Source organism: Streptomyces sp. NPDC057302, assembly GCF_042667685.1.
Classification (GTDB): domain Bacteria; phylum Actinomycetota; class Actinomycetes; order Streptomycetales; family Streptomycetaceae; genus Streptomyces.
In genome coordinates, this window is the sequence record NZ_JBHUZJ010000030.1 from 1 (window position 1) to 97,496 (window position 97,496).

At 69.6% G+C, this 97,496-nt stretch carries 105 protein-coding genes, 1 rRNA gene and 2 pseudogenes; 57 read left to right on the forward strand and 51 right to left on the reverse strand.

Annotated features, from left to right (window positions below; translation table 11 throughout):
- Nucleotides 1–72: 72 nt before the first annotated feature.
- A complete protein-coding gene (locus tag ACFUPX_RS21375) occupies nt 73–1,167 on the reverse strand; it encodes a tyrosine-type recombinase/integrase (RefSeq protein ID WP_383324654.1) in 1,095 nt (364 codons plus the stop codon).
- A gap of 80 nt (nt 1,168–1,247) precedes the next feature.
- Here ACFUPX_RS21375 and ACFUPX_RS21380 point away from each other — a divergent pair, with 80 nt between their 5' ends.
- Complete coding sequence (locus ACFUPX_RS21380) at nt 1,248–1,562, forward strand: hypothetical protein (RefSeq protein ID WP_383324657.1); 315 nt, start codon at nt 1,248–1,250, stop codon at nt 1,560–1,562.
- 267 nt (nt 1,563–1,829) lie between these two features.
- Here the strand turns inward: ACFUPX_RS21380 and ACFUPX_RS21385 are convergent, their stop codons facing one another.
- The 5 genes from ACFUPX_RS21385 to ACFUPX_RS21405 all read right to left on the reverse strand — a co-directional run bounded on the left by ACFUPX_RS21385 (nt 1,830) and on the right by ACFUPX_RS21405 (nt 3,992).
- Nucleotides 1,830–2,105: a ribosomal protein L7/L12 gene (locus tag ACFUPX_RS21385; protein ID WP_383324660.1), complete on the reverse strand. Its 276-nt coding sequence runs from the start codon at nt 2,103–2,105 to the stop codon at nt 1,830–1,832.
- Nucleotides 2,106–2,117: 12 nt separating this feature from the next.
- Nucleotides 2,118–2,918, reverse strand: a complete 801-nt coding sequence (locus ACFUPX_RS21390) for a spermidine synthase (RefSeq protein ID WP_383324663.1) — start codon at nt 2,916–2,918, stop codon at nt 2,118–2,120.
- 77 nt (nt 2,919–2,995) lie between these two features.
- Nucleotides 2,996–3,205 (reverse strand): hypothetical protein, encoded by a 210-nt coding sequence (locus ACFUPX_RS21395; protein ID WP_383324666.1) that lies wholly within the window; start codon nt 3,203–3,205, stop codon nt 2,996–2,998.
- A 194-nt stretch (nt 3,206–3,399) separates the two neighbouring features.
- Complete coding sequence (locus ACFUPX_RS21400; RefSeq protein ID WP_383324669.1) at nt 3,400–3,684, reverse strand: hypothetical protein; 285 nt, start codon at nt 3,682–3,684, stop codon at nt 3,400–3,402.
- Nucleotides 3,684–3,992: a hypothetical protein gene (locus tag ACFUPX_RS21405; protein WP_383324672.1), complete on the reverse strand. Its 309-nt coding sequence runs from the start codon at nt 3,990–3,992 to the stop codon at nt 3,684–3,686. Before ACFUPX_RS21405 ends, ACFUPX_RS21400 begins: the two co-directional genes overlap by 1 nt.
- 142 nt (nt 3,993–4,134) lie before the next feature.
- Here ACFUPX_RS21405 and ACFUPX_RS21410 point away from each other — a divergent pair, with 142 nt between their 5' ends.
- Nucleotides 4,135–4,398, forward strand: a complete 264-nt coding sequence (locus ACFUPX_RS21410; protein WP_383324675.1) for a GntR family transcriptional regulator — start codon at nt 4,135–4,137, stop codon at nt 4,396–4,398.
- A gap of 77 nt (nt 4,399–4,475) precedes the next feature.
- Here the strand turns inward: ACFUPX_RS21410 and ACFUPX_RS21415 are convergent, their stop codons facing one another.
- The 3 genes from ACFUPX_RS21415 to mshA all read right to left on the reverse strand — a co-directional run bounded on the left by ACFUPX_RS21415 (nt 4,476) and on the right by mshA (nt 8,148).
- Nucleotides 4,476–6,176 (reverse strand): glycoside hydrolase family 55 protein, encoded by a 1,701-nt coding sequence (locus ACFUPX_RS21415; RefSeq protein WP_383324678.1) that lies wholly within the window; start codon nt 6,174–6,176, stop codon nt 4,476–4,478.
- A gap of 114 nt (nt 6,177–6,290) precedes the next feature.
- Nucleotides 6,291–6,809, reverse strand: a complete 519-nt coding sequence (locus tag ACFUPX_RS21420; protein WP_383324681.1) for a YbjN domain-containing protein — start codon at nt 6,807–6,809, stop codon at nt 6,291–6,293.
- Entirely contained in the window at nt 6,802–8,148 is a 1,347-nt protein-coding gene (gene mshA / locus ACFUPX_RS21425; protein WP_383324684.1) for a D-inositol-3-phosphate glycosyltransferase, read from the reverse strand. The genes ACFUPX_RS21420 and mshA overlap by 8 nt, the downstream gene beginning before the upstream one ends.
- A gap of 204 nt (nt 8,149–8,352) precedes the next feature.
- Between mshA and ACFUPX_RS21430 the strand changes: the two genes are divergently transcribed.
- The 3 genes from ACFUPX_RS21430 (at nt 8,353) to ACFUPX_RS21440 (ending at nt 12,122) form a co-directional block, all read left to right on the forward strand.
- The gene (locus ACFUPX_RS21430) at nt 8,353–9,150 is read left to right on the forward strand and encodes a class I SAM-dependent methyltransferase (protein ID WP_383324687.1); all 798 of its coding nucleotides are present in this window, start codon (nt 8,353–8,355) and stop codon (nt 9,148–9,150) included.
- 217 nt (nt 9,151–9,367) lie between these two features.
- Nucleotides 9,368–10,417 carry a C40 family peptidase gene (locus tag ACFUPX_RS21435; RefSeq protein WP_383324690.1) on the forward strand — a complete coding sequence of 350 codons (1,050 nt, stop codon included), beginning with the start codon at nt 9,368–9,370 and terminating at the stop codon, nt 10,415–10,417.
- Nucleotides 10,418–10,778: 361 nt separating this feature from the next.
- On the forward strand, nt 10,779–12,122 hold the full coding sequence (locus ACFUPX_RS21440; RefSeq protein ID WP_383324693.1) for a PP2C family protein-serine/threonine phosphatase: 1,344 nt from the start codon (nt 10,779–10,781) through the stop codon (nt 12,120–12,122).
- A 70-nt stretch (nt 12,123–12,192) separates the two neighbouring features.
- Here the strand turns inward: ACFUPX_RS21440 and ACFUPX_RS21445 are convergent, their stop codons facing one another.
- The 3 genes from ACFUPX_RS21445 to ACFUPX_RS21455 all read right to left on the reverse strand — a co-directional run bounded on the left by ACFUPX_RS21445 (nt 12,193) and on the right by ACFUPX_RS21455 (nt 13,741).
- On the reverse strand, nt 12,193–12,549 hold the full coding sequence (locus ACFUPX_RS21445) for a DUF2516 family protein (protein ID WP_383324696.1): 357 nt from the start codon (nt 12,547–12,549) through the stop codon (nt 12,193–12,195).
- 90 nt (nt 12,550–12,639) lie between these two features.
- Entirely contained in the window at nt 12,640–13,236 is a 597-nt protein-coding gene (locus ACFUPX_RS21450; protein ID WP_383324699.1) for a hypothetical protein, read from the reverse strand.
- Nucleotides 13,237–13,261: 25 nt separating this feature from the next.
- Nucleotides 13,262–13,741 (reverse strand): helix-turn-helix domain-containing protein, encoded by a 480-nt coding sequence (locus tag ACFUPX_RS21455; protein ID WP_383324702.1) that lies wholly within the window; start codon nt 13,739–13,741, stop codon nt 13,262–13,264.
- Between the two features lie 107 nt (nt 13,742–13,848).
- Between ACFUPX_RS21455 and ACFUPX_RS21460 the strand changes: the two genes are divergently transcribed.
- Genes ACFUPX_RS21460 through ACFUPX_RS21470 form a run of 3 tightly spaced genes read left to right on the forward strand, consistent with a single transcriptional unit; the run spans nt 13,849 to nt 15,266 of the window.
- Nucleotides 13,849–14,349, forward strand: a complete 501-nt coding sequence (locus tag ACFUPX_RS21460) for an NUDIX hydrolase (protein WP_383324705.1) — start codon at nt 13,849–13,851, stop codon at nt 14,347–14,349.
- 16 nt (nt 14,350–14,365) lie between these two features.
- A complete protein-coding gene (locus tag ACFUPX_RS21465) occupies nt 14,366–14,839 on the forward strand; it encodes a helix-turn-helix transcriptional regulator (RefSeq protein ID WP_383324929.1) in 474 nt (157 codons plus the stop codon).
- Between the two features lie 10 nt (nt 14,840–14,849).
- Nucleotides 14,850–15,266, forward strand: coding sequence for a VOC family protein (locus ACFUPX_RS21470; protein ID WP_383324708.1), 417 nt, complete (start codon nt 14,850–14,852; stop codon nt 15,264–15,266).
- On the opposite strand, the gene ACFUPX_RS21475 is transcribed toward ACFUPX_RS21470, so the two are convergent.
- Both ACFUPX_RS21475 and ACFUPX_RS21480 read right to left on the reverse strand, forming a co-directional pair.
- A complete protein-coding gene (locus ACFUPX_RS21475) occupies nt 15,267–15,746 on the reverse strand; it encodes a pyridoxamine 5'-phosphate oxidase family protein (protein ID WP_383324711.1) in 480 nt (159 codons plus the stop codon).
- Between the two features lie 11 nt (nt 15,747–15,757).
- Nucleotides 15,758–16,750 carry a GlxA family transcriptional regulator gene (locus ACFUPX_RS21480; protein WP_383324714.1) on the reverse strand — a complete coding sequence of 331 codons (993 nt, stop codon included), beginning with the start codon at nt 16,748–16,750 and terminating at the stop codon, nt 15,758–15,760.
- 104 nt (nt 16,751–16,854) lie between these two features.
- Between ACFUPX_RS21480 and ACFUPX_RS21485 the strand changes: the two genes are divergently transcribed.
- Nucleotides 16,855–17,757 carry an NAD(P)-dependent oxidoreductase gene (locus ACFUPX_RS21485; RefSeq protein ID WP_383324717.1) on the forward strand — a complete coding sequence of 301 codons (903 nt, stop codon included), beginning with the start codon at nt 16,855–16,857 and terminating at the stop codon, nt 17,755–17,757.
- 89 nt (nt 17,758–17,846) lie between these two features.
- Nucleotides 17,847–19,322 carry a peptidoglycan D,D-transpeptidase FtsI family protein gene (locus ACFUPX_RS21490; RefSeq protein ID WP_383324720.1) on the forward strand — a complete coding sequence of 492 codons (1,476 nt, stop codon included), beginning with the start codon at nt 17,847–17,849 and terminating at the stop codon, nt 19,320–19,322.
- Nucleotides 19,323–19,342: 20 nt separating this feature from the next.
- On the opposite strand, the gene ACFUPX_RS21495 is transcribed toward ACFUPX_RS21490, so the two are convergent.
- Nucleotides 19,343–20,209 (reverse strand): SRPBCC family protein, encoded by an 867-nt coding sequence (locus tag ACFUPX_RS21495; RefSeq protein ID WP_383324722.1) that lies wholly within the window; start codon nt 20,207–20,209, stop codon nt 19,343–19,345.
- Between the two features lie 116 nt (nt 20,210–20,325).
- Nucleotides 20,326–22,470, reverse strand: a complete 2,145-nt coding sequence (locus ACFUPX_RS21500) for a HelD family protein (RefSeq protein WP_383324932.1) — start codon at nt 22,468–22,470, stop codon at nt 20,326–20,328.
- 111 nt (nt 22,471–22,581) lie between these two features.
- Between ACFUPX_RS21500 and ACFUPX_RS21505 the strand changes: the two genes are divergently transcribed.
- The gene (locus tag ACFUPX_RS21505; protein ID WP_383324725.1) at nt 22,582–23,280 is read left to right on the forward strand and encodes a TetR/AcrR family transcriptional regulator; all 699 of its coding nucleotides are present in this window, start codon (nt 22,582–22,584) and stop codon (nt 23,278–23,280) included.
- Nucleotides 23,281–23,540: 260 nt separating this feature from the next.
- Here ACFUPX_RS21505 and ACFUPX_RS21510 read toward each other — a convergent pair whose 3' ends face one another.
- Nucleotides 23,541–24,338, reverse strand: coding sequence for a TetR/AcrR family transcriptional regulator (locus tag ACFUPX_RS21510; RefSeq protein ID WP_383324728.1), 798 nt, complete (start codon nt 24,336–24,338; stop codon nt 23,541–23,543).
- A 132-nt stretch (nt 24,339–24,470) separates the two neighbouring features.
- Between ACFUPX_RS21510 and ACFUPX_RS21515 the strand changes: the two genes are divergently transcribed.
- Both ACFUPX_RS21515 and ACFUPX_RS21520 read left to right on the forward strand, forming a co-directional pair.
- A complete protein-coding gene (locus tag ACFUPX_RS21515; protein WP_383324731.1) occupies nt 24,471–25,538 on the forward strand; it encodes an ABC transporter ATP-binding protein in 1,068 nt (355 codons plus the stop codon).
- 10 nt (nt 25,539–25,548) lie between these two features.
- A complete protein-coding gene (locus ACFUPX_RS21520; RefSeq protein ID WP_383324935.1) occupies nt 25,549–26,277 on the forward strand; it encodes an ABC transporter permease in 729 nt (242 codons plus the stop codon).
- 13 nt (nt 26,278–26,290) lie between these two features.
- Here ACFUPX_RS21520 and ACFUPX_RS21525 read toward each other — a convergent pair whose 3' ends face one another.
- From ACFUPX_RS21525 to ACFUPX_RS21535, 3 genes are all read right to left on the reverse strand, one after another.
- On the reverse strand, nt 26,291–27,169 hold the full coding sequence (locus ACFUPX_RS21525; protein ID WP_383324734.1) for a hypothetical protein: 879 nt from the start codon (nt 27,167–27,169) through the stop codon (nt 26,291–26,293).
- Nucleotides 27,170–27,191: 22 nt separating this feature from the next.
- Nucleotides 27,192–29,312 carry an aminoglycoside phosphotransferase family protein gene (locus ACFUPX_RS21530; protein WP_383324737.1) on the reverse strand — a complete coding sequence of 707 codons (2,121 nt, stop codon included), beginning with the start codon at nt 29,310–29,312 and terminating at the stop codon, nt 27,192–27,194.
- A gap of 253 nt (nt 29,313–29,565) precedes the next feature.
- Nucleotides 29,566–30,462, reverse strand: coding sequence for a winged helix-turn-helix domain-containing protein (locus ACFUPX_RS21535; RefSeq protein WP_383324740.1), 897 nt, complete (start codon nt 30,460–30,462; stop codon nt 29,566–29,568).
- Nucleotides 30,463–30,614: 152 nt separating this feature from the next.
- Here ACFUPX_RS21535 and ACFUPX_RS21540 point away from each other — a divergent pair, with 152 nt between their 5' ends.
- Entirely contained in the window at nt 30,615–30,797 is a 183-nt protein-coding gene (locus ACFUPX_RS21540) for a hypothetical protein (protein WP_383324743.1), read from the forward strand.
- 22 nt (nt 30,798–30,819) lie between these two features.
- Here the strand turns inward: ACFUPX_RS21540 and ACFUPX_RS21545 are convergent, their stop codons facing one another.
- Both ACFUPX_RS21545 and ACFUPX_RS21550 read right to left on the reverse strand, forming a co-directional pair.
- A complete protein-coding gene (locus tag ACFUPX_RS21545) occupies nt 30,820–31,608 on the reverse strand; it encodes an HAD family hydrolase (RefSeq protein ID WP_383324746.1) in 789 nt (262 codons plus the stop codon).
- On the reverse strand, nt 31,557–32,447 hold the full coding sequence (locus tag ACFUPX_RS21550) for a GntR family transcriptional regulator (protein WP_383324938.1): 891 nt from the start codon (nt 32,445–32,447) through the stop codon (nt 31,557–31,559). The genes ACFUPX_RS21545 and ACFUPX_RS21550 overlap by 52 nt, the downstream gene beginning before the upstream one ends.
- A gap of 125 nt (nt 32,448–32,572) precedes the next feature.
- On the opposite strand from ACFUPX_RS21550, the gene ACFUPX_RS21555 reads away from it, so the two are divergent.
- On the forward strand, nt 32,573–32,767 hold the full coding sequence (locus ACFUPX_RS21555) for a hypothetical protein (RefSeq protein WP_383324749.1): 195 nt from the start codon (nt 32,573–32,575) through the stop codon (nt 32,765–32,767).
- 1 nt (nt 32,768) lies between these two features.
- Here ACFUPX_RS21555 and ACFUPX_RS21560 read toward each other — a convergent pair whose 3' ends face one another.
- Complete coding sequence (locus tag ACFUPX_RS21560) at nt 32,769–33,680, reverse strand: FadR/GntR family transcriptional regulator (RefSeq protein ID WP_383324752.1); 912 nt, start codon at nt 33,678–33,680, stop codon at nt 32,769–32,771.
- Between the two features lie 206 nt (nt 33,681–33,886).
- Between ACFUPX_RS21560 and ACFUPX_RS21565 the strand changes: the two genes are divergently transcribed.
- Nucleotides 33,887–34,072: a hypothetical protein gene (locus tag ACFUPX_RS21565; protein ID WP_383324755.1), complete on the forward strand. Its 186-nt coding sequence runs from the start codon at nt 33,887–33,889 to the stop codon at nt 34,070–34,072.
- 73 nt (nt 34,073–34,145) lie between these two features.
- Here ACFUPX_RS21565 and ACFUPX_RS21570 read toward each other — a convergent pair whose 3' ends face one another.
- Complete coding sequence (locus ACFUPX_RS21570) at nt 34,146–35,123, reverse strand: asparaginase (RefSeq protein ID WP_383324758.1); 978 nt, start codon at nt 35,121–35,123, stop codon at nt 34,146–34,148.
- Between the two features lie 60 nt (nt 35,124–35,183).
- The gene (locus ACFUPX_RS21575) at nt 35,184–35,849 is read right to left on the reverse strand and encodes a hypothetical protein (protein ID WP_383324761.1); all 666 of its coding nucleotides are present in this window, start codon (nt 35,847–35,849) and stop codon (nt 35,184–35,186) included.
- A 178-nt stretch (nt 35,850–36,027) separates the two neighbouring features.
- On the opposite strand from ACFUPX_RS21575, the gene dtd reads away from it, so the two are divergent.
- On the forward strand, nt 36,028–36,465 hold the full coding sequence (gene dtd, locus ACFUPX_RS21580; protein WP_383324764.1) for a D-aminoacyl-tRNA deacylase: 438 nt from the start codon (nt 36,028–36,030) through the stop codon (nt 36,463–36,465).
- A gap of 39 nt (nt 36,466–36,504) precedes the next feature.
- Here the strand turns inward: dtd and ACFUPX_RS21585 are convergent, their stop codons facing one another.
- Genes ACFUPX_RS21585 through ACFUPX_RS21595 form a run of 3 tightly spaced genes read right to left on the reverse strand, consistent with a single transcriptional unit; the run spans nt 36,505 to nt 38,556 of the window.
- Nucleotides 36,505–37,470, reverse strand: a complete 966-nt coding sequence (locus tag ACFUPX_RS21585; protein WP_383324767.1) for a YgfZ/GcvT domain-containing protein — start codon at nt 37,468–37,470, stop codon at nt 36,505–36,507.
- A gap of 34 nt (nt 37,471–37,504) precedes the next feature.
- Nucleotides 37,505–37,951 carry a Fur family transcriptional regulator gene (locus ACFUPX_RS21590; RefSeq protein ID WP_383324771.1) on the reverse strand — a complete coding sequence of 149 codons (447 nt, stop codon included), beginning with the start codon at nt 37,949–37,951 and terminating at the stop codon, nt 37,505–37,507.
- 32 nt (nt 37,952–37,983) lie between these two features.
- Complete coding sequence (locus ACFUPX_RS21595) at nt 37,984–38,556, reverse strand: FABP family protein (RefSeq protein ID WP_383276180.1); 573 nt, start codon at nt 38,554–38,556, stop codon at nt 37,984–37,986.
- Between the two features lie 271 nt (nt 38,557–38,827).
- On the opposite strand from ACFUPX_RS21595, the gene ACFUPX_RS21600 reads away from it, so the two are divergent.
- Nucleotides 38,828–39,190 (forward strand): DsrE family protein, encoded by a 363-nt coding sequence (locus tag ACFUPX_RS21600; RefSeq protein ID WP_383324774.1) that lies wholly within the window; start codon nt 38,828–38,830, stop codon nt 39,188–39,190.
- On the opposite strand, the gene ACFUPX_RS21605 is transcribed toward ACFUPX_RS21600, so the two are convergent.
- The 9 genes from ACFUPX_RS21605 to ACFUPX_RS21645 form a co-directional block, all read right to left on the reverse strand.
- On the reverse strand, nt 39,184–39,456 hold the full coding sequence (locus tag ACFUPX_RS21605; protein ID WP_383324777.1) for a DUF3099 domain-containing protein: 273 nt from the start codon (nt 39,454–39,456) through the stop codon (nt 39,184–39,186). The genes ACFUPX_RS21600 and ACFUPX_RS21605 overlap by 7 nt on opposite strands.
- Complete coding sequence (locus ACFUPX_RS21610; protein ID WP_383324780.1) at nt 39,420–41,141, reverse strand: IS200/IS605 family accessory protein TnpB-related protein; 1,722 nt, start codon at nt 41,139–41,141, stop codon at nt 39,420–39,422. The genes ACFUPX_RS21605 and ACFUPX_RS21610 overlap by 37 nt, the downstream gene beginning before the upstream one ends.
- A 290-nt stretch (nt 41,142–41,431) precedes the next feature.
- The gene (locus ACFUPX_RS21615; protein WP_160505842.1) at nt 41,432–41,719 is read right to left on the reverse strand and encodes a DUF1416 domain-containing protein; all 288 of its coding nucleotides are present in this window, start codon (nt 41,717–41,719) and stop codon (nt 41,432–41,434) included.
- A 46-nt stretch (nt 41,720–41,765) separates the two neighbouring features.
- The gene (locus ACFUPX_RS21620) at nt 41,766–42,611 is read right to left on the reverse strand and encodes a sulfurtransferase (protein WP_383324783.1); all 846 of its coding nucleotides are present in this window, start codon (nt 42,609–42,611) and stop codon (nt 41,766–41,768) included.
- 161 nt (nt 42,612–42,772) lie between these two features.
- Nucleotides 42,773–42,853 (reverse strand): putative leader peptide, encoded by an 81-nt coding sequence (locus ACFUPX_RS21625; RefSeq protein ID WP_351007875.1) that lies wholly within the window; start codon nt 42,851–42,853, stop codon nt 42,773–42,775.
- A gap of 214 nt (nt 42,854–43,067) precedes the next feature.
- On the reverse strand, nt 43,068–43,823 hold the full coding sequence (locus tag ACFUPX_RS21630) for a DUF2993 domain-containing protein (RefSeq protein ID WP_383324786.1): 756 nt from the start codon (nt 43,821–43,823) through the stop codon (nt 43,068–43,070).
- A 125-nt stretch (nt 43,824–43,948) separates the two neighbouring features.
- Nucleotides 43,949–45,202, reverse strand: coding sequence for a hypothetical protein (locus ACFUPX_RS21635; RefSeq protein WP_383324789.1), 1,254 nt, complete (start codon nt 45,200–45,202; stop codon nt 43,949–43,951).
- Nucleotides 45,203–45,210: 8 nt separating this feature from the next.
- Nucleotides 45,211–45,465 (reverse strand): MoaD/ThiS family protein, encoded by a 255-nt coding sequence (locus ACFUPX_RS21640; protein ID WP_160505846.1) that lies wholly within the window; start codon nt 45,463–45,465, stop codon nt 45,211–45,213.
- A complete protein-coding gene (locus ACFUPX_RS21645) occupies nt 45,459–46,370 on the reverse strand; it encodes an alpha/beta hydrolase (protein ID WP_383324792.1) in 912 nt (303 codons plus the stop codon). Before ACFUPX_RS21645 ends, ACFUPX_RS21640 begins: the two co-directional genes overlap by 7 nt.
- A gap of 241 nt (nt 46,371–46,611) precedes the next feature.
- On the opposite strand from ACFUPX_RS21645, the gene ACFUPX_RS21650 reads away from it, so the two are divergent.
- The 6 genes from ACFUPX_RS21650 to ACFUPX_RS21675 all read left to right on the forward strand — a co-directional run bounded on the left by ACFUPX_RS21650 (nt 46,612) and on the right by ACFUPX_RS21675 (nt 52,160).
- Entirely contained in the window at nt 46,612–47,460 is an 849-nt protein-coding gene (locus tag ACFUPX_RS21650; RefSeq protein ID WP_383324795.1) for a winged-helix domain-containing protein, read from the forward strand.
- A 23-nt stretch (nt 47,461–47,483) separates the two neighbouring features.
- Nucleotides 47,484–48,506 (forward strand): LacI family DNA-binding transcriptional regulator, encoded by a 1,023-nt coding sequence (locus ACFUPX_RS21655; protein WP_383324798.1) that lies wholly within the window; start codon nt 47,484–47,486, stop codon nt 48,504–48,506.
- Between the two features lie 134 nt (nt 48,507–48,640).
- A complete protein-coding gene (locus ACFUPX_RS21660) occupies nt 48,641–49,660 on the forward strand; it encodes a S1C family serine protease (RefSeq protein WP_383324801.1) in 1,020 nt (339 codons plus the stop codon).
- 35 nt (nt 49,661–49,695) lie between these two features.
- Nucleotides 49,696–49,920: a hypothetical protein gene (locus ACFUPX_RS21665; protein ID WP_383324804.1), complete on the forward strand. Its 225-nt coding sequence runs from the start codon at nt 49,696–49,698 to the stop codon at nt 49,918–49,920.
- A 63-nt stretch (nt 49,921–49,983) separates the two neighbouring features.
- Entirely contained in the window at nt 49,984–50,721 is a 738-nt protein-coding gene (locus tag ACFUPX_RS21670) for a response regulator transcription factor (RefSeq protein ID WP_383324808.1), read from the forward strand.
- On the forward strand, nt 50,718–52,160 hold the full coding sequence (locus tag ACFUPX_RS21675; RefSeq protein WP_383324811.1) for an ATP-binding protein: 1,443 nt from the start codon (nt 50,718–50,720) through the stop codon (nt 52,158–52,160). Before ACFUPX_RS21670 ends, ACFUPX_RS21675 begins: the two co-directional genes overlap by 4 nt.
- A 9-nt stretch (nt 52,161–52,169) precedes the next feature.
- Here ACFUPX_RS21675 and ACFUPX_RS21680 read toward each other — a convergent pair whose 3' ends face one another.
- A complete protein-coding gene (locus tag ACFUPX_RS21680; protein WP_383324814.1) occupies nt 52,170–53,507 on the reverse strand; it encodes a DUF2993 domain-containing protein in 1,338 nt (445 codons plus the stop codon).
- Nucleotides 53,508–53,604: 97 nt separating this feature from the next.
- Complete coding sequence (locus tag ACFUPX_RS21685) at nt 53,605–55,464, reverse strand: bifunctional metallophosphatase/5'-nucleotidase (protein ID WP_383324817.1); 1,860 nt, start codon at nt 55,462–55,464, stop codon at nt 53,605–53,607.
- Nucleotides 55,465–55,734: 270 nt separating this feature from the next.
- Here ACFUPX_RS21685 and mshD point away from each other — a divergent pair, with 270 nt between their 5' ends.
- The 11 genes from mshD (at nt 55,735) to pstB (ending at nt 67,414) form a co-directional block, all read left to right on the forward strand.
- Nucleotides 55,735–56,658: a mycothiol synthase gene (mshD, locus tag ACFUPX_RS21690; protein WP_383324820.1), complete on the forward strand. Its 924-nt coding sequence runs from the start codon at nt 55,735–55,737 to the stop codon at nt 56,656–56,658.
- Nucleotides 56,659–56,772: 114 nt separating this feature from the next.
- Nucleotides 56,773–57,207: a GntR family transcriptional regulator gene (locus ACFUPX_RS21695; RefSeq protein WP_383324823.1), complete on the forward strand. Its 435-nt coding sequence runs from the start codon at nt 56,773–56,775 to the stop codon at nt 57,205–57,207.
- Nucleotides 57,204–58,103 carry an ABC transporter ATP-binding protein gene (locus tag ACFUPX_RS21700; protein WP_383324826.1) on the forward strand — a complete coding sequence of 300 codons (900 nt, stop codon included), beginning with the start codon at nt 57,204–57,206 and terminating at the stop codon, nt 58,101–58,103. The genes ACFUPX_RS21695 and ACFUPX_RS21700 overlap by 4 nt, the downstream gene beginning before the upstream one ends.
- Nucleotides 58,100–59,011, forward strand: coding sequence for an ABC transporter permease (locus ACFUPX_RS21705; RefSeq protein WP_383324829.1), 912 nt, complete (start codon nt 58,100–58,102; stop codon nt 59,009–59,011). Before ACFUPX_RS21700 ends, ACFUPX_RS21705 begins: the two co-directional genes overlap by 4 nt.
- Nucleotides 59,012–59,117: 106 nt before the next feature.
- On the forward strand, nt 59,118–61,523 hold the full coding sequence (locus ACFUPX_RS21710; protein WP_383324831.1) for an RNA degradosome polyphosphate kinase: 2,406 nt from the start codon (nt 59,118–59,120) through the stop codon (nt 61,521–61,523).
- Nucleotides 61,504–62,616, forward strand: coding sequence for a CHAD domain-containing protein (locus ACFUPX_RS21715; RefSeq protein ID WP_383324834.1), 1,113 nt, complete (start codon nt 61,504–61,506; stop codon nt 62,614–62,616). Before ACFUPX_RS21710 ends, ACFUPX_RS21715 begins: the two co-directional genes overlap by 20 nt.
- The gene (locus ACFUPX_RS21720) at nt 62,613–63,035 is read left to right on the forward strand and encodes an NUDIX hydrolase (RefSeq protein WP_383324836.1); all 423 of its coding nucleotides are present in this window, start codon (nt 62,613–62,615) and stop codon (nt 63,033–63,035) included. The genes ACFUPX_RS21715 and ACFUPX_RS21720 overlap by 4 nt, the downstream gene beginning before the upstream one ends.
- Nucleotides 63,036–63,270: 235 nt before the next feature.
- The gene (gene pstS, locus ACFUPX_RS21725; RefSeq protein WP_383324839.1) at nt 63,271–64,401 is read left to right on the forward strand and encodes a phosphate ABC transporter substrate-binding protein PstS; all 1,131 of its coding nucleotides are present in this window, start codon (nt 63,271–63,273) and stop codon (nt 64,399–64,401) included.
- A gap of 117 nt (nt 64,402–64,518) precedes the next feature.
- Nucleotides 64,519–65,541 carry a phosphate ABC transporter permease subunit PstC gene (gene pstC / locus ACFUPX_RS21730; RefSeq protein ID WP_383324842.1) on the forward strand — a complete coding sequence of 341 codons (1,023 nt, stop codon included), beginning with the start codon at nt 64,519–64,521 and terminating at the stop codon, nt 65,539–65,541.
- Nucleotides 65,538–66,587, forward strand: a complete 1,050-nt coding sequence (pstA, locus tag ACFUPX_RS21735) for a phosphate ABC transporter permease PstA (protein WP_383324845.1) — start codon at nt 65,538–65,540, stop codon at nt 66,585–66,587. Before pstC ends, pstA begins: the two co-directional genes overlap by 4 nt.
- Before the next feature lie 50 nt (nt 66,588–66,637).
- Nucleotides 66,638–67,414, forward strand: a complete 777-nt coding sequence (gene pstB / locus ACFUPX_RS21740; RefSeq protein WP_351168352.1) for a phosphate ABC transporter ATP-binding protein PstB — start codon at nt 66,638–66,640, stop codon at nt 67,412–67,414.
- 130 nt (nt 67,415–67,544) lie between these two features.
- Here pstB and ACFUPX_RS21745 read toward each other — a convergent pair whose 3' ends face one another.
- Nucleotides 67,545–68,543: an anion permease gene (locus ACFUPX_RS21745; protein ID WP_383324848.1), complete on the reverse strand. Its 999-nt coding sequence runs from the start codon at nt 68,541–68,543 to the stop codon at nt 67,545–67,547.
- Between the two features lie 9 nt (nt 68,544–68,552).
- Nucleotides 68,553–69,173, reverse strand: a complete 621-nt coding sequence (locus tag ACFUPX_RS21750; RefSeq protein ID WP_383324851.1) for a DUF47 domain-containing protein — start codon at nt 69,171–69,173, stop codon at nt 68,553–68,555.
- 231 nt (nt 69,174–69,404) lie between these two features.
- On the opposite strand from ACFUPX_RS21750, the gene ACFUPX_RS21755 reads away from it, so the two are divergent.
- Nucleotides 69,405–69,758, forward strand: coding sequence for a metal-sensitive transcriptional regulator (locus ACFUPX_RS21755; RefSeq protein WP_383324854.1), 354 nt, complete (start codon nt 69,405–69,407; stop codon nt 69,756–69,758).
- 78 nt (nt 69,759–69,836) lie between these two features.
- On the opposite strand, the gene ACFUPX_RS21760 is transcribed toward ACFUPX_RS21755, so the two are convergent.
- Together ACFUPX_RS21760 and ACFUPX_RS21765 are read right to left on the reverse strand one after the other, a co-directional pair.
- Nucleotides 69,837–70,022: a hypothetical protein gene (locus ACFUPX_RS21760; RefSeq protein ID WP_383324857.1), complete on the reverse strand. Its 186-nt coding sequence runs from the start codon at nt 70,020–70,022 to the stop codon at nt 69,837–69,839.
- A 119-nt stretch (nt 70,023–70,141) separates the two neighbouring features.
- Nucleotides 70,142–70,963: a hypothetical protein gene (locus ACFUPX_RS21765; RefSeq protein ID WP_383324860.1), complete on the reverse strand. Its 822-nt coding sequence runs from the start codon at nt 70,961–70,963 to the stop codon at nt 70,142–70,144.
- 119 nt (nt 70,964–71,082) lie between these two features.
- Here ACFUPX_RS21765 and ACFUPX_RS21770 point away from each other — a divergent pair, with 119 nt between their 5' ends.
- Both ACFUPX_RS21770 and ACFUPX_RS21775 read left to right on the forward strand, forming a co-directional pair.
- Entirely contained in the window at nt 71,083–71,238 is a 156-nt protein-coding gene (locus ACFUPX_RS21770; protein WP_383324863.1) for a hypothetical protein, read from the forward strand.
- 97 nt (nt 71,239–71,335) lie between these two features.
- Nucleotides 71,336–72,925 (forward strand): FAD-binding oxidoreductase, encoded by a 1,590-nt coding sequence (locus ACFUPX_RS21775; RefSeq protein WP_383324866.1) that lies wholly within the window; start codon nt 71,336–71,338, stop codon nt 72,923–72,925.
- A gap of 455 nt (nt 72,926–73,380) precedes the next feature.
- Here the strand turns inward: ACFUPX_RS21775 and ACFUPX_RS21780 are convergent, their stop codons facing one another.
- The 3 genes and pseudogenes from ACFUPX_RS21780 to ACFUPX_RS21790 all read right to left on the reverse strand — a co-directional run.
- Nucleotides 73,381–74,076: a phosphatase PAP2 family protein gene (locus ACFUPX_RS21780; RefSeq protein ID WP_383324868.1), complete on the reverse strand. Its 696-nt coding sequence runs from the start codon at nt 74,074–74,076 to the stop codon at nt 73,381–73,383.
- Between the two features lie 296 nt (nt 74,077–74,372).
- On the reverse strand, nt 74,373–75,383 hold the full coding sequence (locus tag ACFUPX_RS21785) for an NlpC/P60 family protein (RefSeq protein ID WP_383324871.1): 1,011 nt from the start codon (nt 75,381–75,383) through the stop codon (nt 74,373–74,375).
- Between the two features lie 144 nt (nt 75,384–75,527).
- Nucleotides 75,528–75,632: pseudogene (locus ACFUPX_RS21790) on the reverse strand (ATP-binding protein); the annotation flags it as partial.
- Nucleotides 75,633–75,649: 17 nt separating this feature from the next.
- Between ACFUPX_RS21790 and ACFUPX_RS21795 the strand changes: the two are divergent.
- From ACFUPX_RS21795 to ACFUPX_RS21805, 3 genes and pseudogenes are all read left to right on the forward strand, one after another.
- A pseudogene (locus tag ACFUPX_RS21795) lies at nt 75,650–75,970 on the forward strand (Scr1 family TA system antitoxin-like transcriptional regulator); the annotation flags it as partial.
- Between the two features lie 51 nt (nt 75,971–76,021).
- Entirely contained in the window at nt 76,022–76,249 is a 228-nt protein-coding gene (locus ACFUPX_RS21800; protein ID WP_383324940.1) for a DUF397 domain-containing protein, read from the forward strand.
- 186 nt (nt 76,250–76,435) lie between these two features.
- Nucleotides 76,436–77,077, forward strand: coding sequence for a DUF4232 domain-containing protein (locus ACFUPX_RS21805; protein ID WP_383324874.1), 642 nt, complete (start codon nt 76,436–76,438; stop codon nt 77,075–77,077).
- A 77-nt stretch (nt 77,078–77,154) separates the two neighbouring features.
- Here ACFUPX_RS21805 and ACFUPX_RS21810 read toward each other — a convergent pair whose 3' ends face one another.
- The 3 genes from ACFUPX_RS21810 to ACFUPX_RS21820 all read right to left on the reverse strand — a co-directional run bounded on the left by ACFUPX_RS21810 (nt 77,155) and on the right by ACFUPX_RS21820 (nt 79,651).
- Complete coding sequence (locus ACFUPX_RS21810; protein WP_383324877.1) at nt 77,155–77,586, reverse strand: hypothetical protein; 432 nt, start codon at nt 77,584–77,586, stop codon at nt 77,155–77,157.
- Nucleotides 77,587–77,811: 225 nt separating this feature from the next.
- A complete protein-coding gene (locus ACFUPX_RS21815; RefSeq protein ID WP_383324880.1) occupies nt 77,812–78,822 on the reverse strand; it encodes a helix-turn-helix domain-containing protein in 1,011 nt (336 codons plus the stop codon).
- Between the two features lie 193 nt (nt 78,823–79,015).
- On the reverse strand, nt 79,016–79,651 hold the full coding sequence (locus tag ACFUPX_RS21820; RefSeq protein ID WP_383324883.1) for an NADPH-dependent F420 reductase: 636 nt from the start codon (nt 79,649–79,651) through the stop codon (nt 79,016–79,018).
- 289 nt (nt 79,652–79,940) lie between these two features.
- Here ACFUPX_RS21820 and ACFUPX_RS21825 point away from each other — a divergent pair, with 289 nt between their 5' ends.
- The 4 genes from ACFUPX_RS21825 (at nt 79,941) to ACFUPX_RS21840 (ending at nt 82,915) form a co-directional block, all read left to right on the forward strand.
- The gene (locus ACFUPX_RS21825) at nt 79,941–80,267 is read left to right on the forward strand and encodes a hypothetical protein (protein WP_383324886.1); all 327 of its coding nucleotides are present in this window, start codon (nt 79,941–79,943) and stop codon (nt 80,265–80,267) included.
- A complete protein-coding gene (locus ACFUPX_RS21830; RefSeq protein WP_383324889.1) occupies nt 80,264–81,496 on the forward strand; it encodes a putative T7SS-secreted protein in 1,233 nt (410 codons plus the stop codon). Before ACFUPX_RS21825 ends, ACFUPX_RS21830 begins: the two co-directional genes overlap by 4 nt.
- 94 nt (nt 81,497–81,590) lie before the next feature.
- Nucleotides 81,591–82,211 (forward strand): hypothetical protein, encoded by a 621-nt coding sequence (locus tag ACFUPX_RS21835; protein WP_383324892.1) that lies wholly within the window; start codon nt 81,591–81,593, stop codon nt 82,209–82,211.
- Nucleotides 82,208–82,915: a hypothetical protein gene (locus ACFUPX_RS21840; RefSeq protein ID WP_383324895.1), complete on the forward strand. Its 708-nt coding sequence runs from the start codon at nt 82,208–82,210 to the stop codon at nt 82,913–82,915. Before ACFUPX_RS21835 ends, ACFUPX_RS21840 begins: the two co-directional genes overlap by 4 nt.
- Here ACFUPX_RS21840 and ACFUPX_RS21845 read toward each other — a convergent pair.
- Nucleotides 82,912–83,715, reverse strand: coding sequence for a TetR/AcrR family transcriptional regulator (locus ACFUPX_RS21845; RefSeq protein ID WP_383324898.1), 804 nt, complete (start codon nt 83,713–83,715; stop codon nt 82,912–82,914). The two genes, ACFUPX_RS21840 and ACFUPX_RS21845, sit on opposite strands and share 4 nt — an antisense overlap.
- A 94-nt stretch (nt 83,716–83,809) precedes the next feature.
- On the opposite strand from ACFUPX_RS21845, the gene ACFUPX_RS21850 reads away from it, so the two are divergent.
- From ACFUPX_RS21850 to ACFUPX_RS21905, 12 genes are all read left to right on the forward strand, one after another.
- Complete coding sequence (locus tag ACFUPX_RS21850; RefSeq protein ID WP_383324901.1) at nt 83,810–84,031, forward strand: hypothetical protein; 222 nt, start codon at nt 83,810–83,812, stop codon at nt 84,029–84,031.
- Between the two features lie 112 nt (nt 84,032–84,143).
- A complete protein-coding gene (locus ACFUPX_RS21855) occupies nt 84,144–85,961 on the forward strand; it encodes a hypothetical protein (RefSeq protein WP_383324903.1) in 1,818 nt (605 codons plus the stop codon).
- 236 nt (nt 85,962–86,197) lie between these two features.
- Complete coding sequence (locus ACFUPX_RS21860) at nt 86,198–86,506, forward strand: hypothetical protein (protein WP_160505898.1); 309 nt, start codon at nt 86,198–86,200, stop codon at nt 86,504–86,506.
- A 185-nt stretch (nt 86,507–86,691) separates the two neighbouring features.
- The gene (locus tag ACFUPX_RS21865; protein ID WP_383324906.1) at nt 86,692–87,537 is read left to right on the forward strand and encodes a hypothetical protein; all 846 of its coding nucleotides are present in this window, start codon (nt 86,692–86,694) and stop codon (nt 87,535–87,537) included.
- Complete coding sequence (locus tag ACFUPX_RS21870; protein WP_383324909.1) at nt 87,527–88,879, forward strand: hypothetical protein; 1,353 nt, start codon at nt 87,527–87,529, stop codon at nt 88,877–88,879. Before ACFUPX_RS21865 ends, ACFUPX_RS21870 begins: the two co-directional genes overlap by 11 nt.
- A complete protein-coding gene (locus tag ACFUPX_RS21875; RefSeq protein WP_383324911.1) occupies nt 88,876–90,435 on the forward strand; it encodes an SCO6880 family protein in 1,560 nt (519 codons plus the stop codon). The genes ACFUPX_RS21870 and ACFUPX_RS21875 overlap by 4 nt, the downstream gene beginning before the upstream one ends.
- 17 nt (nt 90,436–90,452) lie before the next feature.
- Nucleotides 90,453–91,874: an ATP-binding protein gene (locus ACFUPX_RS21880; protein ID WP_383324914.1), complete on the forward strand. Its 1,422-nt coding sequence runs from the start codon at nt 90,453–90,455 to the stop codon at nt 91,872–91,874.
- 3 nt (nt 91,875–91,877) lie between these two features.
- Entirely contained in the window at nt 91,878–93,413 is a 1,536-nt protein-coding gene (locus ACFUPX_RS21885; protein ID WP_383324917.1) for a type IV secretory system conjugative DNA transfer family protein, read from the forward strand.
- 108 nt (nt 93,414–93,521) lie between these two features.
- A complete protein-coding gene (locus ACFUPX_RS21890; protein WP_383324920.1) occupies nt 93,522–94,493 on the forward strand; it encodes an ATP-binding cassette domain-containing protein in 972 nt (323 codons plus the stop codon).
- Nucleotides 94,490–95,281, forward strand: coding sequence for an ABC transporter permease (locus ACFUPX_RS21895; protein ID WP_383324923.1), 792 nt, complete (start codon nt 94,490–94,492; stop codon nt 95,279–95,281). The genes ACFUPX_RS21890 and ACFUPX_RS21895 overlap by 4 nt, the downstream gene beginning before the upstream one ends.
- Before the next feature lie 115 nt (nt 95,282–95,396).
- On the forward strand, nt 95,397–96,644 hold the full coding sequence (locus ACFUPX_RS21900) for a sensor histidine kinase (RefSeq protein WP_383324942.1): 1,248 nt from the start codon (nt 95,397–95,399) through the stop codon (nt 96,642–96,644).
- Nucleotides 96,641–97,312, forward strand: a complete 672-nt coding sequence (locus tag ACFUPX_RS21905; RefSeq protein ID WP_383324926.1) for a response regulator — start codon at nt 96,641–96,643, stop codon at nt 97,310–97,312. The genes ACFUPX_RS21900 and ACFUPX_RS21905 overlap by 4 nt, the downstream gene beginning before the upstream one ends.
- 90 nt (nt 97,313–97,402) lie before the next feature.
- Here the strand turns inward: ACFUPX_RS21905 and rrf are convergent.
- Nucleotides 97,403–97,496 (reverse strand): 5S ribosomal RNA (gene rrf / locus ACFUPX_RS21910); the annotation flags it as partial.

The window sequence follows — 97,496 nt, forward strand, 5'->3', positions numbered from 1 at the left end:
GCTTCGTTCCATCCGTGGATGGAACGAAGCCGCCCCTAGAAGAAAGAGCAGTGGATCTTCGCACGATGCTGCTCAATCTTTATGAAATTCCTGGTAGGCCGCAGCGATGGCCTTACGTGTGCGCTCCTGGCTCGACGGCATGAGGTGGGCGTACACGCGCAGCGTCAGTCCCGGATCCGAGTGGCCCAGGTACTCGGCCAAGGCCTTGATGTTCTCTCCAGCGTCCAGGAGCACCGAGGCGTAGAAATGCCTCAGCGCGTGCATGCCGTTCTCGCGAGATTCTGCGTACGGCTCACCGCGCTCAGGAACGGGGATCACCCCAGCTCCGGCCAGCGCACGCTTCCACGCCTCCTCGTTCAACGACGTGCGCCAGACGTGACCGCCCCGAGGCCCGGTGAAGATCAGTCGCTTGGTCACCGGCGGCCCGCCCGCAACCTTCCACGGCAGCGTGATCTCGACCGGCGGGAAGCGCTTTATGTGGGCACGCAGCGAGTCAGCCACGGGGCCAGGTAGCGGCACATCCCGGAGCTTGCCGCCCTTGGGCGGGGCGAAGACCGGCTTGCTGCGACTGAGCTTCAACTGCTGAACGACATGGATCGTGTCCGAGCCGAAGTCGATCGCGTCCGCGGCCACACCCAGAATCTCACCCTGTCGGAGACCACAGCCGCCGCCCAAGTCGACCATGGCTTGGTACCGGTCCGGCATGAACTCACGGACAGCGAAGAGGCGTTCCGGCGTCCACGGGATCACGCGCTTGACGTCGACGACGGGAGCCCGGACCGAACGAGCCGCACACGGGTTGCGCGGTAGGTGGCCATCGTCCACGGCGGCGCTCAGGGCAGCCCGCACATTGGAGTAGATCGTCCGGGCGTAAGAGCCATGGACTCTGTTCTCCTGAAGCTGCCGCACCCATTCCCTGATGTGCGCGGGTTGGAGGGACCCGAGAGGGCGTGTACCCAGGTACGGGAAGGCGTGTAGGCGTAGCTGGGATTCCATCGATGCTTGCGTGTTCGGGTCCGCTCCCTGCGTCGCCACCCAGCGCTCGGCGTACTGCTGGAAAGTGATCCGAGCCGCACGAGGGTCTATGTACTGGCCGCGCGCCATGTCCGCCTCGATATGCGCGAACCACTGGAAGGCCAGCCGACCTGCACAGTTGCGGGAGATCACCCAGCGTGGCGCACTTCCCTAGCCCACCTCTGCCACGGCACCCTGGCGGCCCAGCAGAAGCGACAGAGAAGGGTTGACCCGTGCCCCGTTCCGACCAAGTGCAGACTTCTGCGCCGGCGCCCGACGTCTCGCAGGTGGCGTTGAGCCCAGAGCGCCTTCTGGATACCCCACTGCTCGACCTTCTCGCCGAGGTGGACATCACGCTTGAGGAGTCTTCGATCACCGACCCCGGGTTCACCGGTGCTGCCGTGGTCACCCAAGACCGCGTGGTTCTGGCCATGAGGTCCGGCCAACCCGACTGGGAGCGGGACAATGTTGCGCGAGCCTTGCTGAGTCGTGTGCTCAACGTGCCGCTGGCATCTTTGCCTGAGCCCTACCGAATCACGGAGGTCTGAGCCGGGCAGATCCTGGGCTGTTTCTGGGCCGTTCGAGGCCGCTCGACAGTGGCCAATGACGAGCACTCGGCCGCCTATGGGCACCGCCCTGAACAGCAAAGTCCCAGCTCTCCAAGATCCCGACAAGACTCAGGGCAAGAAGAAGTAAGCGCCTAGGCGCCTGAGCGCCTGCGTAGAAGCCCCCTGCCAGCGGATAGTCCGGAGGAAGGGGGCTTTTCGTTGTGCTTGGGCCGCCTCTAAGCCGCCGTCTACTTGATCGAGCCGCGCTCAGGCCTCGGGGGAATCTGGCTCCGACCGCCCCCGAACCTCTGCCTGCGCCGCGGCAGCATGGAGGGCGGCCACTGCGGCCTCAGCAACTTCTTGCCGCACGCCGTCGACGATCACTGCGGGGACCTGGGTCGAGCGAACTTTGCTGTGCCAGAGGCTTAGCCCGGTGAGGCGGCGTACGACTTGGGCGACGTTCAAGGCGCAGGGGCCCGGGTCCGTGAGCACCACGCTATTGGGTACGTCGTCGCATACCAGCAAGAAGTACTCGTCCGCCATGACCCCTGGCCCTCAGCCCTCGCGCCTGCGGGCCACATAGACGGTGTTGGCCGCCGTCCCGCCCTGGAGCGGGTTGTAGAAGTCGACCACGTGCGCGGCGGTCTCCGTGAAGACCTCCGCGAGTGCCGTGCCGAACTCCTCGTCCGGCGGGTCGTTCGACCAGAGGGCGAATACGCCTCCGGAGTGGAGCAGTTCGGCCAGGGCGGCCAGGCCCTCCGGGCGGTACAGGGCCGCGTGGCCGGGGTGCAGCACGTGGCGCGGCGAGTGGTCGACGTCCAGCAGGATCGCGTGGAAGCGGCGGCCGGGGCTCTCGGGGTCCAGGCCACTCGGGCCCGCAGCATCCGCAGGCACCGGTCCGCTCTTGTCGGCATCGTCCGCAGGCACCGGCCCGCCCGCCTTCGCGCTCCCCGCCGCCATCGCGAAGAAGTCCCCGCGTACCAGGCGGCAGCGGGGGTCCGACGCGAGGCCCGCGCCCAGGGGGACGAGGCCGCGGCGGTGCCAGTCGATGACCTCGGCCAGGGCGTCGACGACGATCAGCGAGCGCACGCGTGGATCGTCGAGCGCGGTCCGGGCCGTGTACCCGAGGCCGAGACCGCCCACCGCGACATCCAGCGGGCCCTCCTCCGGCAGCACCGCGAGGCCGAGGCGGGTCAGCTCGATCTCCCCCGCGGTGAAGAGGCTGGACATCAGGTACTCGTCGTCGAGCTTCACCTCGTAGACGTCCTCCCCCGACGCCGGATCCCGCCGGCGCCGCAGGCTGATCTCGCCCATGGGCGTCGTCCGCCAGTCGATCTCTTCGAAACGTGCGCTCATCCGGTGTTCTTCTCCGCGTTCCTGCTCGACTGCCGCGCGCGGATCGAAATGCGCCGCGGAGAAGCACCGTACTGGTGCTACGGACTGCCCGCGTCCGAGATGCCCTGCGCGAGTTCACCCACGGTGCCCAGAATCCAGTGGCCGAAGGCCGTCGGAGCGATCAGCACCCCGAACACCAGGACGATGAGCACGGTCAGTTGCTCGTCGTTCCGGCTCCGGGCCTGCGTGCGTCTCCGTAGCCGCAAGACGATGACGACAGCCAGCAGAACCGCCACGTTGATCGTCATAACCACCGGCAGGTCCTCCCGTCAGGCAAGAACAATCCAGTCCTCCTGTGTAGCCCGAAGCACGCAATGCGGTCACACAGTTACCGACGGTTGGCGGCATACCGCGCATCTGGGGCTGGATCGGCTCGTGCCTGACGGGTATGCCCGACTCAGGGGACGAGGGAGACCTCCGAGGGGCCCGTAGCCTCGCGCGTCTACTGGTCCAGTCGCAGCCCACGGCTTTCCGCGACGCGCAGGGCGTCGTGCAGGGCTTCGGTCAGGCGTTGGGCTAGGAAGCGGAGTTCATGCTCGGGAGTGTCAGCCAGCGTTTCGCGGGCGTACGTCAGCAGCTCGCCACCCATACCGAGTTGGACGGACTCCATCGCGTCGGCGACCCGGGACACCGGCCCCGTATCGTCGATGATCAGGTAGCAGGGTTTGCCCTCTGGACCCGCCCAAGGCAACAGGCGGGCGGGGCGAAACTGCTCGGGGCTCGGCATCAGGCGACCTCCATGCCGTGAATCCAGTAAGGGCCTGGCGCATCCAACCCCAGGGTGGCGAGGACGAGTTCACGTCGGCGTTGGCGTTGCTCGTAGGCCGTGAGGTAGGGACGGACGAGGGGGCTCGCCTCGCCTGCAAGGGGTGCGCGGTCGAGCCCATAGGGGCTGCGGTGAGTTGGAAGCGTGAGGCCAGTGGGCACGAACGTCGACCGTGTCGTACGCGGTGGCCCGCTGTTGCGTCGGTGCGTGCCGTGGGGCTGCAGCAGTAAACGCGCCCATGCCTTGATGCGGTCGATAAAGTCGGCCATGTCGGCAGCTCCTTGTCAGCTGGCGGCCGCGCCCCCGGACGGTTGCAGCCGTTGCGGGGGTTCATCACGTCGCCATTTCACCGTGGTCTACTGCAGTCTACTGCGGTCGCGTGGTAGACCGCAGTGTTTTAGCGTCCACCGCATGAGTTCGGATCTCGATCGAACACGCCCCATCTGGCGCCAGGTCGCGGCAGCCATCACATCCCGGATCACGGACGGCACGTACCCCGTGGGTGCGAGGGTGCCCTCGGTAGTGGAGCTGTCCTCCGAGTTCGGTATCGCAGCTTCGACGGCCCAGAAGGCCCTGACGCACCTCAAGACGGAAGGGCTCATCCGGGCCGAGGTCGGTCTCGGTTCGTTCGTCGCCAAGCTGCCCGACAAGCCCGCGACGTCGGACGACGCATAAGTTCGAGCCGGTCAAAGAGGGACGCCCCTACGCCCGACCCTGCTCAATGAGCTAGGGCCGGGACTCGACCGGCACCGTCAAGCTTTGCCCAGCTCCCTCTGCGCCTCATACAGATTCCCCGGCCGCACCACACCCGTCGTCCCGTAGAGCTCGATCCGGGAATGGAGGTCTCCGGAGAAGTCCGGTACGTCGATCTGGTCGAACTCACGCACCTCGTTGATGCCGACCGTGGCGCTGTACGGCGCCAGGCCGTCGATCTTCATCAGGCCCGCACGCCCATTGGTGACCCGGATGTTCCAGTGCGTGAAGCGGGCCCCGAAGAGCGGGCCCGCCGAGGCGTCTCCGCCGTGGCGGCCGTTGTTGTCGACCGTGATGTCCGTGCGCACGTTCGCGAACGGCATGCCCCGGTGGCTGTCGAACGTGCCCATCTCCATCTCGCCCCGGGACCAGACGTTGTAGGAGGACAGGCCCTCCACGTTGATGCCGTGGAGCTGGGTGCCCGAAGGGGCCGGGACCGTGCGGCGGGCGATCTGGAAGTCCTCGGTCAGGTTGTCGTGCGAGCCCTCCCGGCAGAAGTACGGGTGGTGCGCGCCCCGGCCCGTCACCCGCGTGCGGCGCAGGGTGCAGGCCGACGCGCTCACCAGGCCGAAGCCGTTGTCCACGTGGCGGACCTCGACATCGTCCGCCCAGCAGTCGTACGCGCACTGGAACGTCACCCCGTTGTAGCCCTTGTCCAGGAGGTGCGGGGACTGGGGGGTCTCCACGGCCTCCAGGGTCAGGGCCTCGACCCCCGATCCCGTCAATGCTTCTACGTGTGTCGTCAGGCGCGGGTCCCACTCCGCTCGTACGTCCAGGGGGAGGGGGCGTTCCAGCGTTACGGCGTTCTTCTTTACTGAAGTGACCCGTACCGGCCACTCGTACGGGACGTACGACGTGAGTTTCGTCTTGTCGTCCCACACGTACGCCTCCGGGCCCGCTCCCCCGCCCGCCATGTGCTCCAGGAGCGTGTGGTCCGCGTCGTCCGCGAGGCGGAGGAGCACCAGGTCGCCCTTGTGGAGGCGGGAGGTGTCCGTGACCCTCAGGGTGCGGTCGCCCCGCCGGGCGGGGGCGACAGTAGTCAGCGTCCGCCATTCGTCCCGCTTGTTGCCCGTCCAGCCCTCGAAGGGCCACGCCTTCGCCTTGATCGCCGTCGTCAGCGACTCGTAACGGGACTGCGGGCAGAGCCAGATGAGACCTCCGGCCCAGGACCAGCTGGACTTGTCCCCGCCGTAGCGCGAGCCGTACGGGCCGATCAGTTCCGTCAGGTTCTTCGTGGCGTGGAGTGTGGTGCGGGCGCTGCCCGCGCCGCGGAGCACCACGTTGTCGTGGGCGATGCGGATGATGCCGTCGATGCGGTATGTGCCGGGCGGCACGACCACCGTGCCGCCGCCGCGCGCTCCCGCCTCCGCCAGGGCCCGGTTGATCGCGGGGGCCGCGTCCGCCGTGCCGTCCGGCCGCGCGCCGTAGTCCCGCACGTTCGCGACCACCTTGGGGCGGGGGAGGCGGCGGGCTCCGGAGTGGGCGCCCGCTGTGGCTATGTAGGGGATCTGGGGGTGGGTGTAGGGGGACTTCATGAACTCCCGCCAGAGGGTGGGGGTTTCGCCGGGGCTCGCCCACGCCGTCCCGCCGGTCGCGCCGGTCGCGGCGACCGCCGCCACCGCTATCGCCCCGCCGAGTACGCCCCGTCTGCTGGGAAGCTCCATGCCCATGCCCGTACCCATATCCATGCCCATGCCCATGCCCGCCGCCACCTTCCATGGATGTGAACGCCATTCATGTCTGCGATGGGCGCGAGCATGCCACGGGTCCCCCCGGTGCGGAAGGTGCGTGCGTGCCTTGGTGGCTCTGCGGTGTCAGCCTCGCGGCTGGGTCAGGTGCGTGAACGCGTCCAGGTTCCGCGTGGACTCCCCGCGCGACACCCGCCACGCGTACTCCTTGCGGATCGCCGAGGCGAAACCCAGCTCCAGGAGCGTATTGAAGGAGCCGTCCGCGTTCTCGAGGACCGAGCCGAGCAGGCGGTCGAGCTCGTCGGGCGTGACGGCCGAGAGCGGGAGCTTGGCGGTGAGGTAGATGTCGCCGAGGGAGTCGATCGCGTAACTGACGCCGTACAGACGCAGGTTGCGCTCCAGGAGCCAGCGGTGGACCGCCGCGTCGTTCTCGTCGGGGTGGCGGATCACGAACGCCATCAGCGTCAGGGCGTGCTTGCCGACCTTGAGGGAGAGGGTCGTCGAGAGCTTGCGGGTGCCCGGCAGCGTCACCACGTACGAGCCCGGCTCCGGGTTGTCCCACTCCAGGACCGCCTCGCTCAGCGTCCCCTCGATGATCGCCGCCGCGTCCTTCGATGCCGCGTCCTTCGCCGCCTCATCAGCCATGATGCGAGCGTACGCGACGCCTGTGCTCGTGCACCGCCGCCGTGTACACGTCCGCAGTGGCGGACGCGGCCGTGTCCCAGCCGAAGGATTCCGCGTGCTGTGCGGCCGCCCCGCCCATGCGGTCCACGAGGTGCGGGTTCTCGGCGAACTCGCGCAGCACGCGCGCGTAGTGGGCCGGTTCGTGGCCGTCGACCAGGAAGCCCGTCACCCCGTCGCGCACGGCGACCGGCAGACCGCCCACCGACGCCGCGAGGACCGGGGTGCCCGCGGCCTGCGCCTCTATGGCCACCAGGCCGAAGGACTCGCTGTACGAGGGCATCACCAGGACCGAGGCCGCCCTGAACCAGTCCGCGAGCTGCTCCTGGCCCACCGGCGGCTGGAAGCGGACCACGTCCGCGATGCCCAGCCGCGCGGCGAGCTTCTGCAGCCCCTCCGGCTTCGCGAGGCCGCTGCCGCTGGGGCCGCCCACCACGGGTACGACGATGTTCGAGCGGAGCTCCGGGCGCTGGTCCAGGAGGACGGCGACCGCGCGGAGCAGCACGTCCGGCGCCTTCAGGGGCTGGATGCGGCCCGCGAAGAGCGGCACGAGCGCGTCCTGCGGGAGGCCGAGGCGGCGCCGGGCAGCCGCGCGGCCGTCGGCGGGGCGGAAGCGGTCGAGGTTCACGCCGGGGTGGACGACGGCCACCTTGCCCGCGTCCGCTTCGTAGTGCCGTACGAGCTCGTCGGCCTCTTCGGAGGTGTTGGCGATGAGCCGGTCGGCCGCGCGGACGATCTGCGTCTCGCCGATCACGCGCGCCGCGGGCTCCGGGGCGTCGCCCGCCGCGAGGGCGGCGTTCTTGACCTTCGCCATCGTGTGCATGGCGTGCACGAGGGGCACGCCCCAGCGCTCGGCGGCCAGCCAGCCGACGTGGCCGCTGAGCCAGTAGTGGGAGTGGACCAGGTCGTAGTAGCCGGGGCGGTGGCCCGCCCACGCCTGCATCACGCCGTGCGTGAAGGCACAGAGCTGGGCGGGCAGCTCCTCCTTCGCCAGGCCTTCGTAGGGTCCCGCGTCCACATGGCGTACGAGGACGCCCGGGGCCAGTTCCACGGCGGGCGGCAGTGCGCCCGTCGTCGAGCGCGTGAAGATCTCGACCTCGATGTTGATGGCCGCGAGACGCTTGGCCAGCTCCACGATGTAGACGTTCATGCCGCCCGCGTCGCCCGTGCCGGGCTGGTGCAGCGGGGACGTGTGCACGCTGAGCATGGCCACCCGGCGTGGGCGCCGGTGCGTCCCGGGGAGCCGGAGCCTGCTGGGAGCCGCCGGTGAGCGGCGACCGAGCCTGGTCACGTACTGGCTCACGTGGCGGTCCTCCTAGTGCGCGCGGGCATGGCATGAGCGCGAGGGCATGGCTTGAGGGAGGGCGTGCACGGTCCTCCAGAGGGAGAACATCGGAAGGGGCAACTCCATTTCCGCTTTGCCAAATGATTACCGGATGTGGCTCAACCCGTGGCCCGGCGAAGATCGACGAGTACCCGCACCGCCGCGCCGCATACCCTTTCCACCATGGACTCCCGCACCCCTTCCCGCCCCGTGGGAACGGTGACGCGCGGGACCACCAACCCCAACCGCCTGCGCCGCATGGACCGCTGGATCGCCGCCGCGCACGGCGCCGGGCTGCGGCGTTCCCCCGACCCCCTCGCCGTGGACCTCGGCTACGGGGCCGCCCCCTGGACGGCCGTGGAGCTGCTCGCGCGGCTCAGGACGGCCGCACCGCACGCGCGCGTGGTCGGCGTCGAGATCGATCCGGCGCGGGTCGCTGCCGCGAAGCCTTACGAACGGGAAGGTCTCTCCTTCCGGCACGGCGGCTTCGAGGTCCCGCTGCCGGGCAGGCCCGCCCTGATCCGGGCCGCGAACGTGCTCAGGCAGTACGACGAGGAGCAGGTCGCCGCCGTGTGGGAACGGCTGTGCGGGCGGCTGGCACCCGGCGGTCTGCTCGTCGAGGGCACGTGCGACGAGATCGGCCGGCGGCACGTCTGGGTCGCGCTCGGACCCGAAGGGCCGCGCACGGTGACCTTCGCGACCCGCCTCGGTTCGCTGGAGCGCCCGTCCGACCTCGCCGAGCGCCTGCCCAAGGCGCTGATCCACCGGAACGTGCCGGGCGAGCCGGTGCACGCGTTCCTGCGCGACTTCGACCGGGCCTGGGCCGCCGCGGCGCCCTACGCCTCGTACGGCGCCCGGCAGCGGTGGATCAGAACGGTGCGGGACCTGGCCGCCGACTGGCCGGTGGCGGACCGCCCCTCGCGGTGGCGGCAGGGCGAAGTGACGGTGCGATGGGCGGCGTTGGCGCCGCGCCAGGGGTGAACAGGCGGGGCTCCCGCGGGTGAATTCGCGAGGTGGCGGCGGGTGAACTCCGCGTGCGAGGCGTGATGCAGGGAACGATCTCCGCGTGCCGTTCGTCACATGGGACGGTTGGGGATCGGAGTTGCCGACGGGCTCTGTCGTATTGCGCGTCGGCGTGGCACCATCCCCGGGGCAACCGTAAGTTACTGACGGTAAATCAGCTTTGGGGGAGGCGGACGTGACCGGCAAGCGGAGTTCGACTGTGGCTGGCCTGGCGCTGATCTGCGCGGCAGTGGTGCTCAGCGCACCGGGCGTGGCCCACGCGAGTCCGGCCGAGCCAACGCCCGGCGGCACCAAGTCCCTTGAGGACCTGCGCAAAGAGATCGAGAAGCTCTACCACGACGCGGGCGTCGCCACCGACGCGTACAACGCGGCGGAGGAGAAGAGCGAGAAGCAGTCCAAGCAGATCGTGAAGCTCGCCCGCTCCATCACCACGGGCCAGCAGAAGCTGGACAAGCTCACGTCCCGGGCCGGCGCCGCCGCCCGCGAGCAGTACCGCAGCGGCGGGGTCTCCTCCGAGGCGCGGCTGATGCTGAGCGACGACCCCCAGGAGTTCCTGGACAGCGCGGGGCGCATGCGGCAGGGCCACAAAGCCACCAAGGGCATGCTGACGGAGATGGAGCGGACGCAGGAAGACCTGCGGATCTACGCCAAGGACGCCACCGCCCAGTGGAAGAAGCTCGAAGCCAACCGCAAGGCGAAGGCCGAGTCGAAGAAGAAGATCAAGAAGAAGATCGCCGCCGCCGAGGAGATGGAGTCGAAGCTCGAGAAGAAGGAGCTGGAGCGGCTCCGGAAGCTCGAGGAGGAGGCTCAGATCAAGAAGCAGTCGGCATGGGTGAGTTCGGGTGTCCTGAAGGACATCAAGGGCAAGGCGACCGGCCCCGGCAAGAAGGCCGTCGAGTTCGCCACCGCCCAGCTCGGCAAGCCGTACGTGTGGGGCGCCGAGGGCCCCTCCTCGTACGACTGCTCCGGCCTCACCTCCAAGGCCTGGGCCGCCGCGGGCAAGGGAATTCCGCGTACGTCACAGGAGCAGTGGAAGCAGCTCCCGCACGTCGACATCAAGAACATGCGCCCCGGTGACCTGATCATTTATCACGCGGACGCCAGCCATGTCGGGATGTACGTGGGAGACGGCGCGATCGTGCACGCGCCCCGCCCCGGGCGCGATGTCACCGTCGCCGGCGCGGGCTCGATGCAGATCCTCGGGGTCGTGCGGCCCGACAAGTAGCCGCGGACCGTACACGCGGGAGCCGCGGGCCCGGCGGGCACGGGTGGCCCGTGCCCTGCGTCAGCGGTCTGTGCCCAGCATCGGCGGCCCGTGCCCGACATCAGCGACCTGTGCCGTACGTCATGTGACCCACCGCACCCCGCGCCGCTCCCCCGGCCGCCTCTCAACCCTCCGGGCGTGATGTTCGTCATCCCGGTCAGGACCTGACGTGCCCAATTGCGGTCCTTGATGCGGCATATGACGGTGGCTGTTTGCCGTGCGCCATTCCAATCGGGGCGCGGCTAACGCTATGGTCCCCGTCGGTGGAGCGTTCGACCGTCGATCCACCGTGCCCTCGGGGGGAGGGAAGGAAACCAAAGCGATGCCCGTACCCATACCGCGGCAGAGAGCGATCCCGGCCGTGGAAAGCGGTCAGGCTGACACTCTGCCGACGTCGGCCCCTGCGCCGGCGTCCGCACCCGGACCCACAGCCGTGGATCCCGAACCCCTGCCCACGCCCACGGACATCGATCAGCAGGCGAGCAGCACCGGCCTCAGCCTCCTGGTGATCGAGGACGACCCGGTGGGCTCCCTCAGCGTCCCCCAGATGCTGGACTCCGCGGGCAAGCCCATCAGGGTCCGCACCGCCCGCAACCTCACCGAGGCCGAGCGGCTGCTCACCGACGACGTGCACTGCATCCTGCTCGACCTGACCCTGGCGGGCCCCACGGTCCCCCAGGACGACGAGGACGAGCTGGCCACGCTCAAGCACGTCCTGCGCCTGGCGCCCCGGCACGCCGTCCTCGCGCTCACCGCGAGCGGCGACACCGAGGGCGGCGCGGAGGCCGTGCGGGTCGGCGCCCAGGACTATCTCTTCCGTGACGAGCTGGACGGACGGCTCCTGAGCCGCGCCATCCGGTACGCCGTGGAGCGCAAGCGCGCGGACGCCGCCCAGCGCCAGCTGACGGAGTCGCGCCTTCGGGCCCAGGAGAACGCCCGACTGGAGCGCGGTCTGCTGCCGACGCCGCTGCTCGACGGTTCACCGCTGCGGTTCGCCGCGCGCTACCGCCCGGGGCGTTCACGGGCGCTGCTCGGCGGCGACTTCTACGACACGGTGCGCACCCCCGACGGCTCCGTGCACGTCATGATCGGCGACGTCTGCGGCCACGGCCCGGACGAGGCCGCGCTCGGCGTCGAGCTGCGCATCGCCTGGCGGACGCTGACGTTCGCGGGCCTGTGCGGCGACGAGCTGCTCGGCACGCTGCAGAAGGTCCTGGAGCACGAGCGGGCCGACGAGGAGATCTTCGCGACGCTCTGCACGGTCGACATCGCCCCGGACGGCCGCAGGGCGGGGCTCTGCCTGGCAGGACACCCGTCCCCGCTGATCGCCCGCGACGGCCGCCTCGCCGAGCTGCTGCCGTACGAGAACAACGGCCCCGCGCTCGGACTCCTGCCGAACGCACGCTGGCCGCGCCGGCAGGTGGAGCTCGGCGGCAAGTGGAGCCTGATGCTCTACACCGACGGCCTGATCGAGGGCCGCATCGGCCAGGGCAACCAGCGTCTGGGCCAGGAGGGCATGGTGGAGATGGTGCGCCGCCAGATCGCCGCGGGCCTGCGGGGCGACGAGCTGCTCGAAGCCGCGGTGAACGAGGTGCGTGAACTCAACGGCGGCGATCTGACCGACGACGTGGCCGTACTGCTCCTGGACCGCGACCGGGACCGCTAGACCGCGGGACAGCCAACCTGCGGGCCCCTCGCGGGGCGGAGGGGGCTGGCCCCTCGCGGGGCGGAGGGGGCTAGCGTCCGCCGTTGTACGGCCCGTACGGACCGTCGCTGCTGGAGCCGCCGCGACGGCCGCCGCCGCCCTTGCCGGTGATCTGCCGCAGCGCGGGCCGTACGTCGACCATGTAGACGATGGTCGCGACGAGCCCGATGATCGGCAGGAACGACAGGATGTTGAAGATCAGGTTCACGATGAAGGCGAGCCCGAGAATGATCAGCCAGAACGGCTTGGTCTTCTTGTCGGCGGCGCGATAGGCGTCCTCACGCCGGATGGCCGCGTCGACGAGCGCGAAGCCGCTGAAGACGATCAGCGCCAACGACAGCAGCCACATGAAGTTCGCGAACCCCTGCATCAGCACTACGTCCACCACCAGTCTCGGCTCTTGAGTACGCGGACACCGTACCCGCTACACCGGAGAACGGGCCGGGCACTTCTGAAGTGCCCGGCCCTTCCCCATCGGCTACTTGGCGGGCGGCGTGGTCTTCTTGGCGGCCGGCTTGCGGGCCGGGGCCTTCTTCTTCGCCGGGGCCGCGGCGGCCTTCGGCTCGGCGGAGTCCGACGTACCCGAGGTGCCCGACGTGTCGGACGCGGGCTTCTCGTCGGCGTCCGGCTCGACGGCCACGGCCAGCTCGTTGATCTCCTCGGCGGCCTCGCCGCGCCAGGTCTTCACGGCCTGCTCGCCGTGCTCGGCGACCTCTTCGTACTTCTCGCGCGCCTTCACGGCGTACTCGGCGGCGACGCCGACCGAGCTGAGCGCGAAGCCCTGAGCGCTCTCGCTCAGCTTCTTCAGGTCCGTGTCGAGCGAGCCGAGCAGCTCGGTGACCCTGGCCTGCAGCGTCCCCTGCGCCTCCTTGGCACGGGCGACGGCCTTGTCCTGGACGGCCTTGGTGTCGGTGTTGCGCACGGCGTCGATACGGGCCGGCGCCTCGGCGATCAGCTGCTCGATGGCGCCCGGCACCTTCTTCGCCTGCTGGAACGCCAGGTCGGCGGTGCCGACGACGAAGTAGGCGGGGGTGGTGTCGGTGAGGGTGTTGCGCAGGTCGTCCTTGATGGCCATGGTGATGGTCCTCCCGGATTCGCGTTCAGCTTGAGGGATGGTCCTTGGGATCGGCATCACTGCCGTCGGCCGTGCGGGGGCCGTCAGCGGTGGTGTCCACGTCGTCCGCGTACGAAGCCTTGTCGGCGTACGACGCGTCGTCCGCGTACTCCGAGACCTCGAAGCCGTTCTCTTTTCTGAACGACTCGTAGATCTGCAACAGGACCTGCTTCTGCCGCTCGTTGATGGAGGGGTCGGCGAGGATGACGGCGCGCGTCTCCAGCTCGTCCCGCTCCTTCTCGTCGAGGATCCCGGCCCGGACATACAGCGTCTCGGCGGAGATCCGCAGCGCCTTGGCCACCTGTTGCAGCACTTCGGCGCTCGGCTTGCGCAGGCCGCGCTCGATCTGGCTCAGATACGGATTGGACACCCCGGCGGCGTCGGCGAGCTGCCTGAGCGAGAGCTGCGCGGTGCGCCGCTGCTCACGCAGATACTCACCGAGATTGCCGACGTTGAGTGATGCCATGCGTCGATACTGCATGCCCCTTGCTAACTATTGCAAGCGCCTGCTTGCAAAAGTGCGCTACGCCACTGTGCGGCCACAAGCGTGTGGGCTCTGCCAGGGTGTGCGTCGTGGACGAACTGGTGGAGCGGGTCGACGATCAGGACCGTGTGCTGGGGGTGGTGGTCAGCCGCCGGGAGGCCACCCGGGAGGGGTGGCTGCACCGGGTCGCCGTGACGGTGTGCCGTGATGAGCGTGGGCGGATCCTCGTCCACCGGCGGGCCGAGCAGCTGTCGCGCTTTCCCGGGCTCTACGAGGTCGAGGTCGGTGGCGCCGTGGATGTCGGTGAGTCCTACGAGCAGGCCGCCGCGCGGGAGGTGGCCGAAGAGATGGGCGTTCGCGCGCTGCCGCGCCTGCTGTTCACGTTCCTCAACCGCAGCGGTCTGAGCCCGCACTGGCTCGGCGTCCACGAGGCCGTGGTGCCGGACGCCGTGACCGCCGACCCCGATGAGGTCGCCTGGCACGGCTGGCTGACCGAGCCGGAGCTGCGGTCGGCCCTGCTGGAGTGGCGCTTCACCCCCGACAGCCATGAGGCCTTCGGCCGGTATGTCGCGTTCCGGGCCGCGCAGTAACGTGGCTCGTGTGTCTGTGTCTCTCTCCGACCTCGTCCGGCTGCGCCAGGCCCGCGACCGCATGGACCGGGACTACGCGGAGCCCCTGGACGTGCCGGCCCTGGCCCGGGCCGCCCTCATGTCACCGGGGCACTTCTCGCGCAGCTTCCGCGCCGCCTACGACGAGACGCCCTACAGCTATCTCATGACCCGCCGGATCGAGCGGGCCAAGGCGCTGCTGCGGCGCGGGGATCTGTCGGTGACGGAGGTCTGCATGGAGGTCGGCTGTACGTCGCTCGGGTCCTTCAGCTCCCGTTTCACCGAACTGGTCGGCGAGAGCCCGAGCGCCTACCGGGCCCGCGACCACGGTGACGGCGCCGCCATCCCGGCCTGCATCGCCAAGATCCGCACCCGTCCGACCAGGAACGGAGACCCGGTGAGGAACGGGGACTCGGTCAGGAACGAGGACCCGGTCAGGAACGGAGAAGCGAAACCTCCGGCCGCTCCGTAGCGTGAAGCACATGGAAATCAACCTTGCCCAGTGTTTCATCGCCGTCGACGACCACGACAAGGCGCTCGCCTTCTACCGCGACGCGCTCGGCCTCGAAGTACGCAATGACGTCGCCTTCGAGGGGATGCGCTGGGTGACCCTCGGCTCACCCTCGCAGCCCGACGTCGAGATCGTCATCGAGCCGCCGCTCGCCGACCCGAACGCCACCGACGCCGACCGGCAGGCCGTGGCCGAGCTGATGGCCAAGGGCCTGCTGCGCGGCGTCATCTTCCGCACCGACGACGTGGACGCCACGTTCGAGCAGGTCCGTTCCGCGGGCGGCGAGGTGCTCCAGGAGCCGATGGACCAGCCGTACGGCGTACGCGACTGCGCCTTCCGCGACCCGGCGGGGAACATGCTGCGGATCAACCAGCCGCGCAAGAAGTAGCTACACCACCCACGCCCCGTCCCGCATCAGGATCCGGCCGCCCAGCTCGTGCTCGCCGCGCCAGGCCCGCACCGTTCTCGGCGTCACGCGCAGATACAGGAAGGGGCCCTCCTCCTCGCGCGGGTCCCAGCCGAACTTGCCCGCGAACCCCTCCGCGCCGTCCCGGGGGACGTCACGGGCCGCGAAGCACTCCGCCTCGCCCTGCACGAGCACCACGTCGGCCGTGTCCGGCAGCGCGAGGCGTACCCGTGGCTCCTGCCGCGCGTTGCGGGCCGTCGCGGAGTTCGCGCCGGTGCACAGCCACAGCGCGCGGCCGTCCCACCAGAACCACAGGGGCACTTGGTGCGGGCCGTGCTCCGGGTGGGCCGTCGACAGCCATATGTCCCGCTCCCGGTCGAGGCGCTCCAGCGTCTCGCGCCTGCGCTGCGGGCCTTCACGTCGAGCGGTCCTGGCGTTCGCGGCGATCTCGGTGTTCTGCATGGACGGTGACCCTAGCCAGCGTCCGCGCCGAACGCCCGCCGGTAGTCCCCCGGTGCCACCCCCACCTGCTTGAGGAAGTGGTGGCGCAGGTTGTTCGCCGTGCCGAGGCCGCTCAGTTCGGCGATCTTGTCGATCGGGGCGGCCGTCGATTCGAGGAGGCTCTGCGCGCGGGCCAGGCGCTGGTTGAGCAGCCACTGGAGCGGGGTCGTGCCGGTGGCCGCCTGGAGGCGGCGGTAGAGGGTGCGCGGGCTCATCGCCGCGCGGCGGGCCAGGTCGTCGACCGTCAGGGGGCGATCCAGGCGGGCGCGCGCCCAGTCCAGTACGGGGCCCAGGCCCTCGTCGTCCGTCGCGGGGACGGAGAGATCGATGAACTGCGCCTGGCCGCCGGGGCGGTGGGCGGGCACGACCATGCGGCGGGCCAGCTGGTTGGCGACGTGCGCGCCCAGGTCGCGGCGGACCAGATGCAGGCACAGGTCGAGGCCCGCGGTCACGCCCGCGCTGGTCAGGACGTCACCGTCGTCCACGTAGAGCACGGAGTCGTCGACGTCCACCTTCGGGTAGCGGGCGGCGAGTTGGGCGGTGTGCATCCAGTGCGCGGTGGCCCGGCGGCCGTCGAGCAGCCCCGCCTCGGCGAGGGCGAAGGCGCCGGTGCACAGGGAGACCATGCGGGCGCCCGCGTCGTACGCGCGTCGCAGCGCCGGGGCCAGGCCGTCCGGCAGCGGGCGGCCCTCCTCCACGCAGGCGTCCGGCACGGACGTGACGATGACCGTGTCCGCCCCGACGATGTCGTCCAGGCCGTACGGCGTACGCACCGACAGGCCGGTACCGGATGCTTCCGGGCCCTCGCCCTCGTAAGCACTGCACAGCCTGAAGTCGTACCAGCGGTCCGACAGGTCCGGCTGCGGCTTTCCGAACACCGTGCAGGGGATGCTCAGTTCGTACAGATCCCACGAAGGGATGGCTATCTCCTCGGTCACGACCAGTGCGACGGAACCAGCGCTCATGCGGTGAGACTAAGCCGCACAGGCCGAGAACGTGGCAGGAATTTGGTGGGCGCCGTCATCCCTGTCACTGTCCGGCGCCGCGGCCCGCTGCGAGCGTGGTCCACATGAACAACGCACTGAATCCGAACCCGGAGAACAAGCCCGGCAAGACCCCCGTCACCGTCATCGGCCTGGGCAACATGGGCTCCGCCCTCGCCGCCACGCTCCTGGCCAACGGCCACCCCACCACCGTCTGGAACCGTTCCGCCGCCAAGGCAAAGCCCCTCGTCGACCAGGGCGCGCACCTCGCCGCCACCCCCGAAGAGGCCGTCGCAGCGAGCCCCTTGATCCTCGCCTGCGTCCTGGACCACGACGCCCTGCACGCCGTCCTGGACCCCCACTCCGGATCCCTCGCCGGCAAGGACCTGGTCAACCTCACCTCCGGCTCACCGGAGCAGGCCGACGAGGCGGCGGCGTGGGCCGGTCCGCTGGGGCTCGGCTATCTCGACGGGGCGGTCATGACCACGCCTCCCGGGGTCGGCAACCCCGAGATGATGTTCCTCTACAGCGGCTCGGCCGAGGTGTTCGAACGCAGCCGCGCCGCGCTCGCCGTGCTCGGCGACCCGCTCTACCTGGGCCCCGAGCCGGGCCGTGCCTCGCTCTACGACGTGGCCCTGCTCGGCCTGATGTGGTCCGCGTTCACCGGCTGGCTGCACGGAACGGCCCTGGTCGGCGCGGACGCCACCAAGGCCACCGACTTCACGCCCGTCGCCGTCCGCTGGATGACGCACGCGGTCGCCGGATTCATCGGTACGTACGCCTCCCAGGTGGACGCCGGGCACTATCCGGGCGACGACGCCACCGTCGACGTACAGATCGCGTCGATCGGGCACCTCATCCACGCGGCGGCCGACCGCGGTGTCGACAACGCGCTGCCCGAACTCCTGAAGGCCACCATGGAGCGGGCGAGCGCCGCCGGGCACGGCTCCGACAGCTACGCGAGCGTGATCGAGGTCATTCGAGTGTGACCATTCGGCAACAACCGGGGAAAGACCCGTAAATCCGTGCGCATGATGAATCCGAGTCATGTCCTGGTGTCACGGATCTCGGGGGCCGGATGAACAAGCCGCTGCGCCACATAGCCGTCTTCTGCGGGGTGCTCACGCTCGCCCTGCTCCTGCGCGCGACCTGGGTGCAGTTCGCCGAGGGCGAGTCGCTGGCCAAGCACGAGAAGAACCGGCGCGTCCAGATCGAGGCCTTCTCGCACCCCCGTGGCGACATCATCGTCGGCGGAAAGCCGGTCACCGGGTCGAAGGAAGTCAGCGGCACCGACTTCAAGTACCAGCGGGTCTTCAGGAGCGGCCCCATGTACGCCCCGATCACCGGCTACTTCTCGCAGGCCCAGGGCGCGACCTTCCTGGAGGGCGTCGAGAACGACGTGCTCAGCGGCGACGACGACCGCCTCTTCATCCGCCGCACCCTGGACATGCTGACCGGCGAGAAGCGGCAGGGCGGCGACGTCATCACCACCATCGACCCCAAGGCCCAGAAGGCCGCCTACCAGGGCCTGGTGGATCTCAACGCCCGGGGCGCGGTCGTCGCGCTCGATCCGCGCTCCGGGAAGGTCCTCGCGATGGCGAGCACCCCCTCGTACGACCCCTCCGTCTTCGCGGGGATCTCCGCGAAGGAGGGCAAGGAGTTCACGCGGCTCAGCAAGAACAAGGACAAGCCGCTCTCGAACCGGGCGATCCGCGAGATCTACCCGCCCGGATCCACCTTCAAGATCCTCACCGCGGCGGCGGCCCTGGAACACGGCGTGATCGACGACATCGACGAGAAGACCGGCGCCAAGGCCCCCTACAAGCTGCCGCTCAGCTCGACGACGATCGGCAACGACGTGCCGGGCGCCCCCTGCGACAAGGCCTCGCTGAAGGTCGGCATGCAGTGGTCCTGCAACAACGTCTTCCTGGACACCGCGCTCAAGGTCGGCGAGGACGACATGCGCGAGACGGCGGAGAAGTTCGGCTTCAACAAGCAGCAGTTCATCCCCGTGCGCGCGTCCGCCAGCAGCTACCCGGACGGCCTCGACAAGCCGCAGACCGCGCTGACCGGCATGGGCCAGGGCAGCCTGACCAGTACGCCGCTGCAGATGGCGATGGTCGCCGCCGGGCTCGCCAACGACGGCAAGCTGATGAAGCCGTACATGGTCGAGGAGCTGCGCGGCCCCGACCTCTCGACGATCGAGAAGGGCAAGCCGCAGGTCCTCAACCAGGCGGTCTCCGAGGACACCGCGGGCAAGGTGCAGGAAATGATGGAGAACACCGTCGAGGAGGGCACGGCGAACAAGGCGAAGATCGACGGTGTCACGGTCGGCGGCAAGACCGGCACCGCGCAGCACGGTTCGGACGTCAACGACGAGCGTCCGTACGCCTGGTTCGTCTCCTACGCCAAGCAGGAGGACGGCTCGTCGCCGGTCGCGGTCGCGGTGTTCGTCGACCCGAAGGACATGAACATCCCGCGCTCGGAGATCGCGGGCGGGAAGCTCGGGGCGCCGATCGCGAAGGCGGTCATGGAAGCCGTGCTCAACGACTGAGACCGGCGACCCACAGCCCGTCAGCCCTCCAGGAGCCGCCCCGCGAGCCGCTCGATGCGGGCGTGCCAGGCGGCGAGCGCCTCGTCCGTGGCCACCGCTCCGTCGAAGGGGCCGGTCTGCGTCAGGACGAGCCGGGCGCCGTAGCCCGTCCCCTCGCCGAGCTCCCAGCGCACCTCACCCTTGGGATGCACGGCGTACGTGAGCGACGCCGGAGCCCGCAGCGCGGTCACCGGACCCGCGGACACGCCGTCCGCCAGGAAACCGTCGGGCGCGGTGTCGCCCGCCAACGGCTCCTCGCCGGAGCAGAGTTCGGCCCACACCGCGTTCGCGGGCCGCACCAGCTGGCGTTCGAAACGGATGCCGTCGTCGGTGACCTGCCCGTGCCCCAGGTCGAACTGCTCCAGGTACGCCTCGTGCAGCTCGCCCGCGTCCCGGCTCACCTCGGCCTGCCCGCCGTCGAGGAACTGGCCGAGCGCCGAGACGCACAGCTGCCAGCCCGCGGCGAAGCTCGGGGCGCCGAAGCGGTCGGCGAAGGTGTGGACGAGGGTGAGCAGCGAGCCACGGCCGCCGGGACCCTCCGGGCCGTCCGGGGCGATCTCCCAGCGCAGGTGGTCGTCGCCCCAGCTGAAGGCGAAGAGGCGGGGTTCGTCGGCGTCGGTGACCTCGCCGGTCATGCCGGGTCCTTCGTCGCCGGGGAAGTGGAAGCCCATCGCGCCGCCGGGCCGCAGTTCGAGCGTCACCTCGGCGGGGAACCACTGGGCGAGTTGCGCGGGCCGCGTGATGGCGGCCCAGACCTGGGCGGGCGGGTGCGCGAGGCGGCGCTCCATCCGCAGGACGCTGTGTGCGCCTTCCTCATCGGGGTCCAGGGTGTCGGAGTGCGGGTTCATGAGGAGTCACCGTCCATGCGGGTCGCCGTCCGGGAGAGGCAGGGCTGGCTCCATATAACCGCAAAGGGGCGCCCGCGCAGGGAGGGCGGACGGCGACCCCCGCCCACTTCAAGCGTTCAGACCTCCCAGGGCAGCGGCCTGCTGTGCAGTACGTCGAGCCGGGAGACCGCCCTGGTCAGGACCACGTAGAGGCGGCTCGGTCCGCGGCTCTCCGCCTCCGCGATGGCGGCGGGCTCGACGGCCACCACATGGTCGTACTCCAGGCCCTTCGCGACGGACGCGGGCAGCACCGTCACGCGCGCGCCCAGGTCGTCCGGGCCCGCGCTGTCGATGCCCGCCGCAGTGAGGGCCTCGCGCAGGACGGCCGTACCGGCATCGGCGGCGATGACACCGACCGAGCCCTCGCGGGAGAGCGCGGCCCGCACCGCATCGACGGTGGCCGCGCCCACGTCCCGCACCTCCCGGACCCTCAACTCACCGTCCGTACGCAGCGACCGGGCGGGCGGTACGTCGACGTCGAGCGAGGCGAGGACACGGTTGGCGAGCCCCACGACCGCCCTCGGGACACGGAAACCGACGGTCAGCGGGGTGACGGAGGCGTCCGGTTTGCCGAGGTGGGCCAGGAGCTCGGGCCAGCTGCGGGCGGCCCACGGGGTGGTGCCCTGGGCGAGGTCGCCGAGGACGGTGAGCGAGCCGAAGTCCGCGCGCCGGGCGATCACTCGGGCCTCCATCGGGGAGAGGTCCTGGGCCTCGTCGACGACGATGTGGCCGTAGCCCGCTGGCCGTTCGAGCAGCCCGGAGATCTCGTCGAGCAGGACGAGGTCGGCGGCGGACCACTTCGCCGACTTGTACGAGCGCGGCGGCCTGGCCCAGCGGATCGCCCGCTGCTCGTCGGCGTCGAGGACGCCGTCGGCGGCGGCGGCCAGCGCTTGCGGGTCCCCGAGCAGGGCCGCGAGCACCTCCTCGGGCTTGACCTTGGGCCAGGCCGCGTCGACGAAGGCCGAGACCGAGCGGGCGCGGGAGATCTTCTGCACCCAGGTGTTGTTCATGGCGCCGGCGCGGCGTTCGGCCTGCTCCTGGATGTGCCGGACGGCACGGGTACGCACGCGTTCGCGCCCGACGGCGTACGGGGGTTCCTCGGCGCGTACGTCCGCGATGATCCGCTCCAGGTCGTCGAGCGCGACCCGCCAGGTGTACGACCCGTCCGGCACCGCGATGGAGTCGCCGGGCGCCGCGACCCGCGAGTAGAGCGCGCGGCGCAGGACGGCCGCCGTACGGGCGTCGTGCTTGACGCGCGCCGCGGCTTCGTCGTCCTGGGCCCGCACGGGGGCGGTGGCCCTGGCGATCTCGTCCGTGACGGTGGACTGGCGCACGCCGCTCTCGCCGAGGGAGGGGAGCACCTCGGCGATGTAGCGGAGGAAGGTGCGGTTGGGGCCGAGGATGAGGAGCCCGGAGCGCTGTACGCGCTGGGGGTGGGTGTAGAGCAGATACGCGGCGCGGTGCAGTCCGACGGCGGTCTTGCCGGTGCCGGGGGCGCCCTGGACGCAGACGGACGCGGCGAGTTCACCGCGGACGAGGTCGTCCTGCTCGGGCTGGATGGTGGCGGCGATGTCACGCATGGGGCCGACGCGGGGGCGCTCGATCTCTCCGGCGAGGATGCGGCTGCTTTGCGTGGGCGGGGGGTCTTGCGTGGGTGGGGGGTCTTGCGCGTCGGGGGCTTCTCGCGTGGGCGGGGTGCCGTGCGTGGGCGGGGTGTTCGGTACGGGGGTGCTGGCGGCCAGTGGTTCGTCCTCCAGGCCCGTGAGGTCGGCGGATGCGCCCTTGCTGCCGGGCGCCCAGCCGAAGCGGCGGCGGACGGCGACGCCTTGGGGGTCGCGGGCTCCGGCCTGGTAGAAGGCGCGGGAGACGGGGGCACGCCAGTCGACGACGAGGGGCGGGGCCGAGGGGTGTTCGGTGATGCGCAGCCGGCCGATGTGGTAGCTCTGCCCGCGGTGATCCCCGGCTTCGGCCGCTTCGGGCCCGGCGGCGGCGAAGTCGAGGCGGCCGAAGAAGAGGGGCGCTTCGGGGAGTTCGCTCATGGCTTTGGCGTGGCTGCGGAACTGGTAGCCGAGGACTTCGGCGTCGGCTCCGGAGGCGGAGACGTCCGCTCCGTTGACGACTTGCTCCTCGGCGCCGTCGACCATGCCGGTGAGGGCGGTGCGGCAGGTGTCGTGGTAGCGGCGTTCGGTGGCGAGGGCGGCTTCGAGGGGAGCGTCGGTCATGCCAGGCGTCGTGCCGTGCGTCGGGCCATGCGTCATGCCGTCGAGAGTAGACCAAAAATGTAACCTAGTTAAATTTATTACCGACTCTCACCCATGCGATAGGCTCGGCCCATGACGAAAGAAGCAGCGCCGAACACCCCCGACTCCGGCGGCCCCGGCAGCCCCGGCCTGCGCGAACGCAAGAGGCAGCGGATGTACCAGGCGGTCTCGGACGTGGCGATCGCCCTCTTCCTGGAGAAGGGCTTCGAGAAGGTGCCGGTGGCGGAGGTCGCGGCAGCCGCCGAGATCTCCAAGCCGACCCTGTTCCGGTACTTCCCCGCCAAGGAGGACCTCGTACTCCACCGTTTCGCCGACCACGTGGACGAGGCGGCAAGGGTGGTCGCCACGCGCCCCGCGAAGCGCTCCCCCCTGGACGCCCTGCAGCGCCAGTTCCTCGACGGCCTGGAGCGCCAGGACCCGGTGACCGGCCTCTGCGACAACGTCCACGTACTCGCCTTCCACCGGCTGCTGTACGGGACCCCGTCGCTGGTGGCGAGGCTGTACGCGTACCAGGAGCGGTCGGAGGCGGCTCTGGGCGAGGCACTGAGCAAGGCGACGACGCCCGACGCAGCCCCGAAAACCCCGCCCACGGACCCACTGGCCGCGCGGCTGGCCGCCGGCCAGATCGTCGCCGTACAGCGCATCCTCGCCCTGGAGAACTGGCGCAGGATCGACGCGGGCGAGAGCGCGGACGCGGTATGGCCGGACGCGGTGGCGACGGCGAACCGGGGGTTCGGGCAACTGCGATCGGGCCTGGCGAGGTACGCGTAAACCACACGCCCCCCCCGAGCGGAGGCCCCACCGCCCGCCCTCGACCCGCCCCGCTCGGCGGCCCCGCGGCCAGGCCCGCGGAGTCACCCAGGCCGCCCGCAAGCAGACACCCGCCCCTGACCTCCACCCACCCGCCCGGCCAGCCAGCCGGCCAGCCGCGACGGAACCGTCGAGGTATGCGGGAAGAGCGCCCGGCGGCCACCCGACAACCCCACCTCGCGGGCCACCCGCCGCGCGCCCCGAGCCCCGCGCCCCACGCCCTAGCACCCCCGCGCCCCCGCCCCCTCCACCAGCACGGCCACCCCGTCGAGCACCCGCTCGATCCCGAACTCGAACTCCGTGTCCTCGGCGTCAGCCACGTCGAGTACGCCCGCCGCGAGGGTTCTCCGCAGCGCCGGGAAGCGTTCGGGGTCGGTCGAGGTCAGCGCGTCGATGGTGCGCGCGTACCGCCGCATCACCTCGCCGGGCTCCTGGCCCTCCGCCCGCATGGCCGTGTCGAGATCGGCCATGAGCGTGACCTCGTTCCGTACGAACCCGCCCACCAGCATGAGCACGGAGAGCTTCCAGCCCTCCTTGAGCCCGCTGCCGTCGAGCGCCGCGAGCCCCTGCTCCATCCACTCCAGGTAGTGGGGTGACGCGGGCGGCGACGTGATGGGGATCCGCACGAGCCACAGATTGCGCCGGAAGACCTCGCGCTGAGCCCGCGCCCACCACTCCAGGCGCGCCCGCCACCCCGTGACCTCCGCGGGCATCTCGGGCGGAGACCCGGTCGCCACGTCCTGCATCAGGACGTACAGCTCGTCCCTGGCGGAGACATACCGGTACAGGGACATCGGCGAGACACCGAGCGCCTTGGCCACCCGCCCCATGGTGACCGCGCCGATCCCCTCCGAGGCCGCGATCGCGATGCCCGCGTCGACGATGCGGTCAAGACTCAGGCCGGGCTTGGGCCCCTTGGACGGACGCTCGCGCAGCCCCCAGGCGGTTTCGAGGCTCGCGGAAAGACCCGTGCCTTCTTCTTCGCCCCGCACGCCTTCACCGTCTGCCGCCATCGCCATGATCTGACCTTGCCTCCTCCTGAGCTGCCGCACTTGACGCACATCGTAGTTCTGCGTAACCCTTACTCAGTAATGCGTAGCCCATACGCAGTAGAAATACGGCAGCCCGAACCTCACCCGAGGAAGACACCCATGCCACCAACCACACCCACACCACCCACACCACCCGCGTCACGCACGGACGCCCCACCCGCTACCGCCGCCACCGCTACCGCCGCCATCGAGGCGAAGGCCCTCACCAAGAGCTACGGAGGCTCCGGCGACCGCGCGGTCCACGTCCTGCGCGGCATCGACCTCCACATCCCGCCCGGCACGGTCTTCGCCCTCCTGGGCCCGAACGGCGCCGGCAAGACCACGGCCGTCCGCATCCTCACCACGCTGACGACACCCGACGCGGGCACGGCACGGGTGGCGGGCCACGACATCCGTACGGGGCGACGCGAGGTCCGTCGCGCGATCAGCCTCACCGGTCAGTTCGCGGCGGTCGACGAGACGCAGACCGGCGCGGAGAACCTCCGCATGATGGCGAGGCTCGCGGGCCTGCCCCGCCCGGCGGCCCGCGCGAGGGCCGCCGAACTACTGGCCCGCTTCGGCCTCACGGAGGCGGGCGACCGCCTGGTCCGCACGTACTCGGGAGGCATGCGCCGCCGCGTCGACCTGGCGGCGGGCCTGGTGGGCGACCCGGCGGTGATCTTCCTGGACGAGCCGACGACGGGCCTGGACCCGCGCAGCCGCCAGGAGATGTGGGCGGTGGTACGGGATCTCACGGCGCGCGGTACGACGGTCTTCCTGACGACCCAGTACCTGGAGGAGGCGGACCAACTGGCGGACCACATAGCGGTGTTGCACGAGGGGGTGATCGCGGCGCAGGGATCGCCATCCGAGCTGAAGTCCCTGGTGCCGGGCCACCGCATGGAGGCGACGGTCACCACCGATGAGGCCTACCAACGCCTCTCCCCGAGAGCCACGCACCACTCCCCCGAGACTCTGACGCTCGGCTTCCCGACGGACGGCACGGCAGCGAACGTACGAGCCCTGCTGGACGAACTGGACCCGCACCGCACCGACTTCGCGGCCTTCACCCTCCACACATCAACGCTGGACGACGTCTTCCTGTCCCTCACGAGCCCACCAAAGCGGAAGGAGAAGGAGAGGGAGAAGGAGAAGCAGGCCAAGGGAAGGGAGGCGACCCGTGTCTGAAGCCCTGATCATGACCGGCCGGGCCATCCGCATCAGCCGCCGCAACGTGGACGCCCTGATCACCTCGATGGCGCTCCCCGTGATGCTCCTGCTGATCTTCGTCTACTTCTTCGGCGGCGCGATCAAGACGGACACGCGGTCGTACGTCACGTACGTGGTGCCGGGCGTACTCCTCCTCTGCGCGGGCTTCGGCTCGTCGAACACGGCGATCGCGGTGACGGAGGACCTGAAGGGCGGCATCATCGACCGCTTCCGCTCCTTGGACATCGGCGGTACGCAGATCCTGACGGGCCACGTCTTCGCCTCGGTGGCCCGCAACCTCATCGCCACGACCCTGGTCCTGGCCCTGGCCTTCGCGATCGGCTTCCGCCCGTCGGCGACCCCGGCGGCCTGGCTGGCGGCGACAGCGATCCTCCTCTCCTTCATCCTGGCCCTGTCCTGGCTCTCGGCGACGGTGGGCCTACTGGCCAAGTCCCCGGAAGCGGCAGGAGGCTTCACCTTTTTCGTCAGCTTCCTCCCCTACCCGAGCAGCGCCTTCGTCCCGACGGACACGATGCCGACCTGGCTCCGCCCCTTCACCGACAACCAACCGGTGACCCAGGTGATCGACTCCCTACGGGGCCTGCTCCTCAACCAGCCGGTGGGCACGACACCTTGGGTCGCCCTGGCCTGGTGCGCGGGGATCCTGGCGGTTTCGGTGGGGGCTTCGGGGGCGCTGTTCAGGAGGCGGACGGCGTGAGCCGCGGCACGGCTCACTGACGCCACGAGGGCGTGGCCGCCAGCTTCCACACTCCCTCGAAATGACTGATCTGCGTCGCGACCGCCGTCTCGGCGGCAGCCGTCCCCTCCTTGCGGGAGCGGACGGCGAGGTCCGTGTTGTATCCCTTGGGGTCGTAGACCTCGCAGTCGGGATCCTGCAAGGGCATGGTGGCGACCACGTCATAGAGGCCGCACAGCACCAGCTCCTTGTTGAAGATGCAGACCTTGTCCCGCGGATCCCCGTTGTAGAGGCGGTACTCGCACTGCGCGCTCACCCTGCCGTCGGCGGTCAGCCGGTCGGCGAGCCGGGAGAGGATCTGGTCGTACTCGCGGCACTTGGCCTCGAGTCGCGCCCGGAACTCGGGGTAGTCGACGGGCTTCCCGTCGGGGCCGACGCGTGAGGGCACCGCCATCTCGCGGCCGAAGTCCGGTATCAGCATCCTGATCGTCACGCGCTTTGTCGGCCCCGGGTCGTCCAGAAGCCCTTCGAGCCGGTGATACAGCTCGTTGTAGAGCGTCTCGCCCGTGTAGCCGAGGAAGCAGATCTCGACCTTCCTGGAGTGGAACGCCTCGCCGACGAGGCCTCCCAGGTCACGGGAGTTGACCAGCCCGCGGTCGGGTGGCCGGGACGAGACGGCGAGCTCCTTGACCGCGTCGTACAGCACATAGCCGACCAGGCTGAGCAGCGCTCCCCCCAGGAACGCCTGCCCCTCCAGAGCGTCTCCGACCGGCTTCACGAACTGCGCGGTCAGCCCGGTGACGAAGATGCCGAGCAGCAGGACACGCGTAGCCGCCGATTCGTACCGGGCCCTGTATCTGCGGAACCACGCGCTTAAGCCACTGCCCGCTGCCCCGTTCACCGTTCCCGCCACGCGAGCCCTCCCCCGAGCATGCCTACGGCATCGACCTCAACGCTCCATGCTGACCGTGCGGAAGCGCCCGGGCAAGGTACGGGTTCGCCGTAGCGCTGGGCCGGAGCCCCAGGGATGCCGTCGCGCCCGCCAAGGTCATCGCGTACGAGTCCACCGCGCGCTGCACATTGGGCGCGTCCAGACCCGTGCCGGTCACCAGTCGGTCCAGGTCCACGTAGGCGGACCGGACCACCTCGATCCAGCGGTAGACCTTCCAGTCCTCCTCCCACCCCTTCGTGCACTCCGGCGGGAGGCAGCCGGTCCAGCGGTCGAACATGCGGTGCCTGATCTCGGGGCGCACCGGGGTGAGATGCATGTGGCGGACCAGGTCGTACAGCGGGTCGCCGATCATCGCCATCTCCCAGTCGATGACGGTGAGCCCGAAGCGGTCGTCGTGGCGCACGAGATTCCAGGGATTGAGGTCGCCGTGCAGCAAGGACGGCCGGCGCGCCGTCAGGCGGTGCCGGATCAGCAGCTCTCGCAGCCGGTAGCCGACCGGCAGGCCCAGCTCCCTCGCCAGCTTCTGCGACTCCTTGGGCAGCGCCATGACGAGACCGACGAGTTCATCGCAGAGCCAGCGGTAGAAGTCCGCCTCGCCCGCGGTGGGGTCCAGTTGCTTGTGGTCGATTCGGGCCAACGCGCCCAGCTGGTCCACCAGATGGTCGGCCTCGGCCGGGCGCAGGCCGTCCACGGGATGGTCCGGCGGCAGCTCTCCGGTGCCCGGTCCCTCGTAGGAATGGATGGCGAACTGGTCCTTCAAGTCGCTGGTACCCAGGGCGAGTACGCGCGGCGCCCGCACCGGCTCGCCCGAGTCCTCGATGACCCGCAGCACCGCGTGCTCACTGAGGATGCTGCGCTCGCGGCGCTCGGCCGAGGACAGCTTGCGCCGCACCACGACCGGGAAGTCGACACCGGCCACTCGGACCACGGTGTTGAGGTGGGCCGTCCCCTTGAAGACCTTGGAGGCCGGCGCCGCCCCCTCCGCGACCAGCGCGTCGATCACCGCCGACCGGGGAAACGCGGGGTGTTCGGGCACCCGCTGGTTCGGCTCCCACGAGATCCGGGTCACCTGGCGGGTGCCCTCGGCGCCGCCGCCGGACCGGGCCGCACGCCAGCGGAACAGCACCCGCTGGATCTCTTCCTCGTCCGGGACACCGGGCAGTTGCAGAGGGGCTGCCGCGTTCTCCAGCGCGGTGCGCACCGCGTGGGTCGCCTCGTCGAGGCTCCTGCGGTCGGGCGTGTCACCGAGCGACTTGGCCGCGCGCATCACGTCCGGATAGACGGACTGGGCGCGCTCGAACGCGACGTAGTGCTCCAGGTCCCGGGACAGCCCGTTGACCGCCCTGGGTCTGAGGCGCTCCATCGCCTCCGCCCAGGCGTCGATCACCTCACTCCACTGATCTTCCGGGTACTGCATACGGACGAGGTGCGTGGCCAGGTCGTGCAGCGGATCGCCGTAGGTGGCGAGCTCCCAGTCGACGCAGATCAGCGGTGGGACACCACCGTAGGAGAAGATCACGTTGTCGCGGTGCAGGTCGGTGTGGAGCAGGCTGTAGGGGCGGCGGGCCATGGCGGGCACGCGCTCCGCCAGCCTGAGCAGCGCGTCGTCGGGAATGCCGAGGGCCGCGAACAGCCCACCGAACTCAGCCCAATTGGGCTGCCGGATCTGCCGCTCCGCGAGATGCGCGAGCGTCCGCAGGAACGTCGGCCCGCCCTTGTCTATGCGGGGCCAGTCAGCCGGCAGCGGGGGCAGCGCCTCCCTGCGGACCTGCGTCATCTGGGCGAGCAACTCGGCCAGCGCCTTGATCAGCAGGGAGTCGACCGGCTTGCCGTTCTGGCAGATGGTGGAGAACGGCACGCCCTCCACATAGCTGTGCACGGCGGAGTCGGATCGTTTGGCCAGGCACTCCGGCACATGGGGCAGCACGCCCTTGATCGCCCGCAGGATCTCCGACTCGTCCTGCCAGGTCCTGATGACCACCGGCAGCGCCTCCTGCCGCCGCATCCGCACGGTGACGGGCCGCCCGGGATAGCGGTCGACCAGCCGGGCCATGGGCTCCGTCAGCGCAAGCACGTAGTTCCGGTTGTGGTGGCCCCGGCTCATCACCCCGTGCCTGAGCGCGTGCTCGACGAACCCGTCGTACGCGTCTGGAGAGGGGTGCTCCTCCGCGGATACATGGGGCGGGGGGCTGGGCACAGGTGGTGACACGCCCACGGGCCGCTCCTGAATAGTCACGCGAGGAAGGCGAAAGTGATGCACACCCTAGTGGCGCGGGAGGACCCTCACGACGCGTGAACAGCAAACGGTGGGCTCAATGAGGTACGCGCCACTCCTGGGGGTCGTGACGTTCGAAGAGCTACTCGGCAAGAAGCGTCCAGCAGGAGTCGAACCAGGCCTGCATCCCGTTGACGAAGAGGGTTCCCTGCGATTCTGGTTCGTCGTCCCGTACGTAGTGCGTGAGGGCCGCTCCCAGGCCGAGCACGTCCAGGGCGTCGATCTCCTCGCCGTCGTCCAGCTGGATGCGGCGCTCGATCACCTCGTACGGGCCGTGCAGCGCCTCGGCGCCATTGAGCAGGTAGAGCTTGAAGGCGGGCGTCAGCGGCACGTGGCGCACCTCCACGTCCACATCCGCCACCAGGCCCTCGGTGTGCAGGTCTCGCAGCGCGTTGCGCAGCGATGCCGTGTGCCGGCGCGTGATGTCACGCAGGCGCTGCTGCGGGCGCGGGTCGGCCGGGTCGTCCTTGGCGCGGGGGTACGGGAGGCCGAGCTCTTCGGAGGGCAGCAGCATGCGGACCGCTATGCGCTCCGGGGCGATCTCGCGGATACGTATACGTTCCGCCTGCACGCGGATGTGCGCGTCCAGCGACTCGGAGGTCAGGGTGTAGACGTCCAGGGTGACCTGTGGGGCGGCGAACGCCGCCCCGATGATCGGCCCCAGCGAGACCCGGCCGATGCCGCTCCCCGGCTTCCCGCCGGCACTCATGTGGGCCATCTGCGCCTTCACCACCCGCGAAACCCGCGAACCGCTCCCCTGCTTGGAACGGACCAGGCCCTCGCTGATGAGCTCCCTCATCACCCGCTGAATGGTGTCCCTGGAGACGTCGAACTCCCGCGCGAGCTCGCGCTGAGTGGGGAACAGGCTGTTCAGCGGGTACGTGCCGTCGGCCAAGCGGGAGTGCAGCGCGTCGATGACCCGCTGGAACTCGCTGCCGCCACCCTCACCGGTCCGCTCACCGGTCCGCCCGTCGACCACACGGCGACGGTACCTCTGGCGGGCGACGGACAAACCACTTCCAGTCAAATTGGTTGCCGTGCACGGCAGTTGGTTAAGCGATCAATCGGCCAGGGCAAACCAATTTCAAGTCAACCAGTCCAATTGGACGGAAAGTTGAAGGGGTGGGGCCCATGTTCTTCTTTCAGCTGCTCTCGGCCGCGATCGGCTTCGCTATGGAACAGTTGCTCCAGTCGCGCTACGGCAGCCTGGGGGTCATCGCCCTGGCCCTGCTCGGCATCGGCGCACGGGCCCGGAACAAGGCCTGCCTCTCGGCATCGGCCGTGCTCTTCCTGCTCCTGATGGCTCAGGCCTGACCTCGTAGCACCTTCAGGCCCTTCAGGCCTGACCCCGTAGCACCCTGAGGACCGGCTCCAGCGAGCTCACCACGCAGGCCGCCCCCGCCTCCTCCAGCAGCTTCGCCTTGCGTTCGTTACGCGCGTAGCCCAAGAAGCCCACGCCCGCCTCCACGGCCGCCTGGTAGTCCGTCGGGGCGTCGCCGATCATCAGGGCCGCCGAGGGTTCCGCGCCCATCGCGCTGAGGGCGCGGTTGAGGCAGTGCGGGTGCGGTTTGAGGAGGTGGAGGTCCTGGGTGCGGCCGTAGACGTGCGGGGCGAAGCACTGGCTCAGGTTGCGGTCGTCCAGGTAACGGGTCACCGCACGCGGGGAGTTGTTGGTGGTCACAGCCAGGCGCGAGCCCATCGCGTGCCAGGTCATGATGAGGGGGTCCGCGTACTGGGTGGGCCACGCGGAGGCCACCGCCGTCAGCTCCTGCTGGGTGAGCCGCTCCTCCAGCTCGGCCACCAGATCGCTGCCGGGGTGCCGGCGGTCCACCGCCCGCAGGACGGCGTGCGGGTCGGGCTGCGCCCGCTCCTCCTTGGTCAGCAGACCGCGCAGACCCCGCTCCTCTAGCCAGCGGACCTGATCACTCGCGATGCGCTCGGCCGAGTGCCCGGCGAACAGCCGGCAGATGGGTCCGTCGAAGTCGAAGAGCACGAAACGGGCGCGTTTGATCAGTTCGCGCAGTTTTTCGGTCTCTTCTGCCATCGACTCAGTCTGCGTCGTATCAGGAGTCACTAAGAGAGTGTCAGCTCCGTCGCGATGGTTGCCCAGAGCGCGTCGAACCATTTCTGCGACTCTTCCACGAAGGCGGCGTCCCGCGGCGCCGCGTTCTTCTCGAAGGAGAACAGCGGCGACCTCAGGCCCGACACGTCGAACGCCTCCATCTCCGCGCTCCCGAAGTCCAGCATGCTGCGCTCGATCGTGTAGTAGGCCAGAAGCGCCTCCCGGTGGTTCAGCAGGTACAGCTTCACCGGGGGCGTGAACGGCAGCGCGCGGAAGGACACGTCGACGTCTATGCCGTGCGAGGCCCGCAGCGCGCGCAGGTTGTGGCGCAGGACCTGCCCCTGCGCGTTGCGCTGCGCCAGCCAGCGCTGATGCACGCGGCCACCGTCGTCCTGCCCGCCGGTCGGCTGGGGGAAGGCGAGCGTGATGTCGCTGCTGGGGAGCAGGATGCGTACGTCGATGGAGTCCGGGCGGATCCGGCCCTCGTGGATGAGGCGGACCGGCTCCCCCATAGCGATCATCAGCGTCTCCGCCGTGTACGACACCACGTCGATCCGCACCCGGGACTCCGAGAACGCCGCCGCGAGCCGGGGCGAGAGGCCGACCATCGACGCCTGCGGCTCCACGCCCGCCGACGTCGCCCCCGGCGGCTCCGCCGCGATCCGGGGCGGGCTCCCCTTGCTCACGTTGGCCAGCAGTCCGTCGCCCTGCAATGTCTTCAGCGCCTGGCGCACCGTCCCCCGCTCCACGCCGAACTCCTCCGCGAGCACGGCCTGCGTGGGGAGTCGGTCACCCGGCTTGAGGTCGCCGGAGCGGATGCGGTCGCGCAGGGTGTCGGCGATGTCCTGGGGAGTGAGCTTTCTGCTGCCGTTCACTGCAACGTTCTCCTGGGTCACAACCAGACGATACAACTCCGCACCATCTTGGGGCAGTTGTCTTGAAGTTGTTTATGTTGTGGGACCAAGTGGGGACAACTCAAGTGAAGTTGGTTGCCAACTCGTCCGAGATGGCAGAAGGGGGAACCACCATGGCCGTCCTCGCCCTCCTCACAGCCGTGTGCGCCATCACTCTCGAACAGTTCGTGCAGTGGCAGTACGGAGCAACCGGCCTCGCCGGGCTTCTGCTCCTGACCGTCGGAATCAAGGCGAAGAGCCCCACCTGCAGCTCCATCGGCGCCGTCGTACTCGCCCTGATGATGACCGGGCCCGCACTCCAGCCCTGATCTAGCCGCGGGCCAGCTCCAGGTCCAGGCTGATCGTGCTCCAGAGCGCGTTGAACCACAGATGCGACTGCTCCACGAACGTCGTGTCCCGCAGCCCGTCGCCCTGGTGGAAGGGGAAGAGCATCGACTGCGCGCCCTGGGCGTCGTACATCTCCAGCGGCTCGTGGTCGATCTGCTCGCTCTGCTTCGTGAGGGTGTAGTACGCGAAGAGTGCCTCCGAGCCGTTCAGGAGGTACAGCTTCACCGGCGGCGTGAACGGCAGCGCACGGAACGAGACGTGCACGTCGATGCCGTGCGACGACCGGAGCGCCTTGAGGTTGTGCCGCAGCACCTGCCCCTGTGCGTTGCGCTGGTCCAGCCAGCGCCTGTGCACCTGCCCGCCCTCGTCGTCCCCACTGTCCACCGGCGCCGGAAAGGCGAGGTCGATGCTGCGGCTCGGCAGCAGCACGCGGACGGTGACCTTGGCCGGTTTCCGCTGTCCGGCGTGAATCTGACGGAGCGGTTCGCCGATCGCCATCGTGAGCGAGATGGAGGTCAGACAGAGCGCGTCGATCTCCACGTGGTCCGCCTCGAACGCCGCGGCGATACGCGGGGCAAGGCCGACCATGGTGGGCTGCGGCGTGACGCCACCGAGCCCGGACAGCGCCTGCCCGGAGGTCTCCGCGACCGTGGCCGGGCTCCCTTTGGACACGTTCGCCAGCAGCTTCTCGCCCTGCAACGTACGCAGCGCCTCGCGGATCGCGCCGCGCTCCACTCCGAACTCCTCGGCCAACTCCGCTTGGGTCGGCATCCGTTGACCCGGCCGCAGCGACCCGGACCTGATCCGGTCGCGCAGCTCGTCGGCCACCTCTTGGTGAGACCTGTGCGGCCTCTTCAACCCATTGACTGGGGCAGGTTCCGGGCTCACAACCAAACAGTACAACTTCGCGCCATCTTTGGGGAGTTGCTCGGAAGGTGGTTATGAATCGAGCCATCGCGGAGATAACTCAGGTGAAGTTGGTCGCCAACTTAGGCAACCTGGCAGGAACCCTCAGGGGTTGGCCGCCGGTGATTGCCGATCGGATGGCTGCCGACCTGCTGGGACAGGGCTCGGCGCCCTGTCCCGAAAGGGGGAATGTCATGCCGCTCATCGCCATCGTCATCGCCGCCCTCGCCATCGGATTCGAGCAGCTCATCCAGTGGAAGTACGGACCGATGGGCATCGTCGCCTTCGTCCTGCTGACCGTGGGCATCAAAGCCAAGAGCACCAGCATCAGCGGCGTCGGGGCTGCGATCCTCGTCCTGCTGCTCGCCCAGTCGGGCTGACAGAGCTGGCTGACCGGGCTCCCATCCGGAGGGGAGCCGGGAGTCCGGTCAGCCACCAACCTCACGCACGGGCCTAGAACGCCGCCCGTATCTCGCCCACCTCGGCCGCTCCCCCCAGCAGGGGCGCGCGCCCGACGCGGGCGATGACGTCCGCCTCCACACCCGCCAGGTGCAGCGCACGGGCCAGGACGGGGCCAAGGGCCCGGATCCCGCCGTCGTCCACCTTGAAGGCCAGCGCACGGCCGTCGGGCAGGGCGAAGGCCTGCACCGCCTCGGCGCCCATCTTGGAGAGCGCGCCGGGGATCTCCCGCATCAGCCACGTGTCGGGGCGGCGGGTGCCGGCGACGTACTCCGGGTGGGCCCGCATCGCGTCCGCGACCCGGCGCTCGGCGGTGCCCTCGGGGGCGGTGACGAAGTGCCGGAAGGCACGGGCGAGGCCGGTGAGGGAGATCGCCATCAGGGGGGCTCCGCAGCCGTCCGTCCCGACGGCCGCCACCTTCTCCCCCGCCGCTTCCTCGACCACCTGGAGGATCAGCTGCTGGAGGGGGTGCCGCGGGTCCAGGTAGGAATCCGTGGGCCAGCCGTTCAGCTCGCACACCGCCAGCATCGACGCGTGCTTGCCGGAGCAGTTCATCGTGACCCGGTCACGAACGGCACCCGCTGCCAGATATGTCTCGGCCTCGACCGCGTCCAGCGGGAGGTCCGGCGGGCACTGGAGGTCCGCCGCGGTCAGACCGCGCTCGGCCAGCATCTTCTGGACGAGGTCCCGGTGGAAGGTCTCCCCGGAGTGGCTGGCCGCCGTCAGCGCGAGCCGCTCGCCCGAGAGGTCGAGCCCCGCCCGCAGCACCGCCGCCGCCTGCATCGGCTTGTTCGCGGACCTCGGGAAGACGGGGGCGCCCACGTCCCCCATCGCCAGCTCCACGCCGCCGTCCGCGGCGAGCAGCACCAGGCTTCCCCTGTGGCGGCCCTCGACGAAGCCTGACCGTACGACCTCGGCGAGGACCGGGGATATGACAGGGGCTGCGGTGGACTCGGCGGACGTCGAGGTCATCTTCGGCCTTCCGGGGCGGGGGTGGCGTGACGGCCGCCCGCGAAGGCCGGGATCACCGGGTCACGAGAGCAGGTCGTCTACTTGTGCTTCCCCTTCACGGTACCTGCGGGCGATCTCCGCACTGCAATCGTCCGCCGTGCGCTGGAGCTGCTGGCGGCGCCGGGAAACCTGCTGTTCGTAGCGGGTGAGCCGCCCCATGGCCGTGTGCAGCTCGTCGTCCGTACGGGCGTCCAGGTCGGAGAGCTCGACCTCGGCGAGCATCTCCGTGGCCAGCAGGCCGTACTCCGCGCTGTGCGGGGTGCCCAGCGTCACATGCCGGGCCGACGAGCGGTGCCGGGCCGGACCGTCCGTGAGGATCGCGGAGAGACGGTTCACCAGCGGGCCCTGCGGACCCGGCGCCGACGGGTCCTTTCGGCGCGCGACCTCCGCCCGCAGGATGTCGATCCGCCCCTGGAGGAGCCGCCGGAGATAGCTCAGGTCCGCCTCGTTCTGCTGGGCGTCCCTGCGCAGCTCACGCAGCTCGCGCAGGAGCAGCGCGGCCAGGTCGTGCTCGGACTGCTCGGCCAGCAGCGCACCGGCCGTGCTGCCCGCACCGCCCATGCTGCCCATGCCTGCCGCGCTGCCCGTGCGCTGCGTGGGCGGACGCGGAACGTTCGTACGTCGCGCGGCGCTCATACGGGTCAGCGACACAGGGCCGGGCGGCTGCCCGGTACTTGGTTTGCTCATGTGGCTCTACCGTCCCCTCGACCGGCGCGGTACACCGTGTGTGAGCATGGTGCCACCCCGGGTGGCCGCTATGTGAGCGAGTGCCCCTAATCGGCCCCAGATGGGGGGTTCACGGCATCCTCAGGGGCGGCGCATCCGGCGGCGTCACGGCCGTACGGAGCACGGCATGATGGGCCGCATGCGTGCTGTGGTGCAGAGGGTGGACGGGGCGAGCGTCGCCGTCCAGGGCGAGAGCGGCCCCGAGACGGTCGGCGAGATCGACGGCGAGGGGCTGTGCGTCCTGGTGGGCGTGACCCACGAGGACACCAAGGAGAAGGCGGCCCAACTGGCCCGCAAGCTCTGGTCCGTTCGGATGCTCGCCGACGAGAAGTCCTGCTCGGACATCGACGCGCCGCTGCTGGTCATCAGCCAGTTCACGCTCTACGGAGACGCGCGCAAGGGCCGCAGGCCCACCTGGAACGCCGCCGCTCCCGGCGATGTCGCCGAGCCCCTGGTGGACGAGGTCGTCGCCCAACTGCGGTCCCTCGGCGCCACCGTGGCGACGGGACGCTTCGGCGCGCAGATGCGGGTGTCGCTGACGAACGACGGCCCGTTCACCGTGCTCCTGGAGATGTGACGGGCCCGGCCCGATCAGCCGAGCCCGAATCACCCGGGGCTACGGCTCGACCACGACCTCCTGAGAAGCCGCCACCGCCCCCGCGAGCAGCCCCGCGTCCAGCGGCACGTTCCGCTTCACCAGGGCCAGCGCGATCGGGCCCAGCTCGTGGTGGCGTACGGCCGTCGTGATGAAGCCCAGCTTCCGGCCCTCCTCGCCCTCGGAGGCGAGCCGCAGCTCCGTACCGGCCACCGGCAGGTGCACCTCGCTGCCGTCCAGGTGGAGGAAGACCAGGCGGCGCGGCGGCTTGCCCAGGTTCTGGACGCGGGCGACCGTCTCCTGGCCGCGGTAGCAGCCCTTCTGCAGATGCACCGCCGTGCCGATCCAGCCCAGCTCGTGCGGGATCGTGCGGTGGTCCGTCTCGAAGCCGAGCCGCGGCCGGTGCGCCTCCACGCGCAGCGCCTCGTAGGCGAGGATGCCGATCGCCGGGCCACTCTCGGCCGCGTACGACTCGAGAGAAGCACGCGGCAGGAACAGATCACGCCCGTGCGGCGTCTCGCGTACGACGACACCCTCCGGAACCGCCGCGATCGAACCGGCCGGCAGCCACACGACCCCGAACTCGTCCGTGCGGTCGGCGACTTCGACCCGGTTGAAGAACTTCATGCTCTCCAGATAGGCGACGAGCGCGTCCTGCGTGCCGGGCTCGACGTGCGCCCACACCGTCTCGCCGTCGTCGACGAGATAGAGGGCGTGCTCGATGTGGCCGTTCGCGGAGAGGATCAGCGCCTCGGCGGCCTGCCCGACGGGCAGCTCGGTCACGTGCTGCGTGAGCAGCAGGTGCAGCCAGCTCAGCCGGTCGGGTCCGGAGACGGTGACGACGCCGCGGTGCGAGAGGTCGACGAAACCGGTGCCGTCGGCGAGGGCGCGCTGCTCACGGAACAGATCGCCGTAGTGGGCGGCGACGCCTTCGTCCACGCCCTCGGCGGGGACGGCGCCGGGCAAGGACAGGAGGGGGCTCTTCATGTTCACCCACACTACGACCCGGCAGTGGACGTTCTTATTCCTTGGCGCCCGCGGGAGCCTTGCCGGAGCAGTTCGCACAGCGCCCGAAGATCGCGAAATGCTTCAGATCGGTGTCGAACCCGAACGTGTCCCGCAGCTTCGCGGTGAACTCGGCGGCCACGGAGACATCCGCCTCGATGACGTTCGTACAGTCCCTGCACACCAGGTGGATGTGGTGGTGGCGGTCGGCCAAGTGGTACGTCGGAGCGCCGTGCCCCAGGTGCGCGTGGCTGACCAGACCCAGCTCCTCCAGGAGCTCCAAGGTCCTGTACACCGTGGAAATATTGACCCCCGACGCCGTTTTCCGCACTTGGCAGAGGATGTCGTCGGGGGTCGCGTGCTCAAGGGTGTCGACGGCTTCGAGGACAAGCTGACGCTGCGGCGTCAGGCGGTAGCCGCGCTGTCGCAGGTCGCTCTTCCAGTCGGAATCGGTGCTCGCCACACCGGCCAGTCTAGGCCCACTCGGCGGGCGGCCTACTTGAAGAAGGCGATTCCGTCGTCCGGCAGATCTCCCAGACCCCTGGCCATCTCCGCGACGTCCTCGGGCGAGACGACCTTCTTCAGCTGCGCCGACATGTACGGGCGCAGCGGCACCTCGGGGGTCTGCTTCTCGCCGACCCACATCAGGTCGCCCTTCACGTACCCATACAGGCGCTTGCCGCCGGTGTACGGGCCGGAGGCGGCCGTGCGCGCCACGGCGTCCGTGACGATGTCGATCTGCGGCTTCTGGTCGGCGAGCTCGCCGTACCAGACCTCGACGACGCCGTCGTCGCGCACCATCACGGTCTCGACCTTGCGGTCCTTGTCGATGCGCCAGAAGCCCGACTCGGACTCCAGCGGCTTGACCTTGTTGCCATCGGCGTCGAGCACCCACGTGTGCGAGTGGTACTCGATGAAGTCCCGCCCGTCGTGGGAGAAGGACACTTCCTGGCCGAAATTCGCCTTCTCGGCGCCGGGGAAGTCGGTGACGCCCGCGCCGGCCCAGTTGCCGAGGAGCCAAACGAGGGGCACGAGGTCGGGGTGCAGGTCGGACGGAATCTCGATCATGGGAAGCTCAGGCGATCTCTAGGTGAAGTACGGGCGTACGGGGCTCAGCGCTGACCCTGGTACAGCTTCTTCACGGACAGTCCGGCGAACGCGAGAACGCCGACGCAGACCAGAACCAGCAGGGCGGAGAAGAAGGCCTCAAGCACGGGGTGCTCCTCGGTGAGCTATTGGGGCAGGTATCAGAGCCGCTCCCACTGTAGTCGTGCGCGGCCCGCCTCTCTCTGCGAGGTGGCCTTCCGGGTGGCGTCACCGGTGGCCTTACGATGCGGCCATGGCGAAGAAGCTCGTGATCAAGGTGACCGCAGGGGCCGACGCACCCGAGCGCTGCTCACAGGCGTTCACGGTGGCGGCCGTGGCCGTGGCCAGCGGCGTCGAGGTCTCCCTCTGGCTGACCGGCGAGTCCGCGTGGTTCGCGCTGCCGGGCCGAGCGGCGGAGTTCGAGCTCCCGCACGCGGCCCCGCTCCCCGACCTGATCGACTCGATCGTGGCCGCCGGACGGATCACGCTCTGCACGCAGTGCGCGGCCCGCCGCGAGATCACCGAGAAGGACGTGATCGAGGGAGTGCGGATCGCGGGCGCGCAGGTGTTCGTGCAGGAGGCCATGACGGACGGAACCCAGGCCCTCGTCTACTGAGGCCTACTCCCCGGGGGCCGCCGCTTCCCGTCCAGCTCGTCCCACCACTCGTCGGACTTCGAATCCCCCGAGGGATCGTCCCACCGGTCGTCGGGCCCACGCCGGTTGGCCACCATGGCGGCGACGGGCGGAATCACCATCGCCACGACACACATCCCGACGGCCGCGGGAATGGACCAGAGCCGCACGACGCCCCAGGCCAGGACGAAGAGGCCGATGCAGACCCCCATCATGGCGAAGTAGGCGTGCCGCCTTCGCGCGTACATACATCCAGCGTAAGCCGGAGGACCGCACCCCGTTCCGGTGGCGTCCAACCGTTCCTGGTCGTCAAGTCCTGCGAGATCCCGGATGAGGGATCTCCCCTCGACGGCCCGCCCCGAACGGTCTTGGGCGGGCTTGACCCCTGTCCGGCGCCGTCGGCGCGGCGCATCGTGTACGCCGTCCTCGGGGTGGACTCGGGCCCTGAGCGGGCGGCCGGGGCAGGCTGGAGTGATGACACGGGCGGGCGATGGTCTTCCGTACCGGCCCCGGAATGCGCTCCCACGCACCCGCTGCGGGCGGCTTCCGTCTGCTTGCGGAGTACGGACTTCTCTGCCCTGCGCCGCGCGCCCAAGCCCTGGCCGCGCCTCCCGAGCACGATCGCCGCAGCGTCGTGACGGGACGTCTTGTTCGTTTTCGTACCCGTGGCTTTACGCCAGTGCTGGGCTCCCCAGCGACTGGAGTAGGCCGGATCCACGACGATCACGGCCAGACCCGCCCGATGCGCCATCGCCACCAGCCGGGCGGCGAACTTCGCCGTCGGCATACCCGATACAAGAGCCCGGAATCGTCGCCCGCCGCGCCCTGTCCAACCGCACGTTTCACGGCCGGTGTCGAATCCCAGATCCTCAACGACCAGGGCTGTGGCCCCGACGCCCTTGGCATGGCGGATCAGAGTGCTGCAGGCCTGCCGGATCTGGGCATCGCGCCTCTGGGTGCTGCCGCGGTAGTCGACCGCGACGCGTTCAGGACGACCCACCGGGTTGCCATGGGTGTCGAGGCGCCAGGCGGCGAGATGGTCGGCGTTGTGATCGACGCCGACCACCCCGCCGGCCAGAGCCGACTTCATCATCTGCTCCCCGTCCGTCCCCGCCGGTAGCCGGGCACGGCGGGGCACGAAGGCGGCGGTGAGGAAGCAGCGGTCGGCATCAAAACGGATCGTGTAGCCCACGCTCCGGTGTGCGGTGACGTGTGAGCGCCATTCGGCGTCGCGGTACGCGAAGGCGCAGGTGGCGTCCAGTCGATAGCGACCGAACCGATCGCAGTACGCGGCGTGGCGAGCTGCTTGCTCGGGCGGCAACTTGATCAGCACCGTTCCCTCCGGGCTGATCTGGATCGACTGGTTGCCGAAGGTCTTGCCCGACTCCCCGTCGGCCTCGATCCGAGTCCGCGCATCCCGCCAGCCCTGCCTCCACCGGGTCAGGTCGATACCGGCCTCGTCCAGGTGCAGGCGGTTGCGCAACAGTCCCTTCCCGCCGCGCACCACGTGCACCCTGCCCGCCGCGAGATCGACAGCGACCCGGGCGGCGAGTGCGCTCAGATGCTGGAGGCGCTGCTGCTTGGCAGCCCGTACCTGCTGTGTCGGATAGCCCCGGGTGCGGCCGGCCGCGTCACAGGACGCCACCGGAACCGCCAGCCGCCCCTCGATCGAGGCGATCGCTGCGGAAAGCTGTTGCAGGTGAGCGGCCTGACCACGGCGCGCAAGCGCCCACTGTTCGTTGGTGCGCCGGACGATCGTCCCCGCCCATCGCGAGGAAGTCAGAGCGGTCAGCTCTCGCTTACGACGTGCGAAATCCGCAGCCGACTGGTCCTCGCCCAAGAGCGCCCGCTCGGCCAGATCCCGCACGGCCAGCTCCGACAGCAGGTCGCCCAGTTCACGCAGGACCGACTCGTCACGCTCGGAGAGCCGCAACCGGGTCCGTACCGCCACTCCGGGGGAAGGAGCCGCCAAGCGGGGCGGCGCAAGAACACGCAAGCCGGAGGGAGACCGCTCCACCACGCCCTCCCTCCTGTACGTCCGTCGAACAGGTCAACGAACTGCGGGAGAGAAGGTCACTCTGGTGGCCCAACGCGTTCTGGTGCTGAAACGGCACGAAGGGCCGCGTCCCGGATACGGAAGCGTCCAACCCCCAGGGATGCGGCCCTCGGCCGTCACATGCGCCTCACCGCGCCTGCGGAGCAGGGCGAGAGGCGCATGACGAACTAGACCGCGATCGCGACCTCCGCAAGGCCGCCCGTCTGGGCCACGACCGTGCGGTCGGCGGTGCCGCCCGGGATCAGGGCGCGCAGCGTCCACGTGCCCTCGGCCGCGTAGAAGCGGAACTGGCCGGTTGCCGAGGTGGGGACCTCGGCGGTGAACTCGCCGGTCGAGTCGAGCAGGCGTACGTAGCCGCTGACGGGTTCGCCGTCGCGGGTCACCTGGCCCTGGATGGTGGTCTCGCCGGGCTTGATCGTCGAGGCGTCGGGTCCGCCGGCCTTCGCTCCACACATATGCGTTCGTCCTTAGCTGGTCACTGCGGGGTTCGGGGAGGGGGTGCTACTTGTTGGCGCCGAGCTCGATCGGGACGCCGACGAGGGAGCCGTACTCGGTCCAGGAGCCGTCGTAGTTCTTGACGTTGGTCTGGCCGAGCAGCTCGTGCAGGACGAACCAGGTGAGCGCCGAGCGCTCACCGATGCGGCAGTAGGCGATGGTGTCCTTGGCCAGGTCGACCTGCTCGTCCTCGTAGAGGGCCTTGAGCTCGTCGTCCGACTTGAAGGTGCCGTCGTCGTTGGCGTTCTTCGACCACGGGATGTTGCGCGCGGACGGGACGTGGCCCGGACGCTGCGACTGCTCCTGCGGCAGGTGCGCGGGGGCGAGCAGCTTGCCGCTGAACTCGTCGGGCGAGCGCACGTCGACCAGGTTCTGGGCGCCGATCGCGGAGACGACGTCGTCGCGGAAGGCGCGGATCGAGGTGTCCTGGGGCTTGGCCTTGTACGAGGTGGCCGGGCGGCTGGGGACCTCGGAGCCGTCGACCAGGTCGCGGGAGTCGAGCTCCCACTTCTTGCGGCCGCCGTCGAGGAGCTTCACGTCCTGGTGGCCGTAGAGCTTGAAGTACCAGAAGGCGTAGGACGCGAACCAGTTGTTGTTGCCGCCGTAGAGGACGACGGTGGTGTCGTTCGCGATGCCCTTGCCGGAGAGGAGCTTCTCGAAGCCCTCCTGGTCGACGAAGTCGCGGCGGACCGGGTCCTGGAGGTCGTCGGTCCAGTCGATGCGGATCGCGTTCTTGATGTGGTTCTTGTCGTACGCGGAGGTGTCTTCGTCGACCTCGACGATGGCGACCTTCGGGTCGTCGATGTGGGCCTCGACCCAGTCGGCGTCTACCAGGACATCGCTGCGGCTCATACTTCTTCTCCTCCGGGGCAGTTGCGGCGGGGCTGTGGTGCTTTGCGAGGGGATGCCGGGCACGGGCTGTGATGGCGCGGGTGCGTCGAGTCGCTGCGTACGCGGCACGGGTGGCCCTGACGAGGTCAACGGGCCGGGGGATACGGGAGTCGGAGTCCCGCTCAGAAGGTGCGACAGAGCATGGCGGCGACGCGGCACAGGTCTACTGCCCGCCGCTTCGTGAGGTCCGCCTGTCGCTGCATGCGTCCGATCGTAAGGACGCGAGGCCCGCCGTGTCACCGGCGTGTCGAATGATGAGACGGGATCATCCACGATGCGGGATGAGGGGAACGGTGAGGGTACGAGGAAGCCGTCCACGCGGGGGCGGAGGGTGGCGTTCCCCTCGCCGCATCCATCGCGCGGACGGCTCTGTCTCGTACTTCGGTACGGCCGCTCTGCGGGGCGGCCTCGGGCGGCTCAGCCCGCCAGTTTTACGTTCGCGCCCTTGACCGAGACGTCCACGCCGTCCTCGGCCGGCGTCACCTCGTCGATCTTGATGCCGCCCGGCAGCCCGCCGACCTTCTCCTCGAAGTCGGTCACGTCGCGGACCAGCCCCTCGGGCAGGGGGATCGATACGCCCATGACCTCGAACTTCTTCGGGATCTCGTCGGCGTTCACCTTGATCGTGTCGTTCTCGACCTTGACCGAGCTCAGCACGTGCACCGGCTTGGGCAGCTTCGTGCCGCCCTTGCTCACCTCGACCTCGACCTTGATCTTGCCGTTGCCGCCGTCCGAGAGCCCGACGACCTTGCCGGTGGCGCCGAGCGGCAGCTCGACCGGCGGCTCGCCCTGCGCCTCCTTGAGCAGCTCGTCGTACGAGATCCGGGCCGTGCCGGTGGCCTTCTCGGCGGTGGCGGAGCTGTAGTCGCCGGAGAACTCGACGCCCTGCATCCGGGCGTTCAGATCGGCGATGCGGATCTTGTCGGAGCCGGAGGTGGCTTCGTAGTCCTGGATGCCGATCTCGACGTCGTCGAGCGTGCCGCCCGCGACCTGCGTCAGGAAGGGAAAGCCCTTGATGGAGACGTCGGGCTTCTCGCCGAGCCCCTCGCTGGTACGCAGCTTCTCCGCCACCTCGTCCTCCGCGAAGCCCACCGCGAGGCGGTCGGCGCCCACGCAGAGGCCCCCCAGGATCACGACCGTGGTCAGAAGTATTCGTACGGCGCGCTTGCTCATGTCCGGTGTTCCCCCACCTTGTCCCCCGACTCAACTGACGTGTGCCGCGAGCCTAAAGGACAGGTCCCCGGCGGGAGAGCCCGGCCGGGGACCTGTCGATCAGCTGTGACGATCAGCTGGAGCCGTCAGCCGATGGCACGCCCGAGGACGTAGACGGCCGGGGCGGCCGCCGCGAGGGGCAGGGCGACGCCCGCCGTCATGTGCACGAAGCGGGACGGATAGTCGTAGCTGGCCACCCGGTGGCCGATCAGCGCGCAGACGCCGGCGCCCAGGCCCAGCAGCGCGCCCTTGTTGCCGAAGTCCGTCGTGCCGCCGACGGCGATGCCCGCTCCGGCCGCCGCGAGCAGCGCGACGACGACGGAGGCGGGCGTCGGCAGGGGCAGCGCGCGGGCGATCACGGCGACGGCGACAGCGACGGCGCCCACCGTCACGGCCTCGTCCGACGCCGCGAGGTGCCCGGTGGCGATGATCGCGAGCGCGGCGGACACGACGGTCGCCATCAGCCCGGACATCCGCTCGTCGGCGGACGCGCGGCTGCGCAGCTGCAGGACGAGCACGAGCAGCACCCATACGCCCAGGGTGCCGAGGATCGCGGCGGGCGCGTGCGCCTTGCCGGTGACGAGCAGCGCGATGTCGGCGACGACACCGCCCATGAAGGCGAGCGCGATGCCCTGGCGGGCGGGCCACATCCCGTTGAGCCGGAACCATCCGGCGGCGGTGACGGCCTGGAGGACGATCAGCGGTACCAGGAGCGCGTACTGCCCTACGGCGGCCGTGCCCGCAAGCAGCAGCCCGAGGAGGGCGGTCAGCGCGGCGGGCTGGATCCCCGGCTCTATGATCGGCGACCGCCCTTCGGCACGCGCGCGCTGGGCGTCGGTGACGCGGGGGTTGCCGGTGGTGGTGGCGGGGCCGTAGGTGGCGGAGCCCTCGGCTTCGGGGGCGGGGTCGGGCTCGCGCTCTGCCCTGGGCGGGCCCGCGTGGGCGCCGACGCGGCCGGGTGCCGGAGACGCCGGAGACGCCGGATGGCCGTAGGCCTGCGGGGGCAGGTACGCGGTGTCGGTCACGTCCACCACGGGTGAGGGCTGGACCTGTGTGTCCCAGGTCTGCCCCTCCCACTGCTGGGTGTACGAGGCTTCCTGGCCGTACGGCTGTTGCTGCTGCGGCGGCGGGTAAGCCTGCTGGGCGGGGTACTGGTCCTGCTGGGCGGGGTATTGGTACTGCGGCTCAGCGGGGTACCCCTGTTGCTGCTCCGGAGCGTAGGGCTGCTGCTGCTCGGGAGCGTAGGGCTGTTGCTGCTGCTCGGGGGCAGGGGGATATTCCTGGCGGTAGGGGTCGTAGTCCCCGTACCCGTCGTACCCCTCGTAACGCGGATCGCTCATATCGCTGCTCACCCTCCTGCGAACGGCGGGAGCACCTCGACCGTGCCGCCCTCGGCCAGCCGTACCGTCTCATGCCCACGGGTACCCACGGGGTCGCCGTCGATGAGGAACGAGCATCGCCGCAGTACACGGACCAGCTCACCGGGGTGTCGCTCGCGTGCCGCGTCCAGCGCCTCGGCGAGCGTCGTCGCGGCGTACGGCTCCTCCGCGACGCCTGCGGCTGCTTTGGCCGCGGCCCAGTAGCGAATGGTGCCGTTCACCACGGCAGCTCCTCTCCTTCGGCGGTCGCCGGTCCTTCGGCGGTCGCCGGTCCTTCGGCGGTTGCCGACGTCCATGATGCCGTGGCCCACTCGGCGATCCGACCGAGCAGGGCGTCGTCCGCCGCGTTCTCCGCGTGCCCCATCCCCGCTTCCAGCCAGAGCTCGGCCCCGCCCCGTGCGGCGGCGGCCAGCATCCGGGGGTGGTCCACGGGGAAGTACGGGTCCCGGTCGCCGTGCACGATCAGGAGCGGCGTGGGCGCGATCAGCGGGACCGACTCCACCGGCGACAGGGGGACGGGGTCCCACTCGTGCGGGTGGATTCGCGTGCCGAGGCCCAGCCGGCCCACCACACGCCCCAGGGGCCGCGTCACCACCCAGTGCAGCCGCCGCATCGGCGCCGTCCCCCGGTAGAACCAACGGGCGGGAGCGCTCACGGCGACCACCGCGTCAACCCGCGCTTCCGTGCGCCCCCCGTGCGCGGTACCGGCGAGGGCCGCGTGCCGGAGCACCACGGAGCCGCCCATCGAGAAGCCCACGGTCACCACCCGCGCATGGCCGAGCGACCGCGCCCACTCCACCGCGGCCGCCAGATCGAGCACCTCGCGGTCGCCGACCGTGGAGAGCCCGCCGGACACTCCGTGGCCCCGGAAAGAGAACGTGATCACGGCCGCACGCTGGGCGAAGACACCCGCGGCGCGGCGCACGTGCGGTCGGTCGACGCCGCCCGTGAAGCCGTGCGCGAGCACGATCGCGAGCTCACCCGCGGGGTCGGGCCCTGGGTCGTACGCAGCGTCGATGTCGACTCCGTCCTGTGTACGCAGCGTTGCGCGCCGTTGAACGTGAGACGGAGTGCGAGTGATCGGCGGCACAGAAGATCCCGCCGCTCGACCTGCCGAACCGGAAGTCATGTGGGCTATTCTCCTTGGCAGAGGATCCGGGCAGCGAAGCCCCCGGGTCCTTTCGTGCTTTCTGCACCGCACGTGGGGCTCCCAGGGCGCGGGGTCCCCGCCGCAGATCGCAGCACGGCAGAACCGCGGGAATCAGTACGAAGCAGTGCCGTAAACGTCCTCGCAGGGACCGAGGAGGAACCGACGTTATGGGCGAGCGAACCGTGCACAACCGTAAGACGACCCAGGCAGGTGGGCGGCGATGAGTTCTCTGCTGCTCCTTACCAATGCCCTTCAACCGTCGACGGAGGTGCTTCCCGCCCTCGGCCTGCTGCTGCACAACGTGCGGGTGGCCCCCGCCGAAGGCCCGGCCCTCGTCGACACCCCTGGTGCCGACGTCATCCTGATCGACGGCCGCCGTGACCTCCCGCAGGTCCGCAGCCTCTGCCAGCTCCTCCGCTCCACGGGACCCGGCTGTCCGCTCGTCCTCGTCGTCACGGAGGGCGGCCTCGCGGCCGTCACCGCCGACTGGGGCATCGACGACGTGCTCCTGGACACCGCGGGGCCCGCCGAGGTCGAGGCGCGGCTGCGGCTCGCGACGGGCCGCCAGTCGATCACCGCGGACGACTCCCCCATGGAGATCCGCAACGGCCCTCTCTCCGTGGACGAGGCGACGTACAGCGCGAAGCTGAAGGGCCGGGTCCTGGACCTGACCTTCAAGGAGTTCGAGCTGCTCAAGTACCTGGCGCAGCACCCCGGGCGCGTCTTCACGCGGGCCCAGCTGCTCCAGGAGGTCTGGGGCTACGACTACTTCGGCGGTACGCGCACGGTCGACGTCCACGTACGTCGCCTTCGCGCGAAGCTCGGTGTCGAGCACGAGTCGCTCATCGGCACCGTCCGGAATGTCGGCTACCGCTTCGTGACCCCGGAGAAGGTCGAACGTGCGACCGACACGGCGAAGGCGAAGGCGGCGACCCCGCCGGCCGAGGGCGAGCACAGGGAGCTCCCGAAGCGGGACGCGGCACCCGCCGCGTCCACGTCGAACTCGGCACCGGCCCCGGCGTCGAACTCCGCTCCGAAGGAAGCTGCCGTACGCCCTGCCCAGCGGTAGTTCCATCCGCGTAGACTCCGCGCGTGGCCAAGGTGACTCGGGATGACGTGGCGCGACTTGCGGGTACTTCCACCGCCGTCGTCAGCTATGTCATCAACAACGGACCTAGGCCGGTTGCCCCGGCCACGCGCGAGCGTGTACTCGCCGCGATCAAAGAGTTGGGGTACCGGCCCGACCGGGTCGCCCAGGCCATGGCGTCGAGGCGGACAGACCTCATAGGCATGATCGTGCCGGACGCGCGCCAGCCGTTCTTCGCGGAGATGACGCATGCCGTGGAGCAGGCGGCGTCCGAGCGCGGAAAAATGGTGCTCGTCGGCAACACGGACTACGTGGACGAGCGCGAGGCCCACTATCTGCGGGCCTTCCTCGGCATGCGGGTCTCCGGGCTCATCCTCGTCAGCCACGGCCTGACCGATTCGGCCGCCGCCGAGATCGACGCGTGGGACGCCCGGGTCGTGCTCCTGCACGAGCGGCCCGAGGCGATCGACGATGTCGCCGTCGTCACGGACGACCTGGGCGGCGCGCAGCTGGCCACGCGGCACCTCCTCGAACACGGCCATGAGTACGTGGCGTGCGTCGGCGGCACCGCGGAGACCCCGACCGTCGGCGACCCCGTCTCCGACCACGTCGAGGGGTGGCGGCGGGCCATGCAGGAGGCCGGGCTCTCGGTGGAGGGGCGGCTCTTCGAAGCCCCGTACAACCGCTACGACGCCTATCAGATGGCGCTCGAACTGCTGGCCAGACCCGACCGGCCGACGGCGATCTTCTGCTCCACCGACGACCAGGCGATCGGCATCCTGCGGGCCGCGCGGGAGCTGCGCATCGACGTGCCCGGCGGACTGGCCGTCGCGGGCTTCGACGACGTCAAGGAGGCGGGCCTCACGGATCCGCCGCTGACGACGGTGGCGTCGGACCGCCCCGCGATGGCCCGCGCCGCGGTGGACCTCGTCCTGGACGACGGGCTCCGGGTGGCGGGCTCGCGCCGGGAGCGGCTGAAGCTGTTCCCCTCGCGCCTCGTGGTCCGGCAGTCCTGCGGCTGCGCCTGACTTCTGGCCTCTGGCCTCTGGCCTCTAACTGCCGACCTTTACACCGGCGCCCTTATATGGGGCATACGAGGTTCTACCGGTGTTCTCAGGGCGTACTCAGCCGCCTCTCATGAACGCCGCGCAGCCTAGAACCCATGACCGAGACCTTCCGCCACAGCGGCGAGTACCCCCAGCAGCAGCAGTCGTCAGCGCCTGTTCACCATGGCGGTACGCAGGGCGCGTACCCGCCCCCGCCCGCTTACGCACCGGAGGAGCCGCAGAAGCACCGGCGCCGGGCTCGGGGCCCCCTGGCCCTGCTCGCCGCCGTCGCCATCGCGGCAGCGGCGGTGGGCGGCGGCACCGCCTACGCGTTCCAGGAGCTGACCGGCAAGGACGGCTCGTCCAGCAGCGCCACCAACACGAACGTCGTGCCCACCAGCCAGAAGGGCACCGTCTCCGGCGTCGCCGAGGCGGTCAGCCCCAGCATCGTGGAGATCAGCGCGAAGTCCAGCGCGGGTGAGGCCACCGGCTCGGGCGTGATCATCACCGGTGACGGCGAGATCATCACCAACAACCACGTGATCTCCGGCGCCTCCTCCGTGAAGGTGAAGACGAACGACGGCAAGACGTACACCGCCAAGGTCGTCGGCACCGACAGCAAGAAGGACCTGGCGCTGATCAAGCTCCAGGGCGCCTCCGGCCTCAAGGCCGCGAGCCTCGGCAACTCCGACAACGTCAAGATCGGCGACGACGTCGTGGCGATCGGCTCCCCCGAGGGCCTGACCGGCACCGTCACCAGCGGCATCGTCTCCGCCCTCGACCGGGACGTCACCGTGTCGACCGACGAGGACCAGGGACAGCAGCAACAGCAGCAGGGCGGCGGAAACTGGCCGTTCGAGTACGGCGGCGAGCAGTTCAACGGCGACACCGGGTCGTCGAAGACCACGTACAAGGCCCTCCAGACCGACGCCTCGCTCAACCCCGGCAACTCCGGCGGCGCGCTCATCGACATGAACGGCAACATCATCGGCATCAACTCCGCGATGTACGCGCCCAGTTCGTCGCAGAGCGGCAGCGAGTCGAGCTCGGGAGGCAGCGTCGGCCTCGGCTTCGCAATCCCGGTCAACACGGTCAAGGCCGACCTCGACACCCTGCGGGCCGGCTCCACCGACTGACCCCGACCACACCCCCGCAGAGCCTGGAGGCCGTCATGTCCGCAACCCTGATCACCGTCAACCGCGCCCGGCACGCGCTCGCCGCCACCATCGGCTGGGGCGGCGTGCCCGACACGGATCCGGCGGGGCTCGGCCTCCCCCTCGCCGTGGCCGGGGAGCTGCACGGCGCCTCGGCGGCCCGTGCCCCCGAAGTGGCCACGGCCCAGGCAGCATCCCGGCCCGCCGCGCGCCGCAAGCCCCGCGCGCGCGTGCGAGGCTGATACCGCCCCCGTCCGACCCGTGCTCCGACGCGCCGGACCCGTACTCGAGGAAGTCACACGCCGATGAGCCCCGCCGAAGGCGAGCAGCAGCAGCGCATCCTGATCGTCGACGACGAGCCCGCCGTGCGGGAGGCACTGCAGCGCAGTCTCGCCTTCGAGGGGTACGGCACGGAGGTCGCCGTCGACGGCGCCGACGCGCTGGAGAAGGCGGCGGCCTACCGCCCCGACCTCGTCGTCCTCGACATCCAGATGCCCCGCATGGACGGCCTCACCGCCGCCCGCCGACTCCGCTCGACCGGCTCCCTGACGCCCATCCTGATGCTCACCGCGCGTGACACGGTCGGCGACCGGGTCACGGGGCTCGACGCGGGCGCCGACGACTACCTGGTCAAGCCGTTCGAACTGGACGAGCTCTTCGCCCGGATCCGGGCCCTGCTGCGCCGCAGTTCGTACGCCGCCGGGGCGGGGCAGGCCGAGGAGGGCGACACGCTCGCCTTCGGCGACCTGCGGATGGACCTGGCGACGCGGGAGGTCATGCGGGGGGCGAGGACCGTGGAGCTGACCCGCACGGAATTCACCTTGCTGGAGATGTTCCTCGCGCACCCGCGTCAGGTCCTGACCCGGGAGCAGATCCTGAAGGCGGTCTGGGGCTTCGACTTCGAGCCGTCCTCCAACTCCCTGGACGTGTACGTCATGTACTTGCGCCGCAAGACGGAGGCGGGGGGCGAGCCTCGGCTTGTTCATACGGTGCGGGGTGTGGGGTACGTGTTGCGGCCGGGGTCCGCCGGGGGCGGCGAGTGAAGGGGCTCGTCCGGCGCTTCCGGGCGCTGCCGCTCCGGTCGCGCCTGGCCATGCTGGTGGCCACGGCGGTGGCGCTCGCGGTGGCGGCCGCCGCGGTCGTGTGCTGGTTCGTGGTGCGCACCGCGCTGGTCAACTCGCTGGACGAAGCGCTGAGTTCCAACCGCGTGCCGGATCAGCTCGTGCTCAGCCTGATCGACGGGAGCGGGCAGTGCCGCCATGCGTCGGTCATCAGCAACCAGCAGAACGACCCGAACCCATTCAAGTCGACGGTCCAGGTGGTCGACCGCAAGGGCAACAGCTGCGTCATCTCCGGCAAGCAGTCCATCGAGGTCTCCCCCGAGGACATCAATGTCGCCGATCGCGCCTCCACCCAGGCGATCCACACCGCCACGGCGTCGAACGGCGCCAAGTACCGCGTCCTCACCTATCCCCTGGACGGACAGCCCCTCGCGGTCTCCGTGGCCCGGCCGCTCAGTGAGGTCGACGACACCCTGGGCAACCTCGTCCTCGTACTCGTCCTCGTCGCCGGCATCGGCGTACTGGGCGCAGGCGCCGCAGGCCTCTGGGTGGCCCGAACCGGGCTTCGCCCGGTGGACGAGCTCACCGCGGCCGTGGAGCACGTGGCCCGCACCGAGGACCTGGATCTGCGGATCCCCGCCGAGGGAGACGACGAGATCGCCCGCCTCTCGCGCTCCTTCAACTCCATGACCGCCTCCCTCGCCTCGTCCCGCGACCTCCAGCAGCAGCTCATCGCCGACGCGGGTCACGAGCTGCGCACCCCGCTCACCTCGCTGCGTACGAACATCGAGCTGCTCGCCCGCAGCGAGGACACCGGCCGGGCCATCCCGCCCGACGACCGCAAGGCCCTGCTCGCCTCCGTGACGGCGCAGATGACCGAACTCGCCTCGCTGATCGGCGACTTGCAGGAGCTGTCGCGCACGGACAGCGGACTGGGCGGGAAGGTGCAGGTCATCGCCCTGCACGAGGTGGTGGAGACCGCCCTGGAGCGGGCGCGGCTGCGCGGGCCCGAGCTGACGTTCGCCGCGGACCTCGCCCCCTGGTACGTACGCGCGGAGCCCGCGGCCCTGGAGCGGGCCATCGTGAACGTCCTGGACAACGCGGTGAAGTTCGGGCCCCCCGGCTCCACCATCGAGGTGGCCCTGAAGGGCGGCGCGCTGACCGTCCGCGATCACGGCCCCGGCATCCCCGACGACGAACTCCCGCACGTCTTCGACCGGTTCTGGCGTTCGCCGTCGGCCCGCAGTCTCCCCGGATCGGGCCTCGGCCTGTCCATCGTGGCCCGCACCGTGCACCAGTCGGGCGGGGAGGTGGCGCTCACGGACGCGCAGGGCGGCGGGACGGTGGCGACGGTCAGCCTGCCCGGAGCGCCGACCCCGCCCCCCCACGGCGTGAACCCGGCCGCCCTGCCCACGGCGTGAGCCCGCCGCCTACTTGCCGATGCTGAGCCCCGTACCCGTGAGCCGCACCCGGATGCCGTCCTTCTGCACGCTCACGTCCCTCAGCCACACGTGCCCGTCCCCCGGCAGCTTCGGCAGCTGGAAGGCAAGCGTGAGGCGGTCGGTGAGCACGGGGCGCGTGAGCTGGGAGAGGCCCTTGAGGAGCGCCGGGTCAAGGCCCAGCTTCTTCAGGAGCTCGGGGTGGCCCATCGCGACGTCGATGAGGTTCAGGCCCATCACGTCGTTGATGAAGCGCGGCGAGCCCACGAGGTCGTGCAGCTTGGTGTCGCTCTTGAGGGCGCCGCTGACCACGGAGTCCGGGACGCCGAGCCGCTTGACGATCGACGGCACGGAGAGCAGCGCCTTCGCCTTGGCGGTCTCCTCGGCGAGCCGGTCCGCGGACTTCTTGCTGAGGTGCAGGCCCTCGGACTCGCGGGCGCCGGGCCGGTAGGTCGCCAGGTCGCCGATCTGCAGGCTCATCCTGCCGATGTCGGTGGAGATGCCGCGGTCGCCGTTGCGCTGGATGCGGGCGTCGGCGCGCAGCTTCAGGTCGTGGCCCGCGACGGGCAGCGTCCCGCGGGCGAGCACCTGGTCGTGGCCGTGGCCGGAGAACGTGACCTGGGACGCGCCCAGTTCACGGTTCAGGTCGTCGAAGGAGAGCTGCACCTCGCCGTTCATCTCGGAGATGAGGGCGCCCTTGATGTCGGTGGGCCCGTCGCCGGTGATCTTCACGTCGTTGGCGGTGGCGGAGACCTGGGCGAGCGAGATCCGGTCGGCGGCGACGTCCGGGACGGTGACCTTGACCTTGTCCACGCGCTTGTCGACGACCTGGGTAAGGAAGGGGAAGCCCTCGATGTCGACCTCGGGGGTGGCGCTCAGGTGCATCGAGTCCTTGAGCTTCTCCGCGGCCTCGTGCTCGGCGTAGAGCAGGGCCCAGCGGTCACCGAGGCCGAGGAAGGCGGTGGCGACCAGGAGGGCGACGACGGCCTTCGCGGCGAGCGGGAGCCCGGCGAACCGGGTGCGGCGCCGGCCGCGTCCGCGGTTGCCGCGGCGGTGGTTCGGAGGCTGCCACGGAGCGTCCGGCTTGTCGGCTTCGTCCTCGTCCACCTCGTGGAGGAATTCCTCCAGCGGGTTCGGCGTGGCGAGGGCGCCGAGCTCGTCGTACGGGTTGAGCGGGGCGGTCGTCTCCGTCGGCGTTTCACGCGTTTCCGCAGCTGGGGACGGTGCCGCGGAGGTTTCGTGGGGGACTGACTCGGCGTGCCAACCATCAGACGGATAAGCCTGGTTGTGATCGGGCGGAAGCGTGGCTATGCGGTGGGGGGAACGCATCAGCTGAGTTCACCATACGTTCACACCCCACCCCAAGCCTCACGCCCGGTAACAGCCGATTTCGGCCGCTTACTGAGTACGTGAGTTAACGCATCATTCACTTCACCACGGTGATCCTGTCCGCCTTGGGCGGAGCGATCGGCTTGTCCGCCGAGGAGTTGGCGGTCAGGTAGTCGTTGAACGCCTTCAGGTCGTCGCTGCCGACCAGCGGCTTCTGGCCCTTGCCCAGCTCGGCGAAGCCGTCGCCGCCGCCCGCGAGGAAGGCGTTCATGGCCACACGGTACGTGGCGGCCGGATCGATCGCCTTGCCGCCCAGCTTGATCGAGTCCGTGACGACGCGATCGGCGCCGGACTTCGTCATGTCGAGCGTGTACGTCAGGCCGTCCGAGACCTGAAGGATCTTCGGGGACGCCTCGTTCGACCCGCTGACCTGCTGCTTCAGCCCGGTGATCAGCTGCGCGCCGGTCAGGTCGACGAGATTGACCGTGTTGCTGAACGGCTGCACGGTGAAGCCCTCGCCGTACGTCACCACGCCGTCGCCCTCGCTCCCGCTCGCCTTGTGGACGAGGTCGGAGCGGATGCCGCCGGGGTTCATCAGCGCCAGATCCGTCTCGGGGTCGAGCGACTTGCCGTGCGCGAGCTGCGCGTCCGCGATCAGGTCGCCGAGCGGAGCCTCAAGGGCTCCGGCGCCACGGCCCGGGATGTCGGCGGAGATGAAACCGACCGGTTCGTTGGCGACGGGGGCGGCCAGCTTGTCCCAGCGGGAGATGAGCGAGGTCATGTCGGGAGCCTTCGCCTGCTCACGGCTGACGACGTGGTTCGCCGACTTCACGGCCTTCCCGGACTCCCCGGACTTCCCGGACTTCCCGGACTTCACCGACGTACGGACGATGTCCTTGGTCTTGCGGTCGTACGTGAGCGTCGTGTCCGTGTAGAGCTTCCCGAAGGACGAGGCGGACGTGACCATGCGGGGCTTGCCCGCCGGGTCCGGGATGGTGCAGACGTACGCGGAGTGCGTGTGCCCGGTGACCATGGCGTCGACCTTGGGCGTGATGCCCTTGGCGATGGTGGTGATCGGTCCCGAGATGCCGTCGCCCGCGCCCGGGGCGTCGCAGTCGTAGTTGTAGCTCTGCGAGGCGGGGGCGCCGCCCTCGTGGATGAGCGTGACGATCGACTTCACGCCCTGCTTGTCGAGGATCTTGGCGTACTTGTTGACCGTCTCGATCTCGTCGTGGAACTTGAGCCCCTTGACGCCGTCGGCGGAGACGATGTCGGGCGTGCCCTCCAGCGTGACGCCGATGAAGCCGACCTTCACGCCCTTGTGCTTCCACACCCAGTAGGGCTTGAGGATGGGCTTGCCCGTCTTCTCGTCGGTCACGTTCGCCGCGAGGTAGGGGTAGTCCGCACCCTTGAACTTCTTGCCCTTCTCGAAGCAGCCGTCCTTGGGGTGACAGCCGCCCTTCTGCATGCGGGCCAGCTCCTTGGCCCCCTCGTCGAACTCGTGGTTCCCGACGCTGGTGACGTCGAGGTCGAGCTTGTTCATCGCCTCGACCGTCGGCTCGTCGTGGAACAGGCCGGACAGGAGCGGGCTCGCGCCTATCAGGTCACCGGCCGCGGCCGTGACGCTGTAGGGGTTGCCCTTGCGGGCCGTACGAAGAGACGTGGCGAGGTACTCGGCGCCGCCCGCGTCGATCTTCTTCTCGGTCCCGTCGGCCTGCTTCTCGGTCACCTGCCCCGACGATCCGGCCGGCGGCTGCAGATTGCCGTGGAAGTCGTTGAAGGACAGCAGCTGCACGTCGACGGTCCGCTTCTTGCCCGCCGCACCCGCCGCACCCTCCTGCCCGGCGCTCGCGGGCAGCGCGGCGGCCAGCGCACCAAGCGTGGCGAGACCGGCCGCGGCGGCGAGCACCCGGGCTGCTCGGCGTCTGGGCCGACGTGGCTGAGGAGTGGCTGGCACATGTCCCCCTGGGAGAGGTATGAGACGGCTGAGGGTGGTGAAACTCCGCGCAGCCTAAGGTCAACGCGCGTAGCGCGACAGGGGGTTACGGGTCACGAGGTGGTTGCCGTCGAGGGCTTTGCGGACACTTCGGACAAGTGTGACGGCGTACGGGGGTGAAGTCGGCCGGGGGCGGTGACAAGGGCTCGTACGCCGTCGTGCGCTCTCCCGCGGGCCGCGAGTACGTCGGTGATCTGCTGCTCGCCCTGCCACCGCCGTACCCTCGACTCCATGACTGACGAGCAGCAGCCTCCCGCCACCCTGCGGCAGATCGACACGGTCGCCGCCCTCACCTCCGACCAGGCAGACGCCGTGCTCGGGCTCATCGCGGAAGCGGCCCGCTCGGACGGGCAGCAGGCCGTGTCCGAGCAGGGGCGGCTCCAGCTGCGGGGAGGTGCGCGGGCCGGGGTGCGGCATCTGCTGCTCGGCGTCGGCGACGAGCTCGTCGGGTACGCGCAGCTGGAGGACACCGACCCCATCGAGGCACCCGCCGCCGAGCTCGTCGTGCACCCCGCGCACCGCGGCCGCGGGCACGGCCGGGCCCTTGGCACCGCGCTACTCGCCGAGTCCGGGCGGCGGCTGCGGATCTGGGCGCACGGCGGACACTCGGCGGCGCGGCACCTGGCGCAGGTCCTCGGGCTCACCCTCTTCCGTGAACTGCGGCAGATGCGGCGCTCGTTGGGCGACCTCGACCTGCCCGATCCGGTCCTGCCCGAAGGCGTATCGGTACGCGCCTTCGTCCCCAGCCAGGACGACGCGGCCTGGCTCGCGGTGAACGCGGACGCCTTCGCCCACCACCCCGAGCAGGGCTCCCTCACCCAGCGTGACCTGGACGACCGCAAGTCCGAGCCGTGGTTCGACCCGGCGGGCTTCTTCCTCGCGGAGAAGGACGGCGACCTCGTCGGCTTCCACTGGACGAAGGTGCACGCGGACGAGGGCCTGGGCGAGGTGTACGTCCTCGGGGTGCGCTCGGGCGCGCAGGGCGGCGGCCTCGGCAAGGCGCTGACCACCATCGGCCTGAACCACCTGGCGGGGGCGGGCCTGCCGACGGCGATGCTGTACGTGGACGCGGACAACAAGGCGGCCGTGAGCGTCTACGAACGCCTCGGCTTCGTCACGCACGAGACGGACCTGATGTACCGCACGGAGTCCTGAGCGAACCCCGGGAGAAACCCGGGAGCAAACCCCCGAGGGGCGGCGTCACTTGACGTCGCCCCTTTCTTGCACCACCCTTTCACTACTCAATTAGTGAAAGGGTGGTGCAAGGGCATGGTCGAGTTCCGTATCGACCGGCGCAGCGGCGTCGCCACCTATCTCCAGATCGTCCAGCAGACCCAACAGGCGCTTCGCCTGGGCCTGTTGGAACCGGGGGACAAGCTTCCGACGGCCCGTGAGGTCGTCGAGGCGACGGCCATCAATCCGAACACGGTCCTGAAGGCCTACCGCGAACTGGAACGCGAGGGCCTGGTCGAGGCCCGTCGCGGGCTCGGCACCTTCGTGCGGAAGTCACTGGGCTCCCAGCCCGCCGACTCCCCGCTGCGGGGCGAGCTGAGCCGGTGGGCCGCCCGTGCCCACGCCGCCGGTCTGGAGAGGGACGACGTCGCGGCGCTGTTCAGCGCCGTACTCGAAGAGCAGTTCACCGAGTCAGCGCACGTAGAGCACGAAGAGCACGCAGAGCACGTATCCAAGGGGGATCCCGCATGACCGAAACCGCCATCGAGGCGGCCGCGCTGGCCAAGAGTTACGGGCGGCGGGGCCATGCCCTGCGCGACTGCTCCTTCCGGCTGCCCGCCGGACGGATCTGCGCGGTCGTGGGGCCCAACGGCGCGGGCAAGTCGACGCTGCTCACCCTCGCGGCCGGTCTGCTGAGGCCCACCGGGGGCACGCTCACCGTGCTCGGCACCGACCCGGCCGCAGCCCGCGAGCACCTCGCGTACGTCGCCCAGGACAAGCCGCTCTATCCGCAGCTCAGCATCGAGGACACGCTGCGGATGGGCGCCGAGCTGAACCCCGGGCGCTGGGACGCCGCCATCGCCGAACGCGTCGTACGCGAAGGGGGATTGGACCCGAAGCTGCGCGTGCGCACGCTCTCCGGGGGCCAGCGCACCCGCGTCGCGCTCGCCCTCGCGCTGGGCAAGCGGGCCCAACTCCTGCTCCTGGACGAGCCGATGGCCGACCTCGACCCGCTCGCCCGGCATCAGCTGATGGGGACGCTGATGGCGACCGCCGCCGAGCACGGGACCACCGTGGTCATGTCCTCGCACATCGTCGGCGAACTGGCCGACGCCTGCGACCACTTGCTCCTGGTGTCCGACGGCCGGGTCCGGCTCGGCGGCGGCATCGACGACCTCGTCTCCGCACACGCCCTGGTCACCGGCCGCCGCCCCGCCGAGGACCTCGCCCCGCACACCGTCGTCGAATCCCGCGCCACGGGGCGCGGCCTGACCGCGCTGATCCGGCCGGACGGCCCGATAGGCGAGGGCTGGGACGTCGAAGAACCGTCCCTGGAGGAACTGTTGCTGGCCCATCTGCGCTCGCCCGAAGCACCTGAGCTGCTCACGCCGAGCACGGCTCCCGCCGAGCGCGAGGTGACGGCATGAGCTCCCCTCTGCTTCGCGGTCCTCGCTGGGTCGACGTCAAGGTGCACCGCAGCGCACTGCGCGCAGGCCTCGGCCTCGTCGTGCTCGCCGCCGTGGTGACGGGCTTTTTCAGCTGGGCGACCCACGCCTACCCCGAGCCCGTCGGCGCCTGCACCTCCGACGGCTCCTGCGACACGTTCCTCGGCTTCGCCAGCGCCCGGACGCTGCTGTACGAGCTCATGAAGAACTACTCCATGGGGATGCTCCTGATCCCCGTCCTGATCGGCGCCTTCGTCGCGGGCCCGGTCGTCGCCCGTGAGATGGAGTCGGGCACCCACAAGCTCGCCTGGACCCAGTCGACGACGCCCACGCGCTGGCTGATGTCGAAGCTGACGGTGTTCGCCGTGACGAGCGTGGCCGGCGGCCTCGCGCTGATGGCGGTTTTCTGGCTCGGGCGGTCCCGTGCGGGGGACGTATGGAACCTGAGCTGGGCCGACCGCGGCGTCTACGAGTCCATCGGCCCGGTCTTCGTCGCGTACTGCCTTCTCGGCGTCATGGTCGGCGCACTCGTCGGCCTGCTGGTGCGCCGCACCCTGGTGGCCCTTACCGTCGGCGGCCTTGTCACCGGCGTCGTGCTGCTGATCATGGGAAGCGTGCGCTGGCATCTGTTCCCGGTGGCCACGGTCTCCGGGCCCGCATCGGGCACGAGCACGAGCTACACGATGCATGAAACCCCCATGGACTCCATCATCGTGGACATGGGGGTCCGCAAAGCCGCCGGTGGCACCAAGGTCACCGGCTGGTACGCCGACATCCACCCCCATTCCCACTTCTGGTACGTCCAGTTCATCGAGACCGGCATCGTCCTGGCCCTCACCGCGGCAGCCGCGTACGCCGCGTTCCGAGTCCTGCGGCGCCGGACCGCCTGATTCCGCAGAGCCCCCGGACGTGTAGACGTCCGGGGGCCTCCCGCACATGTCCCGCACGTCATGTCGCCGTAACCAGTGATTCAGACTGGCTTGCGACCCTCGCTCAATGCAGCCTGCCGTGCCCGACCCTCCCCCCATGAACGGGAAGCTTCGCCTCACCCCGGCTCTCTCCGACGCGCCCATCGGGGTCCCCGCGCGGAACAATGGGGCCATGAGCCAGCCCAGCGCGCAAGGTCAGTCCCACCCGTCTCCCACCACCGCCCTTGACGGAGACCCTTCGGGCCACGGCACCATCACACACCCCCAGCCCTCCGTCGGCTCCATCGCCGCGCACCGCCCGCACACGCTGTCGGCCGCGGTCTCCGACCTGGACCCCGACATCGACGCGGATCTCGACGCGTACGACGAGGACGGCCAGGTAGGACACGACGGCCAGGAGCTTCCGCAGGGCCGCTTCCTGGACCGGGAGCGCAGCTGGCTCGCCTTCAACGAACGCGTCCTCGAGCTCGCCGAGGACCCGAACACCCCGCTACTCGAACGGGCTAATTTCCTGGCGATCTTCGCCTCGAACCTGGACGAGTTCTTCATGGTCCGGGTGGCAGGCCTGAAGCGGCGCATCGCGACCGGCGTCGCCACCCGTTCGGCCTCGGGCCTCCAGCCCCGCGAGGTCCTCGAACTGATCTGGAACCGCTCGCGCGAACTCATGGCCCGGCACGCCGCCTGCTACCAGGAGGACGTCGCCTCCGGCCTCGCCGACGAGGGCATCCACCTGGTCCGCTGGAACGAACTGACCGAGAAGGAGCAGTCCCGCCTCTTCACGCTCTTCCGGCAGCAGATCTTCCCCGTCCTGACCCCCCTCGCGGTCGACCCGGCGCACCCCTTCCCGTACATCTCGGGGCTCTCGCTCAACCTCGCCGTGGTCGTGCGCAACCCGGTCTCCGGGCACACCCACTTCGCGCGCGTGAAGGTGCCGCCGCTGCTCTCCCGCTTCCTTGAGGCCTCCCCCCAGCGGTACGTCCCCATCGAGGACGTCATCGCCGCTCCCGCGCACCTCGCGGAGCTGTTCCCGGGCATGGAGATCCAGGAGCACCACATGTTCCGGCTCACCAGGAACGAGGACCTGGAGGTCGAGGAGGACGACGCCGAGAACCTCCTCCAGGCCCTGGAGAAGGAGCTCATGCGGCGCCGCTTCGGGCCGCCGGTGCGCCTTGAGGTCGAGGAGTCCATCGACAGGAACGTCCTGGACCTCCTCGTGCGCGAGCTGAAGATAAGCGAGGCGGAGGTCTATCCGCTGCCGGGTCCGCTCGACCTGACCGGACTCTTCGGCATCGCGTCCCTGGACCGGCCCGAGCTGAAGTACCCGAAGTTCATCGCGGGCACGCACCGCGACCTCGCCGAGGTGGAATCGGCGTCCGCACCGGACATCTTCGCCGCCCTTCGCGAACGCGACGTACTTCTGCACCACCCGTACGACTCCTTCTCCACGTCCGTCCAGGCCTTCCTGGAGCAGGCCGCCGCCGACCCGGACGTCCTGGCGATCAAGCAGACGCTGTACCGGACGTCGGGCGACTCCCCCATAGTCGACGCGCTGATCGACGCCGCCGAGTCGGGCAAGCAGGTGCTCGTCCTGGTCGAGATCAAGGCGCGCTTCGACGAGCAGGCGAACATCAAGTGGGCGCGGAAGCTGGAGGAGGCGGGCTGCCATGTCGTCTACGGCCTCGTCGGCCTGAAGACGCACTGCAAGCTGTCGCTCGTCGTGCGCCAGGAGGGCGAGACCCTGGTCCGCTACTCCCACGTGGGCACGGGCAACTACCACCCCAAGACCGCACGTCTCTACGAGGACCTGGGGCTGCTCACCGCCAAGCAGGAGGTGGGCGCCGACCTGTCCGACCTCTTCAACCGGCTCTCGGGCTACTCGCGCCGCGAGACCTACCGGCGTCTCCTCGTCGCCCCCAAGTCCCTGCGCGACGGGCTCGTCTCGCGCATCGAGAAGGAGATCCAGCACCATCGCGCGGGCCGCCCGGCCTATGTGCGCGTCAAGTGCAACTCGATGGTCGACGAGGCGGTCGTGGACTCGCTCTACCGCGCGTCGCAGGCGGGCGTGCCGGTGGACGTGTGGGTACGCGGGATCTGTGCCGTGCGGCCAGGAGTGGCGGGGCTCTCGGAGACGATCCGGGTGCGTTCGGTGCTCGGCCGCTTCCTGGAGCACTCCCGCGTCTTCGCCTTCGGCAACGCGGGCGAGCCCGAGGTGTGGATCGGCAGCGCCGACATGATGCACCGCAACCTCGACCGACGCATCGAGGCACTGGTCAGGGTCACCGACCCGGCACACCGGGCGGCGCTGAACCGGCTCCTGGAGACCGGCATGTCGGACACCACCGCCTCCTGGCACCTGGGCGCGGACGGCAACTGGACCCGGCACGCCCTCGATCCGGAGGGCCAGCCCCTGCGGAACGTACAGGAGATGCTCATTGACGCCCGGAGGCGCCGGCGTGGCACAGCTAAACCATGAGACGACGACAGGCGATGTCCTGTCGGCCCATCTTCAGGGCCAGGCCACGGAGTTCCTGCGCTCGCTGCGGCTGCACCGCGAGTCGACGACGGACGCGCAGGGCGCGGAGGCGTCCCTGGAGGCGGCCCGAGCCCTGCGCCGCGCGGCCCGCCGCATCGGCGGCACACTGCACACGTTCCGCCCGCTCCTGGACCAGGAGTGGGCGGCAGGCCTGCGCCCCGAACTGGCGTGGCTCTCCGGCACATTGGCCCGGGAACACGCGTACGCGACCCGCCTGGAACGCCTGCTGGACGCACTGCACCGCCTGTCGGGCACGCCGGTCGTACCGCCGCCCACGGCCCATGCCGATGTCCTGGCTGTGGGCAGGCGTTCCGCGGGGCGATGGGGGTCCCCCCGCTCGAACGGAGTGGAGAGTGGCGGAGGGTGGGCACAGCCCTCGACGCCGGGCGCCGAGGAACAGGGCGGTACGCCGAGAGGCCTGACGGTGGGCGCAGCCAAGGCAGCCGCACTCCTGGAGCGCCAGCTCACCCTCGCCCGCACCCGGGCCCACTCCGCAGCCCTCCAAGCCTTCGGCTCCTCCCGCTTCCACGCGGTGGCGGACAACGTCGCCGTACTGGCGAGCGAGGTCCCTCTGGCCAGAGCCGCGGAGGACCTGAAGCCGCTGGCCGCGAAGGCCGAGGAGAACCTCGCCGAAGCCGTCGCCGCGCTCCCCCTGGGCCAGGCGGGCCACCCGTACAACGCGGAAGCGCTGACGCACGGCCTCGCCGCGGCAGAGGCCCCCGAGGCCCAGGACGCCCCCTGGCTGAAGACCCGCGCCCTCCTGCGCCTGCACAGGTACGCCCAGGAGGTCCTCACCGGAGGCCCCGGCACGGATCCGCGCCTGGCGGACGCGGGCCACGCCCTGGACCGCCACCGCGAGGCCGCGGACGCCGCGTCGGCAGCGGCGTCGGCCGCCCGCACCCCCCGCATCGCCCCGGCGACGGCATACGCCCTGGGCGTCCTGCACGCCGATCAACGCCACGACGTGGAAGCCGCACGGTTCGCCTTCCACCAGGCCTGGCTCCGGGAGACGGAGGCGGTGAGCACCCGGTGACACACGCCGAGGGCGAGGTCGTACGGGCCGCGGGCTGCGTCCTGTGGCGCCACTCCCCCTATGACGGCCGCCTGGAGATTTGCCTGGTCCACCGGCCGAAGTACGACGACTGGTCGCACCCGAAAGGCAAGCTGAAGCGAGCCGAGACCCCCCTCGCGGGCGCCCTGCGCGAGGTGGAGGAGGAAACCGGCCACCGCTGCACCCCCGGCGCCCGCCTCCCCACGGTCCGCTACGTGGCCCAGGGCCGCCCCAAAGAGGTCAGCTACTGGGCGGCGGAGGTGGCCGACGGCCGCTTCACGCCCAACGACGAGGTGGACCGCATCCTGTGGCTCTCGCCGACGGCCGCGCGCAACCGCCTCACGCAACCCCGCGACCAGCAGCTTGTCGACGCCCTGCTCGGCGTGCTCAACCCGGCGTAACAGATCCGCTACGTTCCGTAGCACGTCGCCTAACCAGGCCGACCGCCGAGGTTCACCCTCCGTTCACTCATGCCCTTTGGTCACTTCACCTGCCCTGCCTAATTTCAGCCTTACAACACAACGTAAGACCGCAGAACCGAAGTACCGAAGTACGGCAGAACCCGCAGCACCGCACGACGAAGACCCTGCACGCCGCCAGCAAAGGGCCGGCGGCTCCCGGAAGGAAGACCCGAAAGTGAAGCTTCAGCGCAAGAACCGGCTCCGCGCCCTTTCCCTCGGCGCCATCGCCGTCTCCGGCGCCCTGGCCCTCACGGCGTGCGGCTCCGACGACACGAGCGGCGGCGACGGAGGCACCGGCAAGGAGACCAACGCCAACGCCAACATCAAGTGCGACGACGCCAAGGGCCAGCTCGCCGCATCGGGTTCGTCCGCGCAGAAGAACGCCATCGACGCCTGGCGCAAGGTCTACTCGACGACCTGCAAGGACGTTCAGCTGAACTACAACCCGACGGGTTCGGGCGCCGGCATCACCGCGTTCATGCAGGGCCAGACCGCCTTCGCGGGCTCCGACTCGGCGCTGAAGCCCGAGGAGATCGCGGCGTCGAAGAAGGTCTGCAAGAACAGCCAGGCCATCGACCTGCCGATGGTCGGCGGCCCGATCGCCGTCGGTTACAACGTGCCCGGCGTGGACAACCTCGTCCTGGACGCCGAGACCCTCGCCAAGATCTTCGACGACAAGATCAAGACCTGGGACGACAAGGCGATCAAGAAGCTCAACCCCGACGCCAAGCTGCCCGGCACCAAGATCCAGGCGTTCCACCGCTCGGACGAGTCCGGCACCACGGACAACTTCACCAAGTACCTCAAGGGCGCGGCCCCCTCCGCCTGGTCGCACGAGCCCGGCAAGTCCTGGGAGGCCAAGGGCGGCCAGTCCGCCAACGGCTCCTCCGGTGTCGCGGGCCAGGTCAAGCAGACCGCCGGCGCCATCTCGTACTTCGAGCTCTCGTACGCCTCCGACGGCATCAGCACGGTCGACCTGCAGACCGACGCCAAGGAGCCGGTGAAGGCCACCGTCGACAACGCCTCCGAGGCCATCTCCGAGGCCAAGGTCGTCGGCAAGGGCAACGACCTCGCCCTGGAGCTGAACTACAAGCCCACCGCCGAGGGCGCCTACCCGATCACCCTGGTGACGTACGAGGTCCTCTGCGAGAAGGGCAACAAGGCCGAGACCCTGGCCGCGACCAAGTCCTTCCTGACCTACATCGCCAGCGAGGACGGCCAGAACGTCCTCAAGGAGAACGACTACGCGCCGATCCCGGCCGAGATCATCTCCAAGGTCCGCACGACCGTCGCGGGCCTGAGCTAGCTGAACCGAGTGCGGCCGGCCCCGTGAGTCAGGGCCGGCCGCACCGTCCGGTGCACCGCCGCCAGGAGCAACTCCCGCTGAAAAAGCGGTGATTGGCTCCGCAGACCGGAGAATCCCATGGATATACCCAGCAGTACGACAGCACCCCCACCCCTCGACGACGTACGGCCCTCGGGCATCACCCCGAAGCGCCCCCGCCGCAGCGCGACCCGCCCCGGCGACCGGATCTTCCTCGGCCTCTCCCGCGGCTCCGGCATCACGCTGCTCGTGATCATGGCCGCCATCGCGGCCTTCCTGACCTACCGGGCGGCCCTCGCGCTCTCGGACAACACGGGCAACTTCCTCACCACCTTCGAGTGGGACCCGGCCGGTGCCACCACCGGCGGCAAGCCGTACTTCGGCATCGCGGTCCTGGTCTTCGGCACCGTGGTGAGCTCGGTGATCGCCCTGGTGATCGCCGTCCCCGTGGCCATCGGCATCGCGCTCTTCATCTCGCACTACGCGCCGCGCAAGCTGGCGACCCCCATCGCCTTCGTGATCGACCTCCTGGCCGCCGTGCCCTCGATCGTCTACGGCCTCTGGGGCGCCCTCGTGGTCGCACCCAATCTGACCGGCCTCTACAGCTGGCTCGACGACTACTTCGGTTGGACCGGCGTCTTCGAGTACCAGGGCGGCGCCCCGCGCTCCCTGATGACGGTCGGCATCCTGCTCGCCATCATGATCCTGCCGATCATCACGAACGTGAGCCGCGAGGTCTTCCTCCAGGTCCCGAAGATGCACGAGGAGGCCGCGCTCGCGCTCGGCGCCACGCGCTGGGAGACCATCCGCATGTCGGTGCTCCCCTTCGCCCGCTCCGGCGTCATCTCCGCCTCGATGCTGGGCCTTGGCCGCGCGCTCGGCGAGACCATCGCCGTGGCCACCGTGCTCTCCCCGACCTTCCTCATCGGCGCGTCCGTGCTCGACCCCGGCGGCGGCACGTTCGCGCAGAACATCGCGAGCAAGTTCAACGAGGCCAGCGAGTACGGCCGTGACGCGCTCATCGCGTCCGGCCTGGTCCTCTTCATCATCACGCTGCTGGTCAACGGCGCGGCCCGCATGATCATCGCGCGCCGCAAGGAGTACTCGGGGGCCAACGCATGAGCGCCACCATCGTCAAGCCCACGAGCCTTCAGGGCGCGCGCCTGCCGCGCTGGACCCCGGCCGTCGTCGCGCTCGGCTCCGCCGCCGTCGGCATCGGCATCGGGGTGGGCGCGGGCCTGGACAGCCGCATCCAGTGGGGCCTCATCGCGGCCATCCTCTTCATCCTCGTCTCGTACGCGGCAGCGGTCACCGTCGAGGGCGGCCGCCAGGCCAAGGACCGCCTCGCCACCTCGATGGTGTGGGTGACGTTCCTGCTCGCCGTCGTCCCGCTCGCCTCGCTGATCTACGAGACCGTCGAGCGCGGCTCGAACGTCTTCAACGGCTACTTCCTGACCCACTCCATGGGCGTGGTCGCCGACGACGAGCCCGGCGGCGGCATCTACCACGCGATCATCGGCAGCCTGGAGCAGGTGCTCCTGGCCTCCGTCATCGCCGTGCCGATCGGCCTGCTCACCGCGATCTACCTCGTCGAGTACGGGCGCGGGAAGCTCTCCAAGGTCGTCACGTTCTTCGTGGACGTCATGACCGGCATCCCCTCGATCGTCGCGGGCCTGTTCGTCCTCAGCTTCTGGATCCTGATCCTGGGCTTCGACTTCTCCGGCTGGGCCGGCGCCATGGCGCTCGCCATCCTGATGATGCCGGTGATCGTGCGCTCCACCGAGGAGATGCTCAAGCTCGTCCCGAACGAGCTGCGGGAGGCGTCACTCGCCCTCGGCATCCCGAAGTGGCGGACCATCCTCAAGGTGGTCCTGCCCACCGCGATCGGCGGCATCACGACCGGCGTCATGCTCGCGGTCGCCCGTATCGCGGGCGAGACCGCGCCGGTGCTGCTCCTGGTCTGGGTCAACCCCATGATCAACACGAACCCGTTCGAAGGCTCGCAGGCCTCGCTGCCGCTGTACATCTACCAGCAGTACGCGGCGGGCAACCAGGCCGGTTACGACCGCGCCTGGGCGGCGGCGCTCGCCCTCATCGGCTTCATCATGATCCTCAACATGGCGGCCCGCGGCGTAGCCCGCTGGAAGGCCCCCAAGACGGGCCGCTGACGCGGCCATATCAGCGACCTTCTCGTACCCCTTCGAAAGCAGTGATCCCCATGGCCAAGCGAATCGACGTATCGGGCCTGACCGCTTACTACAGCGCCCACAAGGCCATCGAGGACATCTCGATGACCGTGGAGCCCCGCTCCGTGACGGCCTTCATCGGCCCCTCCGGCTGCGGCAAGTCCACCTTCCTGCGCACCCTCAACCGCATGCACGAGGTCACCACCGGTGGCCGCGTCGAGGGCAAGGTGCTCCTGGACGACGAGGACCTCTACGGTCCCGGTGTCGACCCGGTCGCCGTGCGCCGCACCATCGGCATGGTGTTCCAGCGCCCCAACCCGTTCCCGACGATGTCGATCTTCGACAACGTGGCGGCGGGCCTGCGGCTCAACGGCTCGTACAAGAAGAGCGAGCTGAACGCCATCGTCGAGAAGTCCCTCAAGGGCGCCAACCTCTGGAACGAGGTCAAGGACCGCCTGAACAAGCCAGGATCCGGCCTCTCCGGCGGCCAGCAGCAGCGCCTGTGCATCGCGCGGGCGATCGCGGTCGAGCCCCAGGTGCTCCTGATGGACGAGCCCTGCTCGGCCCTGGACCCGATCTCGACGCTCGCCATCGAGGACCTGATCGGCGAGCTGAAGGAGCGCTTCACGATCGTCATCGTGACGCACAACATGCAGCAGGCGGCCCGCGTCTCCGACCGTACGGCGTTCTTCAACCTCGCGGCGGTCGGCCAGCCCGGCAAGCTCGTCGAGATCGACGACACGGAGCGGATCTTCTCCAACCCGTCCGTGCAGGCCACCGAGGACTACATCTCGGGCCGTTTCGGCTAGGCCACGACCCGGGTATTTCCCCGACTCCTTGCGGTGCTGCATGGCGGTGCCACCGTAAGGGCAACAAAGAAAGGCCCGCCCCTGGCTCCCGGGGGCGGGCCTTTCCGTTGCAGCTTGCTTTTGCGGCCGGTTACAGGAACGCGAGATTCACGATCCAGAAACTGACGGCGGCCACAATTGCGGCCGCGGGCATGGTGATGAACCACCCCAGGATGATGTTCTTCGCGACGCCCCAGCGCACCGCGTTCACACGCTTGGTGGCGCCCACACCCATGATCGCGGAAGTGATCACGTGCGTGGTGGAGATCGGCGCGTGGAACATGAAAGCGGTGGTGAACATGATGCCCGCGCCGGTGGTCTCGGCGGCGAATCCCTGCGGCGGGTCAAGCTCGATGATCTTCCGGCCGAGCGTACGCATGATGCGCCAGCCACCCGCGTACGTACCGAGCGAGAGCATCAGCGCACAGGAGATCTTGACCCAGATCGGAATGGGCGCGTCGGCGCTCTGCACATCGGAGATGACCAGGGCCATCACGACGATGCCCATGGTCTTCTGCGCGTCCTGAAGGCCGTGTCCGAGCGCCATACCGGCCGCCGACACCGTCTGCGCGATACGGAATCCGCGCTTTGCCTTGTGCGGGTTGGACTTCCGGAACATCCACATGATCGCGCACATCACCAGATAACCGGCGACAAGGCCGACGACGGGCGAGATGAACATCGGAATGACGACCTTGTCGAGCACTCCGGACCAGATCACCCCGATCCCACCGGCGAGCGCGGCTCCGACCATTCCACCGAACAGTGCGTGCGAGGAGGAGGAGGGAAGCCCGAAGTACCAGGTGACGAGGTTCCAGACGATGGCGCCCACCAGGGCGGCAAAGAGGATCCACATTCCCTTGTTGCCATGGGGCGTCTCGATCAGACCCTTGCTGACCGTCTTGGCGACCCCGCTGCCCATGAAGGCACCGGCGAGGTTCATGACGGCGGCCATGGCGAGTGCCGCGCGTGGCGTCAGCGCACGGGTGGAGACAGAAGTGGCGATGGCATTCGCAGAGTCGTGAAAGCCATTCGTATACGTAAATCCGAGCGCGACGCCAATGGTCACGATCAAAGCAAAGGTGTCCATGGAGGGGCCTCAGGACTCCTTGACCGCGATGGTCTCCACCGTGTTCGCGACGTGCTCGAACGCGTCGGCCGCCTCTTCGAGCACGTCGACGATCTGCTTCAGCTTCAGCACCTCTATGGCGTCGTACTTGCCGTTGAAGAGCTGGGCGAGAAGCTTGCGGTGAATCTGGTCGGCCTGGTTCTCCAGACGATTGACCTCGATCCAGAACTCGGTGAGGTTGTCCATCGTCCGCAGATTCGGCATGGCCTCGGCCGTGAGCTCGGCGGCTCGCGACAGGACCTCGATCTGCTGCTCGACTCCCTTGGGGAGCTCCTCGACCTGGTAAAGAACGACCAGGTCGACGGCCTCCTCCATGAAGTCCATGATGTCGTCCAGGCACGACGCCAGCTTGTAGATGTCCTCGCGGTCGAAGGGCGTGATGAAGGAGGAGTTCAGCTGGTGGAAGATCGCGTGTGTCGCGTCATCTCCAGCGTGCTCCGCGGCCCGCATACGCTCTGCGATCTCGACTCGGGCGGAGGCGTCAGCCCCGAGCAGTTCCATCAGGAGCTTCGAGCCCGTGACAATGTTGTCCGCAGAAGCGGCGAACATGTCGTAGAAGCTCGTCTCCCTGGGGGTCAGACGAAAGCGCACGTGGGGTCCTCGGGGTGCTTTGGATTCGGTCAGGCTGATGCTAGGCGCATCATCCGGCCACGGCTAACCGGCCAGACCCCAGTGTCGCCCATCAGGCACAGTGATCAGCACGCCCCCCGAGCAATCGAGTATTCTATACCCACTAGGGGTATAGGAAGCCAGTTGAGCCAGTGGCTTTTCTATGACTGCCCAGAAGAGTGACTGTCCAAGCAGTCCGAGCAGGAGGACGCGATGACGACCACCGATGCGGCCGGTGTGGCCATGAACACCGAAGCGCCCTCCGAGCCCGGTCACGACCAGGGCGTCCACGGCTACCACAAGCAGAAGGACGAGCACCTCAAGCGCCTGCGGCGCATCGAGGGGCAGATCCGGGGCCTGCAGCGGATGGTCGAGGAAGACGTCTACTGCATCGACATACTCACCCAGGTCTCGGCGGGCACGAAGGCCCTCCAGTCCTTCGCCCTCCAGCTCCTGGAGGAGCACCTGCGCCACTGCGTGGCGGACGCGGCGGTCAAGGGCGGCGACGAGATCGACGCGAAGGTCGAGGAAGCCACCAAGGCGATCGCCCGCATGATGCGGACCTGAGGCTTCCGCACGATGCGGACGTGAGGCTCTCGCCGGGAGGCGACGGCGGGGCCCAGGCCCTCGCCCCCGGCACCGGGACTAGTCCCGGACATTGCCCAGCTGTTCCACGTCGGTGGCGACGTTCAGGACCTCGTCGATCCGGTCGGCACTCAACCGATCCTCGCCGGCGGTGCTCGCCGCGATGATGAGTTCGCCGCACAGCTCGATCTCGGCAAGGGCAACGTGGTCCTGAACAGTCGTACCGCGCACCAGAGCCACGTTCATCACCTCTTCCTGACCTTGCTTCCTGCCGGTAACGACTTCCTAGAGTAGGGATCGGCCTACACACCGCGCATGGCACGGACGGACCATTTCCACACCCCCGGGCGCGACTAGCCGGGCCCCTACTTCTCCGCGATCTTCCCCGCGAAGATGTCCTCGCTCGCGGGCAGCCGCACGTCCACCGGCACCCCGAAGTCGAACAGCAGCGTCGTCGACGCCACCTCCGCGTTCGCGACACTGAACTGCTGCCGCAGCTTGCGCAAGCGTCCCTGCTCATCGAGGTACGCGTCGAACGGCACCCCGCCCTTGCGGAACCCTTTCGCCGCCGCCCCCAGGGCCCGCCGCTGCCCCTCGGAAGCCGCCTTCGCGGCGCGCGGCAGGTCCGCGGTCCCGCGGTAGTGCCGCACCTTCACGCCCGCCACCGCCGTCTCACCGACGTACGAGGCCTTGCGCACGCCCCGCAGCAGCTCCGCCGCGGCGAGCGGGTCGGTGGCACCGCCGGTGACCAGGTTGCCGTCCGAGAGCGACGCCGTGTCGATCCGCACCCACTTGTCGGCGGGCACCCCGGCGCCCCGGTTCTTCATGTAGAGCGCGCCGCTGGCCATCAGCTCGGTGATGGGGCGATGCTCCTCGGCCCCGGCGGGATCCTTCGGAAGGACCACGACAAATCGCCCTACCTGCTGCCTGAAGTCGTACGAGCCGTGCCCACGGATGGTCACGCGGGTCCCGCCGCTGGCCATCTCCATGGACGTACGCGCCTTGGAACTCCCCGCGCGGACAAGGGCGTCGGCGGAGTCCCGCACCACGTCGACGGCGCCCTCGGAGGCGCTGCGCCCGTCGTCGGCCGCGGCTCCGCCCCCCGAACAGCCCGTGGCGACGGCCATGAGACCCACCGCCGCGGCCGTGACGACCGCTCCGCCCGTGCGCCTGTGCTGCTGACCCATCGCCGACTACCCCCAAGCCTTCCCGCGAGGTGCTGTAGCCCCCTGTCGTTCCGTGTAACGACCGGTACGTTGACCCGTAACGCGTAAGAGGGTTCACCCGGCGTGGGTACGGTGGTGACGTGGCCGAGGAGCAACAGGACGAACCCCACCGCACGACGACGGTCGAGCAGGGCCGCTTCTGCGCGGCCCGGTGCAGCTGCGGCTGGCGCGGGCCCGCGCGCAGAGCCCGCAGCAAGGCCCGCACGGACGCGGAATCCCACATGTCGGACACGTAGTCAGATCTCCCTAGTCCGGCAACTCCCCTTTCCGTTCACCGGAACCCAGGGGCCCCGCAGCCCGTCTCGTACTCCGGGAAGCAACGGGAGGCGGGTCATGGAGCGACGTACGTTCATCAGCACGACGGCGGCGGCAGCGGCGGCGTTCACGGCCGCGGGGTGCACCGGTTCCGGCGGAGGCGGTGGCGCCGGCGCCGGCGGCAGTGCCTCCAGGAGTACGACGGGAGGCCCGCGCTCCAGCACGCCCATCCGCACGTCGAGCGCGGCGGCGTCCGCCGCGGCGAACCTCACTGCCCTCGCCAAGGACCTGGACGGCACCCTGGTCAAGCCGGGCGAGGCGAAGTGGGCGGCGGCCCGTCAGCTCTACAACACGCGCTACGACAGCCTCAAGCCGACGGCGGTCGCGTACGTGGCGAACCCGGACGACATCCGCACGACCATGACCTACGCCCGCGCGCACCACGTCCCGGTCTCCATACGCAACGGCGGCCACTCCTACGGGGGTTGGTCGTCCGGCACGGGCCGCCTGATCATCGACGTGTCGAAACTGAACAAGACCCGCGCCAGTGGTTCGACGGCCACGGTCGGCGCGGGCGCGAAGCTGATCGACGTGTACCGCGCGCTCGCCGCGAAGGGCGTGACGATCCCGGCGGGCTCCTGCCCCACGGTCGGCGTCTCCGGCCTGACGCTGGGCGGCGGCCACGGAGTGGTCTCCCGGGCGTACGGCCTGACCTGCGACAGCCTCACGTCGGCCACGCTCGTCACGGCGGACGGCAAGCAGCTGACGGCGAGCAGGAGCGAGAACAAGGACCTGTTCTGGGCGCTGCGGGGCGCGGGCAACGGAAACTTCGGCGTGGTGACGGAACTGACCTTCCGCACCCACGCGGCCCCGCAGGGCGTCTCGGCGTACATGACCTGGCCCTGGTCGAAGGCGGCGGCGGTCATCAAGGCGTGGCAGGAGTGGGGCCCCGACCAGCCCGACGAGATCTGGTCGTCCGCGCACCTGGCGAACACGCCGGGCGGCACGCCCACGGTCTCGGTCGCCTGCTTCTCCCTCGGGACGTACGGGGAGCTCCAGAACGCGGTGGACCGCCTGGCCGACAAGATCGGCGCCCCGGCGCGCAGCGTCTCGCTCAAGCGGCGCTCGTACGAGGAGTCGATGGAGGTCTACGCGGGCTGCTCGTCCTTCTCGGCGGACGCCCAGTGCCACCTGCCGGGCGCGACGCCCGGCCGGAACCCGCAGGGCGTCCTGAACCGCGAGACGTACGCGGCAAGTTCGGACTTCTTCGACCGCTCGCTGTCGGCGGCGGGCATCCGCACACTCCTCTCCCAGGTGGTGAACGTGACGGGCGCGAGCGGGGGCAGCATCGCGCTGACGGCGCTCGGCGGCGCGATCAACCGGGTGGACCCGACGGCCACGGCCTTCGTGCACCGCCGCTCGCGGATGCTGGCGCAGTACATCGCGTCCTGGCGCCCCGGCACCTCGGGCAAGCCGGCCCAGGCATGGCTGAAAACGGCCCACGGAGCGATGACCCGATACGCGTCAGGGGCGGCGTACCAGAACTACGCGGACCCCACCCTGAGCAACTGGCGCGAGGCGTACTACGGTTCGGCGGCGACCCGCCTGAAGCAACTGAAGAAGCAGTACGACCCGAAGCGCTTCTTCGACTTCCCGCAGGCGCTGTAGGGCTCCAGCCCGGCCGGCGTTCGAGAACAGCCCGTCCGGCGTTTGAGGACGGACTCGGCGGAGCCGGTGATGACGGCGACCAAGGCCCCCGCGCCGGAGCGGGTTTTCGGGAAGGGGCGGGGTCGGGGACAGATCCGTACCCCATACGGCCGCCTCCGCAACCCGAACAGCTCCCCCGACACGCCCTCAGGTGGCCTACTCCCCGGAACCCGACTGCCCTAGACGCATGACCCCCCGAATAGCGAAGACCGCCGCGGCCACCGCCGCCCTCCTGGCCCTGGCCACCCCCGCGGCCCACGCCGCCACCGAAGCCGAGCACCCGGCCGCGGGCCCCCTCACCGCCGCCTCCGCAGGAGTGACCGCGGCAGCGGCAGGCACAGGCTGGTGGCTACTGAAGCGCCGCCAGGCGGAGGATGAGGCGGAGGCGGACGGAGCGGCGGCCGAAGACCCGCCCGCTACGCCGCAAGGTCCCGTCGATCCGGCCCGGAAGCAGCCCGCCGAGGCAACTCCGCCACAGCCTCCCCCGGCTTCGCCCACACCAGCCACCCACCCCGCCCCGACCGCCCGACAGCCTTCGCCACAGGCGTGATCGCAGCCATCGCCAGCGGCGAAAGCAGCAGGGCGACAGCCGTCCCGAGCGCGAATCCGCCCACGACGTCCGTCGGATAGTGCACGCCCATGAACACCCGGCAGAAGCCTTCGAGCAAGGCGAGGCAGATGCCGACAAGGCCGAACTTCCGGTTGGCCACGAAAAGCCCGACACCCAGAGCCATCGCGAGCGTCGCGTGATCGCTCACGAAGGAGAAGTCGGTCTTTCCGTGTACGAGGAGATCCAGGCCGTCATGGTCCTTGAAAGGGCGACGACGCTCGACAAATCCACGGATCGGCACATTCACCAGGACAGCGATCCCGGCCGCCAACGGCGCCCAGACAACAGCGGCGACGGAGGAAGCCGCGTCATCGAGCGCTCCCCGCTTTCGCTGTCCCCACCAACACCAGAGGACGAGCAGAACAAGAGCGAGCAGCAGTCCGTACTCGCCGACGAATGCCACCGACTTTGCCAGCCAGTCCGGCGAATCCTCAGCCAGGCCGTTGATGTCGTAGAGCAGGCTGACGTCGGGGTTCGACCCGGTTGTATCGAGTCCAGCCATGGTGCTGGGGCCCCTTGTCTCCTCGCTTCGGACGCACCTTGCCGTGCGCCCTTCCATCAACCCCCGTGTTTCAGTGCCGCTTGCTGCGTGGTCAATGCCGCTCGCTACTGGGTGGTCGCGCTCTTCAGTCAAGGGAACGCGCAGTCCCCTTCACTACGTTCCACTCTCCACCGAATGATCACGCAGACGTTATCGAAGAGAGACTCATCGCCGCAGCTCAGAGAAGTGTACTGACGGAGAGTTCAAGCCACATCACCCCCGCGCACACACTCCGCGAAGGCCTCCCGCAGCCCCCCTCAGGCGGCCGACAACTTGTCGGGCACGGCATTCGCCCCGTCCTCGGTGACGCGGGTCGCGCCAAAATAATCCGGCGTATCGATCGGGTCGAACCGGATCACCGCACCGGCCCGGGGGGCGTTGATCATGTAGCCGCCGCCCACGTAAATCCCCACATGCCGGATGGCGCGGGAATTGGTGAGGTCGTCCGAGAAGAACACCAGGTCGCCCGGGAGCAGTTCGTCCCGTTTCGGATGTGGTCCCGCGTTGTATTGGTCGTTCGCGACGCGCGGCAGATCGATATCCACGCTGCGGTAGGCGGCGAGAGTAAGGCCGGAACAGTCGAAGCGTCCGCCTTGCTCGGCGGTGCCGTTTCCGCCCCACAGATACAGCGTGCCGAGCTTCTTCTGCGCGTAGTAGATGGCCCCTGCCGCCTGCTGCGAGGGCTGCACCCTGCCGGTGGGCCTGGCGAAGCTCTTCTCCAGGTCCGTGATGGTCTTCACGTAATTCTGCGTCTCGCTGTACGGGGGTACGCCGCCGTACTTGATGACCGCGTAGGCGCCCGCGTTGTACGCGGCGAGCATGTTCTTCGTCGGACTCCCCGGGGCGTCCTTCACATAACTCGCGAGTTTGCAGTCGTACGAGGCGGCGGACGGGATGGCGTCCTGCGGGTCCCACACGTCGCGGTCCCCGTCACCGTCACCGTCGACCCCGTGCGTGGCCCAGGTCCCCGGAATGAATTGCGCTATTCCTTGGGCTTTGGCCGGACTCTTGGCGTTCGGATTGAACCCGCTCTCCTGATAAAGCTGAGCGGCGAGCAGCGCGGGATTGATCGCCTTGCACAGATTGCCCCACTTCTGCACGAGGGGCTGATAGGTACTGGGAACGGCCCCCTTCGCGAGCCCCACGTTCCCCTGCCCGCCCCCGTTGGCGATGCTTCCGGCAGCCATGTACGTCCCCACGACGAGCAGGGCGATGAAGCTCATCGCCCCACTGATGCCGACGGCCGCGACCAGCCACGTCTTACGCACCGTCAACCACCCCTCACCGCGCGGGAGTCCACCGCAGATCAGTGTAGAGGCGACACCTGTACCTGCGGGGGATCACCGCCGACCTCGGCCCAGAGCAGTTTCCCGCTGCCACCGGAGCCGAGGAGATAGCCGCCCCAGGCATCGGCGCAGGCCTGCACGGAGGGTGGCGCGGGCGATGCCGGGGGCGCGGGGGTCGTGCGGGAGGGTGAGGGTGTAGCTCCAGGGCGGGGATACGGTTGTGGGCAGCATGGAAGTCTCCGTTCGGGGTGGGGAGTTGCCGGGTTCGTGCGCGTGTCCGGTGGCGGTGCCGCGGCGACCCGGACGTGGCACGGGCCCAGCTTCAGCACCTTCTTGCCGTGGGCGAGCACCAGCACGTGACCATTCACGTGATGCCGTTCGGCGCCGGGCCCTACCCCGGCTCCGGACCATCCGTGTACTACGTCAACGGTGCAGTGCCCACGCTGGACACCGCGCAGCTGGACCAGTCGCACGGCCCCGTGTTCATCGACTCCGAGGCGCAACTGGCGCAGTACCGACTACTGCTCGACCGGCTGAAAGCCACAGCCCTCGGCACCGAAGAGTCGCGGGACCTCATCCACAACCTCGCCCGCCCCCGCCCCCGCAGAAAGGACCGCCCCATGCCCGAAGCCATCCCCCCGAACCTCGACTGGATCCGCGCCGCCCCCGAGGGCGAGGAAGGCCCAGGCCCCTGGATCGAAATCGCGTACGGCGAGGACGACGCCGTCTACCTACGGGAAACCAGCGACCCCGAGAACGTCGTGACCACGACCCAGGCCAAGTGGGACGCCTTCGTACTCGGCGTACAGGCAGGCGAGTTCGACCACTTCGTGGAGGGCGTCGAGTAGCGGGACACAGCCGGAACGAGAGCCTCCACCGTCCCACCTCACCATCCCAAGCAAGGCACGTCCTCGCAGGTCAGACCCATAAATCCATTCCAGCGTCCCGGATGCCCCGACGCTCCTTGCCCCCGCAGGACCCCGCCCCCTTAGCTGTGATCGCCACTGAACAGCAGCACCACTCCGGGGGATCCCATGAAGCACACCCGCAAGGCCGTCGCCGCAGTCGTCGGACTCGTCGCCGCCCTCTCGCTCACCGCCTGCAACGGCGACGACACCGGGGTGGCGGACAGCAAGACCACCGCGCCCGCAACGTCAGCGGACAAGGGCGGCGAAGGGACCTCCGGCGGCGACGGATCCACCCAGGGCACAGCCGCAGGCACCGGCGACAACGACACCGCCAACGGCAAGACCGGCATCTGCCGCACCGACGAGCTCGAAGTGAGCGCCACGGACAACACCACCGACAAGACGGAAGGCATCGTCACCGTCGTCTTCAAGAACGGCGGCGGCCGCGACTGCACCGTCAAGGGCTACGCCGGAGTGGACCTGACGGCGTCCACGGGCGACACCCTCTCTGTGGACCGCAACGGCGAGTCGCCCATGCCCGGGGTCCTGAAGGACGGCGAGTCCGCGGCCTTCAACATCACGTTCCCGTACAACAACACGGGCGGCTCCGGCGTCCGCATCACCAGCCTCGTCGTCACACCCCCCAACGAGACCAAGCACGTCACCGTCGACTGGCCCGCGGGCACGCTCCCGGCCTCGGACGGCGAGGGCGCGACCAAGCTGGAGATCAGCCCGGTCGGCAAGGTCAGCGACTCCCCGGCGGGCTGACCCACTGACCCCACTGGCCGACCACGCACGTGCGGGCCGCCGGATCGCTCCGGCGGCCCGCACAGGCTGAGGTGACGTCAGCAGGGCTGGACGTAGTAGGTGGAGCCGGGGCTGTTGACCTTGCCCTTGCTGTAGGCCCCGCCGGTCTTCTGGATCGTCCTCTTGTCCTTGTCCTTGAACCTCGCGACGGTGCCGTCGGTCTGGTTGTTGATGTAGGACGTCGGGTGGAACTTCGTCCACGGACCGTGGTTGATGCAGGAGTAGTACGGCTGGGCCCAGTAGTACTTCTTGACTCCGTCCACCCACTTGTAGCCGTGCACGCAGATCGCGCCGTAGTTGCACTGATAGGCGGCAGCTGACGCCTCCGCAGACGTCTGCGTCGGCGCCGTCGCCTGTGCCGACGCCGTGGCGCCGCCCACGGCCAGAACCGCGGCGCAGGCGACGGCCGCCCCCGCGAGGCGTCGCGTGATTCCACTGGTCCCGACGCTTTCCATGCTTTCGATCTTCATGTCTCCCCCGTGCTGTAGCTGTCTCTGTAGCTGTCTCTGTCTCTGTCTCTGTCTCTGTCTCTGGGATGGCGCATCGGCGGTGGTCTCGTGGTCTCGTGGTCTCCCGCCGTGCACACGTCAGTCTGCCCGGACTGTCCCGATACGGGCCACACCGTTCGGCAGAGCCCGAAACGGGCAGCTCAGGGTTGTTCCACCCACCCGAACAGGCGTCACACACGCCACGGTTCAGTTCCGCAGCCCCCCGAACAGCAGCGCCCTGCCCAGCGGGGTGAGGGTGTGCAGCACCGTGCTGCCGTCGCGAACGCTGCAGACCAGCTGGGCCTCCCGCAGCGCACGCACGTGGGCGCTGGCGCTCGCGGGGGCGACGGCAAGGCGCCGGGCGACCTCGCCGGTGGTCGCCGCTTCTTCGAGAACGGCGAGCACCCGCCCCCGCGTACACCCCAGGAGACGGCCGAGCGCCCTGGCATGCGCGGCGCCGCACCGCTGGTCCTTAGGCCGAGGCTCACTGCGATTGACCGGGTAGACGAGCACCGGCGGCAGCCCGGGGTCGGCCAGCGCCACCGGAGTGCGCCAGCAGAAGTACGACGGCACGAGACGCAGGCCACGGCCGGCGAGGTGGAGGTCGTACTCACGCGGATAGGCGGCCCGCAGTACCGGAGGCTCCCACACCATCGTCGGCCGCATCGAGTCGAGAAGTGCCCCGACACCTCCATCGCGCAGAGCCCGTGCGCGCAGCCCGCGGTCGGCGTCCACGTCGGAACCGACCCTTGTCCAGTCCGGCTGCACGATCGCGCCGTGCACGCCCCGCAGTGCCCCCGCCACCTCGTCGAGCCGAACCCGGTCACCGTTCGCGAGCGACCGGGTCCAGTCACCGAAGCCCCGTTTCACGGGCGACACCGCGACGGTGCGCACCACCTCGTCGCGGACCCGCGCGGCATCCGTGCCTCGCACGACGTCCAGGGCGGCCGACAGCCCCAGCGCACCCTCCGGCGGGGTGAGGAAGTCGGGAAAGTACGACGCGGCCGGTGCGACCCCGAACAACAGGCGGGCGGCGCGCGCGTTCTCGCTCTCGGTCAGTGCGGCACGGGCACGCTCGCGCCAGGCGGCGAAGGCGGTCGCACCGCGGCCCGGTCCGACCAGGCGGTGCAGGGCCATCACCGTCTCCCAGAGCGGGTCAAAGACCCTGGCCACCTGGACGCGGGCAAGGTCGGCGTCGGTGAAGTGGATACGCAGCATCAATCCCCCGTTGGTGCTCCCCCGTGGCACCGACGCGGAGTCCCCCCGGACCGCTGCGCCGGGACCTTCTTGCGGGCAACACCATGACGACACCGGAACGCCACGTCAACGAGATGGCCGATTGGCCGGAAGCGCGTGTCGCCGGTCACGGGCGCCCGGGACGGCGCCCATGACCGGCGTACGCACCCCGGGCTCAAGCGGCCCGAGGCAGCACCACCTTGAATCCGAAGCCGTACGTGCCGAGTGCGTCCCCCACCCCCATGAACAGCAGCGCGGCGTGTTCCTGCCCCCGCGCGGTCCCGATGCCGCCCAGATCCAGCTGGGCGGCATCGGGCCATCCCAGATCACTGAGCAGCCGCCGCGTCGTCCGCTTGGCGGCGGCGTCGTCACCGGAGAGGAAGACCATGCCGGGCTCCTCCAAACTCCCGGGACTCGTCATCACCACCGAATCCATGGTGACGAGCGTCTTGACCACCGGCGTCTCGGGAAACGCGGCCTGAATCTCCTCACTGAGGCTGTAGTTGGGATGAGAGAGCTCCATGCTCTCCGTGAACCCGACCCCGACATCGACGAGCACCTTCCCCGCCAGAGCAGCCGAGCCGATCCCCGTCAGCAGCCCCACCGACTCCGTACCGGGCGTGGCGTTGACCAGCACCTCCCCGTGCACGGCGGCCTCGTCAAGCGAGACGACGGTGAACGACTGCAACTCCTCCTTGTCCCCTCGCTCTTTCGGGGTACGTGATCCCAGCACGACGTCATGTCCCGCGGCTGCCCAGCCGGTGGCCAGCGCACGGGCGACATTTCCGGTTCCCAGCAATCCGATTCGCATGATCATGACGCTAACTGGCCTTGCGGGAAAGGGAATCGGACCTCAGCCCTACCCCGCATGGGCCGGTCGGCGTACCCCTGAAGCCCGAGGCCCGGACATGGTTCCGCGCGAGATGCGATTCACGCCACGCTTTGCCCGGTACATGCAGTTTCGCGCACCTATGACGCAAACTTCGCACTAGCGAAACTGCATACCCCCTAGATAGCGTCGGTTGACTCAGGACACCTCGCCCACCGGGATTCAAGGGCCCTGGCGCGCACTGCTGCAGAGACGACCCCAGGGGGTAGGAATGGCCGAGAAGCTGAGAGTCGACGCCGTCGAACTCGAAGGGTTCATGAAGCTGCTCGACGGATCAGTCACGTCCTTGAAGGGGCTGCGAAGTGCCCTGTCCGGAGCGACCGTCGGCGGGCTTGGGACGGATGAGCTCGACAAGGCGTGCGAGGAGTTCCAGGGGGACTGGAAGTACGGCGCGGAGCAGATCGGTGAGCAGACCGAAGAGCTCAGCAAAATCATCGAGCAGAACAAGAACGCCTTCATGGAGGTCGAAGCCGCACTCGCGAAGGCGATGAACAAGGCGGGCAAGACCAAGGACGACATTGTTGAGGTGCCGAAGTGACGAGCGCCTCCACCTATCCGGATCTTGGCTTCGACCCGACCCCTGGGGACTGCGACACCGTAAAGGCGCTCCATAAGAAGCTGGGCAACTGCGTCACCATCCTCCGCGACACCCGCAAGGTCGTCACCAAGCTGATGGACGGCAGCTACTGGGAGGGCGACTCAGCCGTAGCCTTTCGCGAAACCATCGAAGAAGGGCCGCTGACCCTCAACCTGAAGAACGCCGCCCGCTCCATCGAGAAGGCCGCCAAGCAGCTGGAGCGCTGGGAAGGCGACCTGGACGACTTCCAGCGCCGGGCAAGGGATCTGAACGGTAAGGCCAAGGACGCCAGGGAAGCCTTGAAGGCCGCGAAGGGACACGCGGGGACCGCCGGTGATGATCCCGACCTGGACAAGAAGGGCAAGAAGCAGGAGGACGCGAAGAAGGCGCAGAAGCTCGCGGACGGCAAGGTCGAGGAAGCGCAGGCGGAACTCGACCGGATTCTGGGCAGGGCACGGAGCCTGGAGAGCGAGCACAGCGAGAGGTCCAAGTACCGCGCGGAGAAGATCCGTGACGCGACGGACAAATTGGCTCCGCATGAGCCTGGTTGGCTCGAAGATACCTTTGCCTGGATCAAAGACAACCTTCCGAACATTCTCAGCGCCATTGCCGGGGTCCTCGCGCTGGCAGCGATCCTGGCTACTGGCCCTCTGGGCCTTGGGGTAGCAGCCGCGCTGATGTTGGCGGCATCAGCCACGAGCCTTGCGGCGCTTGGCACCCGAATGTCGGATCCGGCTGTCTGGGAGTCGCTGAAGGACGGCTTCACCAAGGGCGAATTCGACGCTGACTTCTTCAGTAACGTGGTTTCGCTCGGAGCCGACGCCGCGGGAGTGGTGCCGGGCCTCGGTGCCGCCATCAAAGGCGGACGTTCTGCCACCCAGGCAGTGCGTGCCGGAGCCGGGGCCATGGGTCTCGAACAGAAAATTGCCGCCTACGGTACGCAGACCTTGGATGCGGGCAAGGACGCCGCGCAACTGGGAAACCCTCTGATCAACTGGGTGGTCAGCAGTGAAACAGCAGCCGACAACGTAGCTGTCACATCGGGTGCTTTGGGCCTCGCGACGTCTGGCTACGGGTTCTTCGACGACGAAGACAACAGCAGGTCCGAGGCGTCGACCAAGGTCGACGGCGGACGTCTCTTGCTCGACTTGCCAGGGATCCCCGCACTCGTGGGCTTCGCCTTCTCTTAACCGTTCCGCTGCAGAAAGAAATGCCGAAATGAACCCTGCTGACTACCCCACTGCGTGGCAGCATCCGCCAACGCGACGTGCGTGGATCTTGCTCATGGTCAAGAACGTGGCCGGACTCATCGGCTGGATCGGCGGCTGGATCGCACTCATCGTGCTTCCTTTCGACCGGAGCTGGATGCTGTGGATCTTTATTGCTTACTCTGCCTACGGAGCCTGGCGACTGTTCGCCCAAGTATTTGGATATTTCCCCATCGCCATGCGCAAACTCCGCATCCTGCGTACATATCCATGGCAGGTGCTACGGGGCGTTCCGCACGGCCTGGACATCTATCCGGACGTTGTGGGCGATCAGTACGGATGGTTCGAGTTCCCCAACCCCGCAGACCGACAGCAGCTACTCCCCCTCGTCGTCTCCAACCACCTCCGCGTCGGCTGGTGGCACCGCAGGATGGCGCCCCGCGCCAAGCCGCAGTTGAAGGCCCGGATCGAGACGATCTGGTTCGCCGGTGACCCTCGCATGCTCGGCATCGTCGCCGCACCTTCGCCGAACGGCCAAACGCCTGGCCACTTCAAAATCGTCCGTCAGCGTCTGGCGAGGGCAGACCAAGCCCTCACCACGGAGTGGGGCGCCACGGCCGAAGACGTAAAACGCGGTCGTCGCGCAGGTTTCGCCCCGTACGTTGATCCGCGCAAGCTGAAGGCGAAATCCCTGTGACCGCCCCCAAGTTCATTCTCGATGAGTCGGCCCACAATCCCGAGGCCGACCTCTGGTTCGCCGAACCCGCAGGCTTCACCAAAATCCCCGTCCACGCACTGTTGAATCCGCCCGACTCCCCCGGCGCCCACGCGTTGCGCCATGCCATCGCACCGATCCTGGACTCCTTCGGGGACGACCTCGCGCGCCAGCAGTTCCTGATCCAGCTCGCGCGAGGTCAGCAATTGCTGGCCGCCCTCGCCGAAGCCGGCACCACGCGCTGCTCCATCGGCGTACACCGCGACGACGTATCCACCAGCAACACCGCCGAGGAGAACGGCGGGCTACTGCTCTCCCTCCTCACCCTCTCCTGGCGAGACATCGCCCCCGCCGCCCCCGCCATCACCGCCGCCCGAGCCGTCGCAGGCGCCGAGGGGCACACGCACGTCGAGTACCTCGAACTCCCCTGTGGCCCGGCCTCGTTCAGTGAACTCGTGCGCACCCCGAACGCCGACTCCGGCCTCCCCCAGGACCCGATCCTCCAGGTCTTCGCCCACCTCCCGCACCCGGACGGCAAGCGCCTCGTGGTGCTCACGCTGGGCACCACCGCCGTGAGCCGGCGGGCCGAGTACCGCAGCTTGGTTCATCAGATCGCCGAGAACGTCAGCTTCGAGAACCCTCTGCTCGAGGCCGAAGCGATCATCAAGGCCGGCGAGCGCAGCTAGCTCCCCGGAGCCGCAGCCGCAGCCGCAGCCGAAACCGGAATACCGACAGCGGCCGGGCTGAAGATCTTGCCCAGGTGGTAATCGAGCGTGCCGCGTACGTCGTCCAGGGTGCGCCGCTCGTGGAGTACGTCCCCGCCCAGGCCGACCGCCGCCGCCACCAGCAGGTCCGCCTCGCGCTGGGCGTCCAGGCCCGGAGCCGTCTGACCGCTCTCCTGGGCCGTCGCGATGAAGCCCGCCACGAGCTCCTCCAGGGGATGCTCGGCGCTCAGGAAGACCGCCGCGATGGCGGGGTCGGTGAGGCTGCGGGCGTAGTACGCGGAGAACACCCGCAGCGCCATGGCCCGTTGGGTGTCCAGTGGCAGGAACTCGTCCAGCATCGAGCTCAGGACGCCCCGCAGATTCTCCGGGTCGTAGTGGACGCGGGTCCTCGCCAGGCGTTCGTTCTCGCGGTGGAGCAGGTGCAGGGCGGCGACCAGGAGCTGGTGTTTGCTGCCGAAGTGGTACTGGACCACCCTCAGCGACACCCCCGCCTCCGCCGCGATCTCCCGCATGCTCGCCGCGTCCAGGCCCCGCTCGGCGGCGATGCGCCACACCGCCCCGGCGATCTGGCGGCGCCTGCGCGACCGGGCGTCGGACGCGGGCGCGGGGCGCTCGGGCGCCGGGACCGGCGGGCGCTTGCGCTGCCGGTAGGCCCTCGCCTGGCAGCTGCGGGAGCAGTAGAGAGCAGGGCGGCCCCGCTTGCCCGCCGCGCTGATTCCGGCACGGCAGACCGTGCATCGGGCCTTCTTTTCGTCACGCACGACTCCCACTATAGGCCCTGGAATGTGTGACGTATTGCAGAGAAACTCCTTATGATTGAAGGGAATTGAGGAACCAAGCTGATACGTTCGTAACGTGAAGTACGACATCTCGCAGATCCTCGGCGCAGTCCTCATGTGTTTCTCGGCCCAAGGCCTCATCCGACTGCTCATCGACCACGACTACACCGGCTTCCTCGGCTGGCTCCCCGGCGGCTTCGCGGCCCTCCTGACCGCCTACGGCCTCGCTGCCACCGCCGGGCTGCTGCTGACCGGCTGGGGGCACACCCGGGCGAAGGCGCTCGGCCGCCGTGACTGAAGGGCCCACCAAGAGCTGCACGTGCTGTTGACGCGTGTCCAACTTTCCCCGATCGTTGGGGAATTGAGCGCTTATCAAAGCGCTGTGTTGTGACGGCTGGGGGGAGCCGAACATGCAACCTGGGGACGAGCACGCCACGCCTGGCCAGGGGCCCAGCGACGCGGTGCCTGGCGGCGGCCACTTCGGACCGCCGCCCCCAATGGCACCGCCGCCCCCGACGTCGCCCCCGCCGTCCGCATCACCCGCTCCCCCCACGCCCTCCGTGCCGCCCCAGGCCTCCGCGCCAGACCCCGCATGGCCGCCGCCACCACCGCCTCCGCCCCCGCCTCCCGCAGCCCCGCCCGCCTACGGCCCGCCCGCAGCCCCTCCCGGCCCCCCACCCGCCCCCGACGCCCTGCGCGCCCTCTCCGCCGGGCTCCTCAATCTCACCGGGCTCGGCCTCGGCTATGTCCTGCTCAGGCGCTGGCTCCTTGCCGCTCTCTGCTGGGTCGCGACCGCCGCGCTCCTCTTCGTGGCCTTTCCCGCCGAAGTCGACGGTGTCCCCGGTGGCGTACTCGTCGGGTTCGTCGCCTTTCTCGTCCTCGCCGCGGCCGACGGGGCCCGCCGCGCGCTGCGCACCCACCAGAGCTGGCCGCTGCGCGCGCCCCTCGCCGTCGGGCTCGGGATCGTGCTGCTCGCCGTCCCGGCCGGTGGCGTCATCGCGTACGACGCCGCGCGTGACGACGCCGTCGAGGAGATGCTGCTCGACCGGCTCGACAAGGCCGACCGGATCGTCACGGCCGCCGACGGCCGCTCCTTCGACGCGGCCGAGGACGACTACCGCTCCGCCCTCGACATCTACCGCGACCTCGGCGACGACCACCCCGGCTCGAAGGCCGCCAAGCGCGTCCCGGCCAGCCTCGCCACGTACTACAAGTCCGTCGCCGCCCCTTACGACGACCGTAAGTACTGCGACGCCCTCGAACCCCTGAAGTACCTGCGCACCCTCCCCGGCTCCCTCGGCAAGGACCGCGTCGGCTCCCTCGCCACCTGGCCCGACGAACGCCTCGCCACCTCCCTCTACGAATGCGGCAGCCAGAGCCTGGGCACGGCGGCCGGCGGCAGCGAATTCGGCGAGCTCCTGCGGACGTTCCCCGACTCCGACCAGGCAGGGAAGGTCGAGCCCGCCATCCGCGAGGCCATCGACACACGCTCCTCGGACCTGAAGGGCTCCGACCCCTGCAAGGCCACCGACGAGCTCCGCACCATCGGCTCCACCGCCAAGGCGCTCCCCGACGACGCGGGCGGCGGCCTCTCCGGCGACGCCGCGAGCGCGGTGGAGTCCGGGTCGTACGCGTGCGGGGTGGACGAGTTCAAGGACGGCAAGTTCGCCGACTCCGCCAAGACGCTCAACGACTTCACCGGGACCTACAAGAGCAACGGCAAGCGCGAGCGCGCCAAGGACATCGCCATCGCCGCCGAGATCGCCGCGGCCCGCCCGTCGGCCGGCAGCAGCCTGCCCCCGGCCAAGTCACCCGGCGGCGCGAAGCTCACGTACGTCATCGAGAACGGCGGCCCCGGCCCCCTCGAAGTCCTGTACACCGGCCCCACCACCGGCAGCATCAAGCTCTCCCCGTGCGGCGGCTGCAAGACGTACACCACCAAGGCCCAGGGCAAGAAGGCCTGCCTGGCGGGCAAGGGCCACCCCCAGAAGACGCTCAGCCTGCCCCCGGGCGACTACCACTTCCTCTACAAGCGCGACGCCAGCAGCGTGGGAGGCGTCCGCAACAACACCGAGGGCAGCAAGGTCCAGCCCGGCTACCGCTACACCGACTGCTCGTACGTCGTGACGGGCGGCGGTCTCGGCGACCTGGACGGCCTCGACGGCCTGGATGGCTTGGACGGCCTGGATGGGCTGGACGGCTCGGATGGCCTCGACGGGCGTACATGACCCATGATGTGAGTCTCCGTCACCGGACCAGGTCAGAATGAGACCTGGTCAGAGGGCTCGCCGGGCCGTCATTGCCCGGCGTCACTCACCGTGATACACAGAGTGACCATACGTTTCAGCCAACGAATGACGCCAAGTCGACATGCACTGGCCCATTTGTCGGCGAGAATGAGCTGTCCTCTGTACTGCGGTAGGCAGAGGTGACGGAACAACCCACTAGGGGCGGTGAGTTACACATGCTTATGGCAGCCGAAAAAGGCGACATCACCACCATCATCGGCGGGATCGCCCCCGACTGGGGCCCCTTCGGGAGCCTGGGCAACGAGGCACGGGTGATGATCGAGGTCGTGATGGCGATCGCCATCCTCCTCTGTCTCGGCATCGCGATCTGGGGCGCGGCGAAGCAGCGCATCGGCGCGACGGCGCTGCGCGACACCTTCAGCGCGGAGCAGGGCAAGGGCCTGATCATCGCGGGCCTGACCGGCGTCTTCATCATCGGATCGCTCGGCACGGTCTTCACCATCGTGTACGGCATGGCGGTCTAGCGCGCCTCTCCCCCACGTCCCCGTCCCCCCACCCCCTGACCCCCTCCGACCCACCCATCCGTCGTGCCCACCGGCTGAGGTTGCAACTCCCTGATGTCGAGTCACCACACCGCGCCCGCGCGGGAACCAGCACGGCTACCGTCGTACGTGGCGGTTCACCGAGAGGTTGAGGGGGCGTACGCGGCATGAGTCTCGGCGACGAGCGGAACGACGGCCCCTACGGCGGCTCGGGCGAGACCCGGACGCGGCTCCCCGAGGGCGAGGGGGGCGGCGGTGACGGGTACGGAGGACCGCGCAGATCCGGCCGTTCTTCGTCACGGAGCCTCGTGACGGTGGTCGGTGTGGTGGTGCTCCTCATCGCAGCCATCGCCTTCGCGAACCGGGGCGACGGCGAGGGATCCTCCTCCGGAGGGGGAGGCGGTGACGGCAAGAAGGCGGGGGCGGATCCCACGGCCCCCACCGGGGAGCGGCCTGTCGACGGCAAGACGTCGGGGATTCCTTCGGGGTTCGCGAAGAGCGAGCAGGGTGCGCAGTCCGCTGCCGCGAACTATGCGGTGGCGCTGGGCTCGGCGGACATGTTCAACAAGCCCCGGCGTGACAGCGTCCTCCAGGCCGTCATGGCACCGTCGAGCGTGAACGCTTTCAAGACACAGCTCGACAAGGCGTACAGCCCTGACTTCTTCAAGAACGTCGGCCTGAAGCAGGATGGTTCGACCCCGAACGGCTATCAGTTCGTCTCGCGCACGAGTCCGGTCGGCACCAAGGTCACCAACTACGCCGGTCAGAAGGCAACGGTGGAGGTCTGGTGCAGCGGTCTGCTCGGCCTTGCCGGGGAGCAGTCGACCAAGCCGGTGACCAACAGCTGGTTCACCATCACCATGAAGCTGACGTGGGTCGGGGGCGACTGGAAGGCCGCCACACACTCCCAGAAGGACGGCCCCGCCCCTGTCCCGGGCGACGACCGCGCGTCCGGATCCGATGAGATCGCGAAGGCCGTCGAAGGGTACGGAGGGTTTACGTATGCCCGCTAACCGTCACGTACTCAAGCTCGCAGCGGCTGTCACCGCCGTGCAGACCGCAGCGGTCCTCGGCGCAACACGAGCGTTCGCCGCGCCGGAGCCCAAGGACGATCCCTGCGATCTCATCCACGGCCCTGCCAAGGAGTACTGCGAAAAGGGCCAAGGCGGCAGCGACGGCGGCAGCGGCAAATACCCCACAGACGCCCCCATCGACTCCACCGCCGACCCCCTCTCCTCCCTGGCAAAGGGCTGCGCGGAAGCCGCCTCCTGGACCGTCGACAAACTCTCCGAAGCCGTGAAGAAGACCGCCGAGGTCGACTTCACCAACCCCAGCTTCCTCAAGCAGTACGCGGTCGTCTTCGCCGCGTCGACCATCCTGACCCTGCTCCTGTGGCTCCTCGCGGTGGCCAAGCGCGCGGTGCGAGGCGTCCCCCTCACCACCGCGCTCTCCGAAGCCATCGGGTTCCTGTGGCTGACGGTCCTCGCCTCCGCCTTCACGCCGCTGATCCTCTATACGGTCGTCTCGGCGGCCGACGGGGTCACGGACGTCATCGCGAAGGCGACCGGCGGCCAGACCGACACGTTCTTCGGGACGTTCTCGGCCGCCCTGAAGAAGGGCGAGGACATCGGCGGCGGGCCGATCATGCTCATCGTCGTCTCGCTCGTGTCGATCCTCGCGGCCGGCATCCTCTGGCTGGAGCTCGTCATCCGGGCCGCCCTGCTGTACGTGGGCGCACTGCTCGGCACCGTCGTGTACGCGGGTCTCGTCGACAAGCACCTGTGGACGCACGTGCGCCGCTGGGCCGGGATCATGATCGCGGTGATCCTGGTGAAACCCATCATCGTCATCGTGCTCGGCCTGGCCGGAGCGCTCTCCGCGGGTGACGGGCCCGACTCCTTCTCGGCGGTCGTCTCCGGGCTCTCGATCATCCTGCTCGCCATCTTCGCGAGCGCCATGATCTACCGCTTCGTGCCCGGCTTCGGCGACGAGATCGCCGGCTCCCGGAACAACCGCATCTCGCAGGGCGCCGAGAACCGCGCGGCGGCCGTCATCACCTCCCCCGCGTCCCTCGTCTCCCAGGGCATCAAGACCCACAGCTCCCGTGGAGGCGGAGGAGGCGGCGGCAGCAGCCAGCCGCGCCCCGCCAACCCCGCGAGCGGCGGCGTGGCCGCCCACAGCAGCCGCCCCAGCGGAGGCGGCGGCTCATCGAACGGCGGCGGATCCGTCCCCTCCGCCGCGCCCCCGCCCCGGGGCAGCGCCACCAGCACTCCGCACGCACGCAACCGCGGCGCGGGCGGGGCAGGAAACGGCTCCACTGGAAGTACCAACCGCACGGGAGGTGAAGGGCGTTGACGACTCAGTCCCACGTGTCGCAACCGATCGCGCCCCGCCGCACATATCTGATCGGCCGCGCGCGGCCGAACGCGATCGTCGGCAAGAACCGGGAGACCGGCGAGATCGCGATGATCATCGTGGGGGCCTTCCTCGGGATGATGTGCGGGCTCCTCGTCCCTGTCCTCTCTCTGCGCATCGTGCTGCTCATGGGCTTCCCGATGCTGGCGATCGCCGCGGTCTACGTCCCCTACAAGGGCCGCACGTTCTACAAGTGGTTCGAGATCAACCGCAGCTACAAGCGCTCCCTCAAGCGCGGCACCGCCTACCGCTCCACCGTCCCCGAGGCGGGCATCCACCTCGACGGCCGCGAGATCGAGGTCGGGCCGCCGCCGGGCATCGGCCGGATCAACTGGCTCGCCGCCCCCTTCGGCCCCGACGAGATCGCCGTGCTGCTGCACGCCGACCGGCGGACCGTCACCGCCGCCATCGAGATCGAGGGCCCCGGCGTCGGTCTGCGCGACTCCGAGGACCAGGAGGCGCTGGTCGACCGGTTCGGCACGCTGCTCAAGCACGTCGCCAACGGCGACGGCTTCGTGACGCGCCTCCAGATGCTCGCGCGCACGCTCCCCGCCGACCCGGACGCCCACGCCAAGGACGTCAGCGTGCGGGGCGACGACCGGGCACTGCCCTGGCTGCAGCAGTCGTACGAACAGCTCCAGTCCATGGTCTCCACCAGCAGCGAGCAGCACCGCGCCTATCTCGTGGCCTGCATGCACTACTCGCGCGATCTGGCCGCCGAGGCCCAGGCGATGGCCCGCGCCAGCCGACCGCACGGCGGCCGGAAGCTCGACAAGGACGCCGGTCTCGCCGTCGTCATGGCGCGCGAGCTGACCGACATCTGCTCGCGGCTCCAGGAAGCCGACATCCGCGTACGGCAGCCGCTGGGGCAGGGGCGGCTCTCCTCGCTCGTGCACTCCATGTACGACCCGGACCACCCCATCGACCACATCCAGGCGATGACGAAGCGCAACGCCTGGCCCGCCGAGCTCGACGCCATGGAGCCCACCTACCTCCAGGCCAAGACCCGCGAATCCTCCACCCGCGCCCCCTGGTGCCACGCCACGGCCTGGGTGAAGGAGTGGCCGATGACGCCCGTCGGCGTCAACTTCCTGGCCCCGCTGCTCGTCCACACCCCGGACGTGATCCGCACGGTCGCGGTGACGATGGACCTCGAACCCACCGAGGTCGCCATCGAGCGCATGCTGACGGAGAAGACGAACGACGAGGCGGAGGCGAGCCGCCAGGCCAAGCTGAACCGCACGGTCGACCCCCGTGACATCGCGTCGAACTCCCGTCTGGACCAGCGCGGCGAGGACCTGGCGAGCGGCGCGGCCGGGGTCAACATCGTCGGCTACATCACCGTCTCGTCCCGTTCCCCCGAAGCCCTCGCGCGCGACAAGCGCACCATCCGGGCCTCGGCCGGGAAGTCGTATCTGAAGCTGGAGTGGTGCGACCGCGAGCACCACAGGGCCTTCGTCAATACGCTGCCGTTCGCGACCGGCATCCGACGCTAGAGCTGAGGGCTGCCAAGATGCGGGATCCGCTGACCATCCTCACGGACGCCTTCACGTCCTTCCTCTTCGGGAAGGTGGAGACGACCAGACTCCCGGTGCGTACGTCGACGGGGCAGGCCCAGGCGGTCTATCTGCCGACCGCCGCCCCCGGCCTCGGCGACTCGGGCGTGATCATCGGGCGCGAGGTGTACTCCGGCAAGGGGTACATCTACGACCCGTTCCAGCTGTACGGGCAGCAGCTTCCGGCCCCGCACTGGCTCGTGCTCGGCGAGTCGGGCAACGGCAAGTCGGCGCTCGAGAAGACGTACGTCCTGCGGCAGTTGAGGTTCAAGGACCGCCAGGTCGTGGTCCTGGACGCGCAGGGCGAGGACGGGGTGGGCGAATGGAACCTCATCGCCCAGGAGCTGGGAATAACTCCCATCCGGCTCGACCCGACGGCCGCCCTGGACATGGGGATCCGCCTCAACCCCCTCGACCCCGCGATCACCACGACGGGCCAGCTCGCCCTGCTCCGCACGATCATCGAGGTCGCGATGGGGCACGGGCTCGACGAGCGCTCGGGCTTCGCGCTCAAGGTCGCCCACGCGTACGTGAACGAGACGATCGTCGAGCGCCAGCCGGTGCTCACGGACATCGTGGAGCAGCTGCGCCACCCGGAACCCGAGTCGGCCGAAGCGATGAACGTCGCCATAGACGACGTACGGGCCTGGGGTCTGGACGTCGCGCTCGTCCTGGACCGCCTGGTCGACGGTGACCTGCGGGGCATGTTCGACGGTCCGACCACGGTCGGCATCGACCTGGACGCGCCGCTCATCGTCTTCGACCTCTCGCACATCGACCGCAACTCGATCGCGATGCCGATCCTGATGGCGATCGTCGGCGTCTGGCTCGAACACACCTGGATCCGCCCCGACCGCAAGAAGCGCATCTTCCTGGTGGAGGAGGCGTGGCACATCATCAACTCCCCCTTCGTCGCGCAGCTCTTCCAGCGCCTGCTGAAGTTCGGCCGACGGCTAGGCCTGAGCTTCGTGGCGGTGGTCCACCACCTGAGCGACGTGGTGGACGGGGCGGCGGCCAAGGAAGCCGCCGCGATCCTGAAGATGGCGTCGACCAGGACCATCTACGCCCAGAAAGCGGACGAGGCCAGAGCGACCGGCCGGGTGCTCGGCCTGCCGCGCTGGGCCGTGGAGATCATCCCCACCCTCACGCCCGGCATCGCGGTGTGGGACGTGAACGGCAACGTCCAGGTGGTCAAACACCTGATCACGGAGACCGAACGCCCCCTGGTCTTCACCGACCGCGCCATGACGGAGTCGTCGGCGGACCAACTGCTCGGGGACGACGCGCTGCGGGCGGCGGAGCTGGAGGCGGAGGAGCGTGCGGCGTACATGGAGCAACAGATGAACGGACCTTCGTCGTCGCGCTCCGGGGTGGCGTAGGGGATGGCATACCGGGAGCCCGGACCCTCCGAGTACCGCGACCGGGGCGGGCGCCGCGAGTCACGGGAGCGGGGCATCCCCGACGGCCTCCTGGTGGGCGGCCTCGCCTTCGTGCTCGGCCTCACCGTCCTCGTCTGGTCGGCGACGGGCCTCGCGGGCCTGTTCTCGCACGGCTCCTGGCCCGAACACGTCACCTTCGGCAATACGCCGGTGGCGATGCGGCACCTGGTACAGCAGCCGCACGACATCGCGGGCGCCTGGCCGGCCACCCCGGCGACCCAGCTCACGGGCTACGGCCTGTTCTGGGGCCTCCTGATCGGCCAGCTGATGGTCCTCGTGGTGCTCACGATCTTCGTCATGGGCACGGTGACGCGGTGGCGAGCGGTACGCAGGGCGAGACGCTTTCCGGCGCCTCCGGCTCCGGAGACCGCCGAAGCCGCTCCTGCTCCCGCTCCAGCCGCTCCCGCTCCTGCCCCAGTCACTCCCGCAGCCGCCCCAGTCGCTCCCGCTGTGGGCACGATGCCGGGTCCCGATGAACCAGGCGCCGACCCCGCTGAGGGGCACAGCATCGAGACGCTGGGGGCAGAAACAGCTGCGGTCCCCACCCCCCGTACGCCCTTGGTACTCGGCCCCGCCGAAACCCGGCGGGCACACGCGATCCAGGCCATCCGCGACGCGGAAAGCGCAGCCCTGGTCCTCACATCGGACCCCACCCTGTGGGAAGAAACCAAGGACGCCAGAGCGAAGCTCGGCCCCGTCCTGGTCTACGACCCGAGCCACCTCTGCGACACCCCGGCGAGAATGCACTGGTCCCCCACAGCCAACTGCGAGGACAAGGCGGTGGCCACCCAAAGAGCCACCGCCCTGCTGGCCGCCATAAGGCCGAGCGCCAAACTGGACAGCTCCGTCGCCGACACCGCGGAAACCCTCCTCCGCAGCTTCCTGCACGCCGCGGCGGTGGACGGCCGCCCCATCAAGCACGTACACCGCTGGGCACAGGGAACCCAAGTCCAAGAAGCGGTCCGCATCCTGCGCACCCACCAGAAGGCCACCTCGGGCTCAGCAGGCGAACTGGAGGCGGCGCTCACCGCGTACCCCGAACGCCGCGACATGGCCCAGCAGTTGACGGCCCGCGCGCTCTCCGCACTTTTCACCCTGAACGTACGAGAATCGTGCACCCCCAACAGAACCGATGCCCTCACCTTGGATTCCTTCATCGATGAAGGGGGCACGCTTTTTGTGGTGGGTGAAGCCGTCGAGGACCCCAAATCGCCCCAGGGACCGGGCGCGATGCCGCTCCTCACGGCCCTCGCCTCAAGCGTGGTCGAGCACGGCCGGCGCATGGCCGAACGGTCATCCTCCGGTCGGCTCGACCCACCAATGACCCTGGTCCTGGACGATGTGGCCGCCGTGGCCCCCCTCCCCCAGCTCCCGGACCTCCTGTCCACCGGCGCGGACCGCGGCCTGCCCACCCTGGCCCTCCTCCGCTCCCGCGAACAGGCCCGCACCCGCTGGCCGCACGCGGAGCTCCCCGGCTGACCCCAGCCGCTCTCAGGGTCCCCGTCCTACCGCGGTACTACCCCTCACCGCCCACGTCCCGCCCCTGGTCCGACGCCCCGCGCCCCCGCGAGCGCCAGCATCAGAAGCATGATTCGGGCATACGAACTCACCAAGCGCTACGGCGACAAGACCGTCGTGCGGGACCTGACCTTCACCGTCCACCCCGGCACGGTCACCGGATTCCTCGGCCCCAACGGCGCGGGCAAGTCCACCACCATGCGCATGCTCCTCGGCCTCGACGCCCCGACCCGCGGGCGCTCCACCATCGGCGGCAAGGCGTACGCGACGCACACCGCGCCCCTGCACGAGGTGGGCGCGCTCCTGGAGGCCCGGTCCATCCACCCGGGCCGCACCGCCTTCCACCACCTGATGGCCCTGGCCCACACCCACGGCATCCCGCGCCGCCGCGTCGAGGCGGTCCTGGACCTCGTCGGCATCCATGACGTGGCCCGCAAGCGCGTGAAGGGCTTCTCGCTCGGCATGGGCCAGCGCCTGGGCATCGCGGCGGCACTCCTCGGCGACCCGGCAGCGATCATCCTCGACGAACCGGTCAACGGACTCGACCCCGAGGGCGTCCTGTGGATCCGCAACCTCCTCAAATCCCTTGCCGCGGAGGGCCGTACGGTCCTCGTCTCCTCGCACCTCATGAGCGAGATGGCACTGACCGCCGAGCACCTGATCATCATCGGCCGCGGCAGGCTCCTCGCGGACACGACGGTCGAGACGTTCGTACGGGATTCGGGCACGGGCTCCGTCAAGGTCGTCACCCCCGAGGCGGGCCTGCTCGGCGAGCTGCTCGCCGCACCCGGCGTCCGGATCACGAGTGACGCGCCCGGCGTCCTCGACGTACGCGGCACGGACGGCGAGCACATCGGCCGCACGGCGGCACGGCACGGCATCCCCCTCTTCGAACTGACCCCGCACACCGCATCCCTGGAGCAGGCGTTCATGGACCTGACGCGGGACTCGGTCGAGTACGCCGCGGCTGTATCCCCCGACGCACCGGCCGACGCACCGGCCGACGCACCGGCCGTCGCACCGGAAGGAGCAGCGGCATGAGCACCGCGACCACCACCCCCACGTCCCCCTACCGCCTGACCTCCCGCGGAATCCTCCGCTCCGAGTGGCACAAGCTGTGGACGCTCCGCTCGACCTGGATCATGCTCGGCCTGGCGAGCGTCTGCACCGTCGCCATCGGCATGATCGCCGCCGCCACCTACTCCCCCGACCCCGCCAACGAGATCGACCCGGTCACCTACGCCCTCCTCGGCACCCAGATCGGCCAGGTCGCGATCGCGGTCCTCGGCATCCTCATCACCGCGGGCGAGTACTCCACGGGCATGGTGCGCGCCACGATGGCCGCGGTGCCGCGCCGCCTGCCGGTGCTCCGGGCGAAGACCGCCATGTACGTCACGGTCGCACTCGGCACCCTCCTGGCCACGAACTTCGTCACGTTCCCGCTGGCCCAGATGTTCCTCGGCGGCACGGACTTGGAGGCATCGCTCGGCGACCCCGGCATCGCACGCGCCGTGGCGGGCTCGGCCATCGGCACCACCCTCATCGGCGTCATGGTGCTCGGCCTCGGCTCATCCCTGCGCAGCATCCCGGGGGCGATCGGCGCGTACGTCGGCGGCCTGATCCTGCTGCCGCAACTCGCGATGATGATCCCGAACGACACGGTCAGGGATCTCCTCGGCTACTTCCCCCTTCCCGCCTCCGAGTCCCTCGCGGCCGTACACACCACGTCCGGCGACCTCTCGCCCGGCGCGGGCCTGCTGACCCTGTGCGCGTGGGCGGTGGCATCCCTGACGGCGGCGGCGTATCTGCTGAAGCGACAGGACGTATGACAGGACGTATGACAGGACGTATGAGCAACTCCCGTACGAGGATGAAGCGGTGACCGGCACCACCAGAAACGGCAGCGGCAGCGGGCCGGGCTCCCCGGGCCAGGAGGGCTGGCCCCTGGACGCCCAGCCGCTGACCCGGCACGTCGAACGCGGCGTCCAGTGGGTGCGCGCCTTCGACCGGCGGCGCCCGCTGGCCTGGGACCTCCTGCTGACCGGCTTCTTCGTGATCGCCGCCTTCATCGACGTCGCGGGAGACGGCTGGCGCAACATCGCCGACAACAAGGGGGCCCCGCTCTGGCTGGTCTATGCGATGACGGCGGTCTTCTCGGTGCCGCTGCTGTGGCGCCGCCGCCATCCGCTCACCGTGTACGGCTTGATGACCGTGACCGCCCTGGTCAACTCCTGGTCAGGCGCGTCCCTCCAGGCGGCGCTCACCCTGCTCGTCGTCGTCTTCAACATCGCGATCCGGCTGCCCACGCGCACGCTCGCCTGGACGTACGGCCTGACCGTGGTGCCGAGCGTGGTCGGCCATCTCCGCCATCCGCGGGGCAGTTGGGACCAGCAGGTGGTCCCCGCCCTGATGAGCTTCGCGATCGTCGCCCTGCTGGGCATCGCCGTCCGCACCCGCCAGGAGTACACGGCATCGCTCGTACAGCGCGCCAAGCAGCTGGAAGTCGAACGCGACCAGCAGGCACAGCTGGCCACCAACGCCGAACGCACGCGCATCGCCCGCGAGATGCACGACATCATCGGCCACAACCTGTCAGTCATCACGACCCTCGCGGACGGCGGTTCGTACGCCGCCGCCAAGTCCCCGGAGCGCGCCGCCCAGGCCCTGACGGCCATCGGCACCACGAGCCGCCAGGCCCTGACGGAACTGCGCCGACTCCTGGACGTATTGAGGGAAGAGTCCCCCGAGGCTCCCGCTCCCGCTCCCGCACTCGCTCCCCAGCCCGCACTCACCGACCTGGACCAACTCATCGACGGGGTACGGGCGGCGGGCCTGCCGGTCCGCAGCACGGTGCACGGCCGCCCGGACTCCCTCCCGGCGGGCCGGCAGCTCACGGTCTATCGCGTGGTCCAAGAGGCCCTCACCAACACCCTCAAGCACGGGGGCCCGGAGGCGACGGCCTACGTGGACGTCGCATACGGCGATGACGGGGTGCGGGCCACGGTGACGGACACGGGGGTCGGCGGCACCCTGGCAGGCTTCCCAAACTCGTCGAGCTCGTCGGGCCGTGGCCTCACGGGAATGCGCGAGCGAACAGCCCTGTACGACGGGACACTTGAGGCAGGCCCGCGGCGAAAGCCGCCGGGCGGCTGGCAAGTAGAACTCCATCTCCCCAAGGAATCCACTCAGTGACGACCGTACTCATCGTCGACGACCAGCCGATGCAACGCTTCGGCTTCCGCATGCTCCTGGAGAGCCAGGACGACATGGAGGTGGCGGGAGAGGCAGGCAACGGCAGCGAGGCGGTCCGGATGACCGCCGAACTCCACCCGGACGTAGCCCTGATGGACATCCGCATGCCGGGCCTGGACGGCATCGAGGCCACGCGCCGCATCGTCGCGGCCGGCGACCGCACCCGGGTCCTGATCCTCACCACGTTCGACCTCGACGAGTACGCGTACGCGGGCCTGCGGGCAGGGGCGTCGGGATTCCTCATCAAGGACGCCCTGCCGGAGGAGCTCCTCTCGGGCATCCGCGCGGTCGCCACGGGAGACGCGGTCGTGGCCCCCAGCCTGACCCGCCGCCTCCTCGACACCTACGCCGATCACCTGCCGACCCGCGCCGGCGAGGACACCCATCCGTCCCGGGACCCGCGCCTGGCGTCGCTGACGGACCGGGAGCGCGAGATCCTGACGGTCATCGGGCAGGGATGGACGAATGCGGAGATCGCCGGGCGGCTGCACGTCGCGGAATCGACGGTGAAGACCCATGTGGGACGCATTCTCGCGAAGACGGGGGCGAGAGACCGGGTGCAGGCGGTCATTCTGGCGTACGACACGAAATTGGTGAGGCCGGAGTAGAAAGCCCGTGGTGGAGAGCCCGTGGTGGAGAGCCCCTGAACGCAGAAAACCCCCGCACCCAGAGGGTGCGGGGGTTTCCCGTTAATAATAGTTCGGCGGCGTCCTACTCTCCCACAGGGTCCCCCCTGCAGTACCATCGGCGCTGTGAGGCTTAGCTTCCGGGTTCGGAATGTAACCGGGCGTT

What these genes read in the sequence shown, in the direction of transcription:
- ACFUPX_RS21385 (WP_383324660.1), bottom strand. Translation starts at nt 2,105, where the DNA reads ATGGCGGACGAGTACTTCTTGCTGGTATGCGACGACGTACCCAATAGC.
- ACFUPX_RS21390 (WP_383324663.1), bottom strand. Translation starts at nt 2,918, where the DNA reads ATGAGCGCACGTTTCGAAGAGATCGACTGGCGGACGACGCCCATGGGC.
- ACFUPX_RS21395 (WP_383324666.1), bottom strand. Translation starts at nt 3,205, where the DNA reads ATGACGATCAACGTGGCGGTTCTGCTGGCTGTCGTCATCGTCTTGCGG.
- ACFUPX_RS21400 (WP_383324669.1), bottom strand. Translation starts at nt 3,684, where the DNA reads ATGCCGAGCCCCGAGCAGTTTCGCCCCGCCCGCCTGTTGCCTTGGGCG.
- ACFUPX_RS21405 (WP_383324672.1), bottom strand. Translation starts at nt 3,992, where the DNA reads ATGGCCGACTTTATCGACCGCATCAAGGCATGGGCGCGTTTACTGCTG.
- ACFUPX_RS21410 (WP_383324675.1), top strand. Translation starts at nt 4,135, where the DNA reads ATGAGTTCGGATCTCGATCGAACACGCCCCATCTGGCGCCAGGTCGCG.
- ACFUPX_RS21415 (WP_383324678.1), bottom strand. Translation starts at nt 6,176, where the DNA reads ATGGGCATGGGCATGGATATGGGTACGGGCATGGGCATGGAGCTTCCC.
- ACFUPX_RS21420 (WP_383324681.1), bottom strand. Translation starts at nt 6,809, where the DNA reads ATGGCTGATGAGGCGGCGAAGGACGCGGCATCGAAGGACGCGGCGGCG.
- ACFUPX_RS21430 (WP_383324687.1), top strand. Translation starts at nt 8,353, where the DNA reads ATGGACTCCCGCACCCCTTCCCGCCCCGTGGGAACGGTGACGCGCGGG.
- ACFUPX_RS21440 (WP_383324693.1), top strand. Translation starts at nt 10,779, where the DNA reads ATGCCCGTACCCATACCGCGGCAGAGAGCGATCCCGGCCGTGGAAAGC.
- ACFUPX_RS21450 (WP_383324699.1), bottom strand. Translation starts at nt 13,236, where the DNA reads ATGGCCATCAAGGACGACCTGCGCAACACCCTCACCGACACCACCCCC.
- ACFUPX_RS21455 (WP_383324702.1), bottom strand. Translation starts at nt 13,741, where the DNA reads ATGGCATCACTCAACGTCGGCAATCTCGGTGAGTATCTGCGTGAGCAG.
- ACFUPX_RS21470 (WP_383324708.1), top strand. Translation starts at nt 14,850, where the DNA reads ATGGAAATCAACCTTGCCCAGTGTTTCATCGCCGTCGACGACCACGAC.
- ACFUPX_RS21475 (WP_383324711.1), bottom strand. Translation starts at nt 15,746, where the DNA reads ATGCAGAACACCGAGATCGCCGCGAACGCCAGGACCGCTCGACGTGAA.
- ACFUPX_RS21480 (WP_383324714.1), bottom strand. Translation starts at nt 16,750, where the DNA reads ATGAGCGCTGGTTCCGTCGCACTGGTCGTGACCGAGGAGATAGCCATC.
- ACFUPX_RS21485 (WP_383324717.1), top strand. Translation starts at nt 16,855, where the DNA reads ATGAACAACGCACTGAATCCGAACCCGGAGAACAAGCCCGGCAAGACC.
- ACFUPX_RS21490 (WP_383324720.1), top strand. Translation starts at nt 17,847, where the DNA reads ATGAACAAGCCGCTGCGCCACATAGCCGTCTTCTGCGGGGTGCTCACG.
- ACFUPX_RS21495 (WP_383324722.1), bottom strand. Translation starts at nt 20,209, where the DNA reads ATGAACCCGCACTCCGACACCCTGGACCCCGATGAGGAAGGCGCACAC.
- ACFUPX_RS21500 (WP_383324932.1), bottom strand. Translation starts at nt 22,470, where the DNA reads ATGACCGACGCTCCCCTCGAAGCCGCCCTCGCCACCGAACGCCGCTAC.
- ACFUPX_RS21505 (WP_383324725.1), top strand. Translation starts at nt 22,582, where the DNA reads ATGACGAAAGAAGCAGCGCCGAACACCCCCGACTCCGGCGGCCCCGGC.
- ACFUPX_RS21510 (WP_383324728.1), bottom strand. Translation starts at nt 24,338, where the DNA reads ATGGCGATGGCGGCAGACGGTGAAGGCGTGCGGGGCGAAGAAGAAGGC.
- ACFUPX_RS21515 (WP_383324731.1), top strand. Translation starts at nt 24,471, where the DNA reads ATGCCACCAACCACACCCACACCACCCACACCACCCGCGTCACGCACG.
- ACFUPX_RS21520 (WP_383324935.1), top strand. Translation starts at nt 25,549, where the DNA reads ATGACCGGCCGGGCCATCCGCATCAGCCGCCGCAACGTGGACGCCCTG.
- ACFUPX_RS21530 (WP_383324737.1), bottom strand. Translation starts at nt 29,312, where the DNA reads ATGAGCCGGGGCCACCACAACCGGAACTACGTGCTTGCGCTGACGGAG.
- ACFUPX_RS21540 (WP_383324743.1), top strand. Translation starts at nt 30,615, where the DNA reads ATGTTCTTCTTTCAGCTGCTCTCGGCCGCGATCGGCTTCGCTATGGAA.
- ACFUPX_RS21545 (WP_383324746.1), bottom strand. Translation starts at nt 31,608, where the DNA reads ATGGTTCGACGCGCTCTGGGCAACCATCGCGACGGAGCTGACACTCTC.
- ACFUPX_RS21555 (WP_383324749.1), top strand. Translation starts at nt 32,573, where the DNA reads ATGGCCGTCCTCGCCCTCCTCACAGCCGTGTGCGCCATCACTCTCGAA.
- ACFUPX_RS21565 (WP_383324755.1), top strand. Translation starts at nt 33,887, where the DNA reads ATGCCGCTCATCGCCATCGTCATCGCCGCCCTCGCCATCGGATTCGAG.
- ACFUPX_RS21570 (WP_383324758.1), bottom strand. Translation starts at nt 35,123, where the DNA reads ATGACCTCGACGTCCGCCGAGTCCACCGCAGCCCCTGTCATATCCCCG.
- ACFUPX_RS21575 (WP_383324761.1), bottom strand. Translation starts at nt 35,849, where the DNA reads ATGAGCAAACCAAGTACCGGGCAGCCGCCCGGCCCTGTGTCGCTGACC.
- dtd (WP_383324764.1), top strand. Translation starts at nt 36,028, where the DNA reads ATGCGTGCTGTGGTGCAGAGGGTGGACGGGGCGAGCGTCGCCGTCCAG.
- ACFUPX_RS21585 (WP_383324767.1), bottom strand. Translation starts at nt 37,470, where the DNA reads ATGAAGAGCCCCCTCCTGTCCTTGCCCGGCGCCGTCCCCGCCGAGGGC.
- ACFUPX_RS21595 (WP_383276180.1), bottom strand. Translation starts at nt 38,556, where the DNA reads ATGATCGAGATTCCGTCCGACCTGCACCCCGACCTCGTGCCCCTCGTT.
- ACFUPX_RS21600 (WP_383324774.1), top strand. Translation starts at nt 38,828, where the DNA reads ATGGCGAAGAAGCTCGTGATCAAGGTGACCGCAGGGGCCGACGCACCC.
- ACFUPX_RS21605 (WP_383324777.1), bottom strand. Translation starts at nt 39,456, where the DNA reads ATGTACGCGCGAAGGCGGCACGCCTACTTCGCCATGATGGGGGTCTGC.
- ACFUPX_RS21615 (WP_160505842.1), bottom strand. Translation starts at nt 41,719, where the DNA reads ATGTGTGGAGCGAAGGCCGGCGGACCCGACGCCTCGACGATCAAGCCC.
- ACFUPX_RS21620 (WP_383324783.1), bottom strand. Translation starts at nt 42,611, where the DNA reads ATGAGCCGCAGCGATGTCCTGGTAGACGCCGACTGGGTCGAGGCCCAC.
- ACFUPX_RS21625 (WP_351007875.1), bottom strand. Translation starts at nt 42,853, where the DNA reads ATGCAGCGACAGGCGGACCTCACGAAGCGGCGGGCAGTAGACCTGTGC.
- ACFUPX_RS21630 (WP_383324786.1), bottom strand. Translation starts at nt 43,823, where the DNA reads ATGAGCAAGCGCGCCGTACGAATACTTCTGACCACGGTCGTGATCCTG.
- ACFUPX_RS21635 (WP_383324789.1), bottom strand. Translation starts at nt 45,202, where the DNA reads ATGAGCGATCCGCGTTACGAGGGGTACGACGGGTACGGGGACTACGAC.
- ACFUPX_RS21645 (WP_383324792.1), bottom strand. Translation starts at nt 46,370, where the DNA reads ATGACTTCCGGTTCGGCAGGTCGAGCGGCGGGATCTTCTGTGCCGCCG.
- ACFUPX_RS21650 (WP_383324795.1), top strand. Translation starts at nt 46,612, where the DNA reads ATGAGTTCTCTGCTGCTCCTTACCAATGCCCTTCAACCGTCGACGGAG.
- ACFUPX_RS21660 (WP_383324801.1), top strand. Translation starts at nt 48,641, where the DNA reads ATGACCGAGACCTTCCGCCACAGCGGCGAGTACCCCCAGCAGCAGCAG.
- ACFUPX_RS21665 (WP_383324804.1), top strand. Translation starts at nt 49,696, where the DNA reads ATGTCCGCAACCCTGATCACCGTCAACCGCGCCCGGCACGCGCTCGCC.
- ACFUPX_RS21670 (WP_383324808.1), top strand. Translation starts at nt 49,984, where the DNA reads ATGAGCCCCGCCGAAGGCGAGCAGCAGCAGCGCATCCTGATCGTCGAC.
- ACFUPX_RS21680 (WP_383324814.1), bottom strand. Translation starts at nt 53,507, where the DNA reads ATGCGTTCCCCCCACCGCATAGCCACGCTTCCGCCCGATCACAACCAG.
- mshD (WP_383324820.1), top strand. Translation starts at nt 55,735, where the DNA reads ATGACTGACGAGCAGCAGCCTCCCGCCACCCTGCGGCAGATCGACACG.
- ACFUPX_RS21695 (WP_383324823.1), top strand. Translation starts at nt 56,773, where the DNA reads ATGGTCGAGTTCCGTATCGACCGGCGCAGCGGCGTCGCCACCTATCTC.
- ACFUPX_RS21700 (WP_383324826.1), top strand. Translation starts at nt 57,204, where the DNA reads ATGACCGAAACCGCCATCGAGGCGGCCGCGCTGGCCAAGAGTTACGGG.
- ACFUPX_RS21705 (WP_383324829.1), top strand. Translation starts at nt 58,100, where the DNA reads ATGAGCTCCCCTCTGCTTCGCGGTCCTCGCTGGGTCGACGTCAAGGTG.
- ACFUPX_RS21710 (WP_383324831.1), top strand. Translation starts at nt 59,118, where the DNA reads ATGCAGCCTGCCGTGCCCGACCCTCCCCCCATGAACGGGAAGCTTCGC.
- pstC (WP_383324842.1), top strand. Translation starts at nt 64,519, where the DNA reads ATGGATATACCCAGCAGTACGACAGCACCCCCACCCCTCGACGACGTA.
- pstA (WP_383324845.1), top strand. Translation starts at nt 65,538, where the DNA reads ATGAGCGCCACCATCGTCAAGCCCACGAGCCTTCAGGGCGCGCGCCTG.
- pstB (WP_351168352.1), top strand. Translation starts at nt 66,638, where the DNA reads ATGGCCAAGCGAATCGACGTATCGGGCCTGACCGCTTACTACAGCGCC.
- ACFUPX_RS21745 (WP_383324848.1), bottom strand. Translation starts at nt 68,543, where the DNA reads ATGGACACCTTTGCTTTGATCGTGACCATTGGCGTCGCGCTCGGATTT.
- ACFUPX_RS21755 (WP_383324854.1), top strand. Translation starts at nt 69,405, where the DNA reads ATGACGACCACCGATGCGGCCGGTGTGGCCATGAACACCGAAGCGCCC.
- ACFUPX_RS21760 (WP_383324857.1), bottom strand. Translation starts at nt 70,022, where the DNA reads ATGAACGTGGCTCTGGTGCGCGGTACGACTGTTCAGGACCACGTTGCC.
- ACFUPX_RS21765 (WP_383324860.1), bottom strand. Translation starts at nt 70,963, where the DNA reads ATGGGTCAGCAGCACAGGCGCACGGGCGGAGCGGTCGTCACGGCCGCG.
- ACFUPX_RS21775 (WP_383324866.1), top strand. Translation starts at nt 71,336, where the DNA reads ATGGAGCGACGTACGTTCATCAGCACGACGGCGGCGGCAGCGGCGGCG.
- ACFUPX_RS21780 (WP_383324868.1), bottom strand. Translation starts at nt 74,076, where the DNA reads ATGGCTGGACTCGATACAACCGGGTCGAACCCCGACGTCAGCCTGCTC.
- ACFUPX_RS21800 (WP_383324940.1), top strand. Translation starts at nt 76,022, where the DNA reads ATGCCCGAAGCCATCCCCCCGAACCTCGACTGGATCCGCGCCGCCCCC.
- ACFUPX_RS21805 (WP_383324874.1), top strand. Translation starts at nt 76,436, where the DNA reads ATGAAGCACACCCGCAAGGCCGTCGCCGCAGTCGTCGGACTCGTCGCC.
- ACFUPX_RS21810 (WP_383324877.1), bottom strand. Translation starts at nt 77,586, where the DNA reads ATGAAGATCGAAAGCATGGAAAGCGTCGGGACCAGTGGAATCACGCGA.
- ACFUPX_RS21815 (WP_383324880.1), bottom strand. Translation starts at nt 78,822, where the DNA reads ATGCTGCGTATCCACTTCACCGACGCCGACCTTGCCCGCGTCCAGGTG.
- ACFUPX_RS21820 (WP_383324883.1), bottom strand. Translation starts at nt 79,651, where the DNA reads ATGCGAATCGGATTGCTGGGAACCGGAAATGTCGCCCGTGCGCTGGCC.
- ACFUPX_RS21825 (WP_383324886.1), top strand. Translation starts at nt 79,941, where the DNA reads ATGGCCGAGAAGCTGAGAGTCGACGCCGTCGAACTCGAAGGGTTCATG.
- ACFUPX_RS21835 (WP_383324892.1), top strand. Translation starts at nt 81,591, where the DNA reads ATGGTCAAGAACGTGGCCGGACTCATCGGCTGGATCGGCGGCTGGATC.
- ACFUPX_RS21855 (WP_383324903.1), top strand. Translation starts at nt 84,144, where the DNA reads ATGCAACCTGGGGACGAGCACGCCACGCCTGGCCAGGGGCCCAGCGAC.
- ACFUPX_RS21860 (WP_160505898.1), top strand. Translation starts at nt 86,198, where the DNA reads ATGCTTATGGCAGCCGAAAAAGGCGACATCACCACCATCATCGGCGGG.
- ACFUPX_RS21865 (WP_383324906.1), top strand. Translation starts at nt 86,692, where the DNA reads ATGAGTCTCGGCGACGAGCGGAACGACGGCCCCTACGGCGGCTCGGGC.
- ACFUPX_RS21870 (WP_383324909.1), top strand. Translation starts at nt 87,527, where the DNA reads ATGCCCGCTAACCGTCACGTACTCAAGCTCGCAGCGGCTGTCACCGCC.
- ACFUPX_RS21880 (WP_383324914.1), top strand. Translation starts at nt 90,453, where the DNA reads ATGCGGGATCCGCTGACCATCCTCACGGACGCCTTCACGTCCTTCCTC.
- ACFUPX_RS21885 (WP_383324917.1), top strand. Translation starts at nt 91,878, where the DNA reads ATGGCATACCGGGAGCCCGGACCCTCCGAGTACCGCGACCGGGGCGGG.
- ACFUPX_RS21890 (WP_383324920.1), top strand. Translation starts at nt 93,522, where the DNA reads ATGATTCGGGCATACGAACTCACCAAGCGCTACGGCGACAAGACCGTC.
- ACFUPX_RS21895 (WP_383324923.1), top strand. Translation starts at nt 94,490, where the DNA reads ATGAGCACCGCGACCACCACCCCCACGTCCCCCTACCGCCTGACCTCC.